A 115343-nucleotide genomic window follows, 5' to 3' on the forward strand; every position below is an offset into this window, starting at 1 on the left:
GCGTGCCGCGCGCCGGGCGGGGCGCCGGCGGCGCGGCCCGTGCCGGGGGGGGGGCCCACTCGGGCCTGTGGCGTCGTGGTGTGGGGGGTGCCCCGGCATGGGTGGGGGAATGCATACCGTGCCGGGCACCGGCGGGTTCCCTGCCGCGTTCAGGAATGGGCCTGCCAGCGGGTGGGGGGCCGACGGGCCTGCCATCGGGCCTGCCAACGGGTTTGCCAACGGGCTTGCGGGTGGCGCTGTCCGTTCCGCCCGCACGGCCTCCATCGCCCGTATGGCCGTGAGCCCTGCGGCACTGTCGGCAATGGTGAAGAGGTGCGGGGGCAGAAAAGAAAGGCGTGAAAATGGCTTGTTTTCCATAGGCATGCTTGACGCCATCGCGTTTGCAGGTGATTCCTGCCTTACAGAAAGGGAAAAAGAATGCAGGATCAAGTCGTGCAGCCGTACTCCTCCCCCGACAAGACCGGCACGGGTGTCATGCAGCACGGTGCTTCCGCCACGGATGACCCGGTGGTCCGGCTGGACCGCGCCCTGCAGCGCATTTCTTTCGTTCTGGAAAAAAGCAGGCAGAAAAAAAGCCGGGGCGACACGGACCGGCAGGAACTGCTGGCCAATGTCGATGCGCTGATCCTGCGCGTGCAGGAAGCCCTTGAGCGGACGGCCCCCATCCCGGGCACCACGCAACCCGTGGGGGAGAGCTGAACCATGGCGCTTGTCTCCGTGCATATCAACGGTCACAGCTATACGGTGGGCTGCGAAAACGGCCAGGAACGCCACGTGCAGGTCATGGCCCAGCAGGTGGAACGTCGCGTCCAGCGCATGCGCGACCAGGGTTTTACGGGCGAGAGCCGCCTGCTGGTTCTGGCCGCTCTGGTCATGGCCGATGAAATTCAGGATCTGGCCAGCAACCGCCTGCCCGAAGCCACGGCTGAAGCCGCACACGAAGCCGAACGCATGCGGGCCGAACGCGCGTTGCAGGCCGCCCGCCTGTCCGATCTGGCCGAACGTGCGGAAACCCTTGCAGCCGAACTGGAGCGCGCCTACATAGAGGATGCGGGGCTGCCCGACGCGTGAGGCATGTCATCCCCTGGGCCGATAAGCACTTCCTAGGGAGCTGGCTCTGTTGTGGCCCTGGTCACATTATCCGGCGCCCACCTGCAACAGCAGGTCCTGGAGGTTGAAAAGACCCACGGTCATGGTGGCTCCGCACTTATCCCCCCATCACGGCGATCCACCCGAAATCGCCCGGCACAAGGCCCGGCTGCGTGAACGCTGCGTGGCCAGTCTGCGCGCGCGTGACACGCGGCAGGATGCGGGCGTTCTGACCAATCTGAAAATTTTGCTCGGCAGCCAGCTTTTTGCCCTGCCGCTACCCGGGGCGGAGCCGAACGGCGGTTCCGCCATGCACGCCTCTGGCGCGGCTCCGCCGGCCGGGGCGTCCGGACCCGGCGTGCCTTATGCGCCGGTTATCGCTCCGCAGCCAGGCAGGGCGAGCGCTGTCGTGGCCTGTGTCTGGCCCTTGCCGCACGAGCTTGACCTGCGCCCCCTGTGCCACTGGCTGGACCTGAATGGCGCAACCGTTGTGCTGCCCGAAACGCCACCGCGCGGAAACCCGCTGGTGTTCCGGCAATGGCGTCCGGGCTGCGCCATGCTGGCCGGACGGTTCGGCACGCAGGTGCCCGATGGTCCGGTCATGCAGCCCGACATGGTGCTGGTGCCGCTGCTGGGGTTTGACCGGGCTGGCAACAGGCTGGGTTATGGGGGAGGCTACTATGACCGCACGCTGGCCGCCATGCCGCATGTGGCGCGCATAGGATATGCGCCCTCCACCCAGGAGGTGGAGTCCCTGCCCGCCGGGCCGCATGACCAGCCTCTTCCCTGTATCGTGACTGACAAGGAGACCCTCTGTTTTGACTGACAAGCCGTACTGCCAGAGAAAGTCCCGCGTGTGAGAATTCTGTTTTTAGGCGATGTTGTCGGCCGGACCGGGCGCGAAGCCGTGATGTCCCGCCTGCCCGGGCTGCGTCGGGCTCTGGCCCTGGATCTTGTCGTGGTCAACGCGGAAAACGCCAGCCATGGTTTCGGGCTTTCACCCGCCATAGGCGTGTCGCTGTTCGAAGCCGGGGTGGACGTCATTACCCTTGGCAACCATTCCTGGGACAGGCGTGATCTGATCGGTCATATCGACGCGGAACCCCGTATTGTCCGGCCGCTGAACTATCCGCCCGGCACGCCGGGGCAGGGCAGCGTGGTGGTGGACCTGGCGGACGGACGCCGCGCATTGGTGGTCAATGTCATGGGACGGCTGTTCATGGACCCGCTGGACGATCCGTTCCGCTGTGTCGCGGATCTGCTGGCCCGTCACCGTATGGGGGCGGTCGCGGCCGGGGGCACGGTGCAGGCTGTGGTGGTGGATATCCATGCCGAGGCGACGAGCGAAAAATGGGCTTTCGGGCATATGTTCGACGGCAGGGCCTCGCTCGTGGTGGGCACGCATACGCATACGCCCACGGCGGATCACCGCATTCTGGCGGCGGGCACGGCGTTTCAGACCGATGCGGGCATGTGCGGCGATTATGACAGCGTGATCGGCATGGTGAAGGAACCGGCCATAACCCGTTTCGTGCGCAAGATGCCGACCGAACGCCTCCAGCCCGCGGAAGGGGAAGCGACCCTGTGCGGGCTGATGGTCGAAACCGATGACAGCACGGGCCTTGCCATGCGCGTGGCCCCTCTGCGTCAGGGCGGCTTGCTGGCCCAGACCCTGCCGGATTTCTGAACCGCACGGGGGTAAAGGGGGCCAGCCGTCAGGGGACGGCAGCCCAGGCTCCCAACAGGGCCGGTGCGAGCGTGCGTGTCCCCTGTTGCCTTCTTGCCCCTGCCGGGGCTGTGCTACCAGACTAGGCGGGGTAGGGCGGCGACAGGGCGCAGGCCCGCCGCGTGGGCTTCCGCCGTGGCCAGATTTGCGTCGTTCCCGATCATTTCCTGATGAATGCCGCCCAGAATCCACAGGCTGTCCACCCCGGCTGCGGCCGCCCCCTTGATATCGGTTTCCAGTGCGTCGCCTATGGCCAGAATTTTCTCGCGCGGCATGTCCAGCATGGACAGAACAGGTTCGTACACGCGCGGATACGGCTTGCCGATCCAGCAGACATCGCCCCCCTGTTCGGCGTAGGATGCGGCCAGTGCGCCCGCGCAGATCTGGCGCACCCCGCCCTTGACCACAATCATGTCCGGGTTGGCGCAGATCATGGGCAGGCCCCGGGCAAGGCAGGTCTGGAGTTCGGGCAGGTAGGGGTCCAGCGAGGCCACGCCGCGGTCCAGGTCCGGGCCGGTATTCATGACAAAATCCGCCTCCCGCGCGGATGTTACGCGTCTTAGCCCCAGATCGTCGTACAGTTCCTGGTCGTACGTGCCGCCGATATGGAGCATGGTGCCTCCAAGGCGGGCAAACCAGGGGTCCGTTCGTTCACGCAGCAGGCGGTGGGTTTCCTCCCCGCTGGTCATGATCCCGTCATACAGCGCGGTGGATACGCCAAATCCTTCAAGCTGGCTGGCTACCACATGGGCTGGGCGCGGCGCGTTGGACAGCAGCACGACCTGCTTGCCTGCCTTGCGCAGGGCCTGCAGGCAGGCCACGGCGCCGTCGAACGGGCGTACACCATCATGCACCGTGCCCCACAGGTCCACGATATAGCCGTCATAATGCGGGGCAAGGTCCGCAAGCCCGTTCAGCAGGGGCAGGGTGGGGGGAAGCTGTGCGTTCAAAGGTCTGCTCCACGAAGATCGGCCAGGGTTTCGATACCCTCCTGACGCATGATGGACAGCATTTCCTGCTTGAGCCGTGTGACAAGGGCCGGGCCTTCATAGGCGAAGGCGGTGTAGACCTGAACCAGATCGGCCCCCAGGCGAATCCGTTGGAGGATATCGGCCCCGGTCTCTATGCCGCCGGCGGCCACCAGCGTCAGGCGTCCGGCGGCCACCCTGGCGGCAAGGTGCAGGACGGCGGTTGCGCGCGGGGCCAGCGGGCGGCCCGACAGGCCACCGGCCTCGCCCCTGTTGGGGCTTTGCAGGTGGGACGGGCGGGCCAGCGTGGTGTTGCTCAGAATAAGTCCGCTTGCCCCGCCCGCGATTGCGGCTTCCACAATGGCGGGAATGGCGTCGTCTTCCAGATCGGGGGCCAGCTTGACCAGAATGGGGGGGCAGTCATCAGGGTGACGGGCGGTTATCGCGTCCAGAATACCCTTCAGCCGTGCTGCGTCCTGCAACCCGCGCAGGCCCGGCGTATTGGGCGAGGAGACGTTGAGCACGACATAGTTCACGTAGGGTTTGACGCGCGCCACCAGGGCCGGATAGTCCCGTTCCGGGTCGGCCCCGGTCTTGTTGATGCCGATATTGGCCCCCACCGGCACCCCGGCACCCCCGCCCTTGCCCGATGGCAGGGGGCGTGCCAGCCGTGCCAGCCTGACCGCGAAACGGTCTATGCCCTGGTTGTTGAACCCCATGCGGTTGATGACAGCCCTGTCTTCCTCAAGCCGGAACAGGCGCGGCCTGGGGTTGCCCGCCTGCGGGCGGGGGGTGACGGTTCCGGCTTCCACAAAGCCGAAGCCAAGCCGGGCCAGCGGGCGCAGCACGCGGGCGTTCTTGTCGAATCCCGCGGCAATGCCGATGGGGTTGGAAAACCGCATGCCCAGCGCGCGCGTGGCCAGGGCGGGGTCATCCTCCGGGCGGCGGAAGGGAACGCCCACGCCCAGCATAAGGGCGTCGAGCGCGAGCTCATGCATTTTTTCGGGATCGAACTGGCGCAGCACCGGCAGTGCTAGGGATGTAAGGCTGGACATGGGCTGAGTACTGCCCCAACTCCTGCGGCAAGGAAAGAAAAAACATGGTCAGGCCCCAGCGGAGCCCATGCGGGGTCATTTTCTTTGTTGCAAATGAGAATGATTATCAATAAAAGGGTGATATCGCAGAACAGGGGGATGGAGGCTACCCGCCTCCAGTACACGCCATGACAGATTCACCCGTTTTCCTGACCGACCTGCCCGCCAGCGAACGGCTGACAGTATGGGCTATCCGTCGCCTTGCGGGGCATAACATGCCCGACCGCTGCCTGGGGGCAGGGGGGCGGTCGTCGCGCGGTGGCGCAGCATCGTCAGGCACTGCGGCGGGGTTGTTCCTGCCGTGTTTCAGGCGGGAGTTCATGGCGGTTTCGCAGGCTTTTCATGAAGCGATGACCGATATCGCGGCCCTGGAAATGCCACGCCTGGATATTCGCTCGGGCAGCGCGCTGGCCGTTACCGAGACAGAATACGCGCTTTTGCTGGCCACGGCCGCCGGGCAGAACGAGCGCGAGGCCGAAATGCATGCCGTGCTGCGGCACGTCCTGCCCTTTGGGGGCCTGCGCGCGCGCATGGTCAGCGCCCTTGCCACCCTGGGCGCGTGTCTGGCGGGGGCGGGGTACTGGCTGTCGCACCATGTGGCGCGTATGCCCCTGTCGCGGATACCTGTGTCGCGCATGGATGAGCGGGGGCGCGGAGCGCTGGTGGCCTACCCGCAGGCGCTTTCCCTCTCGCGCTGGCACGACATGGGGCTGGCCGGGGCTGCCCCCGCAAGCCTGTCGCGCGTTGCATATATGGCCGATGCGACACGTGCCTGACCCCCACAGCCACGGGGCAGAGGGTCCGGGTAAAGACTGACAAAAGCGCGCGGGGCAGGTGCGGGCAAACCTTTGTCCATGGCCGCGCCGTGGGGTGTCGATTGTCGGGGCTTGTTTGTCTGTTGCCATTCTGTTCCAGAATGGGCGGGGCTGTGCTATGGCGTATGGTCATGACGACGAGCCAGCGCCGCATTATCCATATCGATATGGATGCCTTTTACGCATCCGTCGAACAGCGTGACAATCCTGCCCTGCGGGGGTTGCCCGTCGCTGTTGGTCGCTGTCAGGAACGTGGCGTCGTGGCAGCAGCCAGTTACGAGGCGCGGGCGTTCGGGGTGCGGTCGGCCATGCCGTCGCTGCTGGCCAGCAGGCGTTGCCCGGACCTTGTTTTCACCCCACCCCGGTTTGAGGTCTATCGTGCGGTTTCGGCCCAGATTCAGGCCATTTTCGCGCGGTTCACGCCGCTGGTGCAGCCCCTCTCGCTGGATGAGGCGTATCTGGATGTCACGCAGCCTTTGGTGCAACGGCCGTCGGCCACCGCCATTGCGCAGGAAATCCGCGCTCTTATTGCCCAGCAGACCGGGCTTACGGCGTCTGCCGGGGTGTCCTACAACAAGTTCCTGGCCAAGCTGGCGTCCGACTACCGCAAGCCCGACGGGCTGTTCGTTATCCCCCCCGGCAGGGGCGAGGCTTTTGTGGCCACCCTGCCGGTCAAGGTGTTCCATGGTGTGGGTCCCGCTACGGCCCGGCGCATGAATGCGCTGGGTATTCAGACCGGGGCGGACCTGCGGGCCTGTCCGCTGGCCGTTCTTGCCCAGCATTTCGGCAAGGCGGCCGCATTTTATTACGGCATCGCCCGGGGGGAGGATAACCGCCCCGTGGACCCCGACCGGCCCCGTAAATCGCTGGGCAAGGAAACGACCTTCGACCAGGACCTGCACGTTCAGGCGGATCTGGCCCATGCGGTGCGCGATCTGGCGGCCAGGGTCTGGGCAGGCTGCGAAAAGCGCGGGCTTTCGGGGCGCACCATTACGCTCAAGCTGCGCCATGCGGACTTTACCCAGATCACACGCAGCAGTTCGGTCATGCAGCCGATTAGAAGCGGGGCGGAACTGGAGCAGGCCAGCCTGCAACTGCTGCGTGGCCTTCATCCCCTGCGTAGCCCGGTGCGCCTGCTGGGGGTTACGGTATCGGCCCTGTGCGCCCCGCAAGCCCAGGCCGAACAGCTCTGCCTGCTTCCCCCGGTGTAAATACCGCTCTGGCAGGTCGCATACCGGTGCGCATTGTCGCCGTCGTCCGTATTTTTCCTGCGCAGGCCGGGCCGTTGCGGGAGAGAACTGGCCGGGGCGTATTTACTGGCCCACGGCACCCCCACCGGGGTGGCGGCGGTCATACCCGCCATAATAGCGCGCGCTGCCCTGCACACCCAGCCGGGGGCCACCTACCAGAATGCCTTCGGGAATACCCCATGGCGCATGAGGCGTGAAACGGTAGCCCTCCCGGCCCAGCGTCTGCTGCACGTCGGGGCTCAGCGCGCCGGATTCCATCTCCACCACCTCGGGCAGCCATTGTTCATGCAGGCGGGGCAGGTCGATCGCCTGCTGGATATCCAGCCCGTAATCCACCACACCCAGCACGACCGAGAGCACAATGGTGGGAATGCGCGACCCGCCGGGACTGCCGATCACGAGCACGGGCTTGCCCCCGCGTGAGAGAATGGTGGGCGCCATGGACGACAGCGGCGTCTTGCCCGGGGCGATGGCGTTGGCCGTGCTGCCGGGAATGCCGAACATGTTGAAAGCACCGGGCTTGATGGAAAAATCATCCATCTCGTCATTGAGGAAAAAGCCGGCATCCCCCGCCATGACCTTCGCGCCGAACCAGCCGTTCAGCGTATAAGTGGTGGAAATGGCGAAACCGTTTTTGTCGATTACCGAAAACTGCGTGGTTTCGAGCTTTTCAGGAGTTGCCTGTCCGGGCTTGAGCGCAGCGGAGGGCACGGCCCGGTCGGTCGGGATCTGCGCGCGTACGGCGGCGATATAGGACAGGTCCAGCAACTGGGCCACCGGGTTCTGCACAAAGGCCGGGTCGCCTAGGTCGCGCCGGTCCGAATAGGCGTGGCGCATGGCTTCTATTTCGCGTTGCAGGGCCGGGGCGGTGTGCAGGCCCAGTGCGTGCATGTCGTAGCCGGAAAGAAGATCGAGCATTTCGCACAGGGCCACGCCCCCGGCGCTGGGCGGGGGGGCGGTTTCCACCACATACCCACGGTAACTGCATTGCAGCGGAGGCAGGTCACGCGGGTGGTAGCCCGCGAAATCGGCCATTTGCAGAATGCCGCCACCGCGCTGCGATGCATCGACCACGGTGCGGGCTATGGGGCCTTTGTAAAAGGCGTCGGCACCGTCGTGGGCGATCAGTTCCAGCGTGCGGGCCAGGTTTGTCTGCACCAGCCTGTCGCCCACCTGCAGGGGGCTGCCATCGGGGCGCAGGAAAATGGTGCGGGCGTAGGGGTCTTTGGCAAAAGCCTGCGTGGAGGTATGCAGCAGTTCCACATCGCCTTCGCCCAGAACGAACCCGTCCCGTGCGAGGGCAATGGCCGGTTCCATCACTGTATGGCGGGGCAGGCGGCCCCAGCGGCTCTGTACGTTTTCAAGCCCGGCCACGGTGCCAGGTACCGCGACGGACTTCCAGCCCAGGGTGGACAGACCGGGTATGACGTTGCCCTTGCTGTCCAGATACATGTCGGGCGTGGCGGCAAGTGGCGCTTTTTCGCGGAAATCGATAAAAACGGCGGGCTTTCCGGGCTCGCGCAGGAGCATGAACCCGCCCCCGCCCAGATTGCCGGCCGCAGGGTACACCACGGCCAGCGCGTAGCCCATGGCAACGGCGGCATCGGCTGCATTGCCGCCTTCAGCCAGAATGCGCGCCCCTACGGCCGAGGCAAGCTTCTGGGCCGACACGGCCATGCCGTGCTGGCCCACAGCAGGGGCCAGGGGGGTGTAGCCCGCCGCCTGCGCCGGGCCCAGTGCCAGCGGGTCGGGGTTGGACATGTCAGGTGCTGGTACGGTTTCTGGCACGGTTGCGGGCGCGCTGGCTGCAAAAGCCGCGCTACTCCCGGCGCATCCCATACCCGGCAGTGCAAGGCCCGGCGGCAGGGCGGCTAACAGGGCTGTGAACGCAAGGCCCGCAACAAAACGGGCCGGTCTTGCGGGCCTGGCGTTCATGGCAATTATCCTTCGGTGGGGTAGGGCGGGCAGGTGTAGCCGGCAGGCGAGAGCGTAAAGATTTCGTAGCCTGTCTCGGTCACGGCCAGCATGTGTTCGAACTGCGCGGAAAGCGAGCGGTCACGGGTTACGGCGGTCCACCCGTCTTCAAGGATTTTGACTTCCGGCTTGCCGATATTGAGCATGGGCTCAATCGTGAACACCATGCCAGCCTTGAGTTTCAGCCCTTCTCCCGGTCGGCCGAAATGCAGGATGTTGGGTTCGGCATGGAACGTCCGGCCAATGCCATGGCCACAGAAATCCTCCACGATCGAATAGCGCTGTTTTTCCGCATAGCTTTGAATGGCATGGCCGATATCACCCAGGGTCGCGCCGGGGCGCACGACTTCTATGCCGCGCATCAGCGCTTCGTATGTGGCGTTCACCAGCTTGGCGGCTTTCACGGCCACCTTGCCCACCGTGTACATGCGGCTGGTGTCGCCAAACCAGTCGTTGAGCTTGGGCGTAACGTCGATATTGACGATATCGCCCTCCTGCAGCAGCCGCTCGCCGGGAATGCCATGACAGACCACATGGTTGATGGAAATGCAGCAGGACTTGGGGTAGCCGCGATAATTCAGCGGCCCCGGTGTGGCGCCGTGGGCCAGCGTATAGTCATGAATGATGCGGTCCAGTTCCCCCGTGGACATGCCGGGCCGCACGTAGGGGGTGATCATGTCCAGCGTTTCGGCGGCGAGGCGGCCTGCGGCGCGCAGCCCTTTGTAGTCTTCTTCAGTATGGATAACGATACCGCCCCTGGCCGCCATGTCCTGCTCTCCGTCTCATCTGTCGTCACGCCGTCCGTGCCGGCGCGTTTTTCTGCAAGGCGGCAAAGATGAAGATGGCCAGCCATAAAGGCAACCCGTTTTCGGCCTGAAAACGTGACCATGGCAGAACCGGCCCTGCCGTCAGGCAGGGCGGAAAAGGCTGTCAGGTCCGGTTGGAGGCGGAATGCCGCGCGGTGACGCGGTGCGTGCCAGCGGTGGAAATGGCATGCACCTTCGCACCCACCAGGCGCACATGGTGCCCATGTGCGGCGGATACGGCGGCATGCCCGTGGCGGACGGCGCGCGGGGTGGGGGCTTCCGCCACTTCAAGCGGCCGGTGGCGGGCCGCGGCCATGACCAGGGCATGGCGTCCGCCACGACCGGCAGCGCGTGAGCCGGCATGGGCCAGCAGCAGCGGGCGTGCCACAGGTGCGACACCTTCAGCGTCGAAACCGTGGTCGAGCTGGTCCGCCATGGCGACCGAACGCACGGCATTGTTCGACGCCCCCATGACAACGCCGACCAGACGCACGTTCTCGCGTATGGCCGATGTCACGAGGTTGTGGCCTGCTTCCTGCGTGTAGCCGGTCTTCATGCCGTCGGCCCCCGCATAGGCTTTCAGCATCGGGTTGTGGTTGGGAATGATCCGGCGGTGGAAGCGGAAGGACTCGGTCGAGAAGTAATGGTAATATTCGGGGAAATCGGCAATCAGCCTGCGGCCCAGCGTTGCGAGATCGCGGGCGGTGGTCATCTGTTCGGGGTCCGGCAGGCCCGATGCGTTGCGGAATGTCGTGTTCGTCATGCCCATGGACCGGGCCTGCTGGGTCATCATGGCGGCGAACTGCTGCTCGTCCCCACCGCCGATCAGTTCGCCCAGAGCGCAGGCGGCGTCATTGGCGGATTTGGTCACCAGCGCCAGAACGGCTTCCTCAACGCTCAGATGCGTGCCGGGCACCAGCCCCAGCTTGGAGGGTTCCATGGTCGAGGCATGGATGGAGACCGGCACGGTCTGGTCCGGCGTGATGGCTCCGGCCTTGAGGGCGCGGAACGCCATGTACAGGGTCATGAGCTTGGTCAGGCTGGCAGGGTAGCGGCGCAGGTCCGGGTCGGCCTGGGAGAGAACGGCACCTGTATTGGCGTCCACCACGATGGAACTGATCTGCCCGGCGTACTGGGCATGGGCCGTGCCAAGGGTTACGCTGCTGAACGCAATGCCAGCCAGAAGGCCAAGCCATGTCCGGGATGCGCGCTGCGTTTTCGCGGCTGTTGCGTCAGTCCGTCGGGGTGTCCACCCACACGCGTGTTTTTTCGCCACTGTTACCCCCGCCTGCTCACTACAAAGCACTATTCCGTCTGTTGTTCAGAATCGCAAGGCCGCGACTGCAAAAAACTCGAGCGGCGTGAGGTGGCATGCGGATCGTCGCACAACAGTTTGTTCATGACATGTTGAGGTCCTATATGGCACAAATATGGCGATTTCTGCCGGTCTGAGGCGGATTTTACGGTCGTTTCAGGTCTGGTCGGCCTTTTATCCGGCTTGCGCTTTCCAATATGATGGAAAAGAAGGGCCTGTATCAAAACCCGTTTTTTGGAGTTCTACCGTTATGGTCTCGCGTCGTTATCCTGATTTGCATACGGGCAATGGGCCGTCGCGGCGTGGGGGCGACGGTACGGAGTCGGACCGGGAGGACGCGGATATCGGCGTGGTGGTGCGCGCCAAGCCCAAGACCCGCAAGCCTGCCATGTACAAGGTGCTCATGCTCAACGACGACTACACGCCCATGGAGTTCGTCGTGTATGTGCTTGAGCGCTTTTTCCAGAAAAACCGGGAAGAGGCGACCGATATCATGCTCAACGTCCACAAGCGTGGCGTGGGGGTGTGCGGCGTTTTTACCTATGAAGTGGCGGAAACCAAGGTGTCCCAGGTCATGGATCTGGCCCGCCAGAACCAGCACCCCCTGCAATGCACGATAGAGAAAGACTGAGCCGGGCCAGCATTTTCCGGTTCCCAAAAGCGTATGTGACAATTTTTATGCGCTTATGACTCGCAATTCCTGACGAAGCGGCCAAATATATCATCAGGGCATCCGGTCGTGGCGCTTCATGCTTCTGCTACGTCGGTAAAGCCTGAGGAAAGGAGCGTCTCGTCATGTTGTCACGCAATCTGGAGCAGACGCTGCATCGGGCACTTATTCTGGCCGGGGACCGGCATCATGAATATGCGACGCTTGAGCATCTGCTTCTTGCCTTGGTTGATGATGCGGATGCCGTCACGGTGTTCCGGGCATGCGGGGTCGACCTGGACCGCCTGCGAACGGATCTGACCGGCTTTCTTGACAAGGATCTGGCGGGTCTTGCGTCCGACCGGCCGACCGAACCCAAGCCGACGGCAGCATTTCAACGCGTTATCCAGCGTGCGGCCATTCATGTTCAGTCCACTGGCCGGGACGAGGTTACGGGGGCGAACGTGCTTGTGGCACTGTTTGCCGAACGCGAAAGCCATGCTGTCTATTTCCTGCAGTTGCAGGACATGACCCGGCTGGATGCCGTCAATTTTCTCTCGCACGGGATCGCCAAGGCGCCCGACCGGTCCACCCGCCGCCCGGTCACGGGGACCGGCACGGGGTCTGGTGCGGACAAGGGCGAGGAACCCGAACGCGGCAGCACGGAAAGCAAACCCCAGAAAAACCAGGACGCGCTGTCGACCTACTGCGTCAACCTCAATGACAAGGCGACAGCAGGCAAGGTCGATCCGCTGATCGGGCGCGATACGGAAATCGAACGCACGATCCAGATCCTGTGCCGCCGCACCAAGAACAACCCGCTTTATGTGGGCGACCCGGGTGTGGGCAAGACCGCCATTGCCGAAGGTCTGGCCCGCCGGATCGTGGAAGGCAACGTGCCCGATGTGCTGTTGCAGTCCACCATCTATTCGCTGGACATGGGGGCCCTGCTGGCCGGAACCCGCTACCGGGGCGATTTCGAGGAACGTCTGAAAGCGGTCGTGACCGAACTGGATCAGGACCCGCACGCCATTCTGTTCATCGATGAAATCCATACCGTGATCGGGGCCGGTGCGACATCGGGGGGGGCCATGGACGCGTCCAACCTGCTCAAGCCGGCGCTGGCGGCGGGCACGTTGCGCTGCATCGGCTCGACCACCTACCGCGAGTTCCGCCAGCACTTCGAAAAGGATCGTGCTCTTGTGCGGCGGTTCCAGAAGATCGACGTGCCTGAACCCACAATCGACGATGCGGTGAAAATCCTGCGCGGCCTCAAAGGCAGCTACGAAAAGCATCACAAGGTGCGCTACACGGATGAAGCCATTCGTGGCGCGGTGGAATTGTCGGCGCGGTATATCCACGACCGCAAGCTGCCCGACAAGGCGATCGACGTGATCGACGAAGTGGGGGCTTCGCGCATGCTGCAACCCGAAGGCCGCCGTCGCAAGACGGTGAACCTGAAGGATGTAGAGGACATTATCGCCCGCATTGCCCGCATTCCGCCCAAGAGCATTTCCGCCGATGACAAGGAAGTGCTGCGCTCGCTCGAGCGTGATCTCAAGGGCATGGTGTTCGGGCAGGATCAGGCGATCGATGCGCTGTCCGCTGCCATCAAGCTGGCGCGTGCCGGCCTGCGCGATGCGGAAAAGCCGATCGGCAACTACCTGTTTTCCGGCCCTACGGGGGTCGGCAAGACAGAGGTGGCCCGTCAGCTTGCAACGGCTCTGGGTATCGAACTGATCCGTTTCGACATGTCCGAATACATGGAACGGCATTCGGTCTCGCGCCTGCTGGGTGCTCCGCCCGGCTATGTGGGGTTCGACCAGGGCGGGCTGCTGACCGACTCGATCGACCAGCACCCGCATGCGGTGCTGCTGCTTGACGAGATCGAAAAGGCGCATCCCGATCTGTACAATGTGCTTCTACAGGTCATGGACAACGGCAAGCTGACCGATCACAACGGCAAGACGGTGGATTTCCGTAATGTCATCCTGATCATGACCACCAATGCCGGTGCGTCCGACATGAGCAAGGAGGCTGTGGGCTTTGGCCGCAAGGTACGCGAAGGTGAGGATGAAGAAGCGATCAAGCGCCTGTTCACGCCGGAATTCCGCAACCGGCTCGACGCGATCATTCCCTTCGCGCATCTGACGCAGGAGATCGTGGGGCAGGTGGTCGAGAAGTTCGTGTTGCAGCTCGAAGCCCAGTTGGCCGACCGCAACGTGACGATCGAACTGTCGTCCGCAGCCAAGGAATGGCTGGCCGAGCGGGGGTACGACCGGCTGTATGGGGCGCGTCCTCTTGGGCGTGTCATCCAGGAGTCGATCAAGAAACCTCTGGCGGAAGAACTGCTCTTCGGCCGTCTGGCCAAGGGCGGGGCGGTCAAGATCGGCCTTAAAAATGGCGAGCTGACTTTTGATATTGTTGAAAACAACAGCGCCACAGCTCTGGGCTCGGGTGAAGACGAGCGGGGCAGCGAACGGGAGGAAGAAGCCGCCGACTAAGCGGTTCCGGGGGTTATCTGCCCAGCGTTAAAAAGAGCGGTCGGCCAGAATATTCTGGCCGACCGTTTTTTTGGGAGGCATTTGATGCGGCACCGCAATGCGCATCCGTCATGCCCGGGCACGGCGGCAACAGGCGGTTCTAGTCGTATTTCGTGCCGTTGACGGTAACAGAACCGGGGATCGGCCAGGAACGGCCCGTGCCGCGATGGGTCCAGTCAATGCCCTGGCTTTTGTAGGAATCGTAGTAATATCGTCCAACTACGTCCACTGTGTCGCCCTTGCTGACCCAGGGCCATGCGGGTGTGTGCATTTCATCAAGGTTGGTGACGATCCTGATGGAAATGTTGGGAGCCACGGCAACATAGAAATAGCCATGCATGCCGCTGCGGGTCTGGCTTGAACGGGCCGCCACGGCCACGACCGTGCCGCAGATATGCACGGCGACATCGCCCTTGGGGCCACCGTTTTCAAATGCCTGCTGCTTGGCCTGGAAGTCGGCATTGTCGCAACTGGCCGCCACGTTGGTGGGTGCTGCCGCTGTTTCGTCCCGATGTCTGTGGTGGCGGGCCAGCGCTGCAGGCATGACCGCCTGGGAAAGCATCACACCCGTCAAAAGGCCGATTGCAGGCAGGGACAGGCTTTTTGTGGATCGCCCTTGCCGGAACGTATCGACCGGGGTGCAGGGGGCAGGGCGGGGGCGGAAAAATTCTGTCATGATAGGGCAAGCCTGACTGTGCATGTAAAACAGGACACAAAAGCCATGGCCGCCCCTCTGGGCAATGTCAAATTGCGGGGCGGATTGTGCCTGTTTCTTGTCCCTATCCCTGTTGCGCAGTGACGATACCAGCCCGGGCTAACCTTGGTATCGCCTCACATATGCCTGACCTGTTTGTCACGGCTTTTTCGTCCGTTGCGTGACCTGTCCGGTCCTGCTGGACGGGGCGAGAAAACAGCTATTTCACCAGTGATGAAAGGAGTGGCAGGGGGGGCGTTGCCTCATGCAGCCGCCCTCGTGCCTGCCTTTGTGCGTGCCAGTATGGCATGGAGGCGAACGGGCGCAGGCCCGCACACAGGTCGGCCCGGACTGTTACGAATGGCTCGTCTGTTTTTCGTTGTGCAGAACGGTGCGGTAGTCGTCGATCTGCTTGGCGATTTCCGGGGCCAGTTTGGGTGTGACCTGGTGCAGCCCGCGTAAGGCACGGATAATGCTGCCGATCACCACCAGCCTTGCGTACCATTTATGGTTGGCAGGCACGATGGTCCATGGCGCATAAGGGCGGGCGGTATTGGCAATGGCGTCCTGGTAGGCGGTGCGATAATCATCCCAGAATTCGCGTTCACGCAGGTCGGCGGGCGAGAATTTCCAGTGTTTGTCGGGTATGTCCAGCCGGGCCAGCAGGCGCTCGCGCTGTTCCTCGCGCGAGATATGAAGAAAGAACTTGAGCACAACAGTGCCCTGGCGGGTCAGGTAGCGTTCCAGATGGCGGATGTCGCTGTAGCGCCCGTCCCAGAATTCGGGGGTGTTGGTGGCGCAGGGCAGATGTTCGTTCTCAAGCAGCTGGGGGTGGACTTTCGTGACCAGAACGTCCTCGTAATGGCTGCGGTTGAAAATGACGATACGCCCGGCCTGCGGGGCCGCAGCGTGGATACGCCATAAAAAACCATGCAGCAGGTCTGTGGGGCCAGGCTGCTTGAAGGACGTGACCGCCACCCCCTGCGGGTTCACGCCGGACATCACATGCTTGATGGTGCCATCTTTGCCGGCGGTGTCCATACCCTGCAGGACGATCAGCAGCGAACGTGTCTGGTTGGCGTAAAGCAGTTCCTGCAGGGTCTGGAGCAGGCCCTTGACCTTTTTGAGCAGTTTTTTCCCGTCCTGCTTGTTCAGGCCCAGATGGCCGTCATCGTTCGGGTCATGGTCGCTGAGCTTGAAGCTCTGGCCATCGGTAACCTGGTAGCTGTCCAGAGCGTCGAGAAAATGCGTGAGAAGTGTCATAAGGCATGCCTGCTGCAAGGGTTCCGTGCTGTAAAGCTTACAGGATGGCCCGAAATTACGGCTGTAATCTTGTCAAAAACGTTAAAGACCTCATATTTTTTGGTATGACATCCTTGCATTCAGCTCTCTGCGCCAATGCCATGCTGGAAGATGGCGTCTCTCTTGCGGGCATGCTGCTCGTGGCAACCCCCATGCTGGGGGAAACACCGTTTTCCCAGAGCATCATCTATCTCTGTGCCCACACGACCGAGGGCGGGGCCATGGGGCTTGTGGTCAACCGCCGTCTGCCCCACCCCGACCTGGCCGAACTGCTCGAACAGCTTCATATCCAGCCCGTGCCGTCCCTGCGCCGCATCGGGCTGTGTGCAGGCGGCCCACTGGATGAAGGCCATGGGCTCGTGCTGCATTCCTCCGACTGGAAGGGGGAGGAAAGCCTGAGTGTGACATCCAACGTCACGCTCACGGCCAGCATGGATGTGCTCAAGGATATTGCCGTGGGGCAGGGACCGCGTGACGCATTGCTGGCCATGGGCCATGCCGGCTGGGCGGCTGGGCAACTGGAACAGGAAATTCTGCACCATGATGCATGGCTGGTCGCCCCGGCCACGCGGGAACTGCTGTTCGGCACGGACCAGACCGCCAAATGGCGCCGCGCCCTTGCGTCGATCCGGATCGATCCTGCCCGGCTGAGTTCCCAGACGGGGCATGCCTGAACTTTACCCTGGGCGTTCCCCTGTTTTCATGTGCGGTGAAAAATCTGCCGGCGTGTTCCTGCGGATTTTGCTCCGCTGTTTTCAGCCCGCTGAAAGCTGGGGCAGATCAGGCTTGAAACCTTCCACCGGTTTCCTGGCCCAGCGCCATGAACTGATGCCCTGGCGGGCAAGTTCGCGGTGCATGATCATGATCGGCCATTGCCCCGCGCCCTGATACGCCCCCATGCCGTCCGGGGCTGCAAGGCGTGCGGCCAATGCCTCGACAATGGTGACAGAGCGGTGCCGTCCACCTGAACAGCCTATGGCGATGGTGGCGTATTTCTTGCCTTCCTGCACGAAGCGCGGCAGCACAAGCTGGAGCATGGCGTGGATCTGGTCCAGGAACGGGGCATAGTCCGGATCGGCCATGACATAGGCCGCCACATCCGCATCCAGCCCGGTCTTGGGGGCGAGGTCCGGCACGTAATGCGGGTTGCGCAGAAAACGCGCATCCAGCACCAGATCGGCCTCACGCGGCAGGCCGGACGGGTAGGCAAAGGACATCAGGGCCACGGTCAGGCCCTCGCTGCCCCCGCCTTCCCACGGGCTGAACCGACTTTCCACAAACCGTCGCAATTCCGGCGGGGGCATGTCGGTGGTGTCGATCACAAGGTCGGCGGCGGCGCGCAGGGGGGCTGTCAGGGCGGTTTCAGCCTCGATTCCCTCGGCTATGCTGCCATGCAGGGCCAGCGGGTGGCGGCGGCGCGTGGCCGTGTAGCGACGCAGCAGCACGTTTTCATCCGCTGTGGCGTAGATCAGTTCCACCCGCAGATGCGGGTTGACCCGCAGCCTGGCTACGGCGTCCAGCACAGCGGTCGCGTCAAACCCACGGGTGCGCGAGTCCACGCCAATGGCGACCGGTCGTTCCGCGCGGGCCACAATATCGTCAAGCATGCCCAGCGGCGGATTGTCGATGACCTCGTGGTCGAGATCTTCCAGAATCCGCAATATGGACGATTTGCCCGCCCCGGACAGGCCGGAAACCAGCAGAATGCGGCGTGGCGCGGGCGTGTCATCCGCCGAAAACATTGACGGCCTTTCCTCTCCATGGGTCAGGAAGGTGCGGTCGGGGCGCGTGCGCCAGAACCGTGTCACCCCCCGGGACGACGCAGCACTGTAGAGCGATTCTCTGTCTCGTGAGAAGGCTTTCTCATCAAATCAGTCATCACTTCAGGGCAGGGCGGTCGTTCCTTTGGGGGAATAAATATCGTCTTCATCCGCAAAGAAAAATTGCGGTCAGGTCATTCCTCGCTTACATCATGCTTCCGTGATGACAGACAGACGAAACGTGCCGCGCAAGCAGGATGACGCCCATATTGCCCATGCGCCGGCACCCCATCTGGAAAAGGCGCGCGCGGGCCGCCCCCGTGGGGGCCGGTCCCAGCCGACGGGCCCCCGTGTCAGCCAGACACATGACGGGCTGGTGGTCAGCGGCTTGCAGGCTCCGGCGGGCGCTGCCCTGGATATGGTCGATCAGTGCCGGGCGGCGTTCGATATCGGGGCGGAACTGCTGGCGGCCCATGGTTTCGCGCTGCGCGATGTCACCCAGCTTGTCTGTATTATTGGCGATGCGGATGGCTTTCGGGCCTGTTTTCCGGCTTTCAGGCACTATTTTGCCTCCGGCTCCCCCGTTCTGACCCTGATATGGCTTAAAAACAGGGGGGCGGGTGTGCCTGCCATCGCGTTCGACCTGGTGGTCCAGACGCATGAGGACGACGAAGCCCCCCTTTAGGGAGGAGCGCGTGGTCCTGTCCTGCGCCGCGTGACGGATGGGTGCGCTTGACGCCCTTACCTGCCCTGCCGTGTCTGGTATTCTGTGCCGGGTGGCGCGCGCTGTCAGCGGCGGGTGTCAGGTCCGGCGGCTTGGTGCGGGCGGAGCCGGGGCGCGGGGAAGCTGGATGGTAAAGCACGCCCCGCTGACATGGCCGTGGCCGTCATGCAGGTTTTCCACGTTGATCGCGCCGTGCAGCGCTTCCACGATCTGGCGGCTGATGGACAGGCCCAGCCCGGAATGCTGGCCGAAATTCTCGTCCTTGGGACGTTCGGAATAAAACCGGTCGAAAATGGAATCGAGCTTGCCCTGCGGAATGCCCGGCCCCTGATCCGAGACGGAAATATTCACCATTGTGCCGCTGGGGGCTGCGTGCAGGACAATGCGCCCGTCAGGCGGGGAAAAGGAGATGGCATTGCCGATCAGGTTGCGCAGAACCTGAACCAGCCTGTCTTCCACCGCCAGAACTTCCAGCGGGCGTTCGGGTGTGTCGTGGTGGATATCGGTCACGATCACGGGCTGGCCGTCCTGCCGGGTGGCCTGGTGGATTTCCGCCAGCACGGACAGTAACGGGCCAATGGCCAGCGGTTTGGCCTTGGCGCGCGACATTTCCGCGTCCAGCCTGCTGGCGTCGGAGATATCGGTAATCAGCCTGTCCAGACGGCGGACATCGTCGTTGATAATGGTCAGCAGGCGGCGCTGCTGGTTCAGGTCCTCGATCCTGAGCAGGGTCTCGATCGCCGAACGAATGGACGACAGCGGGTTCTTGATTTCATGGCTGACATCGGCGGCAAAGCGTTCGATGGCGTCCATACGCTTCCACAATGCCTGCGCGCTGGCCTGCAGGGCCCGTGCCACATCCCCTATCTCGTCGCGCCGGGCCAGCAGGCGGGCGGGCACGGTACCCGTGCGGCCGGTCGTATCGCGCATGATCTGGGCGGAGGCCGCAAGGCGCAGCAGCGGCCGCGCGATTGTCAGGGACAGGTACCATGACAGCAGAACGGTCAGGATCAGGGCCATGAACACGAGAGACAGAATGGTGGAGCGGATGGCGAACAGGGACCGGTCCACCTGCGAGGCCACGCGTGTAAGCTGCAACACCCCAACCGTGTGCCCGTCATGGATCACGGGTTCGGCCACGGTAATCAGCAGTCGCCCCCGCGCGGTGCGGCGGATGTAGGGCGGGGTTTCGGCCAGCGGGCGGGGCGTGCTTTCGGGCATGGCCCGCCCCCCCATCCATCCGGGTCCACCCGGCCCGCCGGGGCCTCCCTGTCCGTCCGGTCCTGCGGGGCCACCCGGTCCGCCGGGGCCCGGTGGCCGGTCGGGAATATCTTCCTCATCGGTCGGCAGCGTCATGATCTGCGGATTGTGGCTGGACCACAGCCAGGTCAGGAAGCGTTCGTACAGGCCGGGCTGCATGGACGGGGGGAAGGGAATGGTCCGGGCATGGTGGTGCATTGGCGGCGGGGGCAGCGGCAGGTCCTGCGTGTCCGAAACATCGATCAGGTTGTCCGCCACCAGCCGCCCATCCGGCCCGAACAGCCGGGCATGCGCGGTGGGGCTTGGCTCGGTCAGGCGCTGCACCAGCGGGCGGGCCAGCGAGGTTTCGAGCACGTAGCCGTTGTCGGCCGGGTTGGCCGCGCGGCCGTGAACGCTGCGGACGGCACTCTGCCCCAGCGCGCCCGCGTAAATGCGGGCCTGTTCGCGCAGGCCCGTGACTTCCGTGCCCAGCAGGCTGTTGCGGAACTGGTTGAGGAACAGCAGCGTCACACCCAGCAGGGCAAGCGGCAGGATATTGACCAGCAGGATCCGCCGCATAAGGGGGGAAACCAGCCGTGTGCGTGACGCCCGATAGGCGGCCGTGGCCTCGACACTGTTCCTGTGGGGCCGCTGTCCCGGCATGCGCAGCCCACGCAGGGATTTGCCGCGCAGGGCGTCAAGCCTGTCAGCCACCCTGTCCGCCAGCGGCGCGAGACGGGGCATGCGGGGCCGGTCCGTCATGCACCCGGGCGCGTTGAGCCGCGCCTATTCCTCACGGTAACGGTAGCCGATCCCGTAAAGGGTCTCGATCTGGTTGAAGTCGTCATCCACCTGGCGGAACTTCTTGCGCACGCGCTTGATATGGCTGTCTATGGTGCGGTCATCCACATAGACCGTATCGCCATAGGCCGCATCAATCAGCTGGTCGCGCGATTTTACAAGACCGGGGCGCTGCGCGAGTGTCTTGACCAGCAGGAATTCCGTGACCGTCAGGGGCACGTCCTCCCCTTTCCAGGTGCATTTGTGGCGCAGCTCGTCCAGGGCCAGTTCGCCCCGTATCAGCGCGCCGCCAGCCGGGGCGCCGTTGGCTTCCGCGCGGCTGGCGTCGTTGCGGCGCAGCAGGGCGCGGATACGCTCGAGCAGGAGCCGCTGGGAAAACGGTTTGGTGATGTAGTCGTCGGCCCCAAGGCGCAGGCCCATGAGCTGGTCGACTTCCTCGTTCTTGGAAGACAGGAAGATCACGGGCAGGTTGGACCGCGTGCGCAGGCGTTGCAGCAGTTCCATGCCGTCCATGCGGGGCATCTTGATATCCAGCACGGCAAGGTCGACCGGGTAGGCCGTCAGCCCCTGCAGCGCCGATTCTCCGTCTGTATAGGTGCGGACAGTGAAGCCTTCGGCTTCAAGCGTCATCTGAACCGATGCCAGAATGTTGCGATCGTCATCAACCAGCGCAATCGTCTGTTTGGTGCGCTCAGTCATTGTTTGCGTGTTCCTTCACAGCCATCGGCAGGCGACACAGATTAGGCTTGCCGGACCCGCCATGCCAAGAGGCGGGGCCGACGAATAACACTGTTTTTTCCGCCCGGCCCGGATCGTGGGGGTGCGGGGCTGGCGGGGGTAGCGTAAAATCATGTCGCGGATGCACCGGCAAGGTCTTGTCGGCTGCGGTCGTGTTGCTTACCTAATGACATATGACCCACGATACAGATCCCACCCAGGTCGAGGCACCGGCGGAGCCGGCCCAGGCCGAACAGACAGCCCCCCAGGCCGAACATCCGGCCGAAGGGGATGCGCGCATTCTCGAACTTGAAAATTCCGTTGCGGAATTCAAGGAAAAATGGCTGCGCGCCGAAGCTGAAAACCACAACCTGCTGGCGCGCGCCAAGCGCGACGTGGAGGATGCCCGCCAGTACGCCGTGCAGAAATTCGCACGTGACGTGGTGGAAGTGGCTGAAAACCTGCGCCGCGCGCTGGCCAGCCTGCCGCCTGCGCAGGAGGGCGAGGATTCGGTGCTGCTCAAGATGCGTGAAGGCATCGAAAGCACCGAACGGTCCTTCCTGGGTATTCTGGAACGCCACGGCATCAAAAGTGACGATCCGGCGGGCAAGCCGTTCGACGCCAACCTGCACCAGGCCATGGCCGAACAGCCCAGCGCCGAGCACACCCATGGCACCGTGATCCAGGCATGGACACCGTCATGGACCCTGCATGGCCGTCTGCTCAAGCCCGCCATGGTTGTTGTTGCCAAGACACCGTAAGCAGTATGTGCCCGCACCTGGGATGGGGCGCGGGCACATGGCTGACGGGGCGAAAAAACCCGTCCCTGCCGGGGGCGTCGTCTTGAAAAAGGGAAAACGCTCCCTTACATCCAAGAGTGTCATTCGAGACTGTTCCGATGGATCATGGAACGGTGTCGGCATAGATAAATAAAAGGGGCCTTACGTGGTGCTTCGGGCCGCGAGAGGTCGCTGGAGGGAATATACATGAGCAAAGTTATTGGTATTGACCTTGGCACCACCAACTCCTGCGTGGCCGTGCGTGAAGGCAATGAAACGAAGGTTATCGAAAACAGCGAGGGCGCGCGCACTACGCCGTCCATGGTCGCCTTTACCGAAGGCGGCGAAATGCTCGTCGGTCAGGCCGCCAAGCGCCAGGCCGTAACCAACCCCGCCAACACGCTTTACGCCGTGAAGCGCCTGATCGGTCGCCGTTTTGAAGACGCCACTGTCCAGAAGGACAAGGGCATGGTGCCGTACACCATCGTCAAGGGTGACAACGGGGACGCCTGGGTCGAGGCACGCGGCACGAAATACGCGCCTTCCCAGATTTCCGCGTTCATTCTGGGCAAGATGAAGGAAACGGCCGAGGCGTATCTGGGCGACAAGGTGACCCAGGCCGTCATTACGGTTCCGGCCTACTTCAATGACGCCCAGCGTCAGGCCACCAAGGATGCGGGCCGTATCGCCGGGCTTGAAGTCCTGCGTATCATCAACGAGCCGACGGCTGCGGCACTGGCCTACGGGCTGGAAAAGAAGAGCGGTGGCACGGTTGCGGTCTATGACCTTGGCGGCGGCACGTTCGACGTATCGGTCCTGGAAATTTCCGACGGCGTGATCGAAGTCAAATCCACCAACGGCGACACGTTCCTGGGTGGTGAAGATTTCGACAACCGCGTGATCGGCTATCTGGCTGACGAGTTCAAGCGCGAGCAGGGCATTGACCTGCGGTCCGACAAGCTGGCCCTTCAGCGCCTGAAGGAAGCGGCGGAAAAGGCCAAGATCGAGTTGTCCTCCTCCAAGGAAACCGAAATCAACCTGCCGTTCATCACGGCTGATGCGTCCGGCCCCAAGCACCTTGTGCTCAAGCTGACCCGCGCCAAGCTGGAAAGCCTGGTGGACGACCTGATCGCCCGCACGCTTGAACCCTGCAAGGCGGCGCTGAAGGATTCCGGCCTGTCCGCGTCCCAGATCGATGAAGTCATCCTGGTCGGCGGCATGACCCGTATGCCCAAGGTGATCGAAACGGTGAAGGAGTTCTTCGGCAAGGACCCGGCCCGCAACGTGAACCCGGACGAAGTGGTGGCCATCGGTGCGGCCATTCAGGGCGCTGTGCTCAAGGGCGACGTGAAAGACGTGCTGCTGCTTGACGTGACGCCGCTTTCCCTGGGGATCGAAACCCTGGGTGGGGTGTTTACCCGCCTGATCGACCGTAACACCACCATCCCGACCAAGAAGAGCCAGGTGTTCTCCACGGCGGATGACAACCAGGGTGCCGTGACCATCAAGGTCTATCAGGGCGAGCGTGAAATGGCGGCTGACAACAAGCTGCTGGGCAACTTCGACCTGACCGGTATTCCGCCCGCACCGCGTGGCGTGCCGCAGATCGAGGTCACGTTCGATATCGACGCCAACGGCATTGTCTCGGTTTCTGCCAAGGACAAGGCCACCAACAAGGAACAGCAGATCAAGATCCAGGCGTCTGGTGGTCTGTCCGATGTCGATATCGAAAAGATGGTGAAGGAAGCCGAAGCCAATGCGGCGGCTGACAAGGCCAAGCGCGAGCAGGTGGAAGCCCGCAACAGCGCGGAAGCCCTGATCCATCAGGTCGAGAAATCTCTGACCGAAGCGGGCGACAAGGTTCCCGCGGCTGAAAAGGCCGAGGCCGAAAGCGCTGTCGCCGCGGTCAAGTCCGCTCTGGAAGGGACCGATGCGGAAGCGCTGAAGGCCGCGACCGAACGTCTGACCCAGGCAGCCATGAAAGTGGGCGAAGCCGCCTACAAGGCAGGCCAGGAAGGGCCGGAAGCAGGTGCTGCCGCCGGTGCCGCAGCGGATGAGAAAGAGATTGTCGACGCCGACTTCGAAGACGTGAACGACAGCAAGAAGTCCTGAACGGACATCCGCTTACGGAGTGGCCTGTACCAGAATGGCCACTCCGCCTGAGAGTTCCGGCGCCCGTGCTTCCTGAAGGCGGGCGCCTTTTTTCATTCTGGACAGTTGCTGTGCTCAGGCAAGAGGCAGCCCAAGAGGACACCCATGGCCACGCAGGTTGACTACTACGAAATTCTTGAAATTTCCCGCACGTCTTCATCCGAGGAAATCAAGAAATCCTATCGCCGGCTGGCCATGCAGTACCACCCCGATCGCAACCCGGGCGATGCGACGGCTGAAGCCAAGTTCAAGGAAATCAACCAGGCTTACGACGTCCTCAAGGACGAGCAGAAGCGTGCCGCCTATGACCGCTTCGGCCATGCCGCCTTCGAGGGCGGCGGCGGCGGTGGGCCCGGCGGGTTCGACTTCAGCGGCTTTGGCGGTGGCGGTCTGGGCGATATTTTCGAACAGATGTTCGGCGACATGATGGGTCGGCGCGGCGGCCAGACCCGCGGCGGCAACGATATCCAGACCCAGGTGGAAATCACGCTGGAAGAAGCCTTTACGGGCGTGAAAAAGGATGTTCGCATTATTACCCGTGTCGCATGCGAAAGCTGCAACGGCACGGGGTCGGGCGATGGCGATGCCGGGGTGCAGCCCTGCCCGAGTTGCCATGGTGCCGGCAAGGTGCGGGCGCAGCAGGGCTTTTTTATTGTGGAGCGGCCGTGCCCGACCTGTCACGGGGCAGGCCGGATCGTCAAGGACCCCTGCAAGACCTGCCATGGAGAGGGTACGGTCGAGCGTGAACGCACCATTGCCGTGCAGATTCCCGCAGGCGTCGAGGACGGCACACGCATTCGCCTGACGGGCGAGGGTGAGGCTGGCGGCAATGGCGTGCCGCCGGGTGACCTGTATGTGCATGTCTCGGTGGCCGAGCATGGTATTTTCCAGCGTGACGGCGCCAATGTCTATTGCCGTGTGCCCCTGCGCATGGCGCAGGCCGCCCTTGGCACGGAAATCGAGGTTCCTGTCATAGACGGGGGCCGTACGACGGTGAAAATTCCGTCGGGCACACAGACCGGCGCGCATTTCCGCCTTCGGGGCAAGGGTTTTTCCGTCCTGCGTTCAAGTGCCCGGGGCGACATGTACATTCAGGTCACGGTGGAAACCCCCCAGCACCTGACCAAGCGCCAGCGCGAACTGCTGGAGGAATTCGAGACCGAAGCGGGCGAGGACGTCAAGCACAGCCCCGAACACACCGGCTTTTTCCGCCGTGTCCGCGATTTTTTTGAAGGAACGGAATAAGCCCGATGCGCATTGGCATAGCTGGTATTACGGGCCGGGTCGGGCGACTGCTGGTGCAGGAAGTGCTCGCGGCAGGGGCTGTCCTGTCCGGGGGCACCACCCGCGACCCCGAACAGGCCCGCGACCTTGCCCTTCCTGACGGGGCGGTGCTGTTGACGGATATGGTCGGGCTTGCCCGCATCAGCGATGTGGTGATCGACTTCACCCATGCCGATACGGTCGTGTCCCATGCCGGAGCGCTGGTTGAAGGTGGGGCTGCCTGGGTGCTGGGAACCACCGGCCTGTCCGGGGCGCAGCTTGCTGCCGTGCAGGCGGCCGTGCGCAGGATCGCCGTGGTGCATGCAGCCAATTTTTCGCCCGGCGTTACGCTGGTGCAGCGTCTGGCCACCCTGATGGGCCGCACTCTGCCAGCCGAATCCTACGATGCTGAAATTGTCGAAATGCACCACCGCCAGAAGGTCGACGCCCCTTCCGGCACGGCGCTGGCGATCGGTGAGGCCGTGGCCCGCGGGCGGGAGGTGGCGCTGGCGGATGTGCGCGAAAGCGGGCGCGACGGTCATACGGGTCCGCGCAAGACCGGCGCCATTGGTTTTGCGGCCCTGCGCGGAGGCCAGATCGTGGGTGAGCATGAACTGCTGTTCACCTCGGCGGACGAGCAGATTACCCTGTCGCACAGGGCTTTCGACCGCCGTATTTTCGCAACCGGGGCTGTCAGGGCAGCCCTGTGGCTGAAAAATCGCGATTCGGATTTGTATAATATGGAAGATGTTCTGGGTCTTCCCCCGCTTTAGCGTGTTTTTGGCGGCTGATTTACGCATTATGTGCGTGCTGCGGGGCTGAAAACCGCAGATCAGCCCGTTGTGGCGCTGTTCAGCCCTTGACCATTGGCCGCTATACCGCCATACGCGGACCATCCCCTTTGTGCTTCAAGGGGGTGGTCACCTGTTTCCTTTTTCACTCTGCGTGGGGCGAACGGCACCATTATGCGTAAAGACGGCGATTTTCTGTTTACTTCGGAATCCGTTTCCGAAGGCCATCCCGACAAGGTAGCTGACCGGATTAGCGATACCGTTCTGGACGCTTATCTGGCTGCGGACCCGGAAGCCCGCGTGGCATGTGAAACGCTGGTGACAACCAATCGCATCGTCCTGGCGGGTGAAGTGCGCGGTCCCGCCAGTGTCACGTCCGAGCAGCTGATCGAAGCAGCGCGTGAAGCGGTCAAGGATATCGGCTACGATCAGGCCGGTTTCTCATGGCGCCACGCAGATGCGGCGAACTACCTGCATGCCCAGTCGGCGGATATCGCCGTGGGTGTGGACAGCACCGACGACAAGGACGAAGGCGCTGGCGACCAGGGGATCATGTTCGGCTATGCCTCGAACGAGACCGACACCCTCATGCCTGCGCCGCTGTATTACGCGCACCGCATCCTGCACCAGATCCGCGACCTGCGCCGTGCGGGTGACCCGCGCGTGGCGGGCCTTCAGCCCGACGCCAAAAGCCAGGTCACGCTGCGTTATGTGAACGGTCGCCCCGTGGGCGCGACCTCGGTGGTCATTTCCACCCAGCACGATGAAGGTGTGAAGCAGGACGTCCTGCGCGAAGGCCTGCTGGCCATCACGCGTGACGTGCTGCCCGAAGGCTGGATGCCGCCCGAGAGCGAGTTCTACGCCAACCCGACCGGCGTGTTCGTGATCGGTGGCCCCGATGGCGACTGCGGCCTGACCGGGCGCAAGATCATTGTGGATACCTACGGCGGTGCGGCCCCCCATGGCGGTGGCGCATTCTCCGGCAAGGACCCCACCAAGGTCGACCGTTCGGCAGCCTATGCCTGCCGTTACCTGGCCAAGAACGTCGTGGCGGCTGGTCTGGCCGATCGCTGCACGATCCAGCTGTCCTACGCCATCGGCGTGTCGCATCCGCTGTCCGTCTATGTCGACCTGGATGAAACCGGCAAGGATGTGGATGAAGCCCGTCTGGGTGAAGTGCTGCGCCAGGTCATGGATCTGACACCGCGCGGTATCCGCAGGCATCTGCGTCTGAACCGGCCGATCTATGCCGTGACATCCGCGTATGGTCACTTTGGCCGCACGCCTGATGACGCGCTGGATACCTTCACCTGGGAACGTACGGACCTGGTTGACGCCCTGCGTGGCGCGCTGAACGGCTAAGAAGGCGCGTTGTCCATGCCGGAGGTCAAAGATCAGGCTGCCATGGCGCGTGCCATAGCCAGCCAGCCTGATACGGCGGATGTCAAACCCCCGCCCGAGCGGCTGTATGGCCGCCAGCGCGGTCATCCGCTCAGGCCCCGGCAGGAACGCCTGCTGGAAGAAACGCTGCCCCGGCTGCGTTTTCCGCTTGAACAGGCGGCCGACCCGGCTGCCGTGTTCGGGCACAGGCCGGAGCAGATCTGGCTTGAAGTCGGGTTTGGCGGGGGCGAGCATGTTCTCGCCCAGACCCGCGCCCACCCCGATGTGGGCTATATCGCCTCCGAAGTTTTCCATAACGGCCTGTGTTCCCTGCTGACGCACCTTGTGCCCATGGAGCAGGAAGCCACGGCCCCGCTGCCCGAAATGCTGCGCCTGTGGGACGATGACGCCCGTCTGGTCCTGCGCGCCCTGCCTCAAGCCAGTCTGGACCGGCTGTTCCTGATGTTCCCCGACCCGTGGCCCAAGGCCCGCCATGCCAAGCGGCGCTTCGTGCATCCGCAGAACGTGGCCCTGGTAGCGCATGCGCTCAAACCGGGTGCTGTGTGGCGCGTGGCGAGCGATGACCCAACCTATCAGGCCTGGGTGAACGACGTCATGGCCGAGCAGACCAGTTTCGACGCCCCGCCGCCGGTGATGCAGCGCCCCGAAGGCTGGTTCCCCACCCGTTACGAGGCCAAGGCCATAGCCGCCGGACGCCAGCCGCTTTACTGGACATTCACCCGCCGCTAGGGGGTGCCCGGATTTTCAGTTCTTTCTGGCTGGTTCCTTCCGCGCGGGATGATGGTGCCAGCCGCATTCTCGTTTCCGCCGTGTGAGAGGTCCCAACCATGAGCCAGACGACGCTGCCCGTTCGCCGCGCCCTTGTTTCCGTTTCCGATAAAACCGGCCTGCTCGATCTGGCCCGCGCTCTTGCGGCGCAGGGGGCGGAAATCCTCTCGACCGGTGGTTCGGCCAAGACCCTGCGCGACGCCGGAGTGCCGGTGATGGACGTGTCGGATTATACCGGCTTCCCCGAAATTCTGGATGGTCGCGTCAAGACGCTGGTGCCCAAGATCCATGGTGGTATTCTGGGGCGGCGTGACCTGCCCGCCCATCTGGCCCAGATGGAAGAGCACGGCATCGGCCCGATCGATCTGGTGGCGGTGAATTTATACCCGTTCGAGAAAACCGTGGCCTCCGGTGCGGATGCCGAAACCTGCATCGAGAACATCGATATCGGCGGTCCGGCCCTGATCCGGGCAGCGGCCAAGAACCACGCCCATGTGGTGGTGCTGACTGACCCTGCGCAGTACGAGGGCCTGATTGACGCGCTGGGCGATGGCGGCACCACGCTGGACGCACGCCGGGCCTATGCGGGGGCAGCCTATGCCCGCACGGCCGCCTATGACGCAGCCATTGCGGCGTGGTTTTCGGCCCAGGCCGGGCAGCCTCTGGCCGAGCGGTTCATTCTGGCGGGCCAGCGTGCCGAAGTCCTGCGTTATGGCGAAAACCCGCACCAGCACGCCGCGTTCTACCGCGATGGCAGCCCCCGTCCTGGCGTTGCCTCCGCCGTGCAGGTGCAGGGCAAGTCCCTGTCCTACAACAACATCAACGATACCGACGCCGCGTTCGAAGCCGTTGCCGAATTCGACAGCCCGGCCGTGGTTATCGTCAAGCATGCCAACCCGTGTGGCGTAGCCGTAGCCCCCAGCCTGTCCGCCGCGTGGGACGAGGCCCTGAAATGCGACCCTGTGTCCGCCTTTGGTGGCATTGTGGCGCTGAACCGCACGCTCGACGCCGCCACGGCCGAGAAAATCGCCACCATCTTTACCGAGGTGATTGTCGCCCCCGATGCCCAGGACGACGCAAAGGCCCTGCTGGCGCGCAAGAAGAACCTGCGCCTGCTGCTGACCGGTGGTCTGCCCGACCCGGCGGCGGACGGCATTGTCGTGCGCTCGGTCGCGGGCGGTTTTCTGGCCCAGACGCGCGATAATGGCCGCGTTCTGCCGACAGACCTCAAGGTCGTGACAAAGCGCGCACCCTCCGCGCAGGAAATGCAGGATCTTGTGTTCGCGTTCCGGGTTGCCAAGCATGTGAAGTCCAACGCCATTGTCTATGCCAAGGGCGGGGCGACGGTTGGCATCGGTGCGGGGCAGATGAGCCGGGTCGATTCAGCGCGTATCGCCGCCAGCAAGAGCGGGGAAGCCGCAAAGGCCGCCGGGCAGGAAGCCCCGCTGACCCAGGGTTCCGTCGCGGCGTCCGATGCTTTCTTCCCCTTTGCCGATGGGCTTGAAACCATTGTGGCCGCAGGTGCCACCGCCGTTATCCAGCCCGGCGGGTCCATCCGTGATGATGAGGTTATTGCCGCGGCCGATGCGGCGGGTATTGCCATGGTGTTTACTGGTATGCGCCATTTCCGGCACTGACACGCTGCCCACGCTCTTGCGGTAAATGCTTTTCGTGGCGAAGAATAACGGGCGAATCCCGCTCTCATGTCTGGTACATGGGGTGCGGGGCCTGTTTCTGGCCCATCGGGGCTGCGATTTTATAGTCGGTTGAATAATGCGCCATCTGTCTTTTTTCTGTGCGGCACCCCTGGTTGCAGCACTGGCTTTTTCTGCTGCTGTCGCGGCCCCCGCCCGCAAGGTGGTGTCCCCCCAGATCGAGACGGCCCAGCCAGCCCATACGGCTCCGCAGCATAGCACGCAGGGCGTCTATGACCTGTCGCCCCTGCCGGTGTTTACCGGCCGGATCGAACAGTTCCTGCCTTCCACCCATGGCGGGATCATCGGTTTTATCCTGACCGACGGCACGCAGGTTTTTGTTTCTGTGGCTGAAGGGCACAGTTTTGCCGGGCTTATCAAGCCGGGTGACACGGTGCAGATCAGCGGGCTCAAGGGTGTCGGGCTGCCGATCATCCGGGCTTTCGAGGTTACAAGCCCGCGCGGCCGCAGCGTGCAGGACAATTTCATCAGCATGCCGGTGCATTCCACGGAAATGATTGCAGGCCCCGATCTGGTCCAGCATGGCGAGGTGTGGATGCCGCTGTACAGCGTGGGCGGCAAGCTGACGGGCGCTGTGCTCAAGGACCATGCCGTCATTTACCTGTCTCCGGCGGAGGCGGCCCGTGTGGCCAGCCTGCTCCAGCCCGGCCAGATGCTCTATGCCGTGGGTACGGGCAGCAGTGGCGAACTGGGTACGGCGATCGATGCGCGTGAAATCGGCCCGTCCGCGGACAAGCTTGTTTCCGTGACCGTGGGCGAGGTGCCTCCACCCGGCCCTCCTGCGGGCAGTGCTGGCTACGACGTCATTCCCGGCGCGGGGGATCATTAGGCCGGTCGCGTAGCGGCGCTGGCCAGGAGCACTCCTGCCGCTGCGCCGCGTTGTCGGGCTGCCGCGGCAGGGACGATACCGGCAGGCGCGAGACCGGCAGAATTAAAAAAAGGGCGGCCACCGTATCGGGGCCGCCCTTTTTTTGTTCTGTCAGCTTTGGCCCGTCAGCCTTCGATCTGGCTGAAATCGGCGATCAGTCGCATCATCCGCACCAGGCGGGAGAGCAGCTTCAGCCTGTTCAGCCGCAGCGCCGGTTCAGGCGCGTTGACGGTCACCTGCTCGAAAAAACTGTCCAGTGCCGGGCGCAGGCTCGCGGCCTCGCGCATGGCGTCTGTAAAGCGTTCTTCGGCAAAGGCGGCTTCCACCGGTGTTTCCACCCGCTCCAGAGCCGTGAACAGGTCGTGCTCTTCAGGCTGCTGGAACAGGGCCGGGTCGGGCGAGCCTTCGTGCGGGCCGTCCTTTTTGTCTTCTATGCGCAGGATATTGGCTGCGCGGCGGGTGGCTGCCAGCAGGTTGGTGCCGTCTTCGGTCTCCAGCATGGCTTGCAGCGCCTGTGCGCGGGCCAGCAGGCGTACGATGTCGGTATCGGTATTGCCGACCGAAATCGCGGCCAGGCAGTCATGCCGCGCCCCTTCGGACCGAAGCTGCACGCGCAGGCGCTCGGCCATGAACTGCGGCAGCAGGGCCAGGTCCGGTGCGTCGCGCAGTTCGGGCGGCAGGGCCTCGGCCGCGAGCGTGAACAGCCTGACCAGATCGAGCCGCAGGCCGTTCTCGCGGATCAGGCGGATAATGCCAAGGGCCGCGCGGCGCAGGCCGAACGGGTCACCCGAACCCGAGGGTTTTTCCCCGGCGGCAAAAAACGCGCACAGCATGTCCAGCCGGTCGGCCAGCCCCACCACGACCGAAACAGGGGCGGTGGGTACGGCATCTCCCGGGCCGCGCGGCGTATACTGTTCGCGCACGGCAAGGGCCACGGATGCGGCTTCCCCGTCATGGGTTGCATAATACCCGCCCATGACCCCCTGCAGTTCGGGGAATTCCCCCACCATGCCGGTTGTCAGGTCTATCTTGCTCAGCAGGGCGGCGCGTTCGCATTCGGCCACGGGTGCTCCCACCATCGGGGCCAGCAGGCCCGCCAGGCGCGTCATGCGACGTGTGCGCTCACCCAGCGAGCCGAGCTTTGCATGAAAGGTCACGGCATCCAGCAGTCCCAGGCGGGACTCCAGGCTCTGCCTGCGGTCCAGATCCCAGAAATGGCGGGCATCGGCAAAGCGGGCGCGCAGCACGCGCTCGTTCCCGGTCACGATCAGGGTGCCGTCATCCGTGGGGGCGATATTGGCGACAAAGGCAAAGCGGGGTGCTGCTGAGCCGTCGCTGCCGCGCAGGGCGAAGTAGCGCTGGTTGACCCGCATGGACACCTGCATGACCTCGGGCGGCAGGTCCATGAACACGCTGTCGATCCGGCCCAGAAAAGGCACGGGCCATTCCACCAGCCCGGCTACTTCGTCCACCAGCCCCGTATCGGGAACGACGGACAGACCTTCGGACGTGGCAAGGGCGTTCAGCCCTTCCGTAATGCTCTGGCGGCGTTCGGTGGCATCGACCATGACATGGCGGGCCCGCAGTGTTTCTGCCCAGTTGGCCACGCTGTTCACGCTGACCGCACCGGGGCTGAGAAAACGGTGGCCTTCCGTCAGCGCGTCGGCCTGAAGGCCATGGCCGTTATCATCCCCATGGGCGAGCGAGAAAGGCACGACGGCCCCATCCAGCAGGCACAGGATACGGCGCAGCGGACGCACCCATGTAAAGGCGCTGCCCACGCCCCAGCGCATGGATTTGGGCCACGGAAAGCGGCGCAGCAGGTCAGGCAGGGTGGCGGCTATGTGGGCTTGCGCGCCCAAAGCGGGTTCGTCCCGCTCCAGCAGCCAGAAACCGTTGCTGAGCACCAGTGCCTCGCGCGTGACACCATGCTTGCGCATGAAGCCTTCCAGCGCTTTTTCAGGCGCGCCCTCACGCGGGCCGCGTTCGGAAATTGTGCGGCCGGGCACTTCGTCCATGACCGTAAGGGAGGCCGCAATCCGGCGTGGGCCTGTATAGGCCACGGCGTTGGTGGGGTTCAGCGGGGCCAGGGCCTCATCCAGCAGGCGGAGCAGGGTTTCTCCCCCCTGCTGCTGCATGCGGGCGGGAATTTCTTCGCAGAACAGTTCAATCAGCAATTCGGGCATGGTGTTATTGGTCCTCGCCGGCCAGCCAGGTTTCGCAGCACAGTTTCGCCAGTGTGCGCACACGCCCGATATAGGCCGCGCGCTCGCTGACGCTGATGACACCGCGGGCGTCGAGCAGGTTGAACAGGTGGCTGGCTTTCAGGCACTGGTCATAGGCGGGCTGGGCCACGCCGGCTTCGGCCAGGGCAACGCTTTCTTTCTCCGCGTCCTTGAAATGCTGGAGTAGGATGGCGGTGTCGCTGAGTTCGAAATTATGGCGCGAATAGTCTTTTTCGGCGCGCAGGAACACGTCCCCGTAGGTCAGGCCCGCGCCGTTGAAGTCCAGGTCGTAGACGTTCTCCACACCCTGCACATACATGGCCAGACGTTCCAGCCCGTATGTCAGTTCCGTGGAGGGCATGCTGACGGGAATACCACCCACCTGCTGGAAATAGGTGAACTGGGTCACTTCCATGCCGTCGCACCAGACCTCCCACCCCAGGCCCCAGGCCCCGATGGTGGGGTTTTCCCAGTCATCTTCCACAAAGCGGATATCGTGGCGTTCGGGGTCGATGCCGATCGCACGGTAGCTGTCGAGCAGCAGTTTCTGGCTTTCTTCCGGCGTGGGTTTGAGCAGCACCTGATACTGGTAGTAATGCTGCAGGCGGTTCGGGTTTTCGCCGTAGCGCCCGTCCGACGGGCGACGGCAGGGCTGCACGTATGCGGCCCGCCATGGCCGGTTGCCCAGGGCGCGCAGGGTCGTATGCGGTGACAGCGTGCCCGCGCCGATTTCCTGATCGTAGGGCTGGAGGATGGCGCAACCCTGTTTCGACCAGAACTGGTGCAGGGTCAGGATCAGGTCCTGGAAGGAAAGAGGTCGCTCTGTCGGGCGGGGAGACGCCGGGTCCATGATCGGGATGAAACTCCGCAAATGAGACTGATATCGGATGCGTGGCTTGCACGCGGCGGCACACCATACGCTCCCGCGCCCCGAACAGGAAGAGAGAGGGCAGGTATTACGCGGTGTCGGCCGGCGTGTCTGGCATACGGCCGGGGTGCGATGGGGTGCTGGCCCTGCGCAGGCCCTTGTAACGGGCTTGTGTGCTTGCCACATCTTGGTCAAGGTAAGGTGCTACGGACGACGCAGCACAGCAGCCCGTCGCGGGCAGGAAGGGATGGTATGACCAACGAGGAACGCGATCTTATCGAGAAATTCTTTGCCCGCGTGGGTGGTTCGCCCCAGGGTTTTGGCAGCGTGCCCGGCACCCAGCCTGCCCTGTCGCCCATCGACCCGCAGGCTGACCAGTTGATTGCGCAGGGCTTCCAGAAATACCCCGAAGCCCGTTACCGTATCACCCAGATGGCGGTCGTGCAGGAAGCGGCACTGGTTCAGGCGCAGAATCGCATTCAGCAGCTTCAGTTCCAGCTTCAGCAGGCGCAGCAGGCCCTGCAGACGGCCCAGCAGCAGGGCGGGGGGCAGAAGTCGGGCGGTTTCTTTGGCGGGCTGTTCGGGGGTGGCCAGCAGCAGGCAGCGCCGCAGGCGGCTCCGCCTCCGGGGTGGGGCGGTGCGCCCGGTCCCGGGTACCAGCAGCCGGCAGCCCAGCCCATGCCGTATGGCATGCGCCCTTCCATGTTCCAGGGCGGGTCGGGTTTTCTGGGGGGCGCGCTCAGCACCGCCACGGGTGTCGCGGGCGGTATGCTGGCGGCCAATGCGCTGACAAGCCTTTTCAGCGGCTCGCATGAAAGTGCCGGCGGCTTTGGTGGCGGCCAGGGGGGTGAGACCATCATCAACAACAACTATGGCGACACGGCCTCCGCCGATCCGTTCGGCGGGGCGGGAAGTGCCGCCGACCAGGATTTCAGTGTCGGGGGGGACTCCGGTGGTGATTTTGGCGGTGACTGGGGCGGTGGCGACGATCAGAGCTTCTGACGCGCCAGACCGGCCGGACATATGACGGCAAAAAGGGGGTGGCAGGTCTTGCCACCCCCTTTTTTGTTACAGGGTTTTGAAAGTGTAACAGATCCGGGTTTTTTGAGCGCCTGTATAATTTGATTATGACATTACGCCGTAAAAACGTCCTGAAGACTGCTGACAAAGGCCGGTGCGGCAAAGGCCCGGTTCCAGAACCCGGAGCGGTATGGTGTGGGGCAGAGAGGTGCCTTACTGGCTGGTCTTGTCCGCATCATCCGCCGACATCGACAGGACAAGCTCGAGCACTTTCTGGCGCAGGGCTGGTTGGCGGATACGGTAATAGGCCCTGACCAGTTCGAGCGTTTCCTTCTTGCTCATAAGCGCCTGGTCCTCGTTCGTTACCGAGGGGCGTTGCGGCGTGGTGGGGAAGGGTTTGCGTGTGTCCGCGAAACCGTCGAAAACCGGCGATGAAACAGCGCTTTCAGCCTGGGGTTGCAGGGGCAGCATGTCATCGAAAAAAAAGCTGATCGGCACATCGAGCACGGTGGCGATGTCGTACAGCCGGGACGCGCCGACACGGTTTGCGCCACGCTCGTATTTCTGGATCTGCTGGAAGGTCACCCCCAGGGCTTCTCCCAGTTTTTCCTGGGACAGCCCAAGCAGGGTCCTGCGCAGACGGATGCGCTTGCCGACATGGGCGTCAATCACGCTGGCATGGGACGAACCGATCGTGACGTTGCCAGCGAGGTGGTTTTCTGAGGGTGTCACGCTAAAGCTTTCCCCGACACGATAAGAAGAAGAGAGCGACACAAGTCATCAAGCGAAGAATTATAGGTCACGCGACGGATCATGCGCTAGTAGCTTCTGCCGGACGCAAGATGAACGATTGTTTATATAACGGGTTGCTCATGGGCGCCAGTTCTCGCCCCATCGCTGTTAAGCGGTCTTTCGCCGTAGCGCCCCGAGCCAGTATGGCAGCCCGCCAAGCAGTGCGGCAAACAGGCTGAGCGCTAACGGAATGCCCTGTCCATAACGGCCGAACAGGGAGGGGGCAAGAGGTGCCGGCAAGGGAACGGCCAGAACCGCGCTGCGCCCCCACCCGGCCCATGCCAGCCTGTGGCCTCTGCCATCGTAAGCTGCGGAAATGCCTGTATTGGCCGCCCGCGCCACGGGCAGGCCTTCCTCTACCGCGCGCAGCCTTACCGAAGCCAGATGCTGGCGCGGTCCGGCGCTGTTCCCGAACCAGCCGTCATTCGTCACATTGGCCAGCCAGCGTGGCCGGTCGTCGCGTCTGACGACTTCGCCCGAGAAAATGACCTCGTAGCAGATTAGCGGCCCTACGGCGGGTATATCCGCCAGGTGTAGCGTCTGGGGGCCGGGTCCCGGCGCCATGCCGCCCTGGGGTACGATCTGCAGGGGAATGAACGGCGGCTGGTATTCACCGAACGGGACAAGCCTTGCCTTGTCATAAACCGCCTCCACCGCGCCGTCAGGGGCGAGGGCGAGGATGGAGTTGCGGTAACGGTCCTGCTGATCGACCCGCAGGGCGCCGATCAGCCCGGCATCGGCCGGGTTGGCCCATTGCATGATGATCTGACGCGCGCGCGGGCTGTCCTGGAGCAGCGTATAGCCGGGGAAAGAGGTCTCGGGCCATAGAAAGACGATGGGCCTGTAACGCCCGGTCGAGCCATCCGGCCCGCCTGCCTGTCGTTCGGGAGGTTGGCTGGTTGCCTGCGTGTTCTGGATCTGCTGCGCCTCGCGCACGCCCTGTGCCGTCAGGCGCAGGTAACGTTCGAAGATTTCACGCGGGTTTTGGCGGCCCATTTTTTCGGTTTCGGGCACATTGCCCTGCACGATCACGGCAATCGGACCGGGCTCTCCCTGCGGGGTGGCGGTGTAGAACCGTGCCGTGCCCGCCCCGATCCAGATCAGGCAGAAGAGCGCGCCTCCGCTCAGTACTGCCAGGCGTTGCGGGCTGGAATAGTGCCGAGTTGATACGTCAGGCCACCACCGGTCCACAAGCACGGTCCCGCACAGGCCTGCCAGCAGCACCACGGCAAGGGTCATTCCGTCCTCCCCCACCCAGGCGGCAGGCTGGATCAGGATATCTCCCATGAGGCCGGGAATGGCCAGGCAACTGCCCAGTGCGTTCCATGTAAAGCCGCTGAACAGGAAAGTGCGGCTCATATCGGCCAGTGTCCATGCGGCGGCGAAAAACACCATGCGGCCCAGCCCGGGGCGCACCGCAAGGCTGAGCATGGCGGGGACCGCCACCGTGGGGGCCAGAATGAGCGCGCAGCCCATGGAGGGAAACGGGACAAACCACCAGAACTCGGCCGCACGCACCATGACGGCGTTGACCAGCCAGTATAATCCGGTGGCGTAGAACCCGAAACCGAACAGCGCGCCAGCCCATGCCGCGCGCCGCCAGCTTGTGGCGGTATTGAGGTACCGGCCCAGCAGCCCGAATGTCAGGAGCAGTACAGGCAGCACATGCAGCGGTGGCAGGGCCAGTGCACTTGTGGCTCCCAAAGCCAGCAGGCGCATTGCAAAACGGAGCTTTGGCGGGATGTATCTGTGGGTAAAAGCCTGTACCCGCCGGTAGCGGGACAGGCATTGTATCTGCCACGGTTTCTGGGCAAAGGCCCCTGCGCGGGCCAGACGTGTCTGCCCGGTCATGGACTGGACATCAGCACGGTAATTTGCACCGTAGCCTGCCAGTTCCCGTTGGTGTCCGGGCGGGAGTAGGGTGGTACGCCCCGCCAGGTGGAACCTTGGCGGGAAGGGGTTCAGTCCAGCGCGTCACGCAGCCGACGTTCGTAATGGCGGTAATATTTGTCCGCCAGCAGTTCGCTCTTGACCAGAATGGCGACATCCGTGGTGTTGAACTGCGGATCGATAACGGCCCCGTCCCCCACATAGCCACCCAGCCGCAGGTAGCCCTTGATCAAGGGCGGCAGTCCGGCCAGGCATTTACGCACATTCAGCGCATGGGGGTCCGTGCGCAGCATCTCCACCCTGTGGCCTTCCAGCGCGCGGACGCGCAGGGCCGGCGGGGCCAGATGGTTGTGGTAGAGATAGGTCAGTTCGTCGCCTATGCGGTCGGGGTCGGTGCCGGGCAGGCTGGCGCAGCCGAACAGCAGGTCGATCCGGTGCAGGAAGATATAGGAGGCAATGCCCCGCCATAGCAGTTGCATGGCGGTGCGACCGCGATAGTTCTTGTCCACGCAGGACCGGCCGACTTCAAGCAGCCTGCCGGGAAATTCCTGCAACGGGGTGATATCGTATTCACTGGAGGAATAGAAACGCCCGATCCTGGCCGCGGCCTCGCTCTGCACCAGGCGGTAGGTGCCGACAACGCCGCGCGCGTCCGAGGCAATGGCGTTGTCGATCACCAACAGGTGGTCCGCCACGGCGTCGAATTCATCGATATCGCGTTTCAGCAGCCGGGCTTCCGGGTTGCCGGTCGCCCCCATTTCTTCATAGAAAACGCGGTAACGCAGCGCCTGCGCCGCATCGCGCTCATCATCCGTGGCGGCTATGCGTACGCTCAGGCTGCCGCCCCGCAATTCGGGAAAAATGGTACGGTCAAGGTCCAGGGTCGACAGTCCGCCCCCGCTGGCGCGTGCGGAACTCATGCGATGTCTCCCTTTGTGTGAACCTTGGGTGCTTTCTTGGCCGGAGTCCGGGCCGGGGCCTTGCCAACCGGCTGCTTTTTACGGCCGAACAGTTCCAGACGCATGGAAACAAACTCGAACCCGAGACGGTCCGCCAGTTTCTTCATCAGGTTTTCATGCTCCGGGTCTTCAAACTCGATCACCCTGCCATTGTCGACATCAATCAGGTGGTAGTGGTGTCGACCATGTTCGGTTGCTTCGTATCGGGCGCGCCCGCCGCCGAAATCCCGTCGTTCCAGAATGCCTTTTTCTTCCAGCAACCGTACTGTCCGGTATACCGTGGCAACGGAAATCCGCGAATCAAGGACCAGAGCCCGACGGTAGAGTTCCTCTACGTCCGGATGGTCATCCGCTTCTGACAGGACTCGGGCGATAACACGCCGCTGTCCGGTCATTTTCAGGCCGTGTTCGATACATAACTGCTCAATTCTTGACTCTGCCGCCTGTATCTTCAAGGTCGCAAACCCTGCCTTACGTTGCCATCTTCATGTTCATCGATTAGGTAGCCGAAGTAAGGGGCCTTTGTCCAATCTTACCCGGTGGCGTCCTGATTTCCATGCGGCAAGGCGCTGTCAGGCGCGGCCCGGTTAGCCGGTGCTTGGACTGTTTTGCGGTCTCTGGCCGGTAATGCCAGTTTTCCAGAACGTCCGGTTTATGGAAGGAGAGTTGTCCCATGCGTGATGCCACCATGACACCCCCAGCAGAGCCGCCGGGTGCTGTGTCCGCTGGCGCAACGTCCTGCCCCCCGGTTCTGGATATTACGGGCGAGACATGTCCCATGACCTTTGTGCGGACGCGGCTTGCACTGGACAGGCAGCCCCCCGGCGGAATGCTGGGTGTGCGGCTGAAAGGGGATGAACCTCACCGCAATGTCAGCCGTTCCGTAAGGGCGCTGGGGCATGAGATCGTGGCCGACACCCCTCAGCCTGACGGCAGCGTGATGCTGGTTATCCGCAAAAAAGACGGACCTGCTGCCTGAAAAAATCCGTAAAACCCGTGTGAGCGGCGGCCCCCGGCAGGCCCGCGCGGGCGGCGGTCATACCCGGCCCGAAACACAATGGCCCGCTCCGGCGTAAACCGGAGCGGGCCATGTGTGCATGACAGCCGGGGCCGTGCAGGCTCAGTTGTTCATGGCTTCGAAGAAGTCGTTGTTGGTCTTGCTGTATTTGAGCTTGTCGAGCAGGAAATCCATGGCGTCCATCGTGCCCATGGGGGCCAGAATACGCCGCAGTACCCACATTTTGGACAGTGTGGCGCGGTCCACCAGCAGTTCTTCCTTGCGGGTGCCGCTCTTGGTGATGTCGATGGCGGGGAAGGTGCGCTTGTCCGCAAGCTTGCGGTCCAGCACCAGTTCCGAATTGCCCGTGCCCTTGAACTCTTCGAAAATCACTTCATCCATGCGGCTGCCGGTATCGATCAGGGCGGTGGCGATAATGGTCAGGGAGCCGCCTTCCTCAATGTTTCGGGCCGCGCCGAAGAAGCGCTTGGGGCGCTGCAGGGCGTTGGCGTCCACACCACCGGTCAGTACCTTGCCCGATGACGGCACGACCGTGTTGTAGGCGCGGGCCAGACGGGTGATGCTGTCCAGCAGAATGACCACATCGCGCTTGTGTTCGACCAGGCGCTTGGCTTTTTCCAGCACCATTTCGGTCACCTGCACATGGCGGTGGGCCGGTTCGTCAAAGGTGGAGGCAATGACCTCGCCCCGCACGGAGCGGGCCATGTCGGTCACTTCTTCGGGGCGTTCGTCGATCAGCAGGACGATCAGGAACACTTCGGGGTGGTTGGCGGTAATGGAGGAGGCAATGCTCTGGAGCATGACCGTCTTGCCCGAGCGCGGCGGCGCCACGATCAGGGCGCGCTGGCCCATGCCAATGGGGGACACAAGGTCGATCACGCGCGGGGTAAAGTCTTTCTGCGCGCCTTTCTTGCCTTTTTCCGCCTTGGGTTCGGGGGCTGTCGCCTCGCTTTCCACTTCCATCTGCAGGCGCCGCTCGGGGTAGAGCGGGGTCAGGTTGTCGAAGTTGATGCGGTGGCGCACGGCATCCGGCGGCTCGAAGTTGATCGTGTTGATCTTGAGCATCGAGAAATAGCGTTCGCCGTCGCGCGGGGCGCGGATCTGGCCTTCCACCGTGTCACCCGTGCGCAGGGCGAAGCGCCGCACCTGGGTGGGGGAAATGTAGATGTCGTCCGGGCCGGGCAGGTAGTTGGATTCGGGCGCACGCAGGTAGCCGAACCCGTCATGCATGATCTCAAGCGTGCCTTCGCCGTAGATGGCCTGATCGTTGTCGGCCAGCGCCTTGAGAATGGCGAACATCATGTCCTGCTTGCGCAGGGAGGATGCGTTTTCGATATTCAGGTCTTCAGCGCAGGCCAGAAGGTCGGCGGGCGACTTGGCCTTGAGTTCCGCAAGATGCATAGAGGACTGCCCTGACTGGCAAGAAAGTTCAGATGGGGAAGGTCTGGATCGCGTCATGCCCTGAACATGGCCAAGGGGATCGGCCGATTGCATGCCCACCTGCAAGGCGGGCGTTCAGGGAAAAGACAATCCTGACAGGGGATGAGGAAAGCACTGGGCAGGTGAAGTCAGCCAGCGTCTTGGGGGCGGATCTTAGCCGGACTGTCAGCCCCCGTCAAGATATAAGCGGTCTTGTGCCCGGGTGCAGGGTGGTGGGCGTTCAGCCGATCCCGCCCAGCCAGCCTTTTTTCCAGAACCATAGCAGGGGCAGCACGGTGGTGGCGCCCATAAGCCCCAGCGCGTACCAGTAGCCGAACGACCAGTTCAGTTCGGGGATGTATTTGAAATTCATCCCGTAAATACCGGCTATCAGGGTCGGGGCGACCCCTATGAAACTGACGACCGTCAGCACTTTCATGACGCCGTTCTGCTCGATATTGATAAAGCCCAGCGTGGCGTCCAGCAGGAATTCCACCTTGTCCTGTGCCTGTGACAGATAGGCGTCGAGCGATGACAGGTCGCGGCTGACGGTGGCAATGCGTGCGCGCAGCGCGCCGGGCAGGGTGTAGGCGGCGGCTCCGCTGTCCTCCTGGGTGCTGGGGGGATTGGGTGTAATCCGGCGTGATCCCAGCGACAGCATGCCTCCCCCCGCTCCGGGGGCTGCTGCCGCGGCCTTGCGGCTTTCACCAAGGAAAAGGGCAATCCGTTCCAGGCCCAGCAGTGTATCGCGCATGCGTGAACACAGGCTGCCGGAACTGCCCACACGCTGGAGCAGGTCGCGTTGCCAGGAGGCGATGTTGCGTTTCACACGGGTCTGGGGGCGCTGGCGAAAGATATCGTGCGACAGGGTGTCCAGCAGGTCGCCCACGCTTTCAAGAATATCGGCCAGCCGGTCCACGATGGTCTCGATCAGGGTCACCAGAATTTCGCTGGGGTGGAGTGCCAGGGCATGCGGTGCCGCGACAGGGCCGGTGGCCGGCGTGCTGGCGGGGGGCAGGGCGGGCACGGCCGGTACCTGTTCGGCCACGATCTGGGTCAGGGCCTCGAAAGCGGAATAGGCCTGAAAGCGGATGGTGAACAGCCGGTCTTCGGTCAGGATGAAACCCACCGGCATGGTCTGGAACTCTGTTCCCGTTTTCTTGAGCAGGGGCGAGGACAGGAAGGCTGCCCCCTTGCGCACGCTGATCCGCGATGAACTTTCAATGGCGTTCAGTTCAGCAAGGGTTGGCAGCGGCTGGCCGCAGAGCTGTTCGGCCAGTGCCTGTTCCTGCGGGGTCGGGTCCAGAAGGTCCAGCCATACGCAGCCTTCGGCGTCGTTGGGTGTCTGAACGGCCTGCGCGGGCATTCCGGGCCTGTGGGCCAGAAACATGCGAGTCTCCCTTTGTTGTTCTGTCGCGGCCGGGTGCGTCGTGGCTTTCCGGTGGCGGCGCAGCGGGGGGCCGCCACCCGCTTTGTGGGGCAGGCCGCCTGCGCGCACGGCCTTTTTCCCCGTCTTTGTGCGCCGCGACTATGAAACAGGTTTTTGTATCCTGACAAGATTGCGGTGCGGGACGGTGCAATTCGGGATTGCTTCTGGTAAGGCGGTTCCAAAGAAAATGGACGCGTCACAGTGCCGGGAGCCCCCGCCATAGCGACCCGAACAGGGCATGATGTCCTGCGGGTCGCTGCGGCGGGGGCGGGTAGACGGGCTGAAACGAAGGAGCGGTAGGACTGGTCATGGCGAACCCGACTGAACATGCGGCACCCCAAAGGGGGGGGAATTCCCTGCAAAGCCAACCGGACGGAAAAGGCCATTTCGGTGGCGTGCATGGGGGACGTTTCGTGGCTGAAACCCTCATGCCCCTGGTTCTGGAACTGGAAGCCGCCTATGCCAAGGCCAAGGCCGATCCGGAGTTCCGGAAAGAACTGGCCTATTACCTGAAAGACTACGTGGGGCGTCCGAGTCCGCTCTGGTTCGCCCGCCGCATGACCGAAAAGCTGGGTGGGGCCAAAATCTACCTCAAGCGCGAGGAACTGAACCACACCGGTTCGCACAAGCTCAACAACGTCATGGGCCAGATCCTGCTGGCCCGCCGCATGGGCCGCACGCGTATCGTGGCCGAAACCGGGGCCGGCCAGCACGGGGTGGCAACCGCCACGGTCTGCGCCCTGTTCGGCATGAAATGCGTGATCTACATGGGGGCCACCGACGTCGAGCGGCAGAAACCCAACGTGTTCCGCATGCGCCTGCTGGGGGCGGAGGTCGTGTCCGTCACGTCCGGCGCGGGCACGCTCAAGGACGCCATGAACGACGCCATGCGGGACTGGGTGGCGAACGTGGCCGACACCTACATGCTGATCGGCACCGTGGCGGGGCCGCACCCGTATCCGGCCATGGTGCGCGATTTCCAGAGCGTGATCGGTGAGGAAACAAAAGTGCAGATGCACGCAGCCGAAGGCCGCCTGCCCGACGTGGTGGTGGCCGCCATTGGCGGCGGATCCAACGCAATGGGCATTTTCTACCCCTTCCTGGACGATGCGTCCGTCCGGCTGATCGGGGTGGAGGCGGCAGGCCACGGGCTGGACAGCGGCAAGACGGCGGCCTCCATCGAACGGGGGCGGCCGGGCGTGCTGCACGGCAACCGCACCTATCTGCTCCAGAACGCCGATGGCCAGATCGAGGAAGCCCACTCGATCAGTGCCGGGCTGGACTACCCCGGCGTGGGTCCCGAACATTCCTGGCTGCATGATATCGGCCGGGCGGAATATGTTGGCGCGACGGATGACGAAGCGCTGGAGGCCTTCCGCTTCTGCACCGAAATGGAGGGTATCATTCCCGCCCTCGAATCCGCCCATGCCGTGGCCCATGTCATCAGGATCGCTCCAACCCTGCCCAAGGACACGCTGATCGCCGTCAGCCTGTCAGGGCGGGGGGACAAGGACATCTTTACCGTAGCCGAACATCTGGGGGTCACGCTGTGAGCCGTATCGCCGCCCGTTTCAAAGCGCTTGCGGCTGAAGGTCGCGGCGCGCTCATTCCCTATCTCGAAGCCTATGACCCCGACCTGCAGACCTCGCTCGCGCTGCTCAGGGCCATGCCTGCCGCCGGGGCGGACCTGATCGAGGTCGGCATGCCGTTCTCCGACCCATCGGCCGATGGTCCGGTCATTCAGGCCGCCGCCATCCGTGGGCTCAAGGCCGGGGCGACGCTGGTTGGCGTGCTGGACATGGTGGCCGCCTTCCGCGAGGGCGATTCAACCACGCCGGTTATCCTGATGGGGTATGTGAACCCGGTGGAATCCTATGGCTACGAACGCTTCTGTACCGCCGCCGCCGCCGCCGGGGTGGACGGGCTGATTCTGGTCGACCTCCCGCCCGAGGAAGCCGACGTGCTCGAAGGACCGGCCAGCCGGGCCGGGCTCGATATCATCCGTCTTGTGGCGCCCACCACCACGCCCGAACGGCTGGGCTATGTGCTCTCGCATGCGTCGGGTTTTGTCTATTACGTCAGCATTACCGGCATTACCGGCACGCGTTCGGCCAGTGCGCAGGACCTGCGCGCGGCCATGCCCCGCCTGCGTGCCGCGACAGACCTGCCCGTGGCCATAGGCTTTGGCGTGCGCACCCCCGAACAGGCGGCCGAGGCCGCCACCATAGGGGACGCGGCCGTGGTGGCGTCCGCCCTGCTGGCGACACTGGCCGAAACGCTGGACGACCAGGGCCGGGCAAGCGCACAGACCCTTCCGCGCGTGCTGGGCCAGATCGAAGACCTGGCCAGAGCCGTGCGCGGCACAACCCGGACTCCGGTATGACACGCCTGCCCATGCCGGCATGACGGGGCCTGCGCGGATCTGTATTGTCGGCGCGGGGCCCGCGGGCCTTGCCGCCGCCGAATATCTGGCCCGGTCGGGCTGCGCGGTCCAGGTGCTGGACGCCATGCCCAGCTTCGGGCGCAAGCTGCTCATGGCCGGGCGGGGTGGGCTGAACATCACCCATTCCGAATCCTGGCCGCTGTTCGTGGAACGCTTCGGCCCTGCCAGCGCATGGTTGCGGCCCGCGCTGGAAGCATGGAGCGCGCAGGATATCCGCGACTGGATGACAGGGCTGGGACAGGCCAGTTTTGTCGGTTCGTCGGGCAGGGTTTTTCCCACGGCCATGAAGGCGTCGCCCCTGCTGCGGGCCTGGCTTGCCCGCCTGCGCGACCTGGGGGTGGTGTTCACGCCCCGTGCCCGCTGGACCGGCTGGAACGAGCAGGGGCAGCCGGTTTTTACCCATGAACCCCAGACGGGAGAGTCGTCGGGCGACAGTGAGCAGGGGGGAGAACCCGGCACGTTCTGCGTGCAGGCCGATGCTCTTGTGCTGGCGCTGGGCGGGGCAAGCTGGCCCCGGCTGGGCAGTACCGGCGGCTGGGTGGACGTACTTATGCGGCGCGGTGTGGCGGTCGCACCGCTCCAGCCCGCGAACTGCGGCTTTCGTGCAAGCTGGTCCGATGTGTTTGCCCGGCGTTTTGCCGGCACGCCGCTCAAGCCTGTAGCGCTGTCGTTCGACGGCGTGCGCGTGCGTGGCGAAGTCGTGGTGACGCAGGCCGGGCTGGAGGGTGGAGCCCTGTACGCCCTGTCCGCCGCGTTGCGTCAGCGTGTGGCGGAACAGGGGCGCGCGGTCGTGCTGTGCGATTTGCGCCCCGATATGACCCAGGCCGAAATTGCCCACCGGCTGGCGCAGGTGCGCGGGCGCGAGAGCATGGCCAACCGCCTGCGCAAGGCGCTGCGCCTGCCCCCCGTGGCGGTAGGGCTGCTGCGCGAGGCCGGGCCTGTGCCTGTGGAGTTGGCGGCGCTGGCCGCACGGATCAAGGCTTTGCCTGTTGTGCTGGACGGTCCGCAACCGCTCGACCGGGCGATTTCGACCGCGGGTGGCATTATGCAGCAGGCCTGCACGGACCAGTTCATGCTGCGTGCCATGCCCGGTGTGTTCATAGCGGGTGAAATGCTGGATTGGGAGGCCCCGACAGGCGGTTACCTGCTGCATGCCTGTCTGGCCACCGGGCGGGCCGCGGGCCGTGGTGCGCTGGACTGGTTGCAAGGGCAGGGTGTCAGGCGGTATCCCCCTCAGCCATGAACAGCATGATTACGATGGGTGCGGTACCGGGTGGCGGCCCGGCGCAGATGGACCTTGGCGAACTTCTGGCAACGCGGCTTCTGGTGCAGGGCAATTCGGGCTCTGGCAAATCGCATCTGCTGCGGCGCCTGCTGGAACAGACCGCTCGCGTGGTGCAGCAGGCCATTATCGACCCCGAGGGCGATTTTGTCAGTCTGGCGGAAAAATTCGGCCATCTGGTGATAGACGCGGCTGATCATTCCGAGGCGGCCATGCATGCGGCGGGTGAGCGTATGCGCGTTCATCGCGCCTCTGTCGTGCTGAACCTCGAAGGGCTGGATGCGGATCAGCAGATGCGCTGGGCGGCGGCGTTTCTGGGCGGCATGTTCGAAGTCCCGCGCGAACACTGGTACCCGGTGCTGGTGGTGGTGGATGAAGCCCAGCTTTTTGCTCCCGCCGTGGCGGGTGAGGTCTCGGACGAGGCGCGCCGGGCCTCGCTGGGGGCCATGACAAACCTGATGTGTCGTGGCCGTAAACGTGGGCTTGCGGGCATTATCGCGACCCAGCGCCTTGCCAAGCTGGCCAAGAACGTGGCGGCGGAAGCCTCCAACTTCCTGATGGGCCGCACCTTTCTGGATATCGACATGGCCCGCGCGGCCGACCTGCTGGGCATGGAGCGCAGGCAGGCGGAAGCGTTCCGCGATCTGGCGCGCGGCACGTTTGTGGCGCTCGGGCCAGCCTTGTGCCGCAGGCCCACCACCATCAGGATCGGGGCGGTGGAAACCAGCAGCCGGTCCGCAGGCCCTGTGCTGGCCCCGTTCGAGCCGCCTTCCGCCCCGGTGCATGAACTGATTCTGGCTCCCGTGCCCGTGCAGGACCTGCCCCCCCGCCCGCGCAGGCCCGCCCAGCCCACCATGCCGGACCTGTTGAGCCAGCTTGCAGCCCATGGGGAAGCCCAGGCCAGCGGCGCGCTGAACGGGCAGGCGGGGGACGGGCAGGGCCAGCCCGATGGCGGCCCCGACGACAGGCCGGAGCAGGATGAGGAGGCCTCACCCCAGTCCCGCGCGGAGCGTGAGGCCCAGATGACCGCCATCCTGCGCGACATGCTGGCCGACGAGGACCAGGGTTTTCGCCCCGCCCCGGTCCTGTACCAGGACTTTCTGGTGCGCTGCCGCATTGCCGCTCTGGGCCGCAACGCGCTGGACATGCGCCGTTTCAACCGCCTGCTGGCCACGGCCCGCAGCGGTGTTGGCGAGGATACGGCAGGCTCGCCCGACTGGCAGCAGGCCGAATCCCTGGCCACCACCCTGCCGGAGGACATTCAGGCCGTGTTCCTGTTCCTGGCCCGCGCGGCCATAGAAAAGCAGGCCTGCCCGTCCGATGCACGGATCGCCCAGGTTTACGGCACCGTGTCCAAGGGGCGTGCGCGCCGCCTGCTGGGCTGGCTGGAAGACCGTAACCTGATCGTCCTGCGTGCCGACGGCGTGGGCCGCAGGGTGCTGACCTTTATCGGTTCGGGCTGGGAAACACTGCCCGGTGCTGCGGAGGGCTGAGCGGGTGCCCCCGGTGTTTTGGCGTATCCCCCGGGTGGGCAGGACCCCGTGCAGGGTGCCGCATTGGGGTTTTGCGCAAAAAGTGCTGTTTTGCGGGCATGACGGGCCGGGCAGGGGATGCTATAGGCCGTGGCATGACGGATGACCCGCCCTTGAGCCCGGCTTTGCTGCCCGCCGGCTTTGTTGACCTGCTGACACCCGACGCCCGTACGGAAGCCCAGGGCGTTGCGACGTTGATGGATGTCTTTGCCTCCCACGGGTACGACCGCGTGCGTCCCCCGCTCATGGAGTTCGAGGAAACGTATCTGGCCGGTGCCGGTGCGTCCCTTGCGGAACAGAGCTTCCGGGTCATGGACCCCGATACACGGCGCATGATGGTGCTGCGGCCCGATATTACGCCCCAGATCGCCCGTATGGCCGCGACTCGTGCAGGCGGCATGCTGCGGCCGCTGCGCGTGTCCTATGCGGGCACCTGCGTGGTTGTGGCCCCTGTCGCCGCCGAGGAAAGCGGGCGCCAGGTCATGCAGACGGGGATTGAGCTGATCGGCCCGGATTCGCCCCAGGCCGATGCCGAAATTCTTGCCGTCGGGGCCGAGGCGCTGGAACGGCTGGGTGTGGATGGTGTGTCCTTCGACCTGACCATGCCCCCTTTCATTCCCGCCCTGCTGGAAGAAGCCGGCGTGCCCGTGGCCTCCCGCCCGGCGCTGCTGCGGGCGCTCGACCGCAAGGACGCTGTGGCCGTGGCCGAACACGGTGGCGCGCTGGCCGCGACCCTGACGGCGTTGCTGGACTCCAGCGGCGCGGCAGACCATGCCGTGGCCCGGCTGAGCGGGCTGGACCTGCCGCCGCGCGCACGCGCCATTCTGGACCGGCTGGTGGCGACGGTCGCCGCCGTGCGGGAAATCTGCCCCGACCTGCGCCTGACCGTGGACCCGGTGGAGTTCAGGGGCTGGAAATACCATACCGGCGTATGTGTCACGGTGTTTGCCACCGGCCGTTCGGAAGAACTGGGCCGGGGTGGGCGTTACCTGTGCAACGATAACGAACCCGCCTGCGGGCTGACTTTCCGCCCCGACGTGCTGTTCCGCCTGATCCCCGCCGCCCCGCCGCGCGCGCGCGTCTACCTTGCCCTGGGTGCCGACCGCACGGAGGCAGCCCGCCTGCGGGCGGAAGGCTTTGCCACGATCGGCGGTTTTTCAGCCGGTGTTCAGGCCACGGAAGACGCCAGACGCATGGGGTGCGATTTCGTGTTGTCCGGCCTTGTGTGTACCGCCGTTTCCTAGCATTCCGGCACACGGTGCCGCCTCTTCCTTGTGACCAGCAGACAGAGTTTTCAGGAGCAGACCCTCTATGTCCAACGTAACCGTGATCGGCGCCCAGTGGGGCGATGAAGGCAAGGGCAAGATCGTTGACTGGCTGGCCAGCCGGGCTGATGTGGTCGTGCGCTTTCAGGGTGGCCATAACGCGGGCCATACGCTGGTGGTGGGGAATCAGGTTTACAAGCTGTCGCTGCTGCCTTCGGGCGTGGTCAGCGGCAAGCTGGGCATTATCGGCAATGGCGTGGTGGTGGACCCCCAGGCCCTGCTGGCCGAAATTGCCCGCATTGCCGAACAGGGGCTGAACGTCACCCCCGAAACGCTGAGCATTGCCGAAAACGTGCCGCTGATCCTGCCCGTGCATGGCGCGCTGGACCGCGCGCGTGAAGCCGCGCGGGGCGACCGCAAGATCGGTACCACGGGGCGTGGCATCGGTCCCGCCTACGAAGACAAGGTGGCCCGCCGCGCCATCCGCCTGTGTGACCTGGCCGAGCCCGAAACGTTGGACTGGAAGCTGGACGAGCTTCTGCTGCACCACAACACGCTGCTGGCGGGTCTGGGTGCCCCCACCTTCACCAAAGCCGACCTGCTGGCCTGGCTGGCGGACGTGGCCCCCAAGGTCCTGCCCTTCATGGCGCCGACATGGGACGTGCTGGACGATGCCCGCCGCCAAGGCAAGCGGATCCTTTTTGAAGGGGCGCAGGCGGTCATGCTGGACGTGGACCACGGCACCTATCCGTTCGTGACCAGTTCCAACACCGTGGCGTCCAATGCGGGTACGGGTTCCGGTATGGGGCCTGCTGCTGCCGGGTTTGTGCTGGGTATTGCCAAAGCCTACTGCACCCGCGTGGGCGAAGGGCCGTTCCCCACCGAACTGTTCGACGATACGGGCCGCCGCCTGGGTGAGCGCGGGCATGAGTTCGGCACCGTGACCGGACGCCCCCGCCGCTGCGGCTGGTTCGACGCCGTGCTGGTCCGCCACGCCGTGCGCGTGGGTGGGGTGAACGGTCTGGCGTTGACCAAGCTGGACGTGCTGGACGGGCTGGACGAAATCCGGATCTGTGTCGGCTATGAACTGGACGGCAAAAAAACCGAGCGTTTCCCCTCCGCTCCGGCGGCACAGGCGCGGATCAGGCCGGTGTACGAAACCATCGAAGGCTGGAAGGAAACCACCTTTGGGGCCCGTCGCTGGGCCGACCTGCCGGCCCAGGCCATCAAATACGTGCGCCGGATCGAGGAACTGGTGGGGGCTCCGGTAACGCTTCTGTCCACAAGCCCGGACCGGGAGGACACCATTCTGGTGCGCGATCCGTTCGAGGGCTGAACGACATATTTTTTACCCGGTCGTCATGGCCACAGACAGGAAAGCCCCCGCCAGCAGGCGGGGGCTTTTTTTATGTATACGCCCGCTCGATACCGTCATGTGCTGTGGGCAGAGCGGCGAAAATGCCATGCATAGCCAGCAGTCATGCAGGGCACATGCAGGGCAGATGTTGCCAGAGCATGGGGCGTTGCGTGATCACGCTCTGGTCATCGGGCGCGGGTTGGGCTAGCAGCGTTGCATGAGCATGTCTTTTCGCAGCAGGGCACATTGGGCGGTCGTCTGGCCGCTGGTTGCGCTCGCGTTGCTGGCACGCCTGTCCTTTGGCAGCATGGCCCAGCCCATGTCTGTGTTCGACGATCCCCTGCGGGAATTGTCAAAGCTTTCCGTTCTCTGCGACGACACGGCGCCCCTGCCCAACCCGGATGAAAAACATCACCCGGCGGATGATGACCAGAGCGGGGGTTTTCTTCTGGCGGACGCGCTGGAACTTGTGGCCCTTGCTGGCAGCATTGTCCTTTTTGTTACGGTCCTGCTGAACTGCCTTGACCGGATCTGGGTTTTTCCACCCGTTCGCGGCCCTCCGTTCCGGGTGCGATCGCCGCTTTGCCCGCAGGGCCCTCCCGCCTGACCTGACTGCCACCGAGCCTCCCACGCGTGACGATGACACGTGTGGGGTTTTTCGTGTCGACTGTTCAGGTTCTGATCCATGTCTTTTTCTTCTTGCACCGTTCGCCGGATGTGCGGCGTAACGGCGGGTGCCATCGTGTTTGTCTGGGCCGGAGCGCAGGCCGCCACGCCTGAAAACAGGGTCCATTCCGGGCCGCAGTACCGCAAGCCGGATACCCGGTCCCATTATGCCTCCGGGTCCCGATCCGGCTCCGGCTCACAGCCTGTGGCGGCAAGGCCATTGGCACGGCCAGCGACAGGGCCAGTTGCAGGGGCAGTTGCTGCCCCCGTGACGGCGGAACATATTCTCGTCACCGGGTCCAGCCGCGCGCCGGCCACCGTTCGCCCGGCGGGGCAGACAACCTTCAGCGCGGATAGAAGCCGCTTTGCAGACCAGGTCGGGCAGACGGTGGCCGATATGGTCGTGACCATTCCCGGTGTCAGCTTTACGCAGGGCAACGGCCCGCGCGACACGGTTGTTTCTGTGCGGGGATCGGGGGACCGGCAGTCCTATGGGCTGAAGAACCTTCAGGTTCTTGAAGACGGTTTTCCCATGACACAGCCTGACGGCACGGCCCGTGCGGATCTGATCGACCCGCATGCCTATGACGGGGTGGATGTGTTCGAGGGGCCTGCCTCCACCGTGTATGGAAACTACGCCATAAATGGCGCCATCAATTTCCGGACCCGTCAGGGTGCGGACATCAACGGGGTGGAACTGGGGTCCGATTTCGGCAGTTTTGGCACGGTCAACACCTACGCGACACTCGGGTTGGGAAACCGCGCCTACGATCTGATGGTTTTTGGCAGCAATGTGCGGGGCAACGGCTTTATCGCCAACAGCCGGTATGACACCTCGACCGAAAACCTGCGCCTGCGTGTGTCTCTTGCACCATCTGACCGGCTGATTTTCAAAGTCGTCAATAATATCACACACGCCTATCTGCCTGTTCGGCTTTCCCTCGACCAGTACCGTGCCAACCCATACCAGCGCGGCTGCGCGGATGCCGCAAACGCTGCGGCCGGGTGTGCATCGGTCAATCTGCTTGTCAACGGCCGGTTCGGGGCAAAACAGGCCGTAAGCCCGCAGGCCGCAGGGCTTGGGCGTTTCGACCGGCGTACGATAACCGGCCTGCGGTGGGAACACGATTTCAGCAGCCGGACGACATGGCGCAACCAGTTCACATACGACCAGCGCCATGTCGACCAGCCGACATCGCCCACGTCTTTTGTCGGGCCGTATAATTCCTACGCTGTCAGCAGCGATGTTACGAACCGGGCTACGGTGGCGGGCACCGTGCTGGAAAGCTTTGCCGGAATAAGCTTCGATTATCTCGATTACGGGTATCAGACCTATAATATCATGCCGCTGGGCGGGGCCGCGCGTGGGGCCATGAGTTCAGAGTCCTACGGCCATCAGTGGAACCTGGGCGCGCGTTTTCAGGAAGACTGGCATTTCGCGCCGAACTGGCGGGCGGTGGTGGGGCTTGGTGGCACGTATTCCGATATCGGGGCCACGCAAACGCTTTATGGCTATTCCGCCACGGCCATGACCCGGACCCCTGTTACGGCCAGTCGTAGCTTCTTCAACCTCGCCCCCGAAGGGGCGTTGATCTATACCCCGACCGACGACTGGACACTGCATACGCGCGTTGGCACCGCCTACGGTACGCCATCTGCCTCCAACCTGTTCATTACGCCGCAGGGGCAGTATGGCGCCAACACGCGGCTGAAAAGCCAGAGCAGTGTCGGGGTGGATGTGGGGGCAGACTGGCGGCTGGGCAAAACCGTTCATGTCCAGGCAACGGGATTTTACGAATTCTATAATAATGAACTGGTCAGCCAGTCTGCCGGTGTCAACACGGTGGGGGCCTATACTTTCAATGCGCCGGCCTCGCAGCATCGCGGGGTGGTGCTGGGCCTTGACAGCACACCTTTGCCCCGCACCCTGCCGGGCGGGAAATTCATGCTGAGCTACACCTATGACAATCAGGTTTACACCAATTATACGGAGGTGCTGTCCAACAGCCTGATCTCGCGCAGCTTCAGCCGCAGGGGCGATTATATTCCCGGCGTCATTCCCAATTTCCTGAATGCGCGTTTTCTGTACGACCAGCCTTCAGGCAGGTTGGAAGGGCTTGGTGGCTATGCGGAAGTCACCTGGCGGGATGCTTACTGGCTGGACAACGCCAACAGGCTCAAGGCGCCGGGCTATGCCCTGCTCAACCTTGAAATTCATTACGATCCCCCACGGCGTCTGGGCTGGGTGCAGCGCCTGCACTGGTATTTCGAGGTCCAGAATGTTGCCAACCAGACCTATATTGCCGGTGCCACCAATATCAGTGACGTTCTGCTGGCCAACGGGCAACAGGCAGGGGCAGGCACGCTCATGACCAGTACGGGGTCGATCTACGCCGGATCGCCACGGGCGTATTATGGCGGCGTGCGGGTGCGGCTGTGATGAGACCCGCCATGAAACATCTGGCCACGGGCCTGTGGCCAGACCGCCGCACGGTCTGGCGCTGGCATTTTTTTGCCGGCCTGTTCTGCCTGCCGTTTATCGTGCTCCTGTCCCTGACAGGGAGCCTCTATCTGTTCAAGCCCCAGATAGAGGCGTTGATCGATTATCCCTATGACCATCTGCCCGCAGCCCGCGCCCCGACCCCCATGCGGGAGGTTGAGGCCGCACTGGAGGCGGTACCCGGCAGCACCCTGCTGGCCTATGAGGTGCCACCCACCGTGCAGGGTGCGGCGCGTGTGATCGTCAACCGCAATGGTCAGGCCATACGTGTCTATGTGGAGCGGACCAGCCACAAGGTGCTGAAAACAGTGGCGGAGGAACAGCGGTTCGAACGGCTGGTGTTCAAGTTGCACGGCCAGCTTCTGCTGGGGAATGTCGGCTCCGTCATCATGGAAATGGTTGCGTCCTGGACGGTCGTGCTGGTTCTGAGCGGCCTGTGGCTGTGGTGGCCGACAGACCTGCGCGGCCTTGGCGGGCTTCTCTACCCACGCCTTGGCCGGACGGGCCGGGCCCTTTGGCGGGATATTCATGCGGTGAGCGGTGTGTGGGTGTCGGGCGTGCTGGTGCTGTTTCTGGTGTCGGGTCTGCCCTGGTCCTTTGTGTGGGGCCATGCGCTTTCATCGGTTCAGCACAGGGTGGGGCGGCTGGTCACGGTGCGCGACTGGGAAATAGGTGCTGTGCCGGTAAGGGACACACTTGCGGGCAGGCCACTGCCACCCGGTGGAGCACAGGCAGGAGCGGGGCATAGGGTTGCCACGGCAGACATGGCCGGTCAGGCCAGTACCAGTTCGACCAGTATCAGTTCGGCCGGTATCAGCGCGGCGAATGCCAGTTCGGCCAGTGCCGGCTTGGGCAGAACGCGTTCGGATAATGCCAGATCGGGCACGGCCATATCGGCAGCGGATAGGGCAATGGACATGCCGGGCATGGATATGCCGCCCCCTGCCGTGCCGGTGTCCTTTCCGGTTGGTACCATGTCGGGACTGAATGAAGTCGTGCGTGTGGCGACGGGGTTGGGCCTGCCCCCGCCAGTGCTGGTGACACCCCCCGCAACGCCGGATGGACCATGGACCATCCGTTCGGATACGCAGAACCGCCCTTTGCGCCAGAGTGTGACGGTCAGCCCGGACGGGCGTATTCTCTCGCACGGGACATTCGACCAGAAGGGTCTTGTGGACCGTATCATAGGCTATGGCGTGGCGGCGCATGAGGGGCATCTGTTCGGCTGGGCCAATCAGGTACTCAACCTGCTGGTTGCCATCGCGCTGATGCTGATGAGCGGTGCCGCGACGGTTCTGTGGCTGCGGCGCAGGCCGCCTGGCGAACTGGGCGCACCCCCGGCCCATCGGTCGCAACGGATGGGGGTTGCAACGGTGGGGCTTGTCTGTGTTCTGGGTGTGCTGCTGCCCGAACTTGGCCTGTCGCTGATCGTGCTGGCGGGTGCCGCATGGCTTGCCCGACAGCTTGGGCATGGCCGATGACGTCAGGACGAGGGCAGCATGCGGGCAAGGTCGGCTGCGATGTCATGCGCGCTGGAATCGACCGGGATCATGCCAGCCAGATGGTTGTGTCCGTCCATCAGATACAGCAGGGAGCTATGGTCGATAAGCGCGTTCGCCCCCGCATGATGCCTGACCGTGACATGGAACGCCGCCAGCACCGGCCGAAGCTGCGCGGTGGTGCCGCTCAGCCCCACAATGTCTGGCGAAAAATGCGCGACGTAGTTTTTCACAACCCCGGGCGTATCGCGCTCAGGGTCCACGGAAATGAAGATGGGTGTCACTGCCCGGCCTCTGGGGCCCAGTTCCTCCAGCGCGGCGGAGACGGTTGCCAGTGTCAGGGGGCAGACATCGACACAATGCGTGTAGCCAAAATAGATCAGCGTATACCGGTCCCTGAAATCCGCTTGTGTGACAGGACGGTTGGCGGTGTCCGTCAAGGCATAAGGGCCACCGACACCCGGCTGACGCATGCCCAGAAGGGTACGAAACCCTGCCGCTCCGGCCAGCAGGGCCAAGGCCATCCCCCCGATCAGGAGGAACGCCCTGCGGTCATGCCGCAGGGTGCGGCCCGTGGGTGTTCTGGTGCGCGTGTTCGGGTGTTTCATGGCGTGACTATAGCGTTTATCGGCCATTGTCGCACCCTGTTCGGCGCAGGGGGCGGGATCATTCACCTGTTGTGCCGCCCGGGCCGCCTGCCGGGTGTGCCGGTGCGTGTCGTCATGCCTGTGGCATGCAACCGGCAGGGCGGGGCAGTTCTGATATTTATGGGGTTTACATGGCCGCGTCGCTCTGCATTTTGTGATAACGCACCGGTGTCATGAAAGGTAGGCTTCTGAACGCGTTCCGTCCCGCATGGTCCAGACAGGGTTCCGGCGTTGTCATGCGCTGGCTGGTGGTGCTGTGCGTGCTGCTGGGGCTTGTCGGGCAGCTTGCCCTGCAAAGTCAGGCCCGGCTGGATGAAGCGCCGCGTGCGACATTCGAGCGCCTGACGGGCCTGCATATCGGCCCTGACCGTGATCGGGGCGATGCGGGCGGTCTTTCGGCCCCGCAAGCCCGTTCAGGGACTATGGCTGGCATGGATATGAGCATGCCGGATATGTCCGAGCGGACCAGCCCCAACCAGGCCAGCCCCAGCCAAGCCAGATCAAACCGGACCAGACCCGACCGGGCAATGCCTGAACAGGCCATGTCCCGCATGACCGGCCCCGGCATGGCGGCACCTGTCATGGCCGCGCCCGGTCTGCCTGCCGCGGTGGTGCAGGCCGCTACCGGCCACGGGCCGGACAGTTCACCGCCTGTTCATCCGGCGCATGGTGGCCACCATCATCATGACGATGGCGAATGCCCGCTCTGCCCGCTTTTGCACCTGCCCGCGGTTGTTCTTGCGCTCGCCTGTGCGCTGGTCCTGCTCGGGTTCGTGCTGCGCGGGCCGGGTTATGCGACCGTGCTGCCTCGCACCCCGCTCTGGGGCCGCATAACGGTTCTGCCCCCCGCGACAGGGCCGCCCGCCCCGGTCTGAGACACCCTGAGCGCCAGCGGTTCGCGCATCTGTCCCGAACAGGACAATGCGGGGCGCTGGCTGTTACCGTTTCAGACCAGAGCTTTTATCATGATCCTGTTTTTTCCCTGTCGCGCCCCGCGGGCGCGCGTGCTGGCCTGTCTGTGCCTTGGCGTACTGGTTGTTCATGAACCATCGGCCCATGGTGCGGATACCGCTGCTCCCACCGATCCCGTACAGCCTGTGGCGGCACCGTCATCGCATGCGGCGCAGGCTTTGCCCGCCCATGTGCATGCCAGTTCCCCCCGGCAGGAACTGATAACGGTCAACGGTATCCGGCATATGAGCACAACCTCCCCGGATACGAGCGATCTGTTCCGCCATAGTCTGGGTTTCAGTTCCTATGCGGCGGGTGGTGTGTCGGCATTGCCGGTGCTGAACGGCATGGCGGACGATCGTGTCGCGACCTTTGTCGATGGCATGCGGATTCAGTCGGCCTGCCCCAACCACATGAACCCGGCCATGTCCTATATCGACCCCGACGCGGTGGAAACGGCGCAGGCCATCGCGGGAATTACCTCCGTCAGCCAGGGCGGGGACAGTACGGGTGGCACCATAGAGGTCAACCGGCGCGACCCTATTTTTTCCGCGACCGCGAAACTGCTGGTGACCGGGCATGTGCGGGGCGATTATCGCAGCAATGGCGGCGGGTCGGGCTCTTCCGGCTCGGTCACACTGGCCAATGACTGGCTCAGCCTGCGTTATACGGCCTCGTACAGCCATGCGAGCGATTACCATAGCGGCGGGAACGAGCAGCGCGTGCTGTCCACCAGCTATCTCAGCTTCAATCATGCCGTGACGCTGGGGGTCAAAAAGGAAAACCACCTTCTGGCCCTGACCTTCGGCCAGCAGGATATTCCCTACGAAGGTTTTGCCAACCAGTACATGGACATGACCAATAACCGCTCCACTTTCGTCAACGGCAAGTACAAGGGCGATTTCAACTGGGGCACGCTGGAGGCGCGGGGTTTCTGGCAGCGGGTCGAGCATGCGATGGACATGCTGTCCGACAAGGGCGGGCACACCGCCACGACCGGCATGCCCATGAACACCGCAACCCGTACGGCGGGCTATTCCATCAAGGCGAGCATTCCGCTCGGGCGGGTGCATACGCTGGGGCTTGGCAGTTCGTTCGACCATAACGGGCTGAACGACTGGTGGCCCCCGCTTGCGGGCAGCATGATGATGGGGCCGGGCACCTTCCACAACGTCAATAACGGTCATCGCGACCGGCTTGGCCATTATGTGGAATGGAAGGCACGGTGGCTGCCGCGTTTTTTCACTGAACTGGGCCTGCGCAGCGACCTTGTCATGATGAATACGGGTGAGGTTTCGCCCTATTCATGGACCAGCATGATGAACATGACCGACGCCATGGCGGCCCGGCAGTTCAATGCCGCCCGGCGCGGGCGGACCGACACCAATTTCGATGTGACGGCACTCATGCACTGGCACCCGCTCGACAGCCTGATGATCGACGCCGGTTATGCCCGCAAGACACGCTCCCCCAACCTGTATGAACGCTACGCATGGGCCAGGGGGCAGATGGCCACCACCATGATCGGCTGGTTCGGGGACGGCAACGGCTATGTCGGCAACATGAACCTGACGCCCGAAGTCGCCAATACCGCCAGCATGACCCTGACCTGGCACGACCCGGTGGATCATGCGTGGGAAGTCAAGGTGCAGCCGTACTACACCTATACCCACCACTACATCAACGTCATGCGGATCGGGGAATTTGCAAGCGGGCTGTCGAAACTGCAGTTCGCCAACCACAACGCGCAAAGTTACGGGATCAACAGTTCGGCCTTCGTGCGGTTGTGGAACACCACCCGCTACGGCATGGGGGAGCTGCGCGCCAATCTGAACTGGGTGCGCGGGCAGGATCTGGTCACGCATTCCGGCCTGTACCACCAGATGCCGACCAACGGCTCCATCACCCTGCATGAAACCTGGCGGAACTGGACAGGCCACGCCGAAGTCACCCTGGTCAAGGCCAAGGACACGGTGGACTGGCTGCGTAACGAGCCCCGCACACCCGGCTATGCCCTGCTGGGGCTGGGGGGCAGCTACCGTTGGCGCAACCTTACGCTCAATGGCAGCATCGATAACGTTCTGGACCAGAAATACGACCTGCCACTGGGTGGCCTGTCTTTGGGCGATTACGAGGCGACCGGGTATCTGGGCCCGCTTCCGGGGCTGGGGCGGTCTTTCAACCTCAGCCTGACAGCCACGTTCTGACAGGTTCAGGGGGGGGCAAGGTGAGGCCAAGATGTGTGGGGGCCATGCCTGCCCCCACACCGGGCGTTACTGCGCGGTATAGCCGCCGTCGATCACCAGTTCGCTGCCGGTCATGAACTTGGATTCGTCGGAGGCAAGGAAAAGAATGCCATAGGCAATGTCGTTGGGTTCGCCCAGATGGCCGAGCGGGTGCAGGGAAACAAGGCGCTGGCGGGCGGCTTCGTCCTGCTTGGTCAGCCCTTCCACCATGGGTGTCCAGATATAGCCCGGATGGATGGAATTGACGCGGATCCTGTAACCCGACTGCGCGCAATGCAGGGCGGAGGACTTGGTGAACAGCCGCACACCGCCCTTGCTGGCATTGTAGGCCGCAAGGGTCGGGTCACCGATCAGCCCCTCGATGGAGGAGAGATTGATGATCGAGCCGCCATCGCCGTGTTTGCGTATGGCTTCGATCGCGTATTTCGTGCCCAGGAACACGCCGTCGAGATTGATGGACTGCACGCGCCGCCAGTCGTCCAGGCTGGTGCTTTCCACCGTGCCGTTATAGGCGATACCGGCGTTGTTCACGGCAATATCCAGCCGCCCGAAGGCATCCAGCGTTGCCGCCATTGCGGCCTGCCAGTCTTCTTCCTTGCGGACATCGAGCCTGACGAAAATGGCCTTGCCACCGCCCGCCTCGATTTCCGAGACCACCTTTTGGCCTGCATCCTCGTTGATATCCGCCACGACAACCGCAGCCCCTTCCTGCGCAAGAAGAAGGGCGGTCGCCTTGCCGATCCCCAGCGAGGCTCCGCTGATTATCGCAACCTTGCCATTAACGCGTGCCATGTGTCTTTCCTTTGTGTGTTGGTTTGGAACGGATGATGCCGTTGCCTACGACGCCAGCCGGAGGCAGAACGCTGTCAGGCAGTTTGGGGCGCATCATTTCCCGCCGGTCCAGAACGGGGCCATCGGTTATGAACGTCCCGTCGCCGACGGCATGCAGGGTTCCGCAGTCCGTGCGGGTCGGGTCTGCATGGGCCGCCACGCCTTCGAGAACGACAATACCATACTGCGCGATAACCTCGATCACGCGGCATTCGATATTGGCCAGGCAGTCGCCAAGCAGGGGGGCCTGCACATGGGTGGCCTTGTGGCGCGCCAGACCGAACTTGGCGAACTTGTCCGTATCGCGCCCCGAACACAGCCCGATCCCCACGACCGTATCGAGCATGTCCGCCGGTGGAATGGCAATCACGCATTCACGGCGTGTCGTCAGTGCGTGCCATGAATAATTCCACGCGCCGGTCGTGATCGCAAAGCGGGCCGCGAAATCCAGCACCATTGTCCATGTTATGGTCATGACATTGTCATGCTGGCCGTCATGGGTTGCAACAAGGGTCACGGGACCGGGTTCGAGCAGGGTAAACGCCCGGTCAAGCGGAAACGGTTTCATACGGCTCCCCCATGCAGGAACGTCTGCCTGCGCACTGCATACAACACCATGGCGTGCAAAGCGTTGCGCTCGATCAATCCGGCTTGCGGCGCACGGGGGGCGGGACCGGGCGCGGTCGCGGCCATGGCGCGCATGACAGCGCCGCCTGAGCCTGCGGCGTGTGTCATGTGTCAGGGCCTGTGGCAGCTATGGCTACCGGTCCGTTATGGTATGTTACAGTCCGCCCGGTCATGGGCAAATGTTTTCATAAAAACGTCACAGGGTGATTTCATGGCCGAATATGCTGGTCTTTTTGCATGTTGGGACCGGCAGGCCCCGTTTTGTGTCTTTGCGGCCCATGCGGGGAGAGTTGTTTTTTGTCATATGCGCGTCATATCCTGCGCATGGTCTGGAACAAGGCGAAACTACGAATGCAAAAGGCTGATCTGCTGGTTGTCGAGGACGATCCGGCCCTTGCGCGGCTGATATGTTACAATCTCGAGAAACAGCATTACGTCGTCAGGCACGCACCTGACGGGGAAGAAGCGCTGGAACAGGTGCGCAAGCGCCGCCCCGATCTTGTCCTGCTGGACTGGATGCTGCCCGGTATTTCCGGGCTGGAGGTCTGTCGCCGCCTGCGTGAGCAGGCGCGCACGGCTGGCCTGCCCATTCTCATGCTCAGCGCGCGGGGGGAAGAGACAGACAGCGTACGCGGGCTCGATACCGGCGCGGATGACTATCTGGTCAAGCCTTTCGGGATGGATGCGCTGTTTGCGCGGGTCAAGGCCATTCTGCGCCGCGCCCCCCCCGCCGACAAGACGCTCCAGTTCGAAGACCTGAGCATGGATCGCGTCGCCCACAAGGTGGAGCGCGCGGGCCGTGTCCTGGCTCTGGGGCCGACCGAATACCGGCTGCTGGAATTCCTGCTGCTGCACCCTGCCCAGGTTTTCTCGCGTGAGGATCTGCTCAAACACGCATGGGAGCGCAGTTCCAGCGTCGAACTGCGCACGGTCGATGTGCATATCCGCCGCCTGCGCCAGACCCTGAACGAAGGGGGCGAGCCGGACCTGATCCGGACTGTCCGGGCGCGTGGGTATGCGCTGGACAAACCCACGGAGCAGGACTGAGCGCAACCGTATGAAGGCGCTCTGAGCGTGCACGCGTGGCTGGCCGCATGTTATGGAATGGTAGGGGGCGGCGTGCTGGTCAGTATGCTGCCAACCTTCATGCGCGCTTTGGCTGGCGGCGGCGTTGTTGAGGCAGCGAGCGTGCCGGCCCGGCGCGCCAGCCGGGTCGAACCCGCATCCATGACCCTTGAGCAGCTCATGGGCTGCCTGCCTGCGGCCGCGCTGGCCCTGAACGAAACACGCCAGCCCTGTGTGGTCTCGCCCGAGGCGCACAGGCAGTTCCGGGACAGTGTGGGCAGTATCATCCGCCATCCCGCGTTCCAGAACCGGCTGGATCATGTTCTGGCCGATACGGATGAAAGCTCCCCCCCGGGGGAGGCGGTGCTGACGCTGGATATTCCGCAGTACCGTGTCGTGCGGGCCTGGATGCGCAAGGCCGTTGTGCCATCGGCCCTTGTGCCCGAAGGGTATCGCAAGCCGGGTTTTTCGCCCACCACCCCCACCACCCTGGTTTTTGTCGCCCTGCATGACGAAACCGAAGCCGTGATTGCCGAACGTCAGCATACGGACTTTGTGGCCTTCGCCAGTCATGAACTGCGTACCCCGCTTGCGGCACTTCTGGGCTTTATCGAAACGTTGCAGGGCCCGGCGGCCGATGACCCCGCCGCCCAGAAGGAGTTTCTGGACATCATGGCGGTGCAGGCCCGGCGCATGCAGCGCCTGCTCGACAGCCTGCTCTACCTGTCGCGCGTGCAGATGCAGGAACATCTGCGCCCGACCGATACCGTTGCCGTGGCAGCCCTGCTCGAGCATGTCCGTGCCGAGGCGGCAGGGCTTATGGCGGGCAAGGCGGCGCGGCTCGATGTCCTGCCGGTGGCGGAGTCGGGACTGAGCGTTGCGGGGGATGAGGTGCAGTTGCAGCAGGTTCTGATGAACCTGATCGAAAATGCCCTGAAATATGGCCTGGCCGACCGGGGCAGGCGCCACGCCCAGCCATTATGCATTACCCTGAGCTGCGAGCAGCCCCCGCCCGATGGCTGCTGGCCGGGCGAGCCCGGTGTGCTGCTCAATGTTACGGATACCGGCCCCGGCATTCCCGCGCGGCACCTCTCACGCCTGACGGAGCGGTTTTACCGTGTGGCCCGGACGGCCGCCAGCGTGCAGGGCAGCGGGCTGGGCCTTGCCATCGTCCAGCATGTCGTGACCCGCCATGGGGGCCGTTTTGTGGTGGAAAGCAGCGTGGGGCAGGGCACTACATGCCGCATCTGGCTGCCTTTGGTGCCGCGTGCGCTGCCTGCTGTCATAAAAGCGTAACGGAACTGTCCTGAAAACATCACACCGTTTTGGTGTCTGCTCCTTTAAGCATCCGTGGGCGCGGCATTGTGTCGCAGGCTCACTGCTAAGGGATTACAGCAACAATGCGTCTCTCAATCAGGTCCGGAGTATGTCTGGCAGCCGTTACGTGCCTTCTGGCCGCCCATCCCGCGATATCCCGGGCTGAAAGCGTGACCGGTGCGGGTTCCAGCTTTGCAGCACCGATCTATGGCGCCTGGAGTGCCGCTGCCCAGTCCGCCACCGGCGTGACCGTCAATTACCAGAGCGTGGGTTCCAGCGCGGGCCAGAACCAGATCCTGGCCGGCACTGTCGATTTCGGCGCCTCCGATGCCCCGATGGATGTCCAGAAGCTCGAATCCGGGCACCTGTTCCAGTTCCCCACCGTCATGGGCGGGATTGTGCCGGTTGTGAATATTCCCGGTATGAAGGCCGATGCGATCACCCTGGATGGCGCCGTTCTGGCTGGCATCTATGCCGGTGACATCACGGCCTGGAACGACGCCAAGATCGTGGCGCTCAACCCCGGCGTGAAACTGCCTGACACGGCCATTGCTCCGGTACACCGGGCCGACGGGTCTGGCACCACCTTCGTGTTCACGTCCTACCTCGCCGGTTCGTCCGATAGCTGGAAGCAGAACCAGGGTGCCGGTACGTCCATCAGCTGGCCGGGTGGCCTGGGCGCGCGCGGCAATGACGGCGTTGCCTCCACCGTGCGCAACACCGAAGGTGCGATCGGCTATGTCGAATTCGCCTATGCCAGCCGCAACCACCTGACGACCGTGCGCCTCAAGAACCGTGCGGGCACGAATGTCGCTGCCGGTCTGGCCAGCTTCTCCCATGCGGCGGAAGCAGCGGATTGGAAAAATGCCTCGCATTTCGCGGTGGATCTGCTGAACACCCCGGGCACGAACGCCTGGCCCATCGTGTCGGCCACCTACGTGCTGGTGCCCCTGCCTGTGCGCAATGCCTCGCGCGACGCCGCGGTGCAGAAGTTCTTTGCGTGGGATTTCGCCAATGGCGACAGCACGGCTGAAAAGCTCGACTACGTGCCGCTGCCCAAGGCCGTGAAGGACAGCATCCTCTCCGCATGGAAAAGCGGCAAGTAAGAACAGGTTATTTTATCGGACTATTCGGACGTGTTTGTCCTGGAAAGCGGCTTTGGCATACCAAGCCGCTTTTTTCATAAATCCGTCATGCAACTATCATCGAAGCGTCACACGCAAGGCGGAACAGGCACGATATCCATCGCTCACCATTTCAGTTTTGGAATCGCCAAGATGCGTCGTAACTCATTTTTTCCCTCTCTTGCCTTTTCCGCGGCCCTGATGGCGGGCGTTGCGCCAATTGCCAAGGCCGCACCCTCCGACGACGCGCAGCTTAGAGCGCTGAAAGCCGAAATGGCTGAAATGCGCCACGAGATGATGGGCCAGATCTCATCTCTCAAGGCACAGCTTGCCAGGAACGAAAGCAACCAGAAACATCTCGGCTCACGCCTGAACGATGTTGCCAACCGGCACGGCGGCTATCGCAGCAGCCAGGTTGCATCCGGTCCGGCCGAACCCGGCGTGCAGTTCGGTGAAGAAGCGCCGCCGCACAAGAATATTCTGGCAGCCTCCTCGGTTGGCCGCCCGCCCTCAGACCGTGGCGATACGATGTCGTGGAAAGACTTCCGCGCAGCCACCCGCGCCGATGAAGAAGTGCGCGTGGGCGGCATGATCGTGGGCTTCCCCAAGGGGCGCTTTACGATTTCGTCCGAAGACGGGGCTTATGCCTTCTCCGTCGGTCTTGCCTTCCATGAAGACTTTGGCGGTTTCATGGGCATGTCTCCGCGCGGGAACGAAACCAAGGGCGACTTTGCGGGCTTTACCGAAAACGCCCGTCGTATCCGTATTCCGTTCACCTTCCGCTACAAGGACTGGGTGGCGAACGTGACCCCCGACTTTGGTGCGGGCAGTGCCGACGGCGCAACCACCGACCAGACCCTGTATGAAGCCAACCTGAACTACACCGGTCTGCACAACACGATCCTGACCGTGGGTTACTTCCAGCCGCGCGTGACGGAAGAAGACTCCGAAAGCTCGAACGATTTCGAAATGATGGAACGTCCCGTCATTACCGATATCGTGCGTAAGATCGCCGCCGGTGACGCCCGCTTCAGCTTTGGTGGCCTGCATTACGACAAGCGCTGGTGGATTGCCGCCTACTTTACGGGGCAGAGCTTCGGTGGCCGCGCCAACACCAGTGGCGCCAATACCGCCCTTGTCGACAGCCAGACCGGTGGCACGTTCCGCGTTGCGGGCCGTCCGTTCGTGTCCAAGGATATCGACCTGCATGTCGGTCTGTCCGCGATCAGCGCTTTCAAGGTTGCGAAAAACTCTTCAACCGGTCGCACGACGTCCTTCAGCGACCAGCCTGAAGTCAACCTGACGACGACCAGCCTGCTCAGCAGCGGCACGATCGGCAATGTCGGTTCTGTCTGGGCTGCGGGTCCGGAACTGGGTTTCCGGTGGCGCAAGCTGGTGCTTAAAGGTGAATACTACCATATCGGCGTAACGCGGGGCGATAATGCGACCAACGCCGCATCCAGCACTGCCGCCAATTTCGAAGGCTATTACGGCGCTGCCAACTACACCCTTATGGGCAAGGGCCGTGCCTATAACGAGAAGGAAGGCGCATTCAGCGCACCCGGCGTGGAGCAGGAATTCGATCCCGCACATGGTCACTGGGGTGCTCTGGAACTCAGCGGCCGCTACAGTGTCGCGAATTTCCGCGATGCGGGTGCGGGTGTGATGGGCAACCAGCAGACAGTGTGGTCCGGTGGGCTGAACTGGTATCCCAACCGTCACTTCCGTATCATGCTTGACTTCAATCACTTCATCGTCACGGGTAACGGGACGAAAACGGCTGCGGTCGAAAACATCTGGGGTCGGTCGGGTAATTCCGTCGCTGCCCGAGTGCAGGCCGCCTTCTGATTTAAGCCGACTTCGCGAATTTCAGCATAGAGTAACGGGAACGGGCCATTCCATTAGAATGGCCCGTTTTCTGTTGGCGCTGTGTGTACGGAAGGTCGCGTTTCTTAACGGTAGCCCGGCCCGTAGCCGCCGCCATAACTGCCCTGGCCGTAATACGAACCGGGGGGCGGTGCGCCGTAGGGTGCGGCGGGAATGACGTTGTGGTACGTCGCCATGCACTGCACATAGGCATTGTTGTACTGGCCCTGAATACCACCCTGGCGGCCCTGCGAATAAACGCCGCCACCGACACCCCCGCCAAGGGCCCCAGCCGCCGCGCCAATGCCGGCCCCTGTGCCGCCGCCAACGGCCGCACCAAGTCCGGCACCCAGTGCGGTCGCCGCCAGCCCGCCGATCAGGGCTTTCTTGTTCTGGTGTTCAGCCTGGCCCCGCACGGCCTGTTCGGCCTGCGAGCGGCAGAAATTCTGTTCCTGTAAAAACGTGCCGTAATCCTTGCCCGGTGTGGGCAGGACCTGGACCGTCGGGCCCATGGGTGTTTCGGCGCAAGCACTCAGCAGTAAAAACGGCACTACCGCAAAGATCGCTTTCTTCGGGAGCATATGGTGTTTTTCCCTCTATTTTTCTGTGTGAAGAACAGTCCGCAAATATGTCTTTTTTCAGGTGGTTGCCGCCTATGCAACGTGCAACCGGGCAGAGGTGTTGCATGCGGCCCTTCCCGCTTTTTGCCGCCCTCCGTGCCGCACGGGCCTGCGCACGGCAATGGGCACGCAAGCCGACCTGCGACACAGCATGCCGCATAATGCTTATGAAAGCTTTTAGACACCGCTTTAAAAAATGCGCCAGCCGGTCAGGTAACCCGTCGGGCAACCCGTCAGGCAGGCTGTTTCACCTAGTGTTTCGCGGCTGGTCGGGGGTCTATGCCGCCCTGAAAATTCCGGTCTCCGGCTGGGCTAACAGGCGTACAGGGCGAGCGATATAACGGCCGTGCAGGTGGCCGGTACCCTGTGTTTTCAGCCACCGGATATGGTAACTGGCCCCGCGCCCTGACCAGATGGCGGGAAAGGGGCTTTGCGTTCAGTAACGCGCATTCAGTCACCGGCGCTCAGGACAGAGCGTTGACAAACGGGCGTTCAGGGTCGCGCGGTCAGGTTCGTGACAAGAAGCTGGTTGATACGGAACCCTTCGACATCCACCACCTCGAAGCGAAAGCCCGCGGCGTCCACCCGGTCGGTTCTGCGGGCCATGCGGCGCAGGCGGTGCATGACAAAGCCGCCGATCGTATCGAACTGTTCATGGCCGGGCAGGTCCATGATCTGCAACTCGCGAATGACATCGCCAATGGGGGCCGCACCATCCACCAGCCAGGATTTTTCGTCGCGCCTGACAATGGCCTGCTCCTCGAACGGGCTGGCCAGCCCGTCCATCAGCACACCCATGATATCCTTGAACGTGATCAGCCCCACAACTAGGCCGTATTCGTTCACGATCAGGGCAAAGCCGGTATTGTGGCTGTCGAACTGGGCCAGCGTGTCCCATAAATGCAGTGTTTCGGGCACGGACAGCACGTCGCGCCGCATGCGGGCTATGGGGTTGTCTGTCGTCTTGCCCCGGGCCGCGTCGGCGGGGTTGACCACGGAGGCCAGCACGTCCTCGGAGCGGATGGAGCCGATAACCCTGTCCAGCCCGCCATTGCACAGCGGGTAGCGCGAATAGGGGGCCGCGCGCACCTTGTCGTAATTATGTTCCGGCGTATCCTGTATATCCAGAAACACGATTTCATCACGCGGGGTCATGGCCGATGTCACTGAGCGGTCCTGCAGGGCCAGCACGTTGCCGATCATCAGGTGTTCCTGCTGCAACAGGGCACCCGACGCCGTGCCCGCGGCCAGGATGGCGTGCAGGTCTTCGGGGGTTACGGGCTCCACGGCGGAGGCTGCGGGAATTTTCAGTGCGCTGAGGATCGCATCGGAAATCTTGGAAAAAATCCATACGAACGGGTAGAGCACGCGCAGCGCCAGGCGCAGGAACCAGCCCACGGACAGACCCACTTTGTCAGGGTTGTTCATGGCCACGCGCTTGGGCAGCAGATCGGCAAACAGCACGAACATGCCGGTCACGAACACGAAACAGAAAGCCGAGGAGAGGTTCTGCGCCCGCCATGCGGACAGTCCCCAGTCCTGAAGGCTTTGTGCCAGAGGCGGGGCCAGCATTTCGGAACTGACGATACCGCCCAGAATACCCACCCCGTTCAGGCAGATCTGGATCGCGGTCATGACCTGTCCGCTGTTGCGGCGCAAGGCAAGGAAAGCCTGGGCCTTGCGGTCGCCTGCGTCGGCACGGCTACGGAGCCGTACCTCGCGCGCCGCCGCGAAGGAAATTTCGGAGAGTGAAATAAGGACGCTGAAGGCGATCAGCAGCATCAGGGCCAGCAGGCCCAGTGAAAACAGAAGCACGATATGATCCGGCATGATTGTGGCCCGGTGGCCAGTTTACGCAGTTATAGTCCCGCCCGGTCGCGATCCCTAATGTATTTTTGAAGTCGGCAGGGGGGTGGGGGGCTTCACATAACTGTCAGCAGCGCGACGGTGGGGCTTTGCTGGCGTTAGCGCGGTGTTACCGTGCGTGCAAAAGGGCGCATGGGCGGCTGTGTGCCGTTTTTCCCTGTTCTGGCATGACGGAATATAGAATGTTCGAGGCGCTGTACGTCGAAAAAACTTCAACCGGGCAGAGCGCCACCCTGCGGCAGGTTTCCGAACGGGACATGCCGTCGGGCGATGTGACAGTCCGGGTCCGCTGGTCGGACCTGAACTACAAGGACGCGCTGGCCGTAACCGGTCGCGGCCCCGTTGTGCGGGCATGGCCCATGGTGCCCGGTATCGACTGTGCGGGTGTGGTGGAACAGTCATCCAACCCGGCATTTACCCCCGGGCAGGAGGTGGTGCTGAATGGCAGCGGCGCGGGTGAGTTGCATTGGGGTGGCTTTGCCCAGCGTGTGCGTGTGCCCGCGGACTGGCTGGTGCCACTGCCGCCGGGTTTGAGCGCTTATCACGCCATGGCGCTGGGCACGGCCGGTTTTACAGCCATGCTGTGTGTGCAGGCCCTTGAGCGCGAGGGAGTCAGGCCCGCCAGCGACCCTGTTCTTGTCACGGGGGCAACGGGCGGGGTTGGCAGCATTGCCGTCATGGTGCTGGCAACACTGGGCTACCAGGTGGTGGCGGTCACGGGGCGTATGGCCGAAGAGCCGTATCTGCGTGCGCTGGGTGCGCAGGATGTGCTGCCCCGCGCGCATTTCGAGACAACCTCGCGACCGCTGGAAAAAGCCCGGTGGGCTGGCGCTGTGGATGTTGTGGGGGGGCAGGTGCTGGCTGCTGTCTGCGCGTCCATGCGGCCAGCAGGGGTGGTGGCAGCCTGCGGTCTGGCTGGCGGCATGGATTTTCCGGCAACCGTGGCGCCGTTTATCCTGCGTGGCGTCACACTGGTGGGGATCGACAGCGTGACCTGTTCCCAGGCCGTCAGGCTGGCGGCATGGCAGCGTCTGGCGGCGCTGATCGACCCCGCGAAGCTGGACACGCTGACCCTGCGCGTGCCTCTGGCCGAGGTGCCACAGGCGGCGCGCGACCTGCTTGAAGGCCGCAGCAAGGGCCGCATTGTGGTGGATATTCCCCAGTAACTTAACTGCCAGGGTCAGGGGCGCACGGTACAAAAAACACCGTGCGCCTGAGGCCATGTTTTATAAAACCCGGTCGCACCAGGGTCTGCCTGCCCTGGCCGGGGCAGGCGGGAGATCAGGCTTCCAGACCGCCATCGACGGGGAACGCCGCACCCGTGACGTAGGACGACTGCGGCCCCGCGAGGAAAGAGACCATGGCCGAAATATCCTCTACCTTGCCGTATGCGCCGGTTGCGACAAAGCTGCTGATAAGAGCCGCGACATCGCCCTGGGCGGGGTTCATTTCCGTATCGATGGGGCCGGGTTCGACCACATTGACGGTAATGCCGCGCGGGCCGAGATCACGGGCGACACCCTTGGCAAAGCCGCGCAGGGCGGCTTTGGTGGCGGCATAAAGCGAAATGCCGGGAAAAGGCGCCCGTTCCCCGAAAGCCGACCCGATGTAAACGATCCGCCCGCCCGTGGTCATGTGCTTGGTGGCTTCCATGGTCTCGACCATGGCGGCGCGCACGTTCAGGTTCAGGATATGTTCGATCTGCTCCATGCTCATGGTCTCGATCGGGCCGGAAAAGAACGTGCCGGCATTGCAGATCAGCGCATCGATCCGGCCGAAAGCCGCCAGCGTCTGGGTAATGACATCGCGGTTGCCTTCCATCGAGGCGCCATTGGCCTTGATGGCGACAGCCTTGCGGCCCAGCGCGCTGACTTCGGCCACGACCTGTTCGGCCGCCGCGACGTTGCTGGAATATGAAATGGCGATATCGTACCCATCGGTGGCGAGGGCACGCGCGATGGAGGCACCAATGCCCCGGCTGCCGCCGGTCACGATGGCAACACGATGTGTCATGAGCAAAAAACCTTTCTGTCAGCGATATGTATCCGCCCGTGCGGGAGAGTCCGGGGGCGGCAGGCCCCGATGTCAGGCAAGCCCGAGCATGAGGCGGATATTCTGGAGTGCGGCGCCCGATGCGCCTTTGCCCAGATTGTCGAGCCGTGCCGTCAGCAGGGCCTGGCGGTTGCGCGGGCTGCCATGCACGCGCAGTTCCATCCTGTCGCTTCCGGCCAGGGCCTCGGCCGACAGGGTGGGGTCGGGGGACAGAACGCGCACATGGTCCTGCCCCGCATAATGCGTGGCCAGCACCGCGTGCAGGTCTTCCGCCGTGACATGGCCCGCCAGATCGTCAAGATGGAGCGGAATGGAGACAATCATGCCCTGGGCAAAATGCCCGGCGGAGGGTACGAAAACCGGGCGACGGCTCAGGGTGGCATGTTTGTGGATTTCGGGCACATGCTTGTGTTCAAGCGCCAGGCCGTACAGTTCGAAGGCCGGGCCGCCGTCGCGCTCATGCGCTTCGATCATGCTGCGGCCGCCGCCACTGTAACCGCTGACCGCGTTGATGCAGATGGGGTAATCGGCTGGCAGCAGGCCCGCGCGCACCAGCGGGCGCAGCAGCCCCACGGCCCCCGTGGGGTAGCAGCCGGGGTTGCTGACGCGTGGTGCTGTGGCGATGGCGTTGGCCTGTTCCGCCTCCAGTTCGGGAAAGCCGTAAACCCAGCCGGGATCGGTCCGGAACGCCGTGCTGGCGTCCAGCAGGCGGGGCGCGTTCTCGCCCAGCGTGGCGGCCAGGGCCACAGCCTCGCGCGAGGCGTCGTCGGGCAGGCACAGCACGGCAAGGTCCGCCGCGGCCATGGCGTCGCGCCGGGCGGCGGGGTCCTTGCGGCGGGCCGGGTCGATGGAATGCAGCGTGACGGGCAGGGCGGCAAGGCGTTCGCGAATGCCCAGGCCGGTGGTGCCTGCTTCGCCGTCGATGAAAATGATGGGGTGGTGTGCCATGCGTTGCTCCGTGGGTACTGGCCGGGCCTTTCGCGCAGAATAGGCGCATCGGCCTGCTCCGCATAGACGGCGCGGTGTTTTATGGCACAATGTGCGCGCAGGAAAAGCCCGCGTATGGCGGAGCACACAAGAGCAGGGCACATGACATGACCGCATCTTCAGCACCCATGGCGGCACCGCAGGCCGGTCCGGACGATGGCAGGCCCGCTGCTGGACCGGTGTATGAGCAGGCGGGCGCGGTGGATGAAGCCGGGCGGCAGCTTGCACGACTGCTGGCGCTTATGGCGCGGCTGCGCGACCCGGTGGGTGGCTGCCCCTGGGACCGGGAACAGACATTCGAGACCATAGCCCCCTACGCGATCGAGGAAGCCTACGAGGTGCTGTATACCATCCAGCGGCAGGACTGGCGTGCCTTCCCCGATGAACTGGGCGATCTGCTGCTCCAGGTCGTTTATCAGGCGCGCATGGCGCAGGAGCGTGGTCTGTTCGACTTTGCCACCGTCACCCGCATGGTGACGGAAAAAATGATCCGCAGGCACCCGCATGTGGCGTTCGGCCCTGATGTGTTGCAGGGCACGCAGGTGGACAGGGCCGCTGCCCCGTCAGGTGCTGCCGGTGCCGCCCCACAGGGGGTGCCCGACCAGTGGGAAAAAATAAAGGAACGCGAACGCCTTGGCGCGGGCGCGTCCGCAACGCCCCCGGGCGCACTGGCGGGTGTTGCACCGTCGCTGCCCGCGTTGCTGCGGGCTTCCAAGCTGGCCAATCGTGCGGCACGGGTCGGGTTCGACTGGCCGGATGTGGCTGGCGTGCTGGACAAGGTGCGTGAGGAAATTGACGAGTTCTCGGTGGAAATGCAGCACGGCGACCAGGCCCGCATGCGCGACGAGATGGGAGATATCCTGTTCTCGGTCGCCAGTCTGGCGCGCCGCCTGAAGCTGGACCCCGAAGCCTGTCTGCGGCAGGCCTGTGACAAGTTCACCCGCCGTTTTGAAGGGGTCGAGGCCCGGCTGGCGGCGCAGGGACTTTCCATGGCCGAGCAGGATGTCGAAACGCTTGACGCCCTGTGGCGTGCGGTCAAGACCGCCGAAAGCCCGGCTGACTGAAAACACCGCCGCCCGCCCTGCCGGGCGGACAGCGGTCCCGTGTTTCAGCTTGCGGACGGAGTGCCCGTTCCCGCCAGATAGTCCATCACCCTGCGTGAAAAGACGTTGATATCCTTTGGCGTGTCGCCGTTCTGGATACTGGCGACATCGAGCAGGATATGCGCCAGCGTGTCGATGTTCTCACCCGCCTGCACCTTGGTGGCCAGCGTGTGCATGACCGGGTGCTTGGGGTTGAGTTCCAGAACGGGGGCGGTTTCGGTCATGGCATGGCCGCTGCGCTGCATCATTCTGAGCAGTTGCATGTCCGGCCCGCCTTCGGGCGCGCTCAGCACCATGGCGGAGGACACAAGCCGGTCCGTAGCGCGGATATCGGACACGCTCTCACCCAGCGCGGCTTTCAGCACGGGCAGAAGCACATCCATATCGGCTTTCTGGGCCGGTGTTTCGTCCAGGGCGCCGAATTTTTCAAGGTCGTTCAGGCCATTGGCGACGTTGCAGAGTTTTTTGCCTTCATAGGTGCCAAGCCGTTCGGGCCAGAAGGAATCGACCGGGTCGGCCAGCAGCAGGACCTCGACCCCACGGGCCTTGAATCCTTCGATCTGGGGCGACGCGGCCAGGATTTCGGCATTTTCGCCGGTGACGTAATAAATGCTGTCCTGCTCGGGCTTGACGCGGGTGAGATAGTCATCGAGCGAGGTCAGGCCCTCGACCGCGCTGGAATGAAAACGGCTGAGTGCCGCAACATCGGTGCGGTAGACCGGGTCGTCCCACATGCCTTCCTTCAGCACCGGGCCGAAGTTCTCCCAGAACGGGGTGTAGGTGTCCATGTCCTTGCTGCGGGTTTTCAGCTCGTTCAGCACCTTGCTGGTCACGGCCTTGCGAATGCGCGCAAGCACGGGGGTGGCCTGCAGCATCTCGCGCGAGACGTTAAGCGGCAGGTCTTCCGTGTCGACAACGCCCTGCACAAAACGCAGCCAGGGCGGCAGGATTTCCGCATCGTCGGTGATGAACATCCGTTTGACATGCAGCCTCAGCTTGCTTTCACGGACCTGTTCGGCGAATTCGAGCGGGCGGGTGGAGGGAATGAACAGCAGGGCTGAAAATTCCATCGTGCCTTCCGCACGCCAGTGCAGGGTGTCCCACGGCTTGTCGAAATTATGGGTCAGGTGGCGGTAGAACTCCTCAAGCTGTTCTTCCGTGACCTCGGCGCGCGGCTTGCGCCACAGGGCGGTACCTTCGTTCGCGGTTTCCTGCTGCCCGTCGCGCAGGATGGTGACGGGCCATGCAATATGGTCGGACCATTTGCGAATAATCGCCTGCAGCCGCCACGGATCAAGGAACTCGTCCGCGTCGGTCTTGATATGCAGCGTAATGTCCGTGCCCGCGGTCTCCCGCGTGGCGGGTTCGAGCGTGTAGGACCCCTTGCCGTCGGACGACCAGCGCCACGCCTCGTCCGAACCGGCCCGGCGGGACAGCACATCCACCTTGTCCGCCACCATGAAGGCCGCATAAAACCCGACGCCGAACTGGCCGATAAGGCTTGGACGGTCCTCGGGCTTTGCGTTTTCAAGCTGCTGACCGAAGGCGCGCGTGCCCGACCGCGCAATGGTGCCCAGGTTGTTCACCAGTTCGTCACGGCTCATGCCCGAACCGTCATCACTGATAACCAGCAGGCGCGCATCCTTGTCGGGGCTGATGCTGATTCGGGCGTTGTCGGGCAGAGCGCGCGCGCCATCTGTCAGCGCCTCGAAACGCCTGCGGTCGGTGGCGTCGGCGGCGTTGGCCACCAGTTCGCGCAGGAAGATCTCACGTTCGGAATAAAGGGAGTGGACCACCAGATCGAGCAGGCGTCCGACCTCGGCGCTGAATTCCCGTGTCTCGCTGGCTGGGGTTGAGGCATTGCCTGGAGCTGTCTCTGTCATACCTGGGTCCCGCGTCTGTTATAGGTGTCCACCGCACACGCAGCAAAGGGTGCCGTGGAACGTCATTCACTCTTTTTTCTCATCTGGGCAGACATGTAAATGCCGTAATGTGTTTTCAATGCCCTTGAACGTTTCCTAGCCCCGATGGGCCGAAAAATCGTCCAGCAGGGCCTGTACCAGCCGGGTTAGGGCGTCGGCCAGCGGGCCGAATCCCGCATGGGGCGCGCGGCTGGCCTCGTCCATGTACAGGCTGCGGCGGATCTCGATCTGCATGGCGTGCTGGGCGTTCTGTCCGTCATGCGGGCGGCCATAATGCTGGGTGATGTAGCCGCCCGCATAGGGCGTGTTGCGGGCCGTGGTGAACCCCTGGGCCTGAATGACCCGTTCCGCCGTTTCCATGAACAGGTTGGCGCAGGCCGCGCCATGCCTGTCGCCCAGAACGAAATCCGCTGTTTCGGTGTCTGGCATGTCGGGCATGGAATGCAGGTCCAGCAGCAGGCACCGGCCGTGGCGGCGTCGGGTCTGCTCCATCACGTTGGCCAGTGCGGTGTGGTAGGGCATCCAGTAATCGCGAATGCGCAACGCCGCTTCGCTGAAGGGAAGGCGCGCGCGATATATGGGGCGCTGGTTGCCGGTCATGCGCGGAATGGAGCCAAGCCCCGCCAGCCCGCGTTCGGTAGGGCGCACAAAGGAGGGAATGGTACCGTGGAACATGCGTGTATCCAGGTCCCAGGCGGCGCGGTTGGGGTCACAGAAGACCCGCGGAAAGGTCGCCTGTACCAAGCTGGGGCCCAGCGCGTGGGCAGGCTGGGCCAGCAGGTCGATATAACTGTCCTCCCCGCTGCGCAGCACGTCGAGCGGCTGGCGGGATGCCTGCACGAACCGCTCGGGATAAAAGCGGCCTGAATGGGGGGATGCCAGAACAATGGGTGTTTCCACCCCGCCCGAAACCAGCACGGGCGAGGGGGCAGCCTGCCGCTGGGCCATGTCCACAGCCGGGGTGGCCCCCTCGGTCATGCGGGAGGAATGCAGCGCCAGGGCAGGTGGCAAAAGGGAGTTCATAAAATTTTTCATCTCCCGCCATTTTGGAGGCTTGCGCGCACAACGCAAGAAGGATAAAAGGCCACCACACAACGGGAATGGGCGCATAGCTCAGCGGTAGAGCACTACCTTGACATGGTAGGGGTCACAGGTTCAATCCCTGTTGCGCCCACCATTCCCGGACCGCAGATTACTGCGGTTTCCGCCATGTCTCTCATTAAAAAACAATCCCCTGAAAACGACATAAAACGTCATTGATAGGCATCTATATCGGTGCCAAATCCGTGCCGTCTTACAGCCCTATCACGCGGGAATCTTGTCCCCGGCTTTGAGGGCGCGTGTTGTCGTGGTTTTTCGGCGTGCCGGGCGATTCCGAGTCTCGCCCACGTTCGGGGTTTTTCTGCCCGTTATAGGTAGAAGCGTGGCGTTGTCCTGCCCGAATGATACCATGTTGTCCCGGATGTCCGGCGCATTTGCGCGCTTCCTCCGTATACGGAGCGGGGGTATGCGTGACGAGTTGAGTCGCCTTGTCTGGCTGGTGACAGAGCCCGCGATCAGGTCGCGCATACCCTACCCCTGTATGGCACCAAATTTTAGGGCGGCGGCTCTTAACTCTTTATTGGTAAGAACCGCATGCTCGGCCATGTTCAAGGGGGCTGATTGTTCAGGAACTGGGCTCGTGTACGAACGTGCGTGAGAGGGACGTATCCATTTTTACGCTCACGAATGCCGTGTCGTCACGCGCGATGGCGGATGGCTGTTTTTGTTACCGGCCATCCGCCACGTTGGTCTGTTTATGCTTTGCTCAGGAATATTGGTCCTGAATATTTATTGTTCAGTAAGTAAAGTTGATGAAACCGCCAATGGTGCGCCGTGCATCTGGCGAGGTGTAGTGCAGGTAGCCGGCGGTGCCGTAAAGCTGATAGCCGGTCGAGAAATACTGGTTGAACATGTTACGCACATACAGCCCGACCTGGAGCCGCTTGTTCAGCGGCAGCAGGCTGACGCGCAGGTTGACGAGGCTGTAAGCCGGCACTTTGGAGTATGCGGGCTGACCAGTGACAGTCCACACCGTTCCACGATACGCGTAGTCGAGATGGGCCTGCATGCCAAGCTTGGGCGTGATGTCGTGGTGGTAGTCGATAAACGCGTTGGCGGACCAGACCGGCGCATTGGTTAGGCGGGTATTGGTGTAGCTGATCGTCGGCTTGGGCTGGTAATCCGTAAAATGCGCATCCGTGAAGGAGACGGAACCGGACAGGGTCAGGTCGGGAATGGGCCTGTATGCCACATTGCCTTCCACACCCTGGCTGACCAGACCCCCCGCATTGCCAATGGCGCTGGTCAGAATGGTTGTGCCGTTGCCCGCAGGCACGGGGGTGAGGATCGTGGCCTGGAAGTTCGTGAAGTCTTCGCGGAAGGCGTCCATGTTGACACGGAGCTTATGGTGCATCCACTCCGACTTCATACCCACTTCGTAGGATTTCACAGTCTCCTTGTGGTAGGGGTCGTAGACGTTGCCCACAAAGGCGATACCGGCGGGTTTGTACCCGGTCGAGAACGTGAAATACGCCATGACGTTGGGGTTGAAATGGTATTCGGGTGAAATGCGACCGGAGAAATTCTGCCCGCTGACTTCGCCCCAGGGGTAGACCGGCGCATTATGTGTGGGCGTAAAGGTGGGGTTGTAGCCCGTAATGGCCTGAACGTCAGAATTGATGAAGCTCAGGCTCTGCGAATTCCGGTCATGTGTGTACCGACCGCTGATCGCGATATCGAAATGGCGGGAGATATTGAACTTCAACTGGCCAAAAGCGGCCAGAGATTCGTTGCGTGACTGGAAAAGCGATGTGTTGCCGCTCTGCCCGACAGCGCCGGAGTTGTTGTAAAGATTCTGGGCCGGCTGGCCGTTGACATAAAGCGGCGCCCCCGCGGTGCCCCACTGATACTGCGTCTGGCGCGCGTCCAGGCGGTTGAAGAAGCCACCGGCCAGCCATTCGACAAACTTCCCCTTGGGGGAGGAAAAGCGAATTTCATCGCTGAACTTCTGGGTGCTCAACTGGCCGTAATTGTAAGGGTAGTAGGCATAGACATCCAGCGGCACCAGATCGACCGGTGTGTTGTTGCCGTAGGTTGAACCACGCCATGCACTGATGAAGTTCAGGTCATTTTCGCCCAGTTTGGCATGAATTTTCAGCGCTGCGCCATATTCCTGCGAAACAATGGTCCCGTACATGGGGTCCGCCGTATCCGCATTTTTTCCGTTGGGGTAAATGCCCAGCGAATTCAGTTCGGACGTGACCGCCGCGGTCTGGCCACCCACGGGTGTACGCACGCTGCTGTCCCAGTGGTGGGCGTAGTCCCCCTGCAGGGTAATATCCAGATTATCCGTGGGCTGGACATAAAACTTGCCGCGCACGCCGTATTCGTTGGTGGAGCCAACCATTTTGTTCAGGATGACATTGCGACCGAACCCGTCCTGCGCGTTATCAAACCCGGAAATACGGAATGCGGCCTTGTTGCCGATCGGCACGTTGACCGTGGCGTTCAGGATGCGTTCGTTATGTTCACCATAGCTGGCGCTGGTTCGTGCAGTCAGTTTATTCAGCTCTGGCTTGCCGGTCGTGACCGCAATCACGCCAGAGGTCGAGTTCATGCCGAACAGGGTGCCCTGCGGCCCCATCATGATATCGACATTGTTGATATCCACCATGCCGATCATGCCGTTGGCGCGCTGGGCGTCCATGACAACGTCATCAACCACAACGCTGACGGATTTCGCGTTTGAGAAGTCGAAGGACTCACTTCCTACGCCACGGATCTGAAAGGCTGCCCCCTGGGTGGGGTCGTACTGCACGCCGGGTGCCAGATATTGCAGATCCGTCAGGGCGGTGTATCCCGCATTGGCAAGTGTCTTGCCATCGATATGCTGAATGGAAAGCGGCACGTTCTGGCTGTTTTCGCTACGACGCTGCGCAGTGACCACCACAGATTCAAGGCCCGCATGGTCTGCCCGCCTGCTTTCATCCGCTTTTGTATCTGCTTTGCCGGTGCGCAGTACTTTTGCTTTTTTGGTCACTTTTTTGCTGGGCTGTACCTGTGCGGCAGACACGTTATTATCTGTCTGGGCCAGAGCTTCGTACGGCAGGGCGATGCCACAACACAAAAAAAGCTTAAAAACCGATTTTTTCATTCGCTTAACTTCCCAGCCCCCATGTGGCCTGACCTACGGTTGACAGCGGCGTTGCTGGCGCAACAAGGACGTTCCCACTGACAGGCGCAGCAAGATGGGCAAGGGACTACACAAAAAATTTATTCATAAAAAGCAGATTCATTTTGCGTAATATAAGTTTAACGCAGCTATATAATGCTATATCGGAAATCTATATTTATAATAATCAGAAAAAGACTTATTTTTATTTCAGATAAATGTATTTGTAAAGCGTTGAAATGTTAACATTTTATGTATGAATGAGGCTCCGGCCCCGCTATGTAATCAGGGTGTCCGTGTGGTGGCCGCCCATGACAAAAATATGAAAAATTCATTCATTTATTTCATTTTTTGTAATTCATTTTTATGGTTTTCCCAAATTTCATCTTCCATGTCTTTCCTGCTGCCTCATCGGATATCCTCATGAAAACAGCTTTCAGCACCTTTTCCGCCCTGGGCGCAGTGTTTGCGCTCTGCCTCCCGCATGCAGGTTTTGCGGCTGATGCGCCGGTAAAAATGAACCAGGTTCAGGTTATCGGTACGCATAACAGTTACCGGCGCAGCATAGCACCCAGTACGCTTGCCTGGCTGACGGCCAAGTCTCCGCAGATGGCTGAAGCGCTGGATTATAAACATGGCACCATCCCCGCACAGCTTGATGGTGGCATGCGCCAGCTTGAAATTGATATTTATGCCGACAGCAACGGCAAACATTATGCACACCCCCGTGGTGCGGAATGGCAGAAAAAAGCGGGCCTGACTCCGGATGCCGACCCGAGCGACGTGACGGACATGCAGGGCACGGATTTCAAGGTCATGCATATTGTCGACATCGACCAGCGCTCCAGTTGTGAACCGTTGCGCAACTGTCTTGAGGTTATCAAGGCATGGTCCGATGCGCACCCCAACCATCTGCCGCTTTATATAGATCTTGAAACCAAACAGGATGTTCCGATTAAAAATGGCGCTTTCACCCAGCCGGAACAGTTCACTACCGCGACATATGACAAGCTGGATGCCGAACTGCTGTCCGTGTTCGGGCGCGACCGTATTGTAACCCCTGACGATGTGCGGGGGCCATACGCAACCCTGAATGAGGCGATCCGCACACGTGGCTGGCCGACGCTGGCTTTTGGCCGTGGCAAGGTGGTGTTCACATTCGACCGCCCGCACGACACGGCCCGCTATCTGGTCGGCCACCCGGCCCTGCGCGGGCGGGTCGTATTTACCAACGGTCGCCCCGGCGATCCGGATGCGGCCTATACAGAAGCAAACGAAGGCTTTGTGGGGCAGGCAGGCAATGGCAGTGCTGAAGTCAACAACACGACCGCGCTGCACGAAATTCAGGATCTGGTGAAGCAGGGCTATCTAGTCCGGACTCGTTCAGACGCGAATACGGTTGAAGCCCGACAGAACGACCCGGCCCGCCGAAATGTGGCGTTCCAGTCCGGTGCGCAAATCATCAGCACCGATTACCCGTCTTTCGAGCCAGCGCCGTGGCATAATTTTACGGTAGCTTTTCCCGGTGGTGTCATTGCCCGGTGCAATCCGGTTACCGCGCCAGCCACCTGCTCTGCGGCGGATGTCGCCGAATAAGATCCAGGGGGCAGACTTCCGGTTCACCCTTTGCCCGTTTCGGGCATGTGGGTGAACCGGGATCGTTCATGCTGCCATCATGCCTGCCGACAGCGTTTTGCATGGTCATGAGCTGGCATAAGTGGCACAGGCTTATGGTTATCTGCGATGGCCGCAGGGTGCGACCATCGCAGATCATCGCTCTGTTTTTTTTAACGCGACCCAGGGCATGAGGGCTGTGGCCAGCCTATCAGCCCTGTAACGGGTTTTAAACTGCGTCGCGTTCAATCCCGGTATTTTTCAGCACGTACGGTCCAGCAGCCTTGATCTGGATGGACAGCAAAGTGACCCGCCCCGATGTGTGGTCCTCAAGCGGCAGCAGCGCGTTGCCTGCTGTCCAGCGTGTGTCTTCCCATTCCAGGGCATTCCAGCCTTCAAGCGTTGCCTGGGTCAGATGGGTGGTGATGGCGCGGGAGCACGTGTCTTCAAGCAAAACGATTTCACCCACGGCAACACCGAACATGCGGCGATCGTTGATAAACGGACCTATGACATCGACCGGCCGACTGGCATTGGAGACAATACGTACGCTTTTGACCCCGACGGGCAGCATGAACACGGTCCGGCCATGATGCATGCGGGCCTTGCGGATGATCGCACCTGTATCGGTTATCAGGTGCAGGTCGGCGTCATCCGTCAGGTGCGGGGGGGGCGTCTGGAGCATGAGGCCCGCTTTTTCGGCGCGGGCTTCGATCTGGCGGAACAGGGGCTCCACGAAGTCGCGTGACACGTCCAGCGGCGCGGCGGCGTTGTCCCATGTCAGATTCCGCGACGGCATGAGAACCACGACCTTGCCATCGCGCCGGAAGGTGCGGCGGTTCCCTGTATCGAGATAACTTTCCGTTGGCATGCCGTCGGCAATCAGAACGGAATGTTGTTCGGTTTCGATATGATAGTAGTCATAGACGCTGATGGATTTGTCATAAAAAATCGACCGCCCGTTGACCAGCAAACGGGTCGGAACAAACCTGTTATTCATGAACAGGCAGTGCTCGGACGTTACCAGCATGTCCTTGCTGGGCATGCCATCGGTTATCGCGTTCTTGACAATGCGGACAGGATAGCCGGCCTCGTCATCGGGGTGTCTGGGGCACACCACGCAGTGTCCCTTGCCGGCCCACGTTATATGGCGCGTGACTGTTGCTCCGTTCTCGTAGGCGAGAACCTCGTCTCCTGCGCTCAGTTTTTCAATGCCAATCTCACCGGTGGGTGTCGCGATCAGCGTATCGGCAAGGAAACATGGCTGGGAATCGTTCACGCTCATAATGCCGCCGGATGTCACCAGAACACCGCCGCCGTCGATGGTGCTTGGGTCTGTTACCGTTGCGCCGGATGAAATGGTCATTGTAAAATAGCCGGCGGTACTGCTCCCCAGATAGGGCGATGTCACAGTCGCCCCGGATGACACCATGATATTGGAGTAGCCGTCAGCCCCTGATCCGCTGTTGATGAATGTGTCCTGGACCGAACTGGCGCCGGAAGACAGGGTAACAACATTGGAGTTCAGCATATTGCCGGAGATGACCGCGCCGCTGTTAACGTAAAGATAGCCGTTCAGTTCGTTGGAGCTGACCATCTGTCCGCCGCTCAGCACCGACACGGTTGGAATACCCCCGGTAATTGTCGCCCCCGATACTACCGCCCCGCTTGAAATCGTCAGGGTGCCGATATTGGACAGCACGACCGGGCCAACCACCGAGGATGTACCGTTTTGGTAATATGTCGTGCCGTCTACATTTACGGCAGACCAGTTGCCACCAGTCAGAACAGTCGCACCTGATGTGGTGGGTGCGGTATTGGCCGTACCGCTGCCGTAGACCGCCCCCATGGACACGACGGAGCCCGCATCCCCCGTAACGGCGGACACAAGTGCTCCGGACGAAATCACGGCAGTCGCGCCAGACCCCACGGACAGGCCGGACACGGTGGCGCCGGACGCCACAACCGCACTAAGACCGCCGATAGAACCGCTTGCGACTGTCGCGCCGTTCAGGGTTGCGCCACTTGCGACGGAAACAGTGGCGTAACCGTCAGCCCCTGTGCCGCTGTTGATGTACGTGTCCTGGATCGAACTGGCCCCGGCCGACAGCATGACAACATCGGAATTGAGCGTATTGCCGGAGATGACCGCCCCGCTGTTGACGTAAAGATAGCCGTTCAGTTCACTGGAACTCACGACCTGTCCGCCGCTCAGCACCGAGACAGTTGGAATGCCCCCGGTAATTGTCGCCCCCGATACCACCGCCCCGCTGGATACCGTAAGGATGCCGATCGCGGACAGGATAACAGGACCAGCGAACGACGAGGTACCGCTCTGGTAATAGGTCGTGCCGTCTATATTCACCGCAGACCAATAGCCACCGGTGATGACTGTGGGGGAGGTTGCCATTGTTATTTCACTCCTCTGTCAGAGCTCATGGAAGGTATGCGCTGAATTGTCGCAATGACCGCCTCGGGGGTGATGAGGCGTGAACATTCGAACTGCCGGTCGGTGTTTTCGTGCCGTGGGCACCAGAAAATATTTTTATGATCAAAGGTGATTTTCTGATCGTTCCAGCAGGAGTTGCACGAATTCCAGTTAATGACCCGATACGGTGTATAAAATTCGTTGGTCGGGTGGGTAAAACCTGAAATCAGCACCACCCGCGCGCCAGCGGCCCATGCCAGCCAAGCAAGACCGGAACTGGTGCCAATAAAAAATTCACAATGCGTGAGCCAGCGTGCGCGCTCCTGCAGGGGGCGATCTCCGGTTTCGTCCTCGCAGCCATGAGGAATATGGTTCCAGACCCATCCTTTTCCGTGCGTGGCTTTCTGGTCGATGCAGATCACCCGCAAACCCTGTTTTTTGAGGAATGCTATAACGGTTCTCCATCCGTCGGGGTTGTTCCAGTATTTGCACTGGGATGACGCCTGGGTGGCTATGCACACATAGCGTTCCGCGATCGGTCTGGACGCGTCGGGGACGGAAATTGCGGGTTTTGTCTCTTCGGGGGACACACCAAGAATATAGGCCGCTGTTTTATGTAACCCGACATGCCTGAAGTCACTGGGTTGCCAGTTGTTATCGGTATCGGTGAAAAACAGCCCGATCCTGTAAGTCGCATAGGCCTGATCGACCAGGCCGGAGTTTTCGACATCTGCCATGACAAGAAATTCGATCTCTGGATACCGGTCCCTGAACAGGCCGATCAGGGGTGCCGCCATGATGCAGATTATTCTGGCACTCATCTCTTCCGCAAAGCGTGGTACATAGGAAAACCAGGCTATGGCATCGCCCAGTGTACCAACGGGGATATGCACCAGTATGATCTGCCCCGTGGGGGAGAACTCGTAGTCCATTACATCCGACAGATCTCCGTCTTCCGAAACGGATGTGATCTTTATGCCATATCTTAAGAAATAGCGTTTTGTGGACTGAAGCTGCCCACTTTTGAGGTCGCCATGGTACAGCACGACACCCGCATCGAGATCATGTAGCGTTACCCGCCATGAACCGGATTCCCGTTTGGGAAACTGAACACGGGCACCGTCATTGAAGTCAAAACGAATCCCTTCCGGCCCTTCCTGCGTCGGGATTAAAGGGGCCGTCACATAGACTTTATCCCTGTCATCGGAAATGGTCGCGGCTGCAGTCATTCAGGTAAACCTGACGTTGGAGTAGTCATGACTTGTCTCTGTCCCGTTCTGTCTAGAATAAATATCTTTCAGAATCATGAAGCCAGGGCAGCGACAGACCTGAGCGGCCGAACGCGGCGCAAGGCACGACATGCCGGTGTGCTCTGAACGCCTGAAGCCGGTGCGGGGTATCGGGGCGGGCGGGTCAGTTGACAGACCTGGGCAGAGCCTGATTTTTCGCCCTTTATGTGCCTGCCCGACGGGGTACTGCAATTTGCCTGCAGTCCGCGTTTCTGCCGGACGGTTCGGGCCGGTCTTGTGCGGGGTTGGTCGTTTGTATGGCCGCAGGCCATTTAAGATAAAATTAGGTATTATGGATGATACTGGACCGGCATTAAAATTCGATACCGTCCGGAAGGCAAAAGATGAAGCGTGCTGCTCTGAGAATGTTATGTCTTTCGCTTCTGCCTTTTCTGAGTGGCTGCTACAGCCTGGGCAATTACCGATTGGGAAAAGACCAGGATCAATATTCCAATTCCATAATAGAATCGAATAAAAAACAGACATTGATGAATCTTATCCGCCTTCGTTATGCGGATACGCCGGGGCTGCTGGATACCACGCAGTTGATATCGGGCTACCAGTTGCAGCGCAGCGCCTTTGTGGGTGTTGCTTCGGACACGTTTCCCATCAGGCCGAATGGGGGGCTGGCAGCCCAGTTGCAGGAAAGCCCGACGTTCACGTTCCAGCCTGTAACCGGCGATGCATACGCACACAGTTTTCTGCGTCCGTTACCGCCTGCCACGTTGCTGCCGCTGGCGATGGGCGGGCTCCCGATCGACGTTCTGCTGCGCCTGTCCGTGCAGTCCATCAATATGATGAGCAATAACCGCCCGTTTTCGAGAAACAAGGGTGATATCGACGATCATGTGGATTCGAAAGTCAACGATTTTTTCGAGCTGATTCATGATCTTCGCCTGCTCCAGGCATCGGGGCTGTTGGGTATCCAGTTGCAGCAGACGCCTGACAGTACAGGCAAATCCCCGGCGACGAACCATGTCTATCTGAGCATTTCATCGACCAGTGACCCCGCCTTGCTGGATGTCGTCAGAAAAACGCGGGAATTACTGAATTTTTCACCGAAATATGACCGTATGGAAGTGGTGTACGGCGTAGGTGAACCCCGACCGGGAGAGATCCGGATCCTGAGCCGGAGCATGCTCAGTATTCTGGGGCAGGTCGCCTATCAGATTCAGGTTCCCGATGATGAGGTGGCGTCAGGCAGCACCACGCCTCATGCCGATGTTCCGGTCCAGAACGAAGACAGGTCGCTGATCACCGTCCATTCCGGTCATGATGACCCCAAGCAGGCCTTCGTCAGTGTTTTTTACGACACGTATTATTACTGGATCGACAAGAGAGATTTTGAAAGCAAGCTGGCTTTCACCATTACGCAAATGCTTTTCGAGTTGTCAAAAACGTCACAGACGCCCGGCGCGCTCGTGACAATTCCGGTCAGCAAATAGAACAGCCTGCCAGGTCCCGGAAAAGTCGCAGGGACTTCACCGGGCCGGAGCGGCCGCTCCTGACTGCGCCATGATAAAGAGGAAACATGCCATGACTTATCCCGTGCCGCCCCAACAGATGTCGCATTCCCTGATCAGCGCCGCACTGGCCACGCCCGCATTGCGTGCGGATCGCTGGCTGTCCGTGCTGTCGCTTGCCCGCAAATGGGCAGAGACGAACAAGGCCGAGACCAGGGGCGCGCTGGTTCAGGCTCTGGTCGATCTCAAGGAAGTGGAACGCTTTTTCGGCTATCCCGGGCCTGTCCTTCTGGACCGCCTGAACGGCTGGCTGGACAATGACGATGCAAAGGCGTTCCTGCGCCTTGCCCAACGCATTTCCACAACGATCATCTCAAAAAAATATCATCGCGACGTCACGGCCTGGAGCGCGGAAGAACAGGAAGACGAACCGCTCAACCGTCTGCCGCAGGCCATCACGCACCTCAAGACGACGCCATATTTCGAAGTGCTGAGCGTCGTGCCGCATGCGCCGACACGCTGGCGGCTGATTCAGGAGGAAGTCGCGGGCGTGCGTCGCCCCGAAGACGATTTCGTTTACCAGGCTGTCATTGTCGGCAATGCGCCGGATGCGCTGACCGCGATCCTGCTCAACCCCGATATCGGGGCTGTCGTTCTGTATGAAGGTTTTGCATCCGACGGAGGCAAGGCCAATCCGTTGCTGGATGTTTTCAGCAGCATTATCGACATCTCGCCCACAGGAGATGACGAAGATCTTGTAATCCGGCTGGCCCAGGCCATCAGAAAAATTCGTCCCGAACTCGATATTTATCTGCTGAGCGACAGAAACATCGAATCTCTGGCGGGCCGACCCGAGATCCGCATCATCAACCGGATTTTCTACCAGATGGAAGAGCCGCTTGAGCTGCATCTGTCCATTCTCGAAGGGATACGCAAGCGTTACAGAACGCCCTTTTTCGACAACCTGAAGCGTTACGCCCAAAGACCTATTGCAACGTTCCATGCCCTGCCCATTGCACGGGGCAAGTCCGTATTCACGTCCAACTGGATCAGCGATATGGGCGAGTTCTACGGGCCCAACCTGTTTCTTGCGGAAAGCTCGGCCACCACGGGCGGGCTGGACAGCCTGCTCGAACCGACCGGCAACATCAAGGACGCGCAGGATATGGCCGCGCGTGCGTTCGGCGCCGATCATGCATTTTTTGTCACCAATGGCACGTCAACCAGCAACAAGATGGTATTGCAGGCCCTGCTTGCGCCGGGTGATATCGTCATTCTCGACCGGAACTGCCACAAGTCGCATCATTACGGCTGTGTGCTGGCCGGGGCGCAGCCCTATTATGTCGAGGCGTTTCCGCTCGTTGAATATTCAATGTATGGCGGTGTGCCCCTGCATACGATCAAGCAGGCGCTGCTGAGGCTGAAGGCGCAGGGCGAACTGCACCGCGTGAAAATGCTCGATCTGACCAACTGCACCTTTGACGGTCATGTCTACGACACCCGCAGGGTCATGGAAGAATGCCTGGCCATCAAGCCCGATCTTGTTTTCCTGTGGGATGAAGCCTGGTTCGGCTTTGCGCACTGGTCGCCCCTGCTGCGGCAGCGCACGGCCATGGGGGCCGCCGCAGCATTGACGGAGGAACTGGCCCGGCCGGAGGCCCTGGCGGCGTGGGACGCGCAACGGAAGGCGCTGGGAGATGCCCCATCGGACGAACTCCTGCTGGAGACACGTCTTGTTCCCGATCCACGCGCCGTGCGCCTGCGGATTTACCAGACCAACTCGGTGCATAAATCGATGTCGGCGCTGCGCCAGGGTTCGATCGTGCTGGTCAGGGACGTGGATTTCGAACATGTCGAATCCCAGTTTCATGAAGCGGTGTTTACGCATGCGTCAACCAGCCCGAACCAGCAGATCATCGCCTCTCTGGATGTCGCGCGCAGGCAGATGCAGCTTGAAGGATACGGGCTTGTTGCCAATGCATTGCAGATTTCGCTTGAAATCCGCAGGCAGGTCAACAGCCACCCGATTATCTCGAAATATTTCAAGGTGCTCAGCAGTGCCGAGATGATTCCCGAAGCGTTCCGCACTTCGGGCCTGAAGGATTACAACGATCAGGATATCAGTTGGGCAAAAGCGATCCAGTCCATCAGGGACGATGAATTCCTGCTCGATCCTACCCGCATGACACTGTCGTGCGGTCATGCCGGGTTCGACGGCACAAGTTTTAAAAATATTCTGGCTGAAAAATTCAATATTCAGCTCAACAAGACCTCGCGCAACAGTATTCTGCTCCAGTCCAATATCAACAATACCCGCAGCGATATTGCCTTGCTCATTCGTGTTCTGGTCGATATCGCGATGGATCTGGAGACGAAAATCGCTGAAAACGGGGATGGATATCGCACAGCGTTCCAGCACCAGGTGCGTGAACTGGTCGACGATCTGCCCGACCTTCCCAATTTCAGCCATTTCGACGACTGCTACCGGGACGACGCAACCAGCGACACGCTGCACGGGGATATCCGCCGCGCGTTCTACGACGCCTATAACGAGGCCGAATGCGAATATCTGTCCCTGGACAGCGCGGAACTGGACCGGCGGCTGCAATCGGGGCCAACGCTTGTATCCGCCAATTTCGTCATTCCCTATCCGCCGGGTTTTCCGATCATGGTGCCCGGGCAGGTGATCACGCAGGAAATCGTGGACTTCATGCGCAAGCTGGACGTGAAGGAAATCCATGGTTTCAACCGGTCTCTGGGGCTGAAGCTGCTCAGGCGCCAGTAGGCGGCCAGACGGACGACAATCGGGAAAGTGACGCGCCGCCATGACGGAATGTCAGCGGGGGGCACTGGACAAGACTGGCTTGACAAGACTGGCTTGTGGCACCGGGCCATCTCATGCGTGAAGGGCTTACAGATGATCCTGCACTGGGTTGCACAGACGTTGCGCGCCTCGCCGGAACTGGCGATTTTTCTGACACTGGCGATCGGTTTCTGGATCGGTTCTCTCAAATTCGGCAGTTTCAGCCTGGGTGCCGTGACCGGCACATTGCTGGTTGGCGTGCTGGTTGGCCAGGTGGGCATTACAATTTCGCCCCAGGTCAAATCTGTCTTTTTTATCATGTTCCTGTTTGCCGTAGGGTTTGGCGTAGGACCCCAGTTCGTGCGGGGTATCGCCAATGACGGCTTGCCACAGGCGCTGTTTGCTGTTGTCATCTCCTTTCTGTGCCTGGGCGGCGTTTATATCGCCGCCCGTGTCTCGGGTTATGGACCCGGCATGGCCGAGGGGCTTCTGGCCGGTTCGCAGACAATTTCAGCCTCCATCGGTCTGGCGACAGATGCGATCGGTCGCACCGGCCTGTCACCGGCCCAGGTCCAGTCGGAACTGAATGCCATACCGGTGGCCTATGCGGTCACATATCTGTTCGGCACGGTGGGGACTGGCTGGATTCTGGCGTTTCTTGGCCCCAGACTGCTTGGCATCAATCTGGAACAGGAATGCCAGCGCTACGAGCGGGAGATGAACATCAAGCCCGTGAACGAAAACGTCGAGACAGCATGGCACGAATACATCGTGCGGGCCTACAGGCTCAAGACAACGGGGCTGATTGCAGGCAGGACGGTGGAAGATGCGGAACATGCCACACAGTCGCGCATTTTTCTCGAACAGTTGCGGCGCGACGGCACCATAATCCCTTTCGACAGGACCACCGTCCTGCGTGAGGGCGATATCGTCGCAGTATCGGGACCGCATGACGCGCTGGTTTACTGGTCCAACCACGCGGAGGAGGTTTCTGACCGGGAACTGATCGATATTCCGATCGAGACGATTGATATCGTGGTGACAAGCAAGGCGCTGAACGGGCGTAAACTCACGGAACTGTCGACTGCTTCTTATGCACAGGGCATTTATATCAACAGTATCCGCCGCGGGTCCATGAATGTCGAAATCCCCGTCCTGTCGGAAACGGCGATCAACCGGGGCGATATCATCAGTGTTACGGGCAGCAGGAGAAATGTCGAGCGCGTGGTCAGCGCGGTCGGTTATGCGGATCGTCCGACCAATGCCACCAGCATGGTGCTGGTCGGGGCGGGTATTTTCGTGGGGGGGCTGCTGGGCTCGCTCGTTCTGCCTGTCGCGGGTATTCCCATTACGCTGTCAGCATCGGGTGGCGCGTTGATTGCGGGCCTGCTCCTTGGCTGGCTGCGTGGCGTGACACCGCGCCTGGGCAGCGTGCCAGCAGCGTCTGTCTGGTTCATGAATACCGTGGGGCTGAATATTTTTATCGCCGTTGTCGGTATTTCCGCCGGGCCGACCTTCATCCAGGGCTTGCAGGATGCCGGGCTGAGCATTTTTTTCTGGGGCGTGTTCGCAACCGGGGTTCCCATGCTTCTGGCGCCCCTGATCGGCAAATATGTTTTCCGGTTCGACCCGGCCATCAATCTGGGCTGCTGTGGCGGTGCGCGGACCAGCACGGCCTCTGTCGCCATGATCGCCGATGTGGCAAAAAGCAATGTGCCGATGTTGGGGTATACCGTGCCCTACGCGGTCAGCAATACATTGCTGACCATGTGGGGACTGGTTATCGTAATTCTTCTGTCCTGACCCCGTATCGCGGTTCGGGATTATTGTCTGGCCACCTGTAACGGGTTTGGGAGATGTCAGTATGCGTATGAATGCGATCATGGGTAAGGGACTGGGTTTTCTCGCACTTGTTGCCGGGCTGTCGACGGCCATGCCCCCGAGCAGCGCAGGCGCCGCCACGCGCGACGAACAGACGGCCGCCTGCAAGGGGGACGCCATCAAGCTGTGTACCTTTGCCATACCCAATGAGGCAAAAATTACCGCCTGCATGCAAAAGAAGATCGACCGGCTTTCGCCCCGCTGCCGCGCCATGTTCGAACAGCAGGAAAAACCCAAACCCAAGCCGAAACCGAAAAAATAAGGTGCAGCGATGACCGGGGCCTGTTGAAACCGGGACCTGTCGAACGCGGCATGGGCGCGCCACACCGTGCGCCCCGAGGCGGGCGGGTTTTTCGATAAAGTTATTGGATGGTCTGCGGGTTTATGATTGTCTTTTCAAAATCCGACATGTTCCATATGTCGCCCTGCTGGAAGGTGGCCTGAACGTCATGAAGCCGGTACTCTCTCGCCTGCTCGCGTGGAAAGGCCCTTCCCGGCGGCATGGGGCGTCCAGGGGGTGCCGGCTGGGTGGCATGTTACCTGTACTGTGCCTGCTGAATGGCTGTTCCCTGAACGTGGCGCCGTCCTTCCCGATCGTGGGGGCCTATTTTCCGGCGTGGATGTTCTGTTCGCTGGTTGGTATTGCCGTGGCAATCGGCCTGCGGGTGGTGTGTGTCTATAACGGGATCGACAGTTTTCTGAGCTTTCGCCTGTTTACCTATGTTTCACTGGGCGTATTGGCGGCTTTGGCCGTCTGGCTCGTGGTTTTTGGCCCATGAGCATGGAACGTGTGCATATGTCGGGGAAAAAACGCGCTGGTATCCTGATCGCGCTGTTCTGTGTCGCCGCGGCGACTGCGGCGAGCATTTTTGTCGCCCATCGTGACAATGCCTACCCCACAAGTGACAGCGCATCGCTCGATGCCGAGGTCGTGCATGTCGCAGCGGTTGTCGGCGGGCGCCTGATCGATCTGCGGGTGCGCGAAAACCAGCATGTCCGCAAGGGTGACCTGTTATACCGGCTGGACCCCGAACCCTATGAACTGACCGTCCGCCAGGCCGAGGCGAATGTGGCCCTCATGACCGCCGAACTGGCCAACCAGAAGCGGCTGCTGGCCGTGCGTGTCGCGCAGGCCGCCACCGCGCGCGACCAGTTGACCCGGGCCCAGAACAATGCCGACCTTGCAAACCGCACGACGCAGCGTCTGGCCCCGTTGGCGGGGCACGCCTATATTGCCTGGCAGCAATACGATCAGGCGCGTGTGGCGCAGAGCGATGCCGCGGTTTCTGTGTCTCAGGCGCGGCAGCAGGCCGAGGCGGCGGATGTCGCGGTGGGTGATCTTGCCAGTGCGGAAGCAACTCTGGCGGCAAGCGAGGCGGCCCTTGCACGGGCGCGCTACGAACTGCGCCAGACGACCATTCTGGCCCCGGCGGATGGGTACGTCACCAGCCTGCGCGTCAAATCGGGGGAGGTGCTGGCACCTTCGCAGGTGCTGTTTACGTTGATCGTGGATGACGCATGGTATGCCGTTGCCAACCTGCGCGAAATCAACCTTGGTGCGGTAAGCCCGGGCGACTGTGCCACGGTTTACTCCATGATCGACCGGTCTGTGCCCATTACGGGAAAAGTCAGCAGTATCGGCTGGGGTGTGCTGTCGGGCGATTCCGCCGGGCTGGGGCGGGCGCTGCCTTTCGTCCCGCGCGAAATGGACTGGGTGCATGTTGCGCAGCGCTTTCCCGTGCGGGTTCACCTTCAGTCTCCGCCCCCGTTGCTGATGCGCATGGGGGCTACGGCAACGGTTGAGATCAGGCATGGCGCGGCCTGTCACTGACCGCCTGCCACGCCCTTTGAGCGCCGGACGGATATGGCAGTTGATCTGCGATCCGGCTCCGGGTCGGCTGGGGCTGGCGCTGCGCATGGCGGCAGCCTGTACGGTTACGGTTCTGGTCGGAGAAATCTGGCAGGTGCCGGATCTGGGCGTTCCTGCCCTTGTCACCATGGCGCTGTGGCAGAAGGACCGGGTCACCAACGTGATCGCGGGTGTTGCCGTCAACCTGCTGGTCGTTTTTCTGCTGGCCGTGATCTATGGTCTGGTCCGCTTTACGCTCGACCAGCCGCTGGTTTTTGTGCTCTCGATTGCCGTTCTGTCGTTCTGCTTCTTTTTTCTGGGTTCGGCCAGCAAACTCAAACCGGTGGCCTACATGCTGGGCCTGATCGTGGTTTACGGGCTGGTGGCGCTGGAGGAGGTGCCGATCGGTGAACTGATAACCAGGGCCATTCTCTATACCGATCTGTTTACGCTGGTGCCGGGCGCGGTCATGGTGGTGCTCGGCCTGCTGATCTGCCCATCCCCCCGCCGGGTTCTGACAGATGACATCGCGGCACGGCTGCGGGTCAGCGCGGGCCTGCTGCGTGGAGTATCCGCGCGCGACCATGCCCATGCCACGGGGTTATTGCGCGAAGGCACGGCGGAAATGGCCAAGGCCCTGCGCATGGCAGGGCTGGAACGTATGTGGAAACCGCAGGATCTGGCCTGTCTGGGCCAGGCGGCCAACTGCGCGGTGGCCGTGCTGGCGCTGGCGGAGGCCGACGCCACCCGGCCAGACCCATCGCCCGCCCCGCACGACCTGATAGACCTGCTCGACCGTATGGCAGCCATTTTCGCGGCGGGTGATTACCCGCTCAATATTCCGGTTCCGCCGGTTCCGCCCGACCGTCCGGCTTTGCAGGCCATTGCTGAACTGCTGCCTGTCTTTACCACGCCGCAGGCTGCAACGACGCCAGCCGTTACGGACAAAAAGAAAGGCGACGGTTTTTTCTTTGCCGACGCCTTTACCAACCCGGACCATGTGCGCTTTGCCGTAAAGGGCACGGCGGGTGTCATGTGCAGCTATGTTCTGTTCCGGTCTCTGGACTGGTCGGGCATTCATACCTGCATCATCACCTGCTTTATCGTCGCCTTGCCGACAATGGGCGAAATGATTTCCAAGCTCACCCTGCGTATTGCCGGCGCGTCCATCGGCGGGGCTATCGGTATTCTGTCGATCATTTTCGTCATGCCGCATCTGCAGGGCATTACCGGTTTTCTGGCCCTGGTCTTTGTCGTGTCGCTGCTGGCCGCATGGATCAAGACCGGCGACGAACGGATTGCCTATTGCGGCTTCCAGATCGGCCTTGCATTCTATCTGAGCGACCTGAGCAGCTTTGGACCGACCACAGACATGGCCACCGCGCGTGACCGTGTTGTCGGTGTGCTGATCGGTAATTTCATCACCTATGCAATGTTTACCAGTTTCTGGCCGTCCAGCGCCTATCCGGGCATTGCGTCCCGTCTGCGCAAGGTTACGGAACAGCTAAGACGCCTGTGGGCGGCGGCCACGCCACAGGCGCAGGCACAAGACATGGCGGCCCTGCAATCAGCCCTTTCCTTAGGCGAACGGCAGGTCGAATACGCCCAGGCCGAACCGTTGCACATGCGCACGCAAATGGACCATCTGGGGTCTTTGCAGACTGCTTTTACAGACGCCGCCCGGCTGGGCATCGAGATGATCGACGGCGAGGTACAGGACCCCGCCAGGCGCATTGCGGCCCTGGAGGCGCTGATATCATGACATTGCCGCGTTTTCTGCCATGTGTGACCGGTGTTGCCTTTCTGCTCGCAGGCTGCGCGACATCCGAACTGGCGAGCGCGCCCGCCCGCCCGGACCAGCCCTGGCAGCCCAATGTCTCGGTCAGTGGTGCATTGCTGCCGGGGCGGGCCAGTGGCCATGCGGGCCTGTCCCTGCCGCCGGGCTACACGCTTCCGTCCGATCCCGATGTTGTCACGCATGGCAGTTCCCCGGTGCTGGAGACCAATCAGGGGCATGCCTACACGCTGGCGGAACTGATAGACGTGGCGCAGTCATCCAACCCGCAGACCCGGCAGGCATGGAATACCGCGCGCGACGCGGCGCTGGCGGTCGGGATCGTCAAAAGCACCTATCTGCCTTACCTGACGGCAACAGTGGTCGGTGGCTGGTCGCACAGTCAGAGCCAGACAACCAATGCATCCCTCGACGCCGGCGCATACGGGTCGGTCAGTGTGGATGGCACGCCGCAGCGCCATAATGAAGGCTCGGCCGAAGTCCAGACCGTCGGCCTGCGCTGGCTGCTGTTCGATTTCGGCCGTCGCGAGGCGCTGGTGCGCACGGCGCGTGAAGCGCAGGTGGCAACCAATGTGCTCTTTACAGCCGTGCATCAGAAAGTGATCTACGGCGTGACCACGGCTTTCTACACCCATGCGGCTGCCGCGGCGCGTGCAAAGCTGCTGCGTGGTGCGTTGGACAATGCCCGGCGTGTGCAGGCCGCCGCCGAAGCCAGGATGCGGCAGGGGCAGGGAACCATTGTGGAAGTAACCCAGGCGCGACAGGCAACGGCGCAGGTCATGCTGCGCTACGTGCAGGCCCAGGGCGAGGACGAAAACACGTATCTGACCCTGCTGACGGCAACCGGCGTATCGGCCGCCACCCATGTCGGGCTGGAGGACGTATCGGGCCGTCCGCTGACAATGGAGGATGCGCGCCTGAGCGATGACATGGTCAAGCGTGCGGTTGCCCGGCGGCCGGATGTGCTGGCCGCCTATGCGGCGGAGCGCGCGGCACATAGCCGTGTGGCGGCGGCGCGCGCCAGTTTTCTGCCCAGCATTTTCATGACCGGCAACGTGGCGTATGCAACAGGCCGCATGAACCTGACATCCGTTCCCGGCGCGGGGGCGGATTCGTCACCGACACTGAACCTGTCTGGCAACCGCTTCAGTACCGTCATGCTTGGCGGGATCAGTGTGCCCATTTTCGATGGCGGGTTCCGAGCCGCCATGATGAAGCGCGCGCAGGATCAGGAAGACAGCGCGGAGGCAACCCTGCGGCAGACGGTCAATGACTCGGTCCAGCAGATTGTCGCGGCTGAAAACGCCCTGCATACCAGCCTGAGCGCTTATGACGCGGCATCGAAGCTGCGGGTGGCGTCGCAGACCAGTTTCGATGCGTCCCTGTCGGCCTATCGCAATGGTACGGCGTCGATCACGCAAACAGAAATTGCCCGCAACGGCCTGCTGGATGCCGATATCAGCCGTTCGGATGCCTACTACGCGGCCCTGATTGCGGCTGCCGGTCTGGCGTTCAGCACCGGCTCTCTGGGCTGATACCACAGATTGCATAGCCCTGTTTGACGGAAATATGACGGGTTGGCCTTCTGTTTTTTATGAATCTGAAGACCGCGACCCGATTTCGGGTTGTACGAAAGAAAGGGGCTGCCATGTCATGGCAGCCCCGTTGTGGATGGATGTGGGAATACGCCGTCTGAGAGCAAAAATTTTCTGTTTCGAAAAGAAGGTCGAATCAGAAAGAAATTTTCGGTCTCATGTCAGGCCCACGTTGCTGACATTTTGAATGTCGCTTTTATTTTTCGGTATCGGTTCCTGCGGGTGGCGGCGTGTTTTTCCGGGTTGTGCCGGTTTTGTGTTTGTATGTGCCGGTGTGAGACGGGGCGAGCGGCGCCTTGGGTGTCTCGCTCGTATCCGCCGGCTTGCTGTTGGACGGAGGCTGCGTGCCGGGCTGTTCATCGACCGTGCGCGGATTGTTCCAGAGCTTGTCTGACGGTTCCACGCGCTTGCCGCTTTTATCAAGTGCGGCAGGGGGTGTCTTGCCAACCTGCGACGCAGCGGAATCCGCTGTCGGGGGCGTGGTGGCGGCCGTCTGCGCCAGAGCGAGGGCCGGTGTTACGATAAGGGCTGTTCCCAGAACGAGAGAATGGAATTTCAATAACATGATCTGCCTTTCTATCATGGAGGCCTCCTGACAGAACGGCAAGATCCCCCCATGGGTTCCCTCTTTTCCCTGATGGGCCTGCCGCATCACATGTGCAATGCGTGCTGGCTGTTCCGTTCCCCGGCGTCAGTCAGCGGGGGCGGTGTGGCTTTCCAGCCATGTCCGCACGGCGTGCAGGTCCTGCACAATGGCCAGCGCCCTTGCGCGTACATCCGGCGTAGGTTCCAGCAGGTCCGGCACCACAATGACCCGAATGCCCGCCGCATGTGCCGCCATCGCACCCGAATGGGAATCTTCCAGCGCCAGGCAGGCATGCGGCGCCACGCCAATGGCTTTGGCCGCTTTCAGGTAGGGTTCGGGGTCGGGTTTGCCACGGCTGACGTCATCGCGGGTCACAATGGCGTCAAAGCGCGTGTCCAGCCCTACAAGGCGCAGATGGTGCTCGGCCCGGTAGCGGCTGGATGACGTGGCAATGGCGCGTGGCAGGCCCCGTCTGTCCAGCAGGTCCAGCAGGGGCAGCACGCCGTTCTTGAGTGCAAGCCGCCCGGTATCCACAAAATCGCGCAGCCGCACTTCCTGCTGTTCAAAAAACCGTTCCAGCGGAAAATCCGCGCCATAGGTGTCACGCACCAGTTTGCGGCACCCGTCGGCGGGAACGCCAATCATGCGGCGGCAGAAGGCCATGGGAACATCATGCCCCAAATCGTGTCCGGCTGCGACAAGGGCGTCCATGGCCAGTGTTTCGCTGTCCAGCAGCAGTCCGTCCATGTCAAAAACAACACCGTGAACGGGGGGGGCGTCTTTTTGTACGGTCAGCGCCAAGTCAGGGGAAAATACGATCTGATCTGTCATGGGTCTTTCTGTCCTGTGTCCTGTCATCGGCCTTACGCGGCAAGCCTGCGCAGGAAAGCGGGAAGATTATCCTGCGCAAGCTGGTGCAGCATGCTGGCTACGGCCTGCACCTGCCTGTCATGGTCGGGCAGGGCGGGGCCGAATACATTCTGCATGGCCAGAAAAGTTCTGGCCTGGGCCTCGGGGTTGTCCCGGGTTGCAGCGCAGGCGCGTTGCAGGGTTTCAAGGTGCGGGTCTGTCAGGGTCATGCCGGGTGCGCCCTGTTCCTGTAACGCACAGCACCGGATCCATGCCGCGATCAGCAGCGTGGCCCCCGGCGCGGGCCGCCCCGCCAGCAGGTTGGCGCGCAGGGGTGCCATGACCCGGTCCGTCATCTTGACCGAACCGTTGCGGCCGATCCGCGCCGCCTCATGCACGATGGACGGATTACGAAACCGCGTCATGAGGCTTTGCGTGTAACTGTCCAGTTCATCGGCCGACAGGGTGACGCCGGCTGACTGCTCATCCCGTATGAAACGGGTTGTCAGTTCGGCCAGCGCAGGGTCGCGGGTGGCGGCGGCCACGGTATCCAGCCCGGCCAGCGCTCCCACATACCCCAGCAGCATGTGACTGCCGTTGAGCATTTGCAGCTTGGCGCGTTCAAACACGCTGACATCGGACACGAAGCGCGTGCCCGCATGGGCCTCCCACGCGGGGCGTGGACCGTCGAACGGGCCGATGATCCACTGGAACCACGGTTCGGCCGAGACCGGAACCCTGTCTTCCAGCCCGCCCAGCAGGTGTCTGGCATCCGCCTTGTCGCGTGCGGTGGTGGTGGGGGCAATGCGGTCGACCATGGTGTTGGGAAACTGCACATTCCGCTCGATCCATGCGGCAAGTGCGTCATGTCCCTGCAACGCGGCGAAATCCAGCACGCTCTGGCGGAGTGTGGCCCCGTTTTCTGTCACGTTGTCGCAACTCAGGATAACCGGGGGTGTGCCACCGTTTTCGCGCACACGGGCAAGCCCCGCCGTCAGGATACCGACTGCCGTGCGCGGCCGTTCAGCGTTCAGGTCGGCGCGGATGGCGTCGGCCTGCGGGTTCAGCCTGCCGTTTGGCTTGAGGTGGTAGCCGCTGGCGGTGACGGTCAACGTGACGATCCGGGTCTGGGGCATGGCTATTCTCTCGGGCAGGCCCACGGCGTCATCCCCCGCGAAAATGCTTTCATGAATGGACCCGATGACTGACGCGGACGAACCCTGCGGTTTGCGTGTCAGCAGCGTGTAAAGGTTGTCTTGAGCCCGCAGGTGGCGGGCCAGTCCGGGGCGGCGCATTGTCGCGGCCGTAATGCCCCATTTCAGTCCTGCATCGCCTTCGGCGTCGATGGCGGCCTGGGTTGCCACGGCCTGATGGGCGCGGTGAAAGTTGCCGCAGCCCAGATGGACAATGCCCGTGCTCAGCCGCGCCGGGTCGAACGCCGGACGACGGACAGGGGCGGGCAGGCAGGATAGGGCGGCATGGTTAAGGAACATGGCGCAGTGTCTCCTGTAAGTTATGACACGATGAAGTTGCGTTCTCCGTCAGTAAATATTTCTGCATGAAAGCTATATATACATAAATTTATCGAATAAGTAAACCGGAAAAGCCCTGCTCTATCATTGTGCATGAAGTCTTTGATATTGCATGTGTATTTCTGGCATGATCGCGTCTGTTTTCTTTTTCGAAAAAGACTGCAAATATTTTCGAAATGCCTGATTGTACGGAGGCTGGTTTCGCGGTCATTGCCGTGCTGTGGCAGGGCTATTGGTCCGGTGGCATGGCATGGGGTCATAAATGCGCGACTTTGGGGTGGTTTGCGCGTTAGCAACCCGAAGCGCCGTATTTTCGCCACCTGATATGGACTATGTTCAAGGCGTTGGGTGGCCTGTACAGGCCGGCTATATTTGATGGAGGTCTCGCGTGAGAACGAGAGCGATTGCATTGGCCATGGTTGCGTGCCTCGGTGCGGCACCTTTGAGCGCCGCTCTGGCGGACGATCGGGGTGGGCCGGGTGGCCGCGGCGGTCCGGGCAGCTACGGTGGTCCCGGCGGTCCGGGGGGACGTGGCGGCCCCGGCGGGCATGGCGGTCCCGGTTTTGGCGGGCCTGGGCGTGGTCCCGGTTTCAGGGGTGGGCCCGGTCCCGGGTACCGGGGTGGCCCGGGCTGGAGAGGCGGGCCGCCAATGCGGTGGCAGCGGGGGCAGCGTTACTGGGGTGGAGATCCGTGGATCGACAACTGGCGGGCCTATCCGGGGCTTTATGCGCCGCCTTATGGCTACCGGTGGGTGCGTTCGGGCGATCAGTTTTTGCTGACGGCCGTGGCCAGTGGCATGATTTCGGCCATTATTGCAGGGGCCATGCGCTAGGTCTGGACGTCACCTGCGCGTCAAAAACGGGTTGCCCGGCCGGGCAACCCGTTTTTTTATGTCCGTGATGCTGTGCCTGCTTGCTACCCGCATGCTGGCGGTGCCGTGTTGGCGCGCATGCACAGAGGCAACCTGCCGGTACACACGTGTCGGGTGAGTGTTGCTGCGAGGCCGGTTGCAGCAGGAGCCGGGCGGGATGGCGGCGGTCCTGTCAGTCTGGTCCTGTCAGTCCGGTTTGTGCCGGCCCGGTTTTACAGGCCGGGTTCTTACAGGAGCGAGAGCACGGTATCGGCCGGGCGGCAGGCTTTTGCCCCTTTGGGGGTAAGCACCACAGGCCGGTTCAGCAGGGTCGGGTGGGCGGCAATGGCATCCAGAATCGCATCGTCCGATACCGTGGGCGCGTCCAGCCCCAGTTCGGCGCAGAGCTTTTCTTTCGTGCGCAGCAGGTCACGCGCGCCCAGCGGGTCCCTGCGTGCCAGTTCCGCAAGCTGGGCCCGGTCTGGCGGCGTTTTCAGATACAGGATAACTGTCGGCTCGATCCCGGCGTTGCGGATCAGTTCCAGTACCGAACGTGACGTGCCGCAGGCGGGATTATGGTAAACTGTAACACTCATGCGTATACCTTTCATGACATGGCGCGAGTGTTACAGTTTTTTCCCGTCTGTCAAAAGCCTGTGCGGGCAACTCCCGGTTGTCCGGTGCGTCATCCGGGTTCGGTCCGGGTATTTTGGGCGGGTTGTCATGAAAGCAGGGGTGGGTGGGCAGGTTTTTTAACATGCGGCTGAAATGGCCCGATGGTTTGCGGCGGGACATGCTGGCAGGTTTTTCCCTTGCTTCCATGAACATCGCGCAGGTCATGGGCTACGCGCGCATCGCCGGAATGCCTGCGGTCAGCGGGCTTTACACGGTTCTGCTGCCACTGGTGGCCTTTGCGCTGTTCGGGGCGTCGCGCCATCTTGTGGTGGCGGCGGATTCCGCCACGGCGGCTATTTTTTCCAGTGGTCTGGTGGGTCTGGCTCCTGCGGGCAGCGCCTCCTATATGGCGCTGGTCAGTGCCATCGCCCTGCTGAACGCCTGTTTTCTTCTTGTCGCGCGGTTGTGTCGCCTGGGGTTTCTGGCCGATTTTCTTTCACGCACGGTGCTGGTGGGCTTTCTCACGGGTGTTGGGGTGCAGGTGGGTATCGGCATGGTGTTCGACATGCTGGGGCTTGTTTCCACGTCGCGCAACGGTGCGGTGCAACTGCTGGAACTGAGCCATCTCTGGCCGCGTGCGCATGGGCTGACAATCGCGCTGTCCGTTGCGGCTTGCGCGGTGCTGCTGGCCGGGCAGTGGCTGCTGCCGCGCTGGCCGGTGGCCCTGCTGGTGGCGGGGGTGGGTATGGCCCTCGGGTGGGGCTGCGGACTGCCCGCCCACGGTGTTGCGGTTCTGGGGCCTGTTCATGGCGGGCTGCCGTCCTTGCGGGTTCCGCTGGTGGACTGGAACACGCTTCTCGCACTTCTGCCCATTTCGGCGTCCTGCGTGTTTGTCATTATCGCCCAGAGTGCAGCGACATCGCGCGCCTATGCGTACCGCTTCGGGGAAACGGTCGATGAAAACAGGGATATTCTCGGCCTGAGTGCCGCCAACGCGGCAGCGGGGCTGACCGGAACTTTCACGGTCAACGGCAGCCCGACCCAGACCGCCATGGCTGTGCGGGCCGGGGCCACGAGCCAGCGCGCGCAGCTTGTTTTTGCCGGCATTACATTATGCGTGCTGCTGTTTCTGACCGGGCCGTTGCAATATCTGCCGCGCTGCATTCTGGCGTCTGTCGTGTTCTGTGTCGCGGTGGGCATGGTGGATGTGGCGGGGCTTGTTCGTATCCGGCGTGAAAGCCCCGGCGAATGTGCGCTCGCACTGGTCACGGCGGCAACCGTGGTCAGCGTCGGGGTGGAGCAGGGCATTTTTATTGCCATTGCGCTGTCTTTGTTCCGGCATGTCCACCATAGCTACAAGCCGCATACCCTCGTTCTCAGGCCCGATGCCGCGACAGGAGCTATGGAGGCGGAACCCGTGGCGGCCGGGGTGCAGACCGAGCCCGGGCTGGTGATCTACCGTTTCTGCGCTGACCTGTTCTATGCCAACTGTACGCTTTTTGCCGATGATATCGCGCTGCTTGTCAGCACGGCGCGGCAGCCTGTGCGCTGCCTGGTGGTGGATTGCAGCGCCATTACCGATATCGATTATTCGGCGGCGGCTGTTGTGCGCGATGTGCTGGTCAGGTTGCAGGCCCGGCAGGTGCATGTTTTTTTCGGGCGGGTGGCGCCCTATGCGCTGGCGGATATGGAGCGCCACCGCATTACGCTTGTGCTGGGACACGAGAATATCTACCCGCAACTGCATGTAGCCATAGCCGCGGCGCGTGCGGCCTACGCGCAGGCGGTCTCGCGGCCCTGAGCGGGCTTGACCGGGCACGGGGCGTTCAGGCCGCAAAACCCGGTTTGCGGGGGCCGTGCGGTATGCCGGATGTAGCGCGCACCGCAAGATCGTGTAAACGCTACGGCAGCGCAGGCTGCAGTCGTAAGCCGCAGGGCTGCGCACAGGAATGAACAGGGTGTGTCATGATACGTCTTTCGGCCTCATCGGTTACGGACCTTCCCCGTTGTAGGTGGGCGCAGGCCAATGACCGCCTGCGAACCTATCACGATACGGAATGGGGCCAGCCGGTAAAGGACAGCCGCCAGTTGTGGGAATTGCTGGTGCTGGAGAGTTTTCAGGCCGGTCTGTCATGGAATACGGTCCTGCAAAAACGCGAGAATTTCAGAAAGGCGTTCGCGGGTTTCGTGCCTGAAAAAGTGGCGCTGTTTACGCCTGAAGACGAAGCCCGTCTTATGCAGGATGCAGGGATTATCCGTTCCAGGAGCAAGATATCCGCCACCATTGCCAATGCCCGCGCGTGGCTTGCCATGCATGAGGCGGGCGAGAATTTTGCCGATTTTGCATGGAGCATGGTGCCCGGTGCGCCGATCAGGAACAGAACCGGTCAGGTGCTCGGTCAATCCGTGCAGTCCCGGGCTTTGTCCGTGGCGCTCAAGCGGCGGGGGTTTCGTTTTGTCGGCCCGGTGATCGTGTATGCCTGGATGCAGGCTGCCGGTATGGTGGACGATCATGAGCCCACCTGTTTTCGCTATAACCCATAAGAAAATTTTCAAAAACTCCACCCGCCGGGAAAATGCCCGGACACTGCACGATCCTTACGGGGTGTTTATACGGGTGTAGTCCGGCACCCAGGCCCGCCTTGCAGCCTGAACGCCAGATCCTGCCACTGGCAGGCGGTGCGGCACTGTCATAGACTGCCCCGGGCGTGCGTATGCGACCTGGGACGTCGCGCGCAGGCATGGAGGGGATATGACACAGAACGTTATACAGCACCGCGTAGCCCTGGCCAGACAGGGCGCACACCCCCAGCTTGTCGGGCGTATGCCGTCAGGCTGGCTGTTCATGGCCGATACGCAGCCCGTGGCGGGCTATTGCATTCTCATGGCCGATCCCGTCGTGCCCAGTCTGAACGATCTGGGCGGGCAGGACCGGGCAGCCTATCTGGCGGATGTCGTGCGTGTGGGCGATGCCCTGCTGGAAACCACACAGGCTGCGCGTATCAATTACGAGACATGGTGCAACCAGGAACCGTCGCTGCACACACATATCGTGCCGCGTTATGCGACCGAGCCCGATGCCCGGCGTATCAAGCCCCTTTGCGTGGCGTATGATGTGGCGCAGGCCCGCCCGTTCGATATCGGGGTGGACGGGCCGCTCATGCAGGCGCTCCGCACTGTTCTGGGCATTGCGCCCGTAGCGCCGTCCCATGCCGGGCAGGAGGTTTGACAGTGAGCATTGTTTTATACGGTATCAAATCCTGCGACACCATGCGCAAGGCGCGCCAGTGGCTCGACAGCCACGGCATTGGCTACATCTTTCATGACTACAAGAGCCAGGGCGTGCCGCCGGAGCAGCTTGCCAACTGGGTTGCCGCCGTGGGGTGGGAAAAACTGCTCAATCGTGCCGGTACGACATTTCGCGGTCTGCCGGATGCGGACAGGCAGGGGTTGGACGAGGCCCGGGCGGTGGCCCTGATGCTTGCGCATCCATCTCTCATCAAACGGCCGGTCCTGGTGCGTGGGAGCGACGTGACCCTGGGTTTCAAGCCGGATATCTATGCGACGCTGTTCGGCGTGGAATAAGGCGCAGGGACAGAGACAGTGGCAGGCAGGCGGCATGAGTCACCTGCTTCTGTTTCAGCACGTGGAGCGTGCTTAAACCGCGTGCGCGGTGTCCAGATCGGGCGGTGCACCCAGTCGTACGTGACCTGTCAGCGATGACGTGTGGAAGGCTGCCCTTGCTTCATCGTTGGTATCGGTCAGGCGTCCTGCGTAGGCAAGCAGGACCTCTCCCTGTTCGGTCAGGGCAATACGACGTGCGTTGCGGTGCAGAAGCTGGGTTGAAAGCACGTCCTCCAGTTTGCCAAGCTGAAGGCTGACAGCCGAGGGGGGAGTGGTGAACGCGTATGGCGGGCCGCCTACGCCCCCTCGGTTTATCGCGCGCTCACGGATCGTACTCCGTGGGCATGAGCATAACAGGTGTTAATGAAGTAATTGGAGTTGGCGGTTAACCCTGCAAACATGATATCTTTGCGGACATAAAGTGTTGTGTTGCCCCATTTGACCAATGGCAGCACCGCATCCATTTTCGGTCCCATCCGTAGTTGCGGGTTGGCGGCCCATGCGCGGCTGATGGATGCTACACGTGTCAAATCTGAGACGGAAACCAATAGGTGAACAATGACGACGGTAAACACCAATCCGCCCGTTATGGAATTGGCATGGTCACCGACAGGCCGTTGCAGGAATAAGGTTGTGACGTAACAGATCAAAAAGACGCTTGCCGGGAACGATACACGAGGAGCGAGAGCCTCCCGGGGTACGCCTAGAAGGGTGACCATGTAAAGCAGGGCGAACACTATAAAATACAACCCGTGTGTGGCCTTGAAGGCTAAAACTGCCCGACCTGAATATTGTGTAAAACAGAGTGCGATCAGGACTATGGCTGCGAGCCAGTAACCGTCAAACAGGCCACCAAGATTCGAGATAACCCCGCTGATATGATCATGCATCGAACTATGATGCATGCTGGCGGCTCGTACAAAATTGCCTGGAGCTGCCAATACCGTAGCTGTTCCAAGGATTTGCCCAACGATCACTCCGTAAGGCACAGCCTCTTTCTGCCTCCACCGCAATAGTCCGTATGATACGAAAATAATCGACATAACCAGAGAAAGCGGCTCAAGAAATGTAGCGATAAAGAAGGCGAAAGCGGCAAGCCAGTGCCGTTTTACGACCCGCTGTTCAAGCATCTGCTTGAATAGCCAGAATTCGCCGGTCACGGGCCAGAGGTAACCAATTGCTCCGGTTTTCCATAGAGCGACTTCTCCGATCGCTCGTGGTAGCCACCACAGGAGTATTCCCACAACAACCACATCGATTATACTGGTCCTGACATGTTTGTCGGAGCGAGCAGGTGCGCCATTGGCTATCCAGCCAAGATACAGGACGGTATCAATTAAGACTGTAAAGATGGCCGCGTTCAGTAAATCAAAACCATCCATCCACCAGGATGGTAATGACGAAACAACAAAAAAGGTAATAACCGTCGTAAAATATCGACCGGTCCATTGAAAATAATCTCGCCAGGCATTCAAAAATGGACTTGTTAAGCTGAATGGTTCTATGCGGCAGTAATCATCGGACCATAAGGGGGTCATAATATTTGCCCATGCAACAAACAGAAAGCACAGGGCCAGTCCAATGGCATGTGGGCAGAATGATGAGATGTTTTTTTGATTTATATTCAATCTATTTTTCACAGTAAGAAAAATTTTATTGTTGATGAATTGGGTGTATAAAAAAGAATGGGACATGCAATGAGTGTTTCAGCCTTGTTTATGGCGTAAAAAATGGATTTGTATTAAATTTGGAACGCTTTAATTTTGGTTCTTGTATTTCTTTTCTTTTTGTATCGCTTTCACCTCGAAAAAGAGTGATTTTTTATACTGCAGATCGCCTTTTATGCCGATTCTGTCTCGTTCGAACCTCCCCGCCCTGTTTCGCAAGCTGAATGGCATGATACGCCATGGCTGGTCGATGCGCTGGTTTGGTGCATTGCGACAGAACATACCAACGAGATCGTCATGGGTGTGAAAAATCCGGTGTGGCAGGTATGTGTCGCGCGTGAACTGCCTTATGTTTTTGATCGGGTCTGGTTCGGTTTTCAAGTCTCACGCGGCCTCAACAGGTCGGTATTCCATGAAATACCTTTCTCCCAGGCTGTACCCTTCAAGCCCAGATCATGAGCCACGGCAAAGCCGAACGGCTTGGACCGCTTGCAGGAGCCCGATTTCCAGCCCTTGTTCCGCTGGTCACGCTGATTGTTGGCGCGGTCACGTTGGATGAGCGGGCGGGTGGAGCCGAATACCTTGCCGCAGCACTGGTGGGGCTGGGTGTCGGGGGTATTCCTGTTTTCCGTGCCCGGCTGCGTGGCAAACCGGAAACAACGCCCGGAGCGACGGCATAACGTCGCCCCGGTTCTTGCGATCTCAGCAGTGTTGCGCATCCATGGATGGTAACCGGGCCGGATCGTTCAGGATATTTTAAAAAATAACCGGTTCAGTCCTGCTCGGGGGCCGAGGCGGAGTTGAGCTGGATGTATTTTTCAATGCCGATCTGCTTGATAAGGTCGAACTGACGGTCAAGGAAGTCTTCATGTTCTTCCTCGTTGGTCAGGATTTTCAGCAGCAGATCGCGCGAGACGAAATCGCGCACGCTTTCGCAGTAGGCAATGCCTTCGCGCAGGTCGGTCAGGGCTTTTTCTTCCAGCTTCAGGTCGCATTCGAGAATTTCCCGCACGTCCTGGCCGATCAGAATGGTGTTCAGGCGCTGCACGTTGGGCAGGCCGCCAAGGTAGAGAATACGCTCGATCAGCCAGTCGGCGTGGCGCATTTCTTCAATGGATTCTTCGTATTCTTTCTTGCCCAGCAGGGTCACGCCCCAGTGGCGCAGGGTGCGGGCATGCAGGAAATACTGGTTGATGGCGGTCAGCTCGTTGGTCAGCTGAAGGTTCAGGTATTCAATGACTTTGGGATCTTTAACCATGGTCGGTCACTCGCTGTATCACAAATTGCTCTGGCTACTCTGTAATCGCTGCGGCATGACCGTGCAAATAAAAAGAAAAGGAAAAACAAAAGCTTTACACAGGATCAGCTATGTTTTGCACGCACTTGCACATGCCTACGCCAGTGGCGGTTATGGCGGTTATGGCGGTTATGGCGGGGGCGGTGTTCCGGGGCGGAGGGCTGCGGCCCGTTCCGTCACCAGCCCCGTAGTCTGTCCCATGGCCTGTTCTGGCGGGGCAGGCTGCGCGGGCAGGGTATATTCCCCACCGATACGGGTAATATTCCTTTTGTCCGTATCGCCCCGGTTTTCGGCCGCTCCGGGCTGCTCACGGGCGAGCTGTTCGAGCAGAATACGCCGGACTTCGGCTATGGTAATGGGGTTGGCCTGGGTGGAATGGTCCGAATGGCGGACCACCAGTTCCGACCGTGCGCCCGCGATATGTGCGCTGCGATAGGCCACGACGCCATCATCCGCCGTGGCGAGCGGTCCGTCGCCCAGCACGGGAATGATCGAATGCGTGTCCACCCCGGGCACGACGGGTGTGCTGGCCAGGGCGCGGATAAAGGCGCTGCGGGGCGACATGCCATAAACGCTGCCCATGCGGCTTGGCCGGATATTGATGGCCGATGCCCCGCCATTGCCTTTCAGGAGCTGTTCCGTGACCTCCGTGACCGCGAGGGGGAAGCTGACCATGCGCCCGATCAACTGTGCGATGGAGAGCGCTGCCAGATAGCTGCCATGCTGCGGGGTGGCGATAAACACCACGCTCCGGACCTCTGGCATGGGGGTGGGGAACAGGGCGTCGCGCAGCAGGGTGCGGGCCTGATCGGACAGGTCAAGGCTGGCAAGGGGGCGGTGGGTCAGGCCGTTCCAGATCCTGTCATGGGGGTCTATGCTCAGCATCTTGGCCAGCAGGCCGCCCTGGCTGTGCCCGATCAGCGTGATATGCCCAAGGGCCGGGTCGGCGCTTGGGCCGCCCAGCCCGTCCAGCGCCTTGCGTAAGGCGTCGCGCAGTTGCAGCGCCGAATAGGGAATGGGGTTGCCGGTGGCGTAGGAAAAAAGCCAGAATTCAAAATTTCTTTTTATATCAGGGTCTTCAAGGAGGTCGTTGATCATGTCCGCCCAGCGGCCGGGGCTGGATGCCGTGCCGTGTACAAGCACTACGGGCCTGCGTCCGTAGCGGTGGGGTTCCATGCTGTAGAGTTGGGGCGTGCGGTCGTTGTCGAAAAAACTGCCGTCCAGAAAGCCCGCATATTCGCTGGACCAGTCAGCCGCCTGGTTCAGGCTGAGTGCCTGCGCCGTGGTCTGGTCGTATTGCAGGGGGGGCGTGGCAGGGGGGAGGGGCGTCATGCCGGTCGGGGCTTCGAGCACGCTGAGCCGGAGCGCGCCGGTCATATGGTCGGACAGCACCTGCCTGCGCGGGTCGGGTATGGCCATGAGCAGGTTGGCCGGTACGCGCAGCTTGTCGGTCATCCCGATGGCGGGTGGTTGCCCTGTGGCGCGAACGGGCACGGCTGCCAGCGGTTCGCCCAGTCCGGGTTTGCTGTAAATGTTCCTGATACCCGTAGCCACAAGTCGTGCCGTGGGCTGGAAATCCGTCAGCCGGTAGCCCTGCCAGAACAGTTGGGCCGGGTCAGCACTCAGGTCCACTGTGGCGAATGGCAGGGTCCAGCGCTGGCTTTGCAGGTCCACCGGGGCGCCCAGCGCTTCGGTCAGTCCCAGCATGTAGATATCGCTGGCCTGGCGCACATGCGGGTCATAGCGGTTGGGCTGTGCCTGGGGTGGCCCGTCGGGGTTCAGATAGGCATAGGCGTACAGGGCGGCTGCCAGGAACAGCGCACGGTCATGCCGTTTGCCGGCCAGGCGGTAGTTCAGTTCAGCCAGGGCAAAAAGCTGGTCGGGCAGGTCGGGTGTATAGAACTGCGCCTGTGTGCTGGCGCGCAGGGTGGCAATGGCCAGGGTGGGGTGGTCGCACCAGTTCCGCCACAGGTTCTGGCGCTCAAGCACGATTCGCGTGGTCGTGCTGAGATGGCGGCCATCCAGAGCGCTTTCGCTGCGTTGCCTGTAGGCGTCGGTCAGGCTCAGGTGCTGGACGGAAACCGGCGGGGCGCAGGCTGTTGCCATCAGGCAGGCGGCAAGGACCGTGGCGGGCCGCAGCCCGCGGGCGCTAGGGCGCATCGGCATGGGCCGGCAGGACCCGGTGGCGGATGACCTCGCCAATAATGATCAGCGCCGGGCTGCGCACGGTCTGGGTCGCGGCCTGGTCGGGCAGGGTGGCCAGTGTGCCCACCACCACGCGCTGGTCGGGCAGGGTGCCGTGTTCGATCAATGCGGCGGGCCAGTCGGGCGGCAGGCCGCGTTCCATCAGCCGGGCGCACAGTTCCGGCAGGGCCGACAGCCCCATGTAGATGACAACGGTCTGGTTGTGCAGGGCAATGCTTTGCCAGTCCAGGCTGATGCTGCCATCCGCTCTGGCGTGGCCGGTCATGAACAGGCAGGACTGCGCGCAGTCCCGGTGCGTGAGCGGAATACCCGCATAGGCCGCACAGCCATTGGCGGCGGAAACCCCGGGCACGATCCGAAAGCGGATACCCGCCTGGACCAGGGTTTCGATTTCCTCGCCACCACGGCCGAAAATGAACGGGTCGCCCCCTTTCAGCCGCAACACCCGCTGTCCGGCTTGCGCACGGCGGACGAGTTCGGAGTTGATGTCGTCCTGCGGCAGGGTGTGGCGGCTGCGGCTCTTGCCCACGAAAATCCGTTCGGCGTCGCGGCGGGCATAGTTCAGGATTTCGGGCGCGACCAGATTGTCGTACAGAATGGCGTCGGCATCCTGGAGCAGCCGCAGCGCGGCCAGCGTCAGCAGGTCGGGGTCGCCCGGCCCTGCGCCCACAAGCCAGACCTCGCCTTGCGTGGGGTGGTTTTCCAGCAGGGTGTCCAGTTCCCGGCGTGCGGCGGCGGTCTGGCCCTGCAGGCCCAGTTGCCCGCCCGCACCGTCCAGAAAACGTTCCCACAGGTGGCGGCGCTGGGCGGTATCGGGCATGACCTGCCCCAGCCAGCCGCGCTGGGCCTGCATGAAATCCGCCAGACGGTTCAGCCCCGCTGGCAGCGCCTGCTCGATCCGCGCGCGCAGGCGGCGTGCCAGCACCGGGGCCGCCCCACCTGTGGAGACTGCGACCTGCACGCGCCCGCGGGTTACAAGTGCGGGGGTAATAAAGCTGGACACAGCCGGGTCGTCCACCGCGCAGACCGGAATGTTGCGTGCCTGGCACAGCGCGGCCAGCGCGCCGTTCAGGGCCGCGTCGTCCGTCGCCAGATAGACCAGCCGGTAGCTGTCCGCATCCAGCCAGTTCGGGGCGTCCTGCACGGTTGCGTCATGGGGGGTGTGGGTTATGGTGCCGTCCCGGGCAAGGTCATGCAGTTCGGGGCACAGATGGGCTGACAGGACATGGACCTGTGCGCCGGTTGGCAGCAGAAGGCGCACCTTGTTGGCCGCGACATCTCCACCGCCCACCACCATGGCCCGCGCGCCCTCCATGCGAAGCATGATGGGAAACCATTCCGTCCTGTCTGCTGTCGGCTGCATGGCACTGTGCAAGCAGGCTTTGCAGACGGATGCAAGCGGAAATCCCGCCCCCGGCGGTTCAGGACTGCCATGGCTGGTCCCGCCTGCGGGGAAATGGGTGTTCCCTTTGCCTCCGATCTGCGCGTAATATTCCGTAACGGTGCGGGAATGACAGCATTTTTGGGCCGGCTATGGCCGCTGCATTTCGTGTCAGGCAATGTCGAAATAGGGTGTGGAATATGGCGTATCGTCACACGCTGGGGGGAGAAAGCCACTGCTTTGCCACCCTCAAGGACCTGCTGGCGGCGGCCTCTCCCGTCAGGTCGGGCGACCAGTTGGCCGGACTTGCCGCACGCTCGGACGCCCAGCGCGTGGCGGCCCGCCATGCGCTGGCCGACCTGCCTCTGGCCGTTTTCCTCCAGACCGAACTGGTGCCCTACGCGCAGGACGATGTGACGCGCCTGATCGTGGATACCCATGACAGCGCGGCCTTTGCCCCGGTCGCCCACATGACGGTAGGCCAGTTCCGTGACTGGCTGCTCTCGCACGATGCGGACACGGCGGCTCTGGCAGCACTTGCCTCCGGCCTTACGCCCGAAATGGTGGCGGCCGTCAGCAAGATCATGCGCAACCAGGACCTTATGGCCGTAGCGCGCAAGGTCCGTGTCATTACCCGGTTCCGCAACACCATCGGGCTGGAAGGCTGCCTGGCTTCGCGCCTGCAACCCAACCATCCGACCGATGACCTCAAGGGCATTGCGGCCTCCACGCTCGATGGCCTGCTCTGCGGCATGGGGGATGCGGTGATCGGCATCAACCCGGCGACTGACAGTGTGGCTAACGGGCTGGACCTGCTGGCCATGCTGGACCATGCCCGCCAGCAGTACGACATTCCCACCCAGACCTGCGTGCTTACGCATATCACCAACACGATCGAGATCATGAACCGGGGTGGGGCGGTGGATCTGGTCTTTCAGTCCATTGCCGGCACCCAGAAAGCCAATGAAGGCTTTGGCGTCAGCCTGTCCATCCTGCATGAGGCGCACGAGGCGGCCCTCGCACTGGGGCGTGGCACGCTGGGGCAGAATGTCATGTATTTCGAAACCGGGCAGGGGGCCGCCCTCTCGGCCGACGCCCATCACGGCATGGACCAGCAGACGGTGGAAACCCGGGCCTATGCCGTGGCGCGCGCCTTCAACCCGCTGCTGGTGAATACGGTTGTCGGCTTTATCGGGCCGGAATACCTGTATGACGGCAAGCAGATCATGCGCGCAGCCCTTGAGGACCATTTCTGCGCCAAGCTTATGGGTGTGCCCATGGGGTGTGACGTCTGCTACACCAACCATGCCGAGGCCGATCAGGACGACATGGATACGCTCATGGTGCTGCTGGGCACGGCGGGGGCGACCTTCCTGATCGGCGTGCCCGGGGCCGATGACGTGATGCTGAATTACCAGAGCCTGTCCTTTCACGACATTCTGACCCTGCGCAGCCTGCTGGGCCTGCGGCCCGCCCCGGAATTTGCCGCCTGGCTGGACCGCATGGGCCTGTACGACGCAGGCCGTGACCGCATGCACGCCCTGGCCCCCGCCCAGACGCGTCTGGCCGCCATGGCGGGTTTGGCATGACACGGAACGCACCCTCCCCTTCCGCGGTCGGGACAGACGGTTCCACGACCCGCCCCAATGCGCCCAGCCCACAGACCTCTCACCCGGTCGCTGCCATCCAGCCCGATGTGATAGCACCCGCTGCCACGCCCCCCGCTGGCGGTCAGCCGCTGCCGACAGTGCCGGAAAAAAGACCGGCAACGGCAGCGGGGGAGAGTGGTGCAGGTGACGACTGGCAGCCGCTGCGGCGCTTTACGCGCGCACGGATCGGGCTGGGGCGCAGCGGTAATGCGCTGAAAACCACGGATGTTCTGGCTTTTCAGGCGGCCCACGCGCAGGCGCGTGACGCGGTACACACCCCGCTGGATGTGCCGGCCATGCTCGCACAGGCCAAGGCACTGGGCGTGTCCTGCCTGTGCGTTGGCAGTCGTGCGGTGGACCGCGCCACCTATCTCAGGCGGCCGGATCTGGGGCGCAGGCTTTCGGTCGAGTCCCTGCCTGTTCTGCAAAAAGGCGCGTGGGATGTGGTGTTTGTCGCGGCGGATGGCCTGTCCTCCGTTGCCACCCAGAACAATGCCCTGCCTCTGTTCGACGCCATGCGTAACAGGCTGGCGGGCTGGCGTATTGCTCCGCTGGTTCTTGCAACACAGGCCCGCGTGGCCCTGGGCGATGACATTGCCCAGGCGCTGGGGGCAGCCATGGTGGTGATCATGATCGGTGAACGTCCGGGGCTGAGCGTTGCCGACAGCCTGGGTGTCTACCTGACCTATGCGCCGTTTGTCGGCTGCCCCGATTCGTCGCGGAACTGCCTGTCCAATATCCATCCGCACGGCCTGCCGGTGCCACTTGCGGCAGACAAACTCGCCTGGCTCATGCGCGAGGCCAGGCAACTCCGGCTGACGGGTGTCGGGCTGAAGGACGCGGCCCCCACGGGCGCAGCGCTTGAAGGACCGGCCACGCCCTGAAAGGCTGGGGCATACCGTATGCCGCCGGGTCGGGTGGTTTCGTCGTCAAAACATGTTTTCACGTCGGTCTGAATAAAGTGTTCCCGCATGGTGGGCCAGGGTGGCCAAGCCGTGGCGCGGTGGGTGCGGTGGCACGCGGGCATTGGGGTATATCCGCCTTTAGCCATAGGTGTGGCGCGGCATTTTAAGGAATGCCGCCAGTTCTCACGCACTGGTTTTTGCGTGTCCGTTCCATACATGAAGATTGTCTGTTTTATACACGCCGCGGGCCATATTGTGTCGCATAGATCAAGGTATGGTTACGCAGCATGTGGGATGAACATGCAAAAATTTTCAGCATTTTCTCTAGTCCGTCAGGCTCTTGGAGCAAACCAGGGGTGGAAACCGCAATGGCGGTCCGTCAAGCCGAAGGCGGCCTACGATATCATTATCGTAGGCGGTGGTGGCCACGGGCTGGGTGCGGCCTATTACCTGGCCAAGCAGCATGGTCTGCGCAACATCGCCGTGGTGGAGCGGGGCTGGCTTGCGGGTGGTAACACCGCGCGCAACACCACCATCATCCGGTCGAACTATCTGTTCGACGAAAGCTCCAGCTATTACGAGCATTCGCTCAAGCTGTGGGAAGGCCTGTCGCAGGAACTGAACTACAATGTCATGTTCAGCCAGCGCGGCTGCCTGATGATCGCGCACACCGTGCATGACGTGCAGGTGTTCAAGCGTCACGTGCATGCCAACCGGCTGAACGGCATCGACAACGAATGGCTGACCCCGCAGGAGGTCAAGGAATTCTGCCCGCCGCTGAATATCTCGCCTAATATCCGCTACCCGATCATGGGCGGTTCGCTCCAGCGCCGTGCGGGCACCGCCCGGCATGACGCCGTGGCCTGGGGCTTTGCCCGTGCCGCCAGCGACATGGGTGTGGATATCATCGAGAACTGCGAGGTTACGGGTATCACCCGTGCGCCCAGTGGCGAGGTGACGGGGGTCGAAACCACACTGGGTTCGATCAAGGCCAAAAAAGTGGCCGTGTCCGCCGCCGGGCACAGTTCCGTGGTGCTGGGTATGGCCGGTATCCGCCTGCCGCTGCAAAGCAACCCGCTTCAGGCGCTGGTGTCCGAACCGGTCAAGCCGGCTTTCCCCACCATTGTCATGTCCAACACCATTCACGCCTATATCAGCCAGTCCGACAAGGGCGAGATGGTTATCGGCGCGGGTACGGACGGTTACGTCTCCTACACCCAGCGTGGCGGGCTGCATATTCCCGCCCATACGCTCGAGGCCATCAACGAACTGTGCCCGATGTTCCGCCGCCTGCGCATGATGCGTTCGTGGGGTGGTATTACGGACAACACGCCCGACCGTTCGCCCATTACGGCCAAGACATCCGTGCCGGGCCTGTATGTGAACTGCGGCTGGGGCACGGGCGGGTTCAAGGCCACGCCGGGTGCGGCCAACCTGTTCGCCTGGACCATCGCCAAGAACGAGCCGCACCCCATCAACGCGCCGTTCACCATCGAGCGCTTCCGTGAAGGTGCGCTGATCGACGAAGCAGCGGCTGCTGCGGTTGCCCATTAAGCGGGGTTTTACATGCTACTGATCAAATGCCCCTATTGCGGGGACCGCGCGGAAGTCGAGTTCGCAAACGGGGGGGAAGCGCATATCGCCCGCCCCGCAGACCCTTCCACCCTGAGTGACGAGGAATGGGCGCAGTATCTGTATATGCGCGACAACCCCAAGGGGCTGATTGCCGAACGCTGGCGGCACGCCCATGGCTGCGGGCGTTTTTTCAACGCCATTCGCGACACACGGACCGACCGTTTTGTCACGACCTATGAAATGGGCCAGCCAAGGCCGGTTGTAACGCCTGAACAGGCGGCGGAGGCAGCGCGATGACACAGACATGCCGTATCCCCGGCCGTGGGCGGGTGGATGTTTCCAGGCCGGTCACATTCACGTTCGACGGTCGTTCCTACACGGGCTACGCGGGTGACACGCTGGCCTCGGCACTGCTGGCGCATGGCCGCCACCTCATGGGCCGGTCGTACAAATACCACCGCCCCCGTGGCCCGATTTCCGCCGGTTCGGACGAACCCAATGCGCTGGTCGGTGTCGGAGCGGGGCCTGCCCTGCATACCCCCAACATGCGTGCGACGCAGATCGAAATCCATCAGGGTCTTGTGGCTGTCAGCCAGAACCGTTCGCCCTGTCTGGAATTTGACCTGGGGGCGGTCAACAACCTGTTTTCGCCTCTGCTGGGGGCGGGCTTCTATTACAAGACCTTCATGTGGCCCAAGGGGTTCTGGGACAAGGTTTACGAACCCATCATCCGCCATGCGGCGGGCCTGGGTGTGGCGGCGACCGAGCCCGACCCCGACCATTACGCCTTTCGCTACGACCATTGCGATGTGCTGGTGGCCGGTGGCGGCCCCGCCGGGCTGAGTGCCGCGCTGGCGGCCGGGCGCACCGGCGCGCGGGTTATTCTGGTTGATGAAACGGCGGAATTCGGCGGCTCTCTCCTGTCCGACCGGCGTGTGCGGATTGACGGCAAGGCCGGTGTGGACTGGGTGGCGGATGTGCTGGCCGAGCTTGCCAGCCTGCCGAACGTACGGCTCATGACCCGCTGCACGGCTTTCAATTACGGCCCCCATAACATGGTGGCGCTGTGCCAGCGCCTGACAGACCAC

At 62.3% G+C, this 115343-nt stretch carries 97 protein-coding genes, 1 tRNA gene, 1 other RNA gene and 2 pseudogenes (1 of these 101 running past the window's edge); 59 read left to right on the plus strand and 42 right to left on the minus strand.

Translation table 11 applies throughout. The features are described from left to right. Nucleotides 1-357: pseudogene (locus ABF990_RS06360) on the minus strand (hypothetical protein); the annotation flags it as partial. Between the two features lie 60 nt (nucleotides 358-417). Here ABF990_RS06360 and ABF990_RS06365 point away from each other — a divergent pair. From ABF990_RS06365 to ABF990_RS06385, 5 genes and pseudogenes are all read left to right on the plus strand, one after another. Then, the gene (locus ABF990_RS06365) at nucleotides 418-699 is read left to right on the plus strand and encodes a hypothetical protein (RefSeq protein ID WP_415490720.1); all 282 of its coding nucleotides are present in this window, start codon (nucleotides 418-420) and stop codon (nucleotides 697-699) included. A gap of 3 nt (nucleotides 700-702) precedes the next feature. Further along, nucleotides 703-933 (plus strand): annotated as a pseudogene (locus tag ABF990_RS06370) (cell division protein ZapA); the annotation flags it as partial. A 117-nt stretch (nucleotides 934-1050) separates the two neighbouring features. Next, nucleotides 1051-1206: non-coding RNA, 6S RNA (ssrS, locus tag ABF990_RS06375), on the plus strand. Further along, entirely contained in the window at nucleotides 1193-1915 is a 723-nt protein-coding gene (locus ABF990_RS06380) for a 5-formyltetrahydrofolate cyclo-ligase (RefSeq protein ID WP_415490719.1), read from the plus strand. The genes ssrS and ABF990_RS06380 overlap by 14 nt, the downstream gene beginning before the upstream one ends. Before the next feature lie 30 nt (nucleotides 1916-1945). Next, entirely contained in the window at nucleotides 1946-2776 is an 831-nt protein-coding gene (locus ABF990_RS06385; RefSeq protein WP_415490718.1) for a TIGR00282 family metallophosphoesterase, read from the plus strand. 113 nt (nucleotides 2777-2889) lie between these two features. Here ABF990_RS06385 and ABF990_RS06390 read toward each other — a convergent pair whose 3' ends face one another. Further along, on the minus strand, nucleotides 2890-3765 hold the full coding sequence (locus tag ABF990_RS06390) for a TIGR01459 family HAD-type hydrolase (protein WP_415490717.1): 876 nt from the start codon (nucleotides 3763-3765) through the stop codon (nucleotides 2890-2892). Continuing rightward, a complete protein-coding gene (locus ABF990_RS06395; protein WP_415490716.1) occupies nucleotides 3762-4838 on the minus strand; it encodes a quinone-dependent dihydroorotate dehydrogenase in 1077 nt (358 codons plus the stop codon). The genes ABF990_RS06390 and ABF990_RS06395 overlap by 4 nt, the downstream gene beginning before the upstream one ends. A gap of 167 nt (nucleotides 4839-5005) precedes the next feature. On the opposite strand from ABF990_RS06395, the gene ABF990_RS06400 reads away from it, so the two are divergent. Both ABF990_RS06400 and dinB read left to right on the plus strand, forming a co-directional pair. After that, nucleotides 5006-5653, plus strand: coding sequence for a hypothetical protein (locus tag ABF990_RS06400; RefSeq protein WP_415490715.1), 648 nt, complete (start codon nucleotides 5006-5008; stop codon nucleotides 5651-5653). A 170-nt stretch (nucleotides 5654-5823) separates the two neighbouring features. After that, complete coding sequence (gene dinB / locus ABF990_RS06405; RefSeq protein WP_415490714.1) at nucleotides 5824-6903, plus strand: DNA polymerase IV; 1080 nt, start codon at nucleotides 5824-5826, stop codon at nucleotides 6901-6903. 102 nt (nucleotides 6904-7005) lie between these two features. On the opposite strand, the gene ggt is transcribed toward dinB, so the two are convergent. The 3 genes from ggt to ABF990_RS06420 all read right to left on the minus strand — a co-directional run bounded on the left by ggt (nucleotide 7006) and on the right by ABF990_RS06420 (nucleotide 10998). Further along, the gene (ggt, locus tag ABF990_RS06410) at nucleotides 7006-8703 is read right to left on the minus strand and encodes a gamma-glutamyltransferase (RefSeq protein ID WP_415490730.1); all 1698 of its coding nucleotides are present in this window, start codon (nucleotides 8701-8703) and stop codon (nucleotides 7006-7008) included. 179 nt (nucleotides 8704-8882) lie between these two features. Then, nucleotides 8883-9683 carry a type I methionyl aminopeptidase gene (gene map, locus ABF990_RS06415; RefSeq protein ID WP_415490713.1) on the minus strand — a complete coding sequence of 267 codons (801 nt, stop codon included), beginning with the start codon at nucleotides 9681-9683 and terminating at the stop codon, nucleotides 8883-8885. A gap of 163 nt (nucleotides 9684-9846) precedes the next feature. Further along, a complete protein-coding gene (locus ABF990_RS06420) occupies nucleotides 9847-10998 on the minus strand; it encodes a D-alanyl-D-alanine carboxypeptidase family protein (protein ID WP_415490712.1) in 1152 nt (383 codons plus the stop codon). A 289-nt stretch (nucleotides 10999-11287) separates the two neighbouring features. Between ABF990_RS06420 and clpS the strand changes: the two genes are divergently transcribed. Next, nucleotides 11288-11668 carry an ATP-dependent Clp protease adapter ClpS gene (clpS, locus tag ABF990_RS06425; protein ID WP_415490711.1) on the plus strand — a complete coding sequence of 127 codons (381 nt, stop codon included), beginning with the start codon at nucleotides 11288-11290 and terminating at the stop codon, nucleotides 11666-11668. A 164-nt stretch (nucleotides 11669-11832) separates the two neighbouring features. Beyond that, complete coding sequence (gene clpA, locus ABF990_RS06430; protein WP_415490710.1) at nucleotides 11833-14190, plus strand: ATP-dependent Clp protease ATP-binding subunit ClpA; 2358 nt, start codon at nucleotides 11833-11835, stop codon at nucleotides 14188-14190. Nucleotides 14191-14329: 139 nt separating this feature from the next. Here the strand turns inward: clpA and ABF990_RS06435 are convergent, their stop codons facing one another. Both ABF990_RS06435 and ABF990_RS06440 read right to left on the minus strand, forming a co-directional pair. Next, on the minus strand, nucleotides 14330-14791 hold the full coding sequence (locus tag ABF990_RS06435) for a hypothetical protein (RefSeq protein WP_415500361.1): 462 nt from the start codon (nucleotides 14789-14791) through the stop codon (nucleotides 14330-14332). Between the two features lie 486 nt (nucleotides 14792-15277). Continuing rightward, nucleotides 15278-16186: a polyphosphate kinase 2 family protein gene (locus ABF990_RS06440; protein ID WP_415490709.1), complete on the minus strand. Its 909-nt coding sequence runs from the start codon at nucleotides 16184-16186 to the stop codon at nucleotides 15278-15280. A gap of 104 nt (nucleotides 16187-16290) precedes the next feature. Here ABF990_RS06440 and ABF990_RS06445 point away from each other — a divergent pair, with 104 nt between their 5' ends. After that, the gene (locus ABF990_RS06445) at nucleotides 16291-16899 is read left to right on the plus strand and encodes a YqgE/AlgH family protein (protein WP_415500357.1); all 609 of its coding nucleotides are present in this window, start codon (nucleotides 16291-16293) and stop codon (nucleotides 16897-16899) included. An 81-nt stretch (nucleotides 16900-16980) separates the two neighbouring features. Here the strand turns inward: ABF990_RS06445 and rapZ are convergent, their stop codons facing one another. After that, the gene (gene rapZ, locus ABF990_RS06450; RefSeq protein ID WP_415490707.1) at nucleotides 16981-17967 is read right to left on the minus strand and encodes an RNase adapter RapZ; all 987 of its coding nucleotides are present in this window, start codon (nucleotides 17965-17967) and stop codon (nucleotides 16981-16983) included. A 241-nt stretch (nucleotides 17968-18208) separates the two neighbouring features. Here rapZ and ABF990_RS06455 point away from each other — a divergent pair, with 241 nt between their 5' ends. Then, nucleotides 18209-18670 (plus strand): hypothetical protein, encoded by a 462-nt coding sequence (locus ABF990_RS06455; RefSeq protein ID WP_415490706.1) that lies wholly within the window; start codon nucleotides 18209-18211, stop codon nucleotides 18668-18670. Between the two features lie 117 nt (nucleotides 18671-18787). Here the strand turns inward: ABF990_RS06455 and ABF990_RS06460 are convergent, their stop codons facing one another. Together ABF990_RS06460 and ABF990_RS06465 are read right to left on the minus strand one after the other, a co-directional pair. Then, nucleotides 18788-20710, minus strand: coding sequence for a stimulus-sensing domain-containing protein (locus ABF990_RS06460; protein ID WP_415490705.1), 1923 nt, complete (start codon nucleotides 20708-20710; stop codon nucleotides 18788-18790). A 24-nt stretch (nucleotides 20711-20734) separates the two neighbouring features. Further along, nucleotides 20735-21448, minus strand: coding sequence for a response regulator transcription factor (locus ABF990_RS06465; protein WP_415490704.1), 714 nt, complete (start codon nucleotides 21446-21448; stop codon nucleotides 20735-20737). A 212-nt stretch (nucleotides 21449-21660) separates the two neighbouring features. Here ABF990_RS06465 and ABF990_RS06470 point away from each other — a divergent pair, with 212 nt between their 5' ends. The 8 genes from ABF990_RS06470 to ABF990_RS06505 all read left to right on the plus strand — a co-directional run bounded on the left by ABF990_RS06470 (nucleotide 21661) and on the right by ABF990_RS06505 (nucleotide 31163). Continuing rightward, nucleotides 21661-22227 carry a nucleotide exchange factor GrpE gene (locus ABF990_RS06470; protein WP_415490703.1) on the plus strand — a complete coding sequence of 189 codons (567 nt, stop codon included), beginning with the start codon at nucleotides 21661-21663 and terminating at the stop codon, nucleotides 22225-22227. 225 nt (nucleotides 22228-22452) lie between these two features. After that, nucleotides 22453-24357, plus strand: coding sequence for a molecular chaperone DnaK (gene dnaK, locus ABF990_RS06475; protein WP_415490702.1), 1905 nt, complete (start codon nucleotides 22453-22455; stop codon nucleotides 24355-24357). 144 nt (nucleotides 24358-24501) lie between these two features. Continuing rightward, nucleotides 24502-25641: a molecular chaperone DnaJ gene (dnaJ, locus tag ABF990_RS06480; protein ID WP_415490701.1), complete on the plus strand. Its 1140-nt coding sequence runs from the start codon at nucleotides 24502-24504 to the stop codon at nucleotides 25639-25641. A 5-nt stretch (nucleotides 25642-25646) separates the two neighbouring features. Next, entirely contained in the window at nucleotides 25647-26432 is a 786-nt protein-coding gene (gene dapB / locus ABF990_RS06485; protein WP_415490700.1) for a 4-hydroxy-tetrahydrodipicolinate reductase, read from the plus strand. A gap of 192 nt (nucleotides 26433-26624) precedes the next feature. Beyond that, nucleotides 26625-27812, plus strand: a complete 1188-nt coding sequence (metK, locus tag ABF990_RS06490) for a methionine adenosyltransferase (RefSeq protein ID WP_415490699.1) — start codon at nucleotides 26625-26627, stop codon at nucleotides 27810-27812. 42 nt (nucleotides 27813-27854) lie between these two features. Beyond that, nucleotides 27855-28580, plus strand: coding sequence for a tRNA (guanine(46)-N(7))-methyltransferase TrmB (gene trmB, locus ABF990_RS06495; protein WP_415490728.1), 726 nt, complete (start codon nucleotides 27855-27857; stop codon nucleotides 28578-28580). A 98-nt stretch (nucleotides 28581-28678) separates the two neighbouring features. Then, a complete protein-coding gene (purH, locus tag ABF990_RS06500; RefSeq protein WP_415490698.1) occupies nucleotides 28679-30256 on the plus strand; it encodes a bifunctional phosphoribosylaminoimidazolecarboxamide formyltransferase/IMP cyclohydrolase in 1578 nt (525 codons plus the stop codon). 136 nt (nucleotides 30257-30392) lie between these two features. After that, nucleotides 30393-31163, plus strand: coding sequence for an OB-fold nucleic acid binding domain-containing protein (locus ABF990_RS06505; RefSeq protein WP_415490697.1), 771 nt, complete (start codon nucleotides 30393-30395; stop codon nucleotides 31161-31163). Nucleotides 31164-31327: 164 nt separating this feature from the next. Here the strand turns inward: ABF990_RS06505 and glyS are convergent, their stop codons facing one another. After that, complete coding sequence (gene glyS / locus ABF990_RS06510) at nucleotides 31328-33388, minus strand: glycine--tRNA ligase subunit beta (RefSeq protein WP_415490696.1); 2061 nt, start codon at nucleotides 33386-33388, stop codon at nucleotides 31328-31330. Nucleotides 33389-33392: 4 nt separating this feature from the next. Continuing rightward, nucleotides 33393-34277 carry a glycine--tRNA ligase subunit alpha gene (locus ABF990_RS06515; protein WP_415490695.1) on the minus strand — a complete coding sequence of 295 codons (885 nt, stop codon included), beginning with the start codon at nucleotides 34275-34277 and terminating at the stop codon, nucleotides 33393-33395. A gap of 270 nt (nucleotides 34278-34547) precedes the next feature. Here ABF990_RS06515 and ABF990_RS06520 point away from each other — a divergent pair, with 270 nt between their 5' ends. Next, nucleotides 34548-35297, plus strand: coding sequence for a DUF2076 domain-containing protein (locus ABF990_RS06520; protein ID WP_415490694.1), 750 nt, complete (start codon nucleotides 34548-34550; stop codon nucleotides 35295-35297). A 231-nt stretch (nucleotides 35298-35528) separates the two neighbouring features. On the opposite strand, the gene ABF990_RS06525 is transcribed toward ABF990_RS06520, so the two are convergent. The 4 genes from ABF990_RS06525 to ABF990_RS06540 all read right to left on the minus strand — a co-directional run bounded on the left by ABF990_RS06525 (nucleotide 35529) and on the right by ABF990_RS06540 (nucleotide 39351). After that, nucleotides 35529-36047 carry a helix-turn-helix domain-containing protein gene (locus tag ABF990_RS06525; RefSeq protein ID WP_415490693.1) on the minus strand — a complete coding sequence of 173 codons (519 nt, stop codon included), beginning with the start codon at nucleotides 36045-36047 and terminating at the stop codon, nucleotides 35529-35531. 168 nt (nucleotides 36048-36215) lie between these two features. Continuing rightward, complete coding sequence (gene lnt / locus ABF990_RS06530) at nucleotides 36216-37826, minus strand: apolipoprotein N-acyltransferase (protein WP_415500362.1); 1611 nt, start codon at nucleotides 37824-37826, stop codon at nucleotides 36216-36218. Nucleotides 37827-38068: 242 nt separating this feature from the next. Beyond that, nucleotides 38069-38917 (minus strand): GNAT family N-acetyltransferase, encoded by an 849-nt coding sequence (locus ABF990_RS06535; RefSeq protein WP_415490692.1) that lies wholly within the window; start codon nucleotides 38915-38917, stop codon nucleotides 38069-38071. Further along, a complete protein-coding gene (locus tag ABF990_RS06540; protein WP_415490691.1) occupies nucleotides 38914-39351 on the minus strand; it encodes a Fur family transcriptional regulator in 438 nt (145 codons plus the stop codon). The genes ABF990_RS06535 and ABF990_RS06540 overlap by 4 nt, the downstream gene beginning before the upstream one ends. A gap of 293 nt (nucleotides 39352-39644) precedes the next feature. Between ABF990_RS06540 and ABF990_RS06545 the strand changes: the two genes are divergently transcribed. Then, nucleotides 39645-39935 (plus strand): sulfurtransferase TusA family protein, encoded by a 291-nt coding sequence (locus ABF990_RS06545; RefSeq protein WP_415500363.1) that lies wholly within the window; start codon nucleotides 39645-39647, stop codon nucleotides 39933-39935. A 141-nt stretch (nucleotides 39936-40076) separates the two neighbouring features. Here ABF990_RS06545 and rho read toward each other — a convergent pair whose 3' ends face one another. Then, nucleotides 40077-41375 carry a transcription termination factor Rho gene (rho, locus tag ABF990_RS06550; RefSeq protein ID WP_415490690.1) on the minus strand — a complete coding sequence of 433 codons (1299 nt, stop codon included), beginning with the start codon at nucleotides 41373-41375 and terminating at the stop codon, nucleotides 40077-40079. 259 nt (nucleotides 41376-41634) lie between these two features. Then, nucleotides 41635-42759: a magnesium transporter CorA family protein gene (locus tag ABF990_RS06555; protein WP_415490725.1), complete on the minus strand. Its 1125-nt coding sequence runs from the start codon at nucleotides 42757-42759 to the stop codon at nucleotides 41635-41637. Nucleotides 42760-43130: 371 nt separating this feature from the next. Between ABF990_RS06555 and trpB the strand changes: the two genes are divergently transcribed. The 9 genes from trpB to ABF990_RS06600 all read left to right on the plus strand — a co-directional run bounded on the left by trpB (nucleotide 43131) and on the right by ABF990_RS06600 (nucleotide 55348). Next, a complete protein-coding gene (trpB, locus tag ABF990_RS06560; protein WP_415500358.1) occupies nucleotides 43131-44375 on the plus strand; it encodes a tryptophan synthase subunit beta in 1245 nt (414 codons plus the stop codon). After that, complete coding sequence (gene trpA / locus ABF990_RS06565; protein WP_415500359.1) at nucleotides 44372-45205, plus strand: tryptophan synthase subunit alpha; 834 nt, start codon at nucleotides 44372-44374, stop codon at nucleotides 45203-45205. The genes trpB and trpA overlap by 4 nt, the downstream gene beginning before the upstream one ends. Nucleotides 45206-45224: 19 nt before the next feature. After that, nucleotides 45225-46508, plus strand: a complete 1284-nt coding sequence (locus ABF990_RS06570; protein WP_415490687.1) for a TIGR03862 family flavoprotein — start codon at nucleotides 45225-45227, stop codon at nucleotides 46506-46508. Then, nucleotides 46505-48040, plus strand: a complete 1536-nt coding sequence (locus ABF990_RS06575; RefSeq protein ID WP_415490686.1) for a helicase HerA domain-containing protein — start codon at nucleotides 46505-46507, stop codon at nucleotides 48038-48040. The genes ABF990_RS06570 and ABF990_RS06575 overlap by 4 nt, the downstream gene beginning before the upstream one ends. Before the next feature lie 98 nt (nucleotides 48041-48138). After that, nucleotides 48139-49323 (plus strand): ATP phosphoribosyltransferase regulatory subunit, encoded by a 1185-nt coding sequence (locus ABF990_RS06580; RefSeq protein WP_415490685.1) that lies wholly within the window; start codon nucleotides 48139-48141, stop codon nucleotides 49321-49323. 67 nt (nucleotides 49324-49390) lie between these two features. Then, complete coding sequence (locus ABF990_RS06585; protein ID WP_415490684.1) at nucleotides 49391-50680, plus strand: adenylosuccinate synthase; 1290 nt, start codon at nucleotides 49391-49393, stop codon at nucleotides 50678-50680. Nucleotides 50681-50924: 244 nt separating this feature from the next. Then, nucleotides 50925-51308, plus strand: coding sequence for a hypothetical protein (locus ABF990_RS06590; RefSeq protein ID WP_415490683.1), 384 nt, complete (start codon nucleotides 50925-50927; stop codon nucleotides 51306-51308). A 78-nt stretch (nucleotides 51309-51386) separates the two neighbouring features. Further along, a complete protein-coding gene (locus ABF990_RS06595) occupies nucleotides 51387-53807 on the plus strand; it encodes a TonB-dependent receptor family protein (protein WP_415490682.1) in 2421 nt (806 codons plus the stop codon). An 11-nt stretch (nucleotides 53808-53818) separates the two neighbouring features. After that, nucleotides 53819-55348: a PepSY-associated TM helix domain-containing protein gene (locus tag ABF990_RS06600; protein WP_415500145.1), complete on the plus strand. Its 1530-nt coding sequence runs from the start codon at nucleotides 53819-53821 to the stop codon at nucleotides 55346-55348. A 2-nt stretch (nucleotides 55349-55350) separates the two neighbouring features. Here the strand turns inward: ABF990_RS06600 and ABF990_RS06605 are convergent, their stop codons facing one another. Continuing rightward, a complete protein-coding gene (locus ABF990_RS06605; RefSeq protein ID WP_415500144.1) occupies nucleotides 55351-56040 on the minus strand; it encodes an SCO family protein in 690 nt (229 codons plus the stop codon). A 146-nt stretch (nucleotides 56041-56186) separates the two neighbouring features. On the opposite strand from ABF990_RS06605, the gene ABF990_RS06610 reads away from it, so the two are divergent. After that, nucleotides 56187-56888 (plus strand): hypothetical protein, encoded by a 702-nt coding sequence (locus ABF990_RS06610; RefSeq protein ID WP_415500143.1) that lies wholly within the window; start codon nucleotides 56187-56189, stop codon nucleotides 56886-56888. A 90-nt stretch (nucleotides 56889-56978) separates the two neighbouring features. Beyond that, complete coding sequence (locus ABF990_RS06615; RefSeq protein ID WP_415500142.1) at nucleotides 56979-59171, plus strand: TonB-dependent receptor plug domain-containing protein; 2193 nt, start codon at nucleotides 56979-56981, stop codon at nucleotides 59169-59171. A gap of 66 nt (nucleotides 59172-59237) precedes the next feature. On the opposite strand, the gene ABF990_RS06620 is transcribed toward ABF990_RS06615, so the two are convergent. Genes ABF990_RS06620 through ABF990_RS06630 form a run of 3 tightly spaced genes read right to left on the minus strand, consistent with a single transcriptional unit; the run spans nucleotide 59238 to nucleotide 60776 of the window. After that, entirely contained in the window at nucleotides 59238-60002 is a 765-nt protein-coding gene (locus ABF990_RS06620; protein WP_415490678.1) for an SDR family oxidoreductase, read from the minus strand. Further along, entirely contained in the window at nucleotides 59989-60609 is a 621-nt protein-coding gene (locus ABF990_RS06625) for a flavin reductase family protein (protein ID WP_415490677.1), read from the minus strand. The genes ABF990_RS06620 and ABF990_RS06625 overlap by 14 nt, the downstream gene beginning before the upstream one ends. Then, the gene (locus ABF990_RS06630; protein WP_415490676.1) at nucleotides 60606-60776 is read right to left on the minus strand and encodes a hypothetical protein; all 171 of its coding nucleotides are present in this window, start codon (nucleotides 60774-60776) and stop codon (nucleotides 60606-60608) included. The genes ABF990_RS06625 and ABF990_RS06630 overlap by 4 nt, the downstream gene beginning before the upstream one ends. Nucleotides 60777-61019: 243 nt before the next feature. On the opposite strand from ABF990_RS06630, the gene phoB reads away from it, so the two are divergent. The 4 genes from phoB (at nucleotide 61020) to ABF990_RS06650 (ending at nucleotide 66022) form a co-directional block, all read left to right on the plus strand. Then, nucleotides 61020-61715, plus strand: coding sequence for a phosphate regulon transcriptional regulator PhoB (phoB, locus tag ABF990_RS06635; RefSeq protein ID WP_415490675.1), 696 nt, complete (start codon nucleotides 61020-61022; stop codon nucleotides 61713-61715). A 72-nt stretch (nucleotides 61716-61787) separates the two neighbouring features. After that, a complete protein-coding gene (locus ABF990_RS06640) occupies nucleotides 61788-63029 on the plus strand; it encodes a sensor histidine kinase (RefSeq protein WP_415490674.1) in 1242 nt (413 codons plus the stop codon). A 104-nt stretch (nucleotides 63030-63133) separates the two neighbouring features. Further along, on the plus strand, nucleotides 63134-64156 hold the full coding sequence (pstS, locus tag ABF990_RS06645; RefSeq protein ID WP_415490673.1) for a phosphate ABC transporter substrate-binding protein PstS: 1023 nt from the start codon (nucleotides 63134-63136) through the stop codon (nucleotides 64154-64156). Between the two features lie 162 nt (nucleotides 64157-64318). Next, nucleotides 64319-66022 (plus strand): OprO/OprP family phosphate-selective porin, encoded by a 1704-nt coding sequence (locus ABF990_RS06650; RefSeq protein WP_415490724.1) that lies wholly within the window; start codon nucleotides 64319-64321, stop codon nucleotides 66020-66022. 104 nt (nucleotides 66023-66126) lie between these two features. Here the strand turns inward: ABF990_RS06650 and ABF990_RS06655 are convergent, their stop codons facing one another. Then, nucleotides 66127-66621 (minus strand): glycine zipper family protein, encoded by a 495-nt coding sequence (locus ABF990_RS06655; RefSeq protein WP_415490672.1) that lies wholly within the window; start codon nucleotides 66619-66621, stop codon nucleotides 66127-66129. 531 nt (nucleotides 66622-67152) lie between these two features. Then, nucleotides 67153-68475 carry a hemolysin family protein gene (locus tag ABF990_RS06660; protein ID WP_415490671.1) on the minus strand — a complete coding sequence of 441 codons (1323 nt, stop codon included), beginning with the start codon at nucleotides 68473-68475 and terminating at the stop codon, nucleotides 67153-67155. Nucleotides 68476-68708: 233 nt separating this feature from the next. Between ABF990_RS06660 and ABF990_RS06665 the strand changes: the two genes are divergently transcribed. Continuing rightward, on the plus strand, nucleotides 68709-69692 hold the full coding sequence (locus ABF990_RS06665) for an MDR family oxidoreductase (RefSeq protein ID WP_415490670.1): 984 nt from the start codon (nucleotides 68709-68711) through the stop codon (nucleotides 69690-69692). Nucleotides 69693-69807: 115 nt separating this feature from the next. Here the strand turns inward: ABF990_RS06665 and ABF990_RS06670 are convergent, their stop codons facing one another. Both ABF990_RS06670 and argC read right to left on the minus strand, forming a co-directional pair. After that, nucleotides 69808-70539 carry an SDR family oxidoreductase gene (locus ABF990_RS06670; protein ID WP_415490669.1) on the minus strand — a complete coding sequence of 244 codons (732 nt, stop codon included), beginning with the start codon at nucleotides 70537-70539 and terminating at the stop codon, nucleotides 69808-69810. A gap of 72 nt (nucleotides 70540-70611) precedes the next feature. Continuing rightward, nucleotides 70612-71526, minus strand: coding sequence for an N-acetyl-gamma-glutamyl-phosphate reductase (gene argC / locus ABF990_RS06675; RefSeq protein WP_415490668.1), 915 nt, complete (start codon nucleotides 71524-71526; stop codon nucleotides 70612-70614). 167 nt (nucleotides 71527-71693) lie between these two features. On the opposite strand from argC, the gene mazG reads away from it, so the two are divergent. Continuing rightward, nucleotides 71694-72629 (plus strand): nucleoside triphosphate pyrophosphohydrolase, encoded by a 936-nt coding sequence (gene mazG, locus ABF990_RS06680; RefSeq protein ID WP_415500148.1) that lies wholly within the window; start codon nucleotides 71694-71696, stop codon nucleotides 72627-72629. 44 nt (nucleotides 72630-72673) lie between these two features. Here the strand turns inward: mazG and htpG are convergent, their stop codons facing one another. Continuing rightward, nucleotides 72674-74551: a molecular chaperone HtpG gene (htpG, locus tag ABF990_RS06685; protein WP_415490667.1), complete on the minus strand. Its 1878-nt coding sequence runs from the start codon at nucleotides 74549-74551 to the stop codon at nucleotides 72674-72676. A 135-nt stretch (nucleotides 74552-74686) separates the two neighbouring features. Beyond that, nucleotides 74687-75613, minus strand: a complete 927-nt coding sequence (locus tag ABF990_RS06690) for an N-formylglutamate amidohydrolase (protein ID WP_415490666.1) — start codon at nucleotides 75611-75613, stop codon at nucleotides 74687-74689. 79 nt (nucleotides 75614-75692) lie between these two features. On the opposite strand from ABF990_RS06690, the gene ABF990_RS06695 reads away from it, so the two are divergent. Then, a tRNA-Val gene (locus ABF990_RS06695) sits at nucleotides 75693-75767 on the plus strand. A gap of 660 nt (nucleotides 75768-76427) precedes the next feature. On the opposite strand, the gene ABF990_RS06700 is transcribed toward ABF990_RS06695, so the two are convergent. Beyond that, a complete protein-coding gene (locus ABF990_RS06700; RefSeq protein ID WP_415506524.1) occupies nucleotides 76428-78704 on the minus strand; it encodes a TonB-dependent receptor in 2277 nt (758 codons plus the stop codon). A gap of 522 nt (nucleotides 78705-79226) precedes the next feature. Here ABF990_RS06700 and ABF990_RS06705 point away from each other — a divergent pair. Beyond that, nucleotides 79227-80399, plus strand: coding sequence for a phosphatidylinositol-specific phospholipase C1-like protein (locus ABF990_RS06705; protein WP_415500141.1), 1173 nt, complete (start codon nucleotides 79227-79229; stop codon nucleotides 80397-80399). Nucleotides 80400-80646: 247 nt separating this feature from the next. On the opposite strand, the gene ABF990_RS06710 is transcribed toward ABF990_RS06705, so the two are convergent. Both ABF990_RS06710 and ABF990_RS06715 read right to left on the minus strand, forming a co-directional pair. Next, entirely contained in the window at nucleotides 80647-82827 is a 2181-nt protein-coding gene (locus tag ABF990_RS06710) for a Hint domain-containing protein (protein ID WP_415490663.1), read from the minus strand. A 2-nt stretch (nucleotides 82828-82829) separates the two neighbouring features. After that, nucleotides 82830-84029 (minus strand): autotransporter strand-loop-strand O-heptosyltransferase, encoded by a 1200-nt coding sequence (locus tag ABF990_RS06715; RefSeq protein ID WP_415506525.1) that lies wholly within the window; start codon nucleotides 84027-84029, stop codon nucleotides 82830-82832. 593 nt (nucleotides 84030-84622) lie between these two features. Between ABF990_RS06715 and ABF990_RS06720 the strand changes: the two genes are divergently transcribed. The 8 genes from ABF990_RS06720 (at nucleotide 84623) to ABF990_RS06755 (ending at nucleotide 95460) form a co-directional block, all read left to right on the plus strand. Then, on the plus strand, nucleotides 84623-85579 hold the full coding sequence (locus ABF990_RS06720; RefSeq protein WP_415500140.1) for a hypothetical protein: 957 nt from the start codon (nucleotides 84623-84625) through the stop codon (nucleotides 85577-85579). Between the two features lie 91 nt (nucleotides 85580-85670). After that, nucleotides 85671-88382 (plus strand): hypothetical protein, encoded by a 2712-nt coding sequence (locus ABF990_RS06725; protein WP_415500139.1) that lies wholly within the window; start codon nucleotides 85671-85673, stop codon nucleotides 88380-88382. Nucleotides 88383-88499: 117 nt separating this feature from the next. Next, complete coding sequence (gene aspT / locus ABF990_RS06730; RefSeq protein ID WP_415506526.1) at nucleotides 88500-90203, plus strand: aspartate-alanine antiporter; 1704 nt, start codon at nucleotides 88500-88502, stop codon at nucleotides 90201-90203. Between the two features lie 130 nt (nucleotides 90204-90333). Then, entirely contained in the window at nucleotides 90334-90543 is a 210-nt protein-coding gene (locus ABF990_RS06735; RefSeq protein WP_415490722.1) for a hypothetical protein, read from the plus strand. Between the two features lie 187 nt (nucleotides 90544-90730). Then, complete coding sequence (locus ABF990_RS06740) at nucleotides 90731-91060, plus strand: YtcA family lipoprotein (protein ID WP_415506527.1); 330 nt, start codon at nucleotides 90731-90733, stop codon at nucleotides 91058-91060. A gap of 17 nt (nucleotides 91061-91077) precedes the next feature. Then, nucleotides 91078-92112 (plus strand): multidrug transporter subunit MdtN, encoded by a 1035-nt coding sequence (mdtN, locus tag ABF990_RS06745; RefSeq protein WP_415490657.1) that lies wholly within the window; start codon nucleotides 91078-91080, stop codon nucleotides 92110-92112. Beyond that, nucleotides 92093-93892 (plus strand): FUSC family protein, encoded by a 1800-nt coding sequence (locus ABF990_RS06750; protein ID WP_415490656.1) that lies wholly within the window; start codon nucleotides 92093-92095, stop codon nucleotides 93890-93892. The genes mdtN and ABF990_RS06750 overlap by 20 nt, the downstream gene beginning before the upstream one ends. Continuing rightward, entirely contained in the window at nucleotides 93889-95460 is a 1572-nt protein-coding gene (locus tag ABF990_RS06755) for a TolC family protein (RefSeq protein WP_415490655.1), read from the plus strand. Before ABF990_RS06750 ends, ABF990_RS06755 begins: the two co-directional genes overlap by 4 nt. A gap of 256 nt (nucleotides 95461-95716) precedes the next feature. Here ABF990_RS06755 and ABF990_RS06760 read toward each other — a convergent pair whose 3' ends face one another. The 3 genes from ABF990_RS06760 to ABF990_RS06770 form a co-directional block, all read right to left on the minus strand. After that, entirely contained in the window at nucleotides 95717-96103 is a 387-nt protein-coding gene (locus ABF990_RS06760; protein ID WP_415490654.1) for a hypothetical protein, read from the minus strand. A gap of 108 nt (nucleotides 96104-96211) precedes the next feature. Beyond that, nucleotides 96212-96937, minus strand: coding sequence for an HAD family hydrolase (locus ABF990_RS06765; protein ID WP_415490653.1), 726 nt, complete (start codon nucleotides 96935-96937; stop codon nucleotides 96212-96214). Nucleotides 96938-96969: 32 nt separating this feature from the next. Next, nucleotides 96970-98448, minus strand: a complete 1479-nt coding sequence (locus tag ABF990_RS06770; RefSeq protein WP_415490652.1) for a mannitol dehydrogenase family protein — start codon at nucleotides 98446-98448, stop codon at nucleotides 96970-96972. Nucleotides 98449-99136: 688 nt separating this feature from the next. Here ABF990_RS06770 and ABF990_RS06775 point away from each other — a divergent pair. Next, nucleotides 99137-99319, plus strand: coding sequence for an RcnB family protein (locus ABF990_RS06775; RefSeq protein WP_415490651.1), 183 nt, complete (start codon nucleotides 99137-99139; stop codon nucleotides 99317-99319). Between the two features lie 266 nt (nucleotides 99320-99585). Here the strand turns inward: ABF990_RS06775 and arsC are convergent, their stop codons facing one another. Next, nucleotides 99586-99933 carry an arsenate reductase (glutaredoxin) gene (arsC, locus tag ABF990_RS06780; protein WP_415490650.1) on the minus strand — a complete coding sequence of 116 codons (348 nt, stop codon included), beginning with the start codon at nucleotides 99931-99933 and terminating at the stop codon, nucleotides 99586-99588. Between the two features lie 161 nt (nucleotides 99934-100094). Between arsC and ABF990_RS06785 the strand changes: the two genes are divergently transcribed. From ABF990_RS06785 to ABF990_RS06800, 4 genes are all read left to right on the plus strand, one after another. Continuing rightward, complete coding sequence (locus ABF990_RS06785; protein WP_415500136.1) at nucleotides 100095-101753, plus strand: SulP family inorganic anion transporter; 1659 nt, start codon at nucleotides 100095-100097, stop codon at nucleotides 101751-101753. A gap of 164 nt (nucleotides 101754-101917) precedes the next feature. Next, entirely contained in the window at nucleotides 101918-102496 is a 579-nt protein-coding gene (locus ABF990_RS06790; protein ID WP_415500135.1) for a DNA-3-methyladenine glycosylase I, read from the plus strand. Nucleotides 102497-102704: 208 nt separating this feature from the next. Next, on the plus strand, nucleotides 102705-103181 hold the full coding sequence (locus ABF990_RS06795; RefSeq protein ID WP_415492457.1) for an HIT family protein: 477 nt from the start codon (nucleotides 102705-102707) through the stop codon (nucleotides 103179-103181). Beyond that, a complete protein-coding gene (locus ABF990_RS06800; protein ID WP_415500134.1) occupies nucleotides 103178-103537 on the plus strand; it encodes an ArsC family reductase in 360 nt (119 codons plus the stop codon). The genes ABF990_RS06795 and ABF990_RS06800 overlap by 4 nt, the downstream gene beginning before the upstream one ends. Nucleotides 103538-103609: 72 nt before the next feature. Here the strand turns inward: ABF990_RS06800 and ABF990_RS06805 are convergent, their stop codons facing one another. From ABF990_RS06805 to ABF990_RS06815, 3 genes are all read right to left on the minus strand, one after another. After that, the gene (locus ABF990_RS06805) at nucleotides 103610-103933 is read right to left on the minus strand and encodes a LysR family transcriptional regulator (RefSeq protein WP_415506529.1); all 324 of its coding nucleotides are present in this window, start codon (nucleotides 103931-103933) and stop codon (nucleotides 103610-103612) included. Then, on the minus strand, nucleotides 103888-105270 hold the full coding sequence (locus ABF990_RS06810) for a DUF6056 family protein (RefSeq protein WP_415500133.1): 1383 nt from the start codon (nucleotides 105268-105270) through the stop codon (nucleotides 103888-103890). Before ABF990_RS06810 ends, ABF990_RS06805 begins: the two co-directional genes overlap by 46 nt. Nucleotides 105271-105333: 63 nt before the next feature. Continuing rightward, nucleotides 105334-105624, minus strand: coding sequence for a hypothetical protein (locus ABF990_RS06815; RefSeq protein ID WP_415500132.1), 291 nt, complete (start codon nucleotides 105622-105624; stop codon nucleotides 105334-105336). 74 nt (nucleotides 105625-105698) lie between these two features. On the opposite strand from ABF990_RS06815, the gene ABF990_RS06820 reads away from it, so the two are divergent. Then, entirely contained in the window at nucleotides 105699-105923 is a 225-nt protein-coding gene (locus tag ABF990_RS06820; RefSeq protein WP_415500131.1) for a hypothetical protein, read from the plus strand. Between the two features lie 92 nt (nucleotides 105924-106015). Here ABF990_RS06820 and bfr read toward each other — a convergent pair whose 3' ends face one another. The 3 genes from bfr to cysG all read right to left on the minus strand — a co-directional run bounded on the left by bfr (nucleotide 106016) and on the right by cysG (nucleotide 110108). Continuing rightward, a complete protein-coding gene (gene bfr / locus ABF990_RS06825; RefSeq protein WP_415492460.1) occupies nucleotides 106016-106501 on the minus strand; it encodes a bacterioferritin in 486 nt (161 codons plus the stop codon). A 168-nt stretch (nucleotides 106502-106669) separates the two neighbouring features. Beyond that, nucleotides 106670-108700, minus strand: coding sequence for an esterase/lipase family protein (locus tag ABF990_RS06830; protein WP_415506528.1), 2031 nt, complete (start codon nucleotides 108698-108700; stop codon nucleotides 106670-106672). Beyond that, nucleotides 108690-110108, minus strand: a complete 1419-nt coding sequence (gene cysG, locus ABF990_RS06835; RefSeq protein ID WP_415500689.1) for a siroheme synthase CysG — start codon at nucleotides 110106-110108, stop codon at nucleotides 108690-108692. The genes ABF990_RS06830 and cysG overlap by 11 nt, the downstream gene beginning before the upstream one ends. A gap of 218 nt (nucleotides 110109-110326) precedes the next feature. On the opposite strand from cysG, the gene ABF990_RS06840 reads away from it, so the two are divergent. The 5 genes from ABF990_RS06840 to ABF990_RS06860 form a co-directional block, all read left to right on the plus strand. Next, nucleotides 110327-111715, plus strand: a complete 1389-nt coding sequence (locus tag ABF990_RS06840) for an ethanolamine ammonia-lyase subunit EutB (RefSeq protein ID WP_415500688.1) — start codon at nucleotides 110327-110329, stop codon at nucleotides 111713-111715. 158 nt (nucleotides 111716-111873) lie between these two features. Then, complete coding sequence (gene eutC / locus ABF990_RS06845; protein ID WP_415500690.1) at nucleotides 111874-112659, plus strand: ethanolamine ammonia-lyase subunit EutC; 786 nt, start codon at nucleotides 111874-111876, stop codon at nucleotides 112657-112659. 321 nt (nucleotides 112660-112980) lie between these two features. Then, nucleotides 112981-114234, plus strand: coding sequence for a sarcosine oxidase subunit beta family protein (locus tag ABF990_RS06850; protein WP_415500687.1), 1254 nt, complete (start codon nucleotides 112981-112983; stop codon nucleotides 114232-114234). Between the two features lie 12 nt (nucleotides 114235-114246). After that, a complete protein-coding gene (locus ABF990_RS06855; RefSeq protein ID WP_415492093.1) occupies nucleotides 114247-114552 on the plus strand; it encodes a sarcosine oxidase subunit delta in 306 nt (101 codons plus the stop codon). Then, on the plus strand, nucleotides 114549-115343 hold the start of the coding sequence (locus ABF990_RS06860) for a sarcosine oxidase subunit alpha family protein (RefSeq protein WP_415500686.1). 2211 nt of this gene lie beyond the right edge of the window; only the first 795 of its 3006 coding nucleotides appear in the window; the start codon lies at nucleotides 114549-114551; the stop codon falls past the right edge of the window. Before ABF990_RS06855 ends, ABF990_RS06860 begins: the two co-directional genes overlap by 4 nt.

It is taken from the genome of Acetobacter sp. (genome assembly GCF_047723915.1).
Classification (GTDB): Bacteria; Pseudomonadota; Alphaproteobacteria; order Acetobacterales; family Acetobacteraceae; genus Acetobacter.

What these genes read in the sequence shown, in the direction of transcription:
- ABF990_RS06445 (WP_415500357.1), top strand. Translation starts at nt 16,291, where the DNA reads ATGACATCCTTGCATTCAGCTCTCTGCGCCAATGCCATGCTGGAAGAT.
- ABF990_RS06625 (WP_415490677.1), bottom strand. Translation starts at nt 60,609, where the DNA reads ATGAAACCGTTTCCGCTTGACCGGGCGTTTACCCTGCTCGAACCCGGT.
- metK (WP_415490699.1), top strand. Translation starts at nt 26,625, where the DNA reads ATGCGTAAAGACGGCGATTTTCTGTTTACTTCGGAATCCGTTTCCGAA.
- ABF990_RS06750 (WP_415490656.1), top strand. Translation starts at nt 92,093, where the DNA reads ATGGCGCGGCCTGTCACTGACCGCCTGCCACGCCCTTTGAGCGCCGGA.
- ABF990_RS06535 (WP_415490692.1), bottom strand. Translation starts at nt 38,917, where the DNA reads ATGAGTTCCGCACGCGCCAGCGGGGGCGGACTGTCGACCCTGGACCTT.
- ABF990_RS06725 (WP_415500139.1), top strand. Translation starts at nt 85,671, where the DNA reads ATGACTTATCCCGTGCCGCCCCAACAGATGTCGCATTCCCTGATCAGC.
- ABF990_RS06810 (WP_415500133.1), bottom strand. Translation starts at nt 105,270, where the DNA reads ATGTCCCATTCTTTTTTATACACCCAATTCATCAACAATAAAATTTTT.
- ggt (WP_415490730.1), bottom strand. Translation starts at nt 8,703, where the DNA reads ATGTCCAACCCCGACCCGCTGGCACTGGGCCCGGCGCAGGCGGCGGGC.
- ABF990_RS06435 (WP_415500361.1), bottom strand. Translation starts at nt 14,791, where the DNA reads ATGCTTTCCCAGGCGGTCATGCCTGCAGCGCTGGCCCGCCACCACAGA.
- cysG (WP_415500689.1), bottom strand. Translation starts at nt 110,108, where the DNA reads ATGCAGCCGACAGCAGACAGGACGGAATGGTTTCCCATCATGCTTCGC.
- ABF990_RS06770 (WP_415490652.1), bottom strand. Translation starts at nt 98,448, where the DNA reads ATGTTCCTTAACCATGCCGCCCTATCCTGCCTGCCCGCCCCTGTCCGT.
- ABF990_RS06470 (WP_415490703.1), top strand. Translation starts at nt 21,661, where the DNA reads ATGACCCACGATACAGATCCCACCCAGGTCGAGGCACCGGCGGAGCCG.
- ABF990_RS06600 (WP_415500145.1), top strand. Translation starts at nt 53,819, where the DNA reads ATGAAACATCTGGCCACGGGCCTGTGGCCAGACCGCCGCACGGTCTGG.
- argC (WP_415490668.1), bottom strand. Translation starts at nt 71,526, where the DNA reads ATGGCACACCACCCCATCATTTTCATCGACGGCGAAGCAGGCACCACC.
- ABF990_RS06740 (WP_415506527.1), top strand. Translation starts at nt 90,731, where the DNA reads ATGAAGCCGGTACTCTCTCGCCTGCTCGCGTGGAAAGGCCCTTCCCGG.
- ABF990_RS06710 (WP_415490663.1), bottom strand. Translation starts at nt 82,827, where the DNA reads ATGGCAACCTCCCCCACAGTCATCACCGGTGGCTATTGGTCTGCGGTG.
- bfr (WP_415492460.1), bottom strand. Translation starts at nt 106,501, where the DNA reads ATGGTTAAAGATCCCAAAGTCATTGAATACCTGAACCTTCAGCTGACC.
- ABF990_RS06590 (WP_415490683.1), top strand. Translation starts at nt 50,925, where the DNA reads ATGTCTTTTCGCAGCAGGGCACATTGGGCGGTCGTCTGGCCGCTGGTT.
- purH (WP_415490698.1), top strand. Translation starts at nt 28,679, where the DNA reads ATGAGCCAGACGACGCTGCCCGTTCGCCGCGCCCTTGTTTCCGTTTCC.
- ABF990_RS06630 (WP_415490676.1), bottom strand. Translation starts at nt 60,776, where the DNA reads ATGACACACGCCGCAGGCTCAGGCGGCGCTGTCATGCGCGCCATGGCC.
- htpG (WP_415490667.1), bottom strand. Translation starts at nt 74,551, where the DNA reads ATGACAGAGACAGCTCCAGGCAATGCCTCAACCCCAGCCAGCGAGACA.
- ABF990_RS06855 (WP_415492093.1), top strand. Translation starts at nt 114,247, where the DNA reads ATGCTACTGATCAAATGCCCCTATTGCGGGGACCGCGCGGAAGTCGAG.
- ABF990_RS06795 (WP_415492457.1), top strand. Translation starts at nt 102,705, where the DNA reads ATGACACAGAACGTTATACAGCACCGCGTAGCCCTGGCCAGACAGGGC.
- ABF990_RS06440 (WP_415490709.1), bottom strand. Translation starts at nt 16,186, where the DNA reads ATGACACTTCTCACGCATTTTCTCGACGCTCTGGACAGCTACCAGGTT.
- trmB (WP_415490728.1), top strand. Translation starts at nt 27,855, where the DNA reads ATGGCGCGTGCCATAGCCAGCCAGCCTGATACGGCGGATGTCAAACCC.
- ABF990_RS06585 (WP_415490684.1), top strand. Translation starts at nt 49,391, where the DNA reads ATGTCCAACGTAACCGTGATCGGCGCCCAGTGGGGCGATGAAGGCAAG.
- ABF990_RS06720 (WP_415500140.1), top strand. Translation starts at nt 84,623, where the DNA reads ATGAATCTTATCCGCCTTCGTTATGCGGATACGCCGGGGCTGCTGGAT.
- ABF990_RS06580 (WP_415490685.1), top strand. Translation starts at nt 48,139, where the DNA reads ATGACGGGCCGGGCAGGGGATGCTATAGGCCGTGGCATGACGGATGAC.
- rapZ (WP_415490707.1), bottom strand. Translation starts at nt 17,967, where the DNA reads ATGTTTTCGGCGGATGACACGCCCGCGCCACGCCGCATTCTGCTGGTT.
- ABF990_RS06395 (WP_415490716.1), bottom strand. Translation starts at nt 4,838, where the DNA reads ATGTCCAGCCTTACATCCCTAGCACTGCCGGTGCTGCGCCAGTTCGAT.
- ABF990_RS06400 (WP_415490715.1), top strand. Translation starts at nt 5,006, where the DNA reads ATGACAGATTCACCCGTTTTCCTGACCGACCTGCCCGCCAGCGAACGG.
- ABF990_RS06760 (WP_415490654.1), bottom strand. Translation starts at nt 96,103, where the DNA reads ATGATAGAAAGGCAGATCATGTTATTGAAATTCCATTCTCTCGTTCTG.
- ABF990_RS06465 (WP_415490704.1), bottom strand. Translation starts at nt 21,448, where the DNA reads ATGACTGAGCGCACCAAACAGACGATTGCGCTGGTTGATGACGATCGC.
- ABF990_RS06460 (WP_415490705.1), bottom strand. Translation starts at nt 20,710, where the DNA reads ATGACGGACCGGCCCCGCATGCCCCGTCTCGCGCCGCTGGCGGACAGG.
- ABF990_RS06785 (WP_415500136.1), top strand. Translation starts at nt 100,095, where the DNA reads ATGCGGCTGAAATGGCCCGATGGTTTGCGGCGGGACATGCTGGCAGGT.
- lnt (WP_415500362.1), bottom strand. Translation starts at nt 37,826, where the DNA reads ATGCGCCTGCTGGCTTTGGGAGCCACAAGTGCACTGGCCCTGCCACCG.
- ABF990_RS06365 (WP_415490720.1), top strand. Translation starts at nt 418, where the DNA reads ATGCAGGATCAAGTCGTGCAGCCGTACTCCTCCCCCGACAAGACCGGC.
- rho (WP_415490690.1), bottom strand. Translation starts at nt 41,375, where the DNA reads ATGCATCTTGCGGAACTCAAGGCCAAGTCGCCCGCCGACCTTCTGGCC.
- ABF990_RS06555 (WP_415490725.1), bottom strand. Translation starts at nt 42,759, where the DNA reads ATGCCCGCGCAGGCCGTTCAGACACCCAACGACGCCGAAGGCTGCGTA.
- mazG (WP_415500148.1), top strand. Translation starts at nt 71,694, where the DNA reads ATGGCGGCACCGCAGGCCGGTCCGGACGATGGCAGGCCCGCTGCTGGA.
- map (WP_415490713.1), bottom strand. Translation starts at nt 9,683, where the DNA reads ATGGCGGCCAGGGGCGGTATCGTTATCCATACTGAAGAAGACTACAAA.
- clpS (WP_415490711.1), top strand. Translation starts at nt 11,288, where the DNA reads ATGGTCTCGCGTCGTTATCCTGATTTGCATACGGGCAATGGGCCGTCG.
- ABF990_RS06775 (WP_415490651.1), top strand. Translation starts at nt 99,137, where the DNA reads ATGCGGTGGCAGCGGGGGCAGCGTTACTGGGGTGGAGATCCGTGGATC.
- arsC (WP_415490650.1), bottom strand. Translation starts at nt 99,933, where the DNA reads ATGAGTGTTACAGTTTACCATAATCCCGCCTGCGGCACGTCACGTTCG.
- ABF990_RS06620 (WP_415490678.1), bottom strand. Translation starts at nt 60,002, where the DNA reads ATGGCACGCGTTAATGGCAAGGTTGCGATAATCAGCGGAGCCTCGCTG.
- ABF990_RS06790 (WP_415500135.1), top strand. Translation starts at nt 101,918, where the DNA reads ATGATACGTCTTTCGGCCTCATCGGTTACGGACCTTCCCCGTTGTAGG.
- ABF990_RS06575 (WP_415490686.1), top strand. Translation starts at nt 46,505, where the DNA reads ATGAACAGCATGATTACGATGGGTGCGGTACCGGGTGGCGGCCCGGCG.
- ABF990_RS06670 (WP_415490669.1), bottom strand. Translation starts at nt 70,539, where the DNA reads ATGACACATCGTGTTGCCATCGTGACCGGCGGCAGCCGGGGCATTGGT.
- ABF990_RS06820 (WP_415500131.1), top strand. Translation starts at nt 105,699, where the DNA reads ATGAGCCACGGCAAAGCCGAACGGCTTGGACCGCTTGCAGGAGCCCGA.
- ABF990_RS06515 (WP_415490695.1), bottom strand. Translation starts at nt 34,277, where the DNA reads ATGGACCCGGCGTCTCCCCGCCCGACAGAGCGACCTCTTTCCTTCCAG.
- ABF990_RS06570 (WP_415490687.1), top strand. Translation starts at nt 45,225, where the DNA reads ATGACGGGGCCTGCGCGGATCTGTATTGTCGGCGCGGGGCCCGCGGGC.
- mdtN (WP_415490657.1), top strand. Translation starts at nt 91,078, where the DNA reads ATGTCGGGGAAAAAACGCGCTGGTATCCTGATCGCGCTGTTCTGTGTC.
- ABF990_RS06735 (WP_415490722.1), top strand. Translation starts at nt 90,334, where the DNA reads ATGCCCCCGAGCAGCGCAGGCGCCGCCACGCGCGACGAACAGACGGCC.
- ABF990_RS06655 (WP_415490672.1), bottom strand. Translation starts at nt 66,621, where the DNA reads ATGCTCCCGAAGAAAGCGATCTTTGCGGTAGTGCCGTTTTTACTGCTG.
- ABF990_RS06830 (WP_415506528.1), bottom strand. Translation starts at nt 108,700, where the DNA reads ATGCGCCCTAGCGCCCGCGGGCTGCGGCCCGCCACGGTCCTTGCCGCC.
- ABF990_RS06705 (WP_415500141.1), top strand. Translation starts at nt 79,227, where the DNA reads ATGAAAACAGCTTTCAGCACCTTTTCCGCCCTGGGCGCAGTGTTTGCG.
- ABF990_RS06755 (WP_415490655.1), top strand. Translation starts at nt 93,889, where the DNA reads ATGACATTGCCGCGTTTTCTGCCATGTGTGACCGGTGTTGCCTTTCTG.
- ABF990_RS06840 (WP_415500688.1), top strand. Translation starts at nt 110,327, where the DNA reads ATGGCGTATCGTCACACGCTGGGGGGAGAAAGCCACTGCTTTGCCACC.
- ABF990_RS06765 (WP_415490653.1), bottom strand. Translation starts at nt 96,937, where the DNA reads ATGACAGATCAGATCGTATTTTCCCCTGACTTGGCGCTGACCGTACAA.
- ABF990_RS06455 (WP_415490706.1), top strand. Translation starts at nt 18,209, where the DNA reads ATGACAGACAGACGAAACGTGCCGCGCAAGCAGGATGACGCCCATATT.
- dnaJ (WP_415490701.1), top strand. Translation starts at nt 24,502, where the DNA reads ATGGCCACGCAGGTTGACTACTACGAAATTCTTGAAATTTCCCGCACG.
- dapB (WP_415490700.1), top strand. Translation starts at nt 25,647, where the DNA reads ATGCGCATTGGCATAGCTGGTATTACGGGCCGGGTCGGGCGACTGCTG.
- ABF990_RS06520 (WP_415490694.1), top strand. Translation starts at nt 34,548, where the DNA reads ATGACCAACGAGGAACGCGATCTTATCGAGAAATTCTTTGCCCGCGTG.
- ABF990_RS06505 (WP_415490697.1), top strand. Translation starts at nt 30,393, where the DNA reads ATGCGCCATCTGTCTTTTTTCTGTGCGGCACCCCTGGTTGCAGCACTG.
- ABF990_RS06540 (WP_415490691.1), bottom strand. Translation starts at nt 39,351, where the DNA reads ATGACCGGACAGCGGCGTGTTATCGCCCGAGTCCTGTCAGAAGCGGAT.
- dinB (WP_415490714.1), top strand. Translation starts at nt 5,824, where the DNA reads ATGACGACGAGCCAGCGCCGCATTATCCATATCGATATGGATGCCTTT.
- ABF990_RS06380 (WP_415490719.1), top strand. Translation starts at nt 1,193, where the DNA reads ATGGTGGCTCCGCACTTATCCCCCCATCACGGCGATCCACCCGAAATC.
- dnaK (WP_415490702.1), top strand. Translation starts at nt 22,453, where the DNA reads ATGAGCAAAGTTATTGGTATTGACCTTGGCACCACCAACTCCTGCGTG.
- ABF990_RS06690 (WP_415490666.1), bottom strand. Translation starts at nt 75,613, where the DNA reads ATGAACTCCCTTTTGCCACCTGCCCTGGCGCTGCATTCCTCCCGCATG.
- ABF990_RS06545 (WP_415500363.1), top strand. Translation starts at nt 39,645, where the DNA reads ATGACACCCCCAGCAGAGCCGCCGGGTGCTGTGTCCGCTGGCGCAACG.
- trpB (WP_415500358.1), top strand. Translation starts at nt 43,131, where the DNA reads ATGGCGAACCCGACTGAACATGCGGCACCCCAAAGGGGGGGGAATTCC.
- ABF990_RS06615 (WP_415500142.1), top strand. Translation starts at nt 56,979, where the DNA reads ATGATCCTGTTTTTTCCCTGTCGCGCCCCGCGGGCGCGCGTGCTGGCC.
- ABF990_RS06850 (WP_415500687.1), top strand. Translation starts at nt 112,981, where the DNA reads ATGCAAAAATTTTCAGCATTTTCTCTAGTCCGTCAGGCTCTTGGAGCA.
- ABF990_RS06610 (WP_415500143.1), top strand. Translation starts at nt 56,187, where the DNA reads ATGAAAGGTAGGCTTCTGAACGCGTTCCGTCCCGCATGGTCCAGACAG.
- phoB (WP_415490675.1), top strand. Translation starts at nt 61,020, where the DNA reads ATGCAAAAGGCTGATCTGCTGGTTGTCGAGGACGATCCGGCCCTTGCG.
- ABF990_RS06665 (WP_415490670.1), top strand. Translation starts at nt 68,709, where the DNA reads ATGTTCGAGGCGCTGTACGTCGAAAAAACTTCAACCGGGCAGAGCGCC.
- glyS (WP_415490696.1), bottom strand. Translation starts at nt 33,388, where the DNA reads ATGCCCGAATTGCTGATTGAACTGTTCTGCGAAGAAATTCCCGCCCGC.
- clpA (WP_415490710.1), top strand. Translation starts at nt 11,833, where the DNA reads ATGTTGTCACGCAATCTGGAGCAGACGCTGCATCGGGCACTTATTCTG.
- pstS (WP_415490673.1), top strand. Translation starts at nt 63,134, where the DNA reads ATGCGTCTCTCAATCAGGTCCGGAGTATGTCTGGCAGCCGTTACGTGC.
- ABF990_RS06595 (WP_415490682.1), top strand. Translation starts at nt 51,387, where the DNA reads ATGTCTTTTTCTTCTTGCACCGTTCGCCGGATGTGCGGCGTAACGGCG.